The organism is Flavobacterium sp., assembly GCF_027531905.1.
Taxonomy (GTDB): domain Bacteria; phylum Bacteroidota; class Bacteroidia; order Flavobacteriales; family Flavobacteriaceae; genus Flavobacterium.
On the sequence record NZ_JAPZSU010000042.1, the window covers coordinates 1 to 100,860 of the forward strand.

Here is a 100,860-nt window from a genome sequence, read left to right on the forward strand (position 1 = left end):
TAGTTATGATGACTATTTTTGGGTGGGAGCTTCTTATCGTTTTTTGAACGACCAAATTGGTAAGCCATTAAATATTGGTCCCATGGCTGGATTCAAAAAATCTAATTTTTATTTTGGGTATTCCTATCAACTTACCTTAAATGAATTTTCGGGATACAACTCAGGAACCCACATGGTTACTTTAGGGTTAGACTTTTTACAAGGCGTTAGTAATTGTCCGTGTACCCAAAATCCCGTTCATGACTAATTAAAGTTATAACCTTACTATTGAGCCCTTTTCGTTTTTTGGAGAGGGCTTTTTTATTTGGTTTAATCGTTTAATTGTTTAATTGTTGAACTGTTTAATCGTATAATCCGCCTAAAACCCAACACCTAAAACCCAACACCCAACACCTAACATCCAACCCCCAACACCCAATACCCATCACCCAATACCCATCACCCAACACCCATCACCCAACACCCATCACTCAATACCCAACCCCACTTCCTATAACCGATTAACAATTTAATTGTGTAATTTTTAGATTTACATCGATTTCGTTATTAATTAGTTATTTTTTAATGGGAAGCACTAGAAATCAAAATTGCAAAATAGCGTATCTTTGTGGGACTTTAGTAATTTTTAAATTAAATACAACTATAATGAAAACTTTAAACGATTTCAATTTCAAAGATAAAAAAGCAATTATTCGTGTCGATTTTAATGTGCCTCTAGACGACAATTTTAATGTCACAGATGTTACTCGAATTGAAGCTGCAAAACCTACGATTGATAAAATCTTAGCCGACGGTGGAAGTGTTATTTTAATGTCTCACTTAGGAAGACCAAAAGGGGCAGAGGACAACTATTCGTTGCGCCATATTGTGGCTAAGGCCACGGAAATTTTGGGCGTTCCGGTTCAATTTGCAACCGATTGTATTGGAGAACCTGCTACAAGTGCAGCGGCTGCTTTACAACCAGGGCAAGTGCTATTGTTAGAGAATTTACGCTTTTACAAAGAAGAAGAAGCGGGCGATGTTGATTTCGCTAAAAAATTAGCTGATTTGGGAGACATCTACGTAAATGATGCTTTTGGAACCGCTCACCGTGCTCATGCTTCGACTACAATCATAGCTCAATTTTTTCCAACTAGTAAATGTTTTGGAATGTTATTGGCTAAAGAAATTGAAAGTTTGAACAAAGTATTAAAGAACAGTGAGAAGCCAGTAACGGCCGTATTGGGAGGCTCTAAGGTGTCTTCTAAAATCACAGTTATCGAAAATATTTTAGATAAAGTGGACCACATGATTATTGGTGGTGGGATGACCTTTACTTTTGTGAAAGCCTTGGGTGGTACTGTTGGAGATTCTATTTGTGAAGATGACAAACAAGAATTGGCATTGGAGATTTTGCGTTTAGCGAAAGAAAAGGGAGTACAAATTCACATTCCTGTAGATGTGGTGGCAGCCGATGCTTTCTCTAATACAGCTGCTACACAAATTGTAGATGTTAGAGAAATTCCTGATGGATGGCAAGGTTTGGATGCAGGTCCAAAATCATTAGAAAATTTCAAGAAAGTTATTTTGGAGTCCAAAACGATTCTTTGGAATGGCCCCTTAGGAGTTTTTGAGATGCCTACTTTTGCCAAAGGAACGATTGCTTTAGGCGATTACATTGCTGAGGCTACTGCTAATGGTGCTTTTTCATTAGTAGGTGGTGGCGATTCAGTGGCTGCTGTAAAACAATTTGGCTTCGAACACAAAGTAAGTTATGTTTCTACTGGTGGTGGCGCCATGTTAGAAATGTTAGAAGGAAGATCCTTACCAGGAATTGCTGCTATTTTGGAATAAGCTACAAGAAAGCCTTTCAAAAATTGCATTACTATTTGATTAATCCTACTTTAACATATTTTTTTGTATAAAAAAGGATCATAAAACCATAAATATTGTATATTTAACAATATTTATGGTTTTTTTTAGCTGTAACCAATTATTTTTGTAAAATCGATTGGTTAACCTGCTGAAATTAAACACATTGAAATCAAATTTTATGAGTCTTAAAAATGCCACACTAAGCTTATTGTTTCTAATTTCCTCTGCTGTTTTTTCGCAGCAAGTTGATGATATAAAACCCATCCAAGCTGCTCCGACACCACTTTCTTATTTAGATTCTATCAAGCAAACTTTTGTCCGACATTCTATCACAGAACAAGTCGATAGTTTATGGATGAAAGAGTTGACAAATCTTGACATTTATGAAGACTTAACTAAAGATATTCAAACCCTAAATACAGATCAAAGTGTCGATTTTGAATTGCCTACCGAATTATTAAAACAGCGTTTAGCGGCAATGGATGCTAAGTCGCCTTTTCATATTGAATACAATCAAGGATTAGAAAATTTAATCAAAAGCTTTTTGAAAAAGAGGAAAAAAGCATTTGCAAGATTAATGGCGACTTCTGAATATTACTTTCCTATTTTTGAAGAAGCATTAGCCAAGAAAAATATTCCTTTAGAAATAAAATATTTAGCCATAGTAGAATCTGCCTTAAATCCAAAAGCGGTTTCTAGAGTTGGTGCAACAGGGCTTTGGCAGTTTATGTACCATACAGGTAAACAATATAACTTACGGATTGATTCCTACGTTGATGAGCGGTCGGATCCTTTGAAATCCTCCGAGGCAGCGGCACAATATATGGCCAATATGTACCCTTTATTTAATGACTGGGATTTGGTGTTGGCCTCTTACAATTCAGGGCCAGGAAATGTGACTAAGGCGATACGGCGATCGGGCGGTCAACAAACGTTTTGGGACATTAAAAAACATTTGCCACAAGAAACTCAAGGCTATGTTCCCGCTTTTTTAGCTACGATGTACCTGTATGAATACCATAAAGAACATGGCATTAAACCGGAACGTGCGACTTTCAAACACTTCGAAACGGATACAATTCGTATTCAAAAAGAAATCTCTTTCAAGCAAATTGCTGATTTAATTGATATTCCTGTAGTTGAATTGCAATTGTTGAATCCTTCCTATAAAATGAATGTTATTCCTGTTTATGGCGATCAAGCCAATTATTTGCGATTGCCACAAAACAAGATTGCCATTTTTACTTCTAATGAAGATAAAATATATGCCTATGTTGCTCATGATAATAGTCAGCGTAGACAACCATTACAATGGTCAAAATCTGCTTTGGCAGCTAGAGGAAAAGCGACAGATTCTTCGGACGTGGCTACTATCAATGAATGGTATAAAATCAAAAAAGGAGATAATTTGAATAGCGTTGCAGCTGATTATAAGGTTGCCGTTGCTGACCTTAAACGTTGGAATGGAATCAAAGGGAATTCGGTTCCTTTAGGTAAAATATTAAAAATTAAAACAGTACGTCCTGGAGTAGAAACCAATCCGATAGCTGTTGCTAGTACTGCCGTTGCTGGAGTTAAATCGGCAGAAAAAGTAAAGGAAACGCAATTAGACTCGTTGTTAGTTTCTCCAAATGCAACTCAATATGTCGTCCAGAAAGGGGATAATTTGAATAGCATCGCTCGTAAATACAATGTTTCAGTAGAAGATTTGCGTTCTTGGAATCCAACGACAGCCAGCAATTTGAAACCAGGAATGAGTTTTCAGGTAGGAACTGCTACTGCCGTTGCCGTACAAGATGGAATAAAACCAGAGTTAAAAGACATCACTTATACAGTGGTTGAGGGTGATAATTTAGGAACTATTGCCAAGAAATTTGGAACAACATCGGCAAATTTAATAGCATGGAATACTATTTCTAAAAATAAATTGCAGGTGGGAACCGCTTTGATTGTTGCAAAAAATGAGATTGCTATTATCACCAATAACGCTACTGCCAATTCTTTTAAAAAGAAAGAATTGTTTCCGACAACAAAAGCGAAAAACGTCTCGAATGATTACTATGTAAAAAAAGGAGATTCTCTTTATAGCATCTCTAAAAAATATCCTGGCGTTACTATTTCTGATTTAGAGAAGTGGAATGGTATAACCGGTAATGATTTAAAACCTGGAATGAAGTTGAAAATAAACGGATAATACTATAAATTAGTTACATTTGGGTTTTGATTTATAAGATAAAAATTATGAATAAAGCCCATTTTTTATGCCTTTTAGTTTCGTTAGTTTTGTTTTCTTGCAATAAGAAGCAAGCGCCATTATTACGTGAATCGGTTGGTAAAATCAATACGATTGCCGTGATTATGAACGATGCTTTATGGAATGGAGAAGTGGGAGATTCGCTTAGAAACAAACTTGCGGCTCCAGTTTTCGGACTGCCTCAGGAGGAACCCTTATTTACCATTAATCAATATCCGGATAAATTAGTAGAAGGATTTGTCACCGATAGTCGTACCATTGTAGTGGTTAAAAAAGGCGTAACGACCAGTTTTGAAATCAAAAAAAATCAATATGCTACCCCGCAAACCGTTTTTCATCTCACAGGAACTACGAATGATACGCTTTTGTATTTATTAGAAAAGCACAGCGCAGAAATGATTCGGTTAATTAAAAAAGGCGAAATCCAAGCCAATCAAAAAAGTAACCGTGAATCGTTATTGGATCCCAAAATAATAGAGAACAAATTCCATATTCGCTTGGATGTTCCCTCAGATTTTGAATATGCATTACAAAAACCTCGATTTATTTGGTTAAAAAAAGAAATTGTGAGTGGAAGTATGAGTTTGTTGCTGTATCAGGTTCCTTTGAATACCATCCAAACCCCAAACCCCATTACTTCTATTATCCGAATGCGAGATTCCATCGGGAAGTTATATATCAAAGGGAGAGAAGAACAAACGCCCATGATTACAGGCGAGGGGTATGCTCCGTATTGGTTTACTATAAAATTAGATCATCGCCCCACCTTTGAAACTAAAGGGACTTGGGAATTAAAAAATGACTTCATGTCTGGTCCCTTTATCAATTATGTTATTTTTGATAAGGAGTATAACCGAATCATGGTGTTAGAAGGCTTTTGTTATTCACCCGCTGACGAAAAAAGAGAGGTGATGTTTGCGTTAGAATCGATTATTAAATCAGTTAAAATAAGTAAAAGAAAACATAAGAATTGATATGGAAGTACATTGGGAAATAAAACCGTTTGCAGCATTGACTGTTGATGAGTTGTATGATATTTTAAAATTGAGAAGCGAAATTTTTGTAGTAGAGCAAAATTGTGTCTATTTGGATTTGGACGGAAAAGATAAAAAAGCCCTACACCTTTTTGGAATTTATGAGGATAAAGTTGTAGCTCATGCTCGATTACTCTCTCCAGGGATTAGCTTTCCCGAAGCCTCAATTGGTCGAGTAGTGGTCGATTCCAATTATCGCGATAAAAAATGGGGTCATGAATTGATGCAAAATGCTATTGCAGGAATTGCAACTCACTTTAACGAAACAGTGATTACGATTGGCGCTCAATTGTACTTGAAAAAGTTCTACGAAAGTCATGGTTTTGTACCCATTAGCGAGATGTATTTAGAAGATGACATTCCGCATATTGAGATGAAAAGGGGGTGATAATATAAATTTTGAAACATTACCTGCTTTAAACGATTGCTGTTTTTTGGTATACCAAGGTCAGTCGAGAAGCGGTAATGGTTATCCACTGCACTCAAACTGACATTAGACTTGTTTTTAAACTAGAGTTTTGTTTTTTAAACATTAAGAGAAAAAATTAATGGGTTAAAACCAACTTATAGGACTTTAAATTTCTTATATGGTTCAAAATTTTAGACATTGACTTAAATATTATATGTCTAATATGTTTAAGAATAGATGCTAATTTTTATTGGGTATTTCTTTTTACAACTTCAAAATGCTATTGTACTCCGCCGAAGCATTCAACAGGCTTACTGCTTTTTTGATTTCGGGATTGCTTTTGATGTAGTATTGGTACAATCCTTCTTGGTATTGGTAGCGTTTGATAATTTCGTCTAGCAATAAATTTTTAATTTCTTTTTGATTTTTGTCCAAAGCATTCCATTCACTTTTTTGAATAGCATTCAATAATTGTTGGTATTCCGCAGTAATGGTTTCGTCTATTTTTTCTTTTTTGGCAGCAGCCAAAGTCTTTTTTAAATTCAACTCAGTTTCCGTATCCAAATTGAATTTTTTGGTTTTCAAAAATTGTTTGAAATCAGTGTAATCCGCATCGGTGATGGTGGGGATAGTGTTGCCTAAATTTGGATTTTTGTAATAATAAGTGGTTGCAAAATCAAATATAGCCTCGTTTCTCAGGACTGCATTGGCCACGGCGCTTACTTGCGTTTCTGCTAATTCAATATCAGGCTGAATGCCTCCTCCGTCGTATACGGTTCTTCCCTTTCTGGTTTTAAACGCATTATAATTTTTTTCTTCTGTACGCGTAGCTACTCCATTTTTATCTTTTCGTGTATAATCTAAAGCTTGGATGCAACGTCCAGAAGGCGTGTAGTAACGAGAAATAGTTACTTTTACCTGTGTTCCAAAAGACATATCGATAGGACGCTGTACCAATCCTTTTCCAAAACTGCGACTGCCTAAAACTACCGCACGATCCAAATCTTGTAACGCTCCTGCCACAATTTCAGAAGCCGAAGCACTTTTTCCGTTGACAATGATGACCAATGGAATGTTTAAATCTACTGGTTCGCGAGTTGTTTTATAGGTGTTGTTGTATTTTTCTACTTTCGATTTGGTAGTTACTATAGTTTCGTTTTTTGGCACAAACAAATTGCAAATATTTACCGCTTCATTCAGCAGTCCACCCGGATTGTCTCTTAAGTCTAAAACGATATGTTCGGCGCCTTCTTTTTTGAGTTGTTCCAAAGCATCTTTTACTTCTGTGGAGGCTTTTTTGGTGAAATGAGTCAATACAATATAACCCGTTTTTGCATCAATTTTCCCGAAAAAAGGCACCGATTTGATTTCCACTTCGTCCAAAACCAATTGGGTGCTAAGTGTTTTTCCTTGACGAATATATTTAATGTCAATCTTTGTGTTTTTAGAACCTTTGAGCAATTGTGACGCATCGTCTTTGAAGTCTTTCAGCACGACATCGCCAATTTGAATGATAGCATCTCCAGCTTTAAGACCCGCTTTGTCCGCAGGGAAATTTTTATAGGGTTCTTTGATAATCAATTGGTCTTCCTTGCGACTGATTAACGCACCAATTCCGGTATATTCACCCGTATTATTGATTTTGAATTTCACCACATCTGCTTCATTAAAGTAGTTGGTGTAGGGGTCCAAACTCGCCAACATTCCTTTAATAGCCTTATCCATCAAATCACCTGGATTAGTCTCATCTACATAATTAGAGTTGACTTCTTTAAAAAGAGTCGTAAATATTTCTATTTGCTTGGCAATTTCAAAGAAATCATTCTTGAAACTTACCCCAACAAACAAAAAGGCAGAAGCCAAAACTGGAATGATGTATTTTTTTTGGAAAAATGCGTTCATAAGGAAAGCGTTGGTTTATAAATAGACCTCTAAATTAGTAATAAAACAGGAATAATTAAGGGAATACGTTTTTTTAGGACAATTCGGTGCTAGACGAATCGGTAACTTTAGCTCCGTTAGCTTTTTTTTGAGCTTGTTGTGCTACAAATTTTTCAAACAATTGAATCGTTTTAGTATTGATTTCATCGAAAGACAAACGCTCTTTGGTTTGGTAAAAAAACATAAAAGCAAAGGGTTCATCCAAATGCGGAATCAGTAAATGCTTGTTTAATCGATAAGTTTCTCTCAGTACGCGTTTGAAGTAATTGCGATCTACGGCTTTCTTGAAGTATTTTTTAGAAACCGAAACACCCATTTTTATTTGCTGTGTGGTTTCTTTTTTCTCTTGGCAATATACCAATCGCAAAGGATATTTCGATACCGATTTACCTTCGGTGAATAATAATCCGATGGTGATTTTGCTTTTTAGTTTTTCTTCTTTTGGGTAATTAAAATTCATTGCATTCGAAAAAGTGGGGTAATCTTAGCGAGCAAAGGTACAATTAAACCCCAAATGGATTATTGTTTAGGATTTAAATCGTATTAAAAAAATTTAATTCGTACTTTTGACCTTTTATTACACTAACATGCAAAAAATAATTTCGTACCCCTTATCCGTTATTTACTATTTGTGTTTTGGGCTTTGTTTGGTAATTTTTCATCCTATTCAATGGATTTGTTTTAATGTATTTGGTTACCAAGCCCACAAAAAAAGTGTCGATTATTTGAACTTCTTTTTGGTAAAATGTACTAATATCTTGGGCACTACTTACCGATTTGAGAATTTGAATAGCATACCTAAAAATGTTCCTCTGATTGTTGTAGCCAATCATCAAAGCATGTATGACATTATAGCAATTATATGGTACATGCGTCGTTATCATTGCAAGTTTGTTAGTAAAAAAGAATTGGGTAGCGGAATTCCAAGTGTGTCATATAATTTACGTCATGGTGGATCGGTTTTAATTGATAGAAAAGATCCGAAACAAGCCATTCCAACGATTAAAGGCTTGTCTGAATACATAGAAAAAAATACTCGATCAGCCGTAATTTTCCCTGAAGGAACCCGAAGTAAAACAGGTAAGCCCAAAGAGTTTGCGCAAAGCGGATTAAAAATATTATGTAAGTATGCACCTTCCGCTTATGTGGTGCCTATTACAATAAATAATTCCTGGAAGATGGTGCGTTTTGGTGCTTTTCCGATGGGTTTAGGAAATCGTTTAACGTTTACCATTCATGAGCCCATGGCGGTCAAAGACTATGCTTTTGAAGAATTAATTCAGAAAACAGAAGCCGCAGTTGTAAGTAAAATTCAATTTTAATAAATAAATAGCATGTCAATAAAAAACATCCGATTAGAAGTGATGCAGTTTTTAGAAAAAAACGTCGATAGTTTTGTGGATCAATTTCTAATTCCGGTAGAAAAAATATGGCAACCTTCTGATTTTTTGCCAAATTCTGAGAGCAATACTTTCTTGGAAGAAGTAAAAGAATTAAGAGAGATTGCCAAAGATTTACCTTATGATTTTTGGGTTGCTTTAGTAGGCGATACCATTACCGAAGAAGCTTTACCAACTTATGAATCTTGGTTGATGGAAGTGGAAGGAGTAGATAATCAAGAGCGCAATGGCTGGTCCAAATGGATTCGTCAATGGACAGGGGAAGAGAACCGTCATGGAGATTTATTGAACAAGTATTTGTATCTATCAGGGCGTGTAAACATGCGCGAGGTTGAGGTTACTACACAGCATTTAATCAACGACGGATTTGATATAGGAACAGGTACTGATCCGTATAAGAACTTTGTGTACACAAGTTTTCAAGAGTTAGCTACTTATGTTTCGCACAATCGCGTGTCGCAATTGGCTAAAAATTTTGGAGATAAAAAATTGTCTAAATTATGCAAAATGATTGCTGGTGACGAAATGCGTCATCATTTGGCTTACAGTGAATTTGTAGATCAAATTTTTAAAGTAGATCCTAGCGAGATGATGTTAGCTTTTCAATACATGATGAAGCAAAAAATTGTAATGCCAGCTCATTTTTTAAGAGAATCTGGTCAAAAAATCAGCTCAGCTTTTGAACAATTTTCTGATTCAGCTCAGCGAATTGGTGTCTATACTGCCACAGATTATGTGGAGATTATGCAAAAATTAATTGAGAAGTGGGAAATTGATAAAATAGGAGGATTGACAGACGAAGCCGAAAAAGCAAGAGATTATTTGATGAAATTACCTTCCCGTATGGCTAAAATTTCTGAACGATTGGTAATTCCAGCAGAGTCTTATATCTTTAAATGGGTAGAACCTGCAAGATTGTAATCCTTAATTTTGAACTATTTTAGATTGAAAATAAGATCATAAAGAGAACTGATTTTTGAGGATACAACCTTTAAAAATCAGTTTTTTTATAAAAAAACACCCCAAATGAATACCGCTAAACTAATTCACGATACGATTCTTTTTGTAAAACAAACCCTTGCCGATGCAGAGGGAGGACACGATTGGTTTCATATAGAAAGGGTGTATAAAAATGCTTTACTCATAGCCAAATCGGAGTCTTGTGATACACTAGTTGTTCAGTTAGGTGCTTTACTGCATGATATTGCCGATAGTAAATTTCATGGAGGCGACGAAACCATAGGTCCAAGAACGGCGAGGAATTTTTTGGAATCGCAACACGTAGCCGAAGAAGTAATTGTGCATGTAGTGCAAATCATTGAAAATATTTCATTTAAAGGCGGCAAAACCAAGCGCAAGTTCTCTTCTATAGAACTGGATATTGTACAAGATGCTGATCGTTTGGATGCTATTGGTGCTATTGGAATTGCCAGAGCGTTTAATTACGGAGGATTCAAAAACAGAGCATTGTACAATCCTGAGATAGCTCCCAATTTGCAGATGACTAAGGAAGAATATAAAAACAGTCAAGCGCCAACCATCAATCATTTTTACGAGAAATTATTGTTGCTCGCTGATAAAATGAATACGAAAACCGGTGCAGCATTAGCAGCGAAAAGACATAAATATATGGAAAACTTCTTGTCTCAGTTTTATGCCGAGTGGGAAGGTGAAATCTAGTGCTCAGTTGGCAGTTATTAGTGTTCAGTGGCTAAAGTACAGCAATAAGGTAAAACCAAAGAACAGCACATATTACTTATTTTCGCTGGCTTTTAATTCCAGTATAACATCCGATGCATTTTTAAAAGTAGGCTCGCTTTCTGTCAAACTTCCTGCTCTTTTTTTGTTCAATTTGAATGTCAAATCCATTTCTGAAGTAAAAAGTAAGGCGGTCAAAAAGGGATTATTCATGTACGGACTCAACACGAAAAAGGCTTCTTCTAACGAATGGAAACTTTCTATTTCTTCGGTTTTGTAACGCGCAATTATTGAAAACTCTAAGGTGTTTTGGGCGGTTATAATAGGTCGAGCATAAATGTTTTTTAACTCGGTATCCCCAATGGTTTTGGCCAAAGTCAATTTAGCAAAAGTACGATCTTCGATACTCGCGATTACTTTTTGCCAAAATTCAGTAAATATAGGTTGGAAGGACATAGGTTGTAGTGTTTTATAGATTAAAGGATATAATCCCAAAAATTTTGACTGTGAATGACTGCTGTTGTTTTTGGATGATACTTTTCGGTGAAGGATTTGGTAAATCGTACTTTTTGATTGGGATTGTATTTAATTTCAAAAGCTTCAATTTCGGTATTTTTTAGTTCCAAATAATCGATTTCGGCTTGTTGTGTATTGCGCCAAAAATAAGTGTCTTTGAACTGATTTTCATAGATTAACTTTTTCTTTCTTTCGCTAATTATAAAGTTTTCCCAAAGGGCACCGATATCGTCACGAAGTTCAATAGGATTGAAATTTTTGATGATTCGATTGCGAAGCCCATTGTCCCAAAAATAGACTTTTCTTCCTTTTTTAAGCTCATTATCTTGGTTTTTGCTGAAAGCAGGTAAGCTAAAAACAATGAAATTTTTTTCTAAAATATCAATGTATTTTTCAACGGTCAGGCGACTTATTCCTAATTCATTTGCCAAAGAACTGTAATTAATTTCGCTGCCAATTCTATACGCTAACATTTGAACTAAACGTTGTAAGGTGGCTGATTTTTTTATGCCATCTAAGTTCAAAATATCTTTGTATAAAAAACCATCAACTAAATCATTGAGTATCTTTTCTTCCTGACCAGGATGATTTACTACTTCAGGATAATAACCAAATACTAATCGATGAGGTACTAAACGGGTTTCTTCAATAAAATTAGTGTGCTTTACCAATTCAGCAAAGTTTAATGGGAAGAGTTGCAGTTCCTCTTTTCTTCCCATCATAGATTCTTTGGTTTTGTCAGCGAGTTCAAAAGCACTACTGCCCGAAGCGATGACTTGAATTTCTGGAAAATTATCCACCATTCTTTTAATCAAAAGCCCAATATTGTGAATCATTTGAGCCTCGTCAATTATTAGCATAGTGTTATTTCCTATCAATGCTTTTAGTCGGTCGGAGGTGATGTTTTCTAATAGCAATTGGGTATCGGGTTCATCGCCATTTAGCCATAAATAAGAATGATTTTTAACCGTGTTTTTGATCAAAGAGGTTTTGCCTACTTGCCTTGCCCCAAATACTACTATGGCTTTTCCTTTGAAAAGTAAAGTATCAATGGCAGGTTGTTGGCTTCTTTGTATCATTTATCAATCCTTTTGAAGGTACAAATATATCATAATTTGACATTCAAATATCAAAAAAATACAATAATATGATATTTGAATGTCAAAAAAATATAATAATATGATATTTTGAATATTAAAAAGATCCTGTTTTAGAAAACTGATCACTAATAACTGAACACTGCTAACTTATTTACTTCCCTGTAAAATTGGCTTTTCTTTTTTCTAAGAAAGCGGTCGTTCCTTCTTTAAAATCAGCTGTTCCGAAGCATTTTCCAAAGTTTTTGATTTCGATTTCGAAACCATTTTTGCCGTCTTTATAATTGGCGTTGATGGCTTTTATAGCTCGACCAATGGCAAAAGGAGAGTTTTTCATGATTTTTTGAGCAATTCCTTTGGTAAAATCCAACAATTCTGCTTGAGGCACTACATGATTAACTAATCCGTATGATTTAGCTGTTTCGGCGTCGATCATACTGGCGGTCATAATCAATTCCATAGCGCGGCCTTTTCCAATGAGTTGTGGTAAACGTTGTGTCCCTCCGTATCCTGGAATTACTCCTAAGGAAACTTCTGGAAGTCCCATTTTGGCATTGTCTGAGGCAACTCTAAAATGACAAGACATAGCCAATTCTAATCCACCGCCCAAGGCAAAACCGTTAATAGCAGCGATTACCGGTGTTTTTAAATTTTCGATTAAATCGAATAATTTTTCTTGTCCTTCGCTAGCCAGTTGGGCACCTTCTTCAATGGTAAAATGAGCAAATTCAGAAATATCGGCACCTGCTACAAATGCTTTTTCACCACTTCCTGTTAAAAGGATAACTTGAATTTCCTTGTTTTTTCCCAATGTTTTTATGGCTTTGTGCAGGTCGTTTATCGTGTCAATATTCAAAGCATTTAACTTCGAAGGGCTGTTAATGGTAAGGGTTGCGATGTTATTCTCTAGTTCAATTAAAATATTTTCGTAGTTCATTGTTTTGTTATTTAAGATTGGATAATAGGCAAAGTCACTTTAAAAGTAGTGCCTTTTCCTAATTGTGTATCAAAGGTAATTGTTCCGTTGTAATTTTCTATAATGTTTTTGATAATTCCTAGACCGAGCCCCATACCGCTTGTTTTGGTAGTAAATTTAGGTTCGAATATTTTGGACACTGTTTGCTGTGTGATGCCTAGTCCGTTATCTTGTACCAAAATGATGACTTGGTTTTGTTCTCTTTTTACGACTACTTTGATGGCTTTTTTTTCTTGATTTTCTGGAATGGCTTGTATGGCATTTTTGACCAAATTGGTAATCACACGAATGAGTTGTGAGCGGTCCATACTCGAAATAATGGAAGGGTATTGACTCTCAAAAACAATATAATCTTCATTGAAAATATCCAAAGCCAGTTCGACTACTTCAACCACATTCAGTGTTTCGTTTTGTTGGGCAGGCATAGAGGCAAAGTTCGAAAAAGCCGAAGCTACAGCGCTCATAATATCAATTTGCTGAATTAAAGTTTCGGAATATTCGTTAAGTTTTTGTTTGACATTCTCAGCAGAAGGGTCAAATTTTCTTTGAAAACTTTGCACCGTTAATCGCATGGGCGTTAATGGGTTTTTGATTTCGTGGGCTACTTGCTTGGCCATTTCTCGCCAAGCTTCTTCTCTTTCGCTTTGCGCGAGTTTTAGGGCACTTTTCTCTAATTTATCGACCATTTCGTTGTAAGAACGAATCAATAAATTAATTTCCAGACTATTGGCATCCAAAACAATTTTCTCGTTTTTCTGCTCAATATTCGTTTCGCTCATTTTGTCGGCGATGGTTTTCAACGATTTGGTAATGTAAGTAGCCAAGAAATAGGCCAAGGCAAAAGCTACGATGAGCATGAAGGAATAGACTTGTCCTAATCTTATCAAGAAACTATTCAGTTCTTTTTGATAAAAACTATCATCTTCAACATAAGGCAAATTCAATACACCAAGCGGTTTGAATTTATCATCTTTGATTTGGCTGTACGACGAACGATTTTTGACTCCGTCGATGGTTTTGATGTCTACAAACCGTTTATCAATCGAGGAGCGAACCAGTTTAAGAATGTATTTTGGAATAGGCGGAGCCATTTTATCAATAGAAAATGACTCTTTGGATGATTTTAAAAGATGCCCGTCTAGGCTATAAACATTGATTTCGATGTTGTGAATTTGTGATAATTCGTGAATTTTATCTTTAAAAATTAAATCTAAATTTTTCGGTGTCAACGGATATGTGGTAGTTGACAGCACATAATTAATATGTTCTTTAATTGCTGTTTCTTTTCGCTCTAATCGTTCTTGATGGTAATCTCGAGCTTCACTCTTGAATTGTAAAATAGAGATAGAAGCCAGCAAAACGCTAGAAACAACAATAACAACAATCATTGATAGGAAAATCCTAGTGCGCAAGGAAAGCATCGATATGTTGAAGTTGTTTAGCATAGTTTTTTCAGTGTTCAGTGTTCAGATTTTTAGTATTCAGTTATTTTGCAAACGTATAACTCGGTGTTTAAACTTACAAATAGGCAAAGATTGGAAACTGATCACTAAAAACTGACCTCTGACCACTATTTCCTTTCTCTTATTCTCTTGTAAAAACGAAAACCCAACATAATAATAATTGAAAATAAAAAAATACCAATCACGCCATACACCCAGTTGAAGGCATTTTTGAGCACGACCAAAAAAACGACGGCAAATAAAATAAGTGTTGCTCCTTCATTCCAAAGACGCATATAATTACTAGTATATTTTACTTCATGGCGTTGCAATTGATTAAATATTTGTTGGCATTTTGCGTGGTACAAATAGAGCAAAAAAACAAAGCCAAGTTTGAGATGCATCCAAGGCATTTGCAGCCAGCTTTTGCCTAAATCGGTAAAAAATAACATCCAAAAGGCAAAAAAACTAGCCAAAATAGCTGATGGCCAAGTGATAATGTACCACAATCGATACGACATTATTTTGAATTGCTCTTGCAGAATTTCTTTATCTGGCGAGGGTTTATCGGCGGCTTCAATTTGGTACACAAACAAGCGTACAATATAAAAAAGTCCCGCAAACCAAGTTACTACAAAGATAATGTGCAAGGATTTGAGGTAGTTGTAGAGTTCCATTTATTTCTGATTTCAAGTTCAAGGTTTGAAGGCATTATCGCCACTTCAAACCTTAAACAAATTTAAACTTTTTTGAATTCGTTAATCCAATTCGCTACCACACCACACCATTCGTCCTCGTCATTCATACAGGGTACAGCCATAAATTCTTCCCCACCATGATGTAGGAACTGCTCATTGGCTTCCATGGCAATTTCTTCTAGTGTTTCTAAACAATCAGCTACAAATGCTGGAGTTACAACCGCTAGTTTTTTAATTCCTTGTTCAGGCATTTTATTGATTTCTACATCGGTGTAAGGAGTAAGCCATTTGTCTCCTGCTAATCGAGATTGGAAGGTTTGGCTATATTTACCTTCTGGAATTCCTAATAGTTTTACTACTTGCTTGGTCGTTTCATAACATTGATGACGGTAGCAAAACTCGTGGGCAGGCGAAGGCGTGTTACAGCAAGAACCATCAATTTTACAATGCGAATTGGTTACATCGGTTTTGCGAATGTGACGTTTTGGAATACCGTGATACGAGAACAATAAATGATCATAGTCAAATCCTTCCAAGTGTTTTTTGATGGAATTTGAAAGTGCTTGAATATAATCGGGTTTATTGTAGAAAGCAGGAACATTCGTAAAGGTCATTTCTGGGAAATACTTTTGACGTAGTTCTTCAGCCAAAACCACAATAGTAGTGGTTGAAGCCATGGCATGTTGCGGATACAAAGGCAAAAGCATCACTTCGGTTACGCCTTGGTCTTTGAGTTCTTGCAAGCCTTTTTGAATGGTCATCGTTCCATAACGCATTGCTAAAGCAACTGGAATGTCTACCAATTGTTTCACTTTTTGATGCATTTTTTTCGAAATCACAATCAAAGGAGAGCCTTCACTAGTCCAAATTCTGGCATAAGCTTCAGCCGATTTTTTTGGTCGGGTTTGTAAAATAATGCCTCGAACTAGTAACGCACGCAATAAATAAGGAACATCTATTACATATTTATCCATTAAAAATTCGTCTAAATATGGTTTAACGTCCTTTGCAGTTGGACTTTCTGGAGAACCTAAGTTGACTAATAATACACCTTTCATGCTATTTTTTTTATTGTTTTTGAGTGACAAAGAGGGAAAATTTCATTGAAATTTGAGGTCAAAAGTAAATAAACTCAGTCTTTATCTAGTATCTTATGTATTCTTTTTTTTATTGTTGGGATAGGTAAAACTGATGGTTTTATGACATCGTTGTATTGATAGCCATTAAATATTTTTTAGGTGTTGTTCCAAATTTTTTCTTGAAAGCAGCTATAAAATGACTTCCGGTGCTGTATCCAATTTTGAGCCCCACTTCATTAACATTATAAGAGCCACTATCAAGCAATTGTCGGGCATAATCCATTTTGTAATCAAATAAAAAGCCATAGACGGTGTCGCCATAAATTTGTTTGAACCCCATTTTTAGCTTTTTCAAGTTTAATCCAATGGTATCGGCTAGTTCTTGTAAGCCTGGTGGTTCAGCCATATTGGCAATGATAATTTCTTTCGCTTTTTTGATTTTCATCACATTGTCTTCATCAATCAAAAAAGGACATTGCTCAGCATTTGGGTCTTCGGAACGGTTGAAGTACAAGCTCAATAGCTCATAGCCTTTGCCTTTGTAGTACAAATTTTTAATCGAAGGATTTAAATTGTAATGAAATAACTGGGTTAATACAATGGCCATAGAAGGACTAATGTCGCCTTCTTTATAATATTTTTTATCCTTGTTTTCATCGCTCAAAAATGGAATGTGACTGGCTTCATTAGAAAATAGTCCATGAAATTTTTGTATCGAAATCAAAATAGTAATCACCCAAGTGTTGGGAGCTAATTCTAGATTAAGCGGCAATTCTTTTTGAGGATTGTAGAACAAATAGGATTTTTCTTCATTCATTTCTAAGGTGTAGTTGCCTTGATTGAATAAAAATTTTGCTTTTCCTTTTAATCCAAAATGAAATTGAATCAATCCATTGCTTACTTCATGATGCGTGTGAAAAGGAGTTATGCCATCATTTTGAAAACGCAATAAGGTGAAATCTTCTTCTATTTTTATAATTTCTTGTGAACCCATAGCGACATTTTTTTAATAAAAAAAAGATTCTCATGAATGTTATTTATTTAGAATCACTCTAAATAATTCAATCATTAAGCCTTGTATTTGCTACAAAAATAAACGATTTTGGTATTAAATAACGAAATAAATCCAAAAAAACATTGAGCGACACAAAAAGAACTTTTAGCGTTGTTTTTATACAAGCTATAGTTCTAGCTTTGTTTCACTTTTACAGGAACTGTATTTATGGAAAAAAATCAAGGCGCTAAGCACCACTATTTTTACTCAGTTGGCTTAAGCTATAAAAAAGCCGATGCTGCTATTAGGGGTAAATTTAGTTTGGATGCATTGGCCAAAACCAATTTGCTTCAACAAGCAAAAAACGAGGGAATTCCAGCTTTAATCGTTACTTCTACCTGCAACCGTACCGAAATTTACGGCTACGCGGAGCACCCTTTTCAACTCATCAAATTGTTGTGTGAAAACAGTCAAGGTACCGTTGAAGACTTTCAAAAAGTAGCGTACGTTTATAAAAATCAAGACGCCATTAATCATATTTTTAGAGTAGGAACGGGATTAGATAGTCAAATTTTAGGCGATTTCGAAATCATCAGCCAGCTTAAAAATGGCTTTATCGAGTCGAAAGCGATGGAATTAACCAATGCTTTTATGGAGCGATTGATTAATTCTGTGATTCAGGCCAGTAAAAAAATTAAGACCGATACTGAGATAAGTTCTGGAGCCACATCCGTTTCTTTTGCCTCTGTACAATACATCATGAAAAACGTTCCAGACATCGGGAACAAGAATATTTTACTTTTTGGTACGGGTAAAATTGGCCGTAATACTTGCGAAAATTTGGTAAAACATACCAAAAACGAGCACATTACATTGATTAATAGAACCAAAGATAAAGCAGAAAAATTAGCAGGCAAACTCAATTTGATTGTAAAAGATCATTCCGAATTGCATCTCGAATTACAAAAAGCCGATGTAGTCGTAGTGGCAACAGGCGCTCAAAAACCTACGGTTGACAAAGCCATTTTGAATCTGAAAAAACCCATGCTGATTCTAGATTTATCTATTCCTAAAAATGTACATGAAAATGTTACCGAAATAGAAGGCGTGACGTTGATTCATTTGGATCACTTGTCGCAAATGACTGATGAAACCTTAGAGAATAGGAAGTTGCATATTCCCGCAGCAGAAGAAATTATTGAAACCATTAAAAATGAATTTTTGGTTTGGACAAAATCAAGAAAATTTGCCCCAACGATTCATGCTTTAAAAGAAAAGTTAAATGCTATCAAAACGGCTGAGCTAAATTTTCAAAGTAAAAAGTTAGCCGATTTCAACGAAGAACAAGCCGAAATCATCAGCAACCGTATCATTCAAAAAATTACGACCCATTTTGCCAATCACCTCAAAGATGAAGACACCATGGTAGATGAAAGCATCGAATGGATCGAAAAAGTATTTCAAATAAATCCAGCCCCCTAGCCACCAAAAGGGGAGCAACAAACGTTGTCGAATAACAGTATAAATTAATGAACAAGAAATCAAATTCCGCTCCAATAGCTCCCCCTTCGGAGGCTAGGGGGGCTATTCGTATTGGAACCCGCGATAGCGAACTCGCGCTTTGGCAAGCCCACACGGTCGAGAAAAAACTAAACGACTTAGGATACAAAACAGAGATTATCGCCGTAAAATCAGAAGGCGATATCATTTTGGACAAACCTTTATACGAATTAGGAATCACCGGAATTTTTACCAAAACCCTTGATGTCGCCATGATTAGCGGTCAAGTCGATATTGCCGTGCATTCCATGAAAGATGTGCCCACCGCCTTGCCACAAGGCATCGTGCAAGCTGCCGTTTTAGAGCGTGCGAACACCCTAGATATTTTGGTACACAAAGGCAATCTTGATTTTCTTCAAGGAAATGGCACCATCGCCACCGGAAGTTTGCGTCGCCAAGCCCAATGGTTACACAAATATCCCAATCATAAAGTGGTCGATTTGCGAGGTAATGTCAACACCCGTATGCAAAAATTGCAAGACAGTGACTGGAATGGAGCCGTTTTTGCCGCCGCAGGCTTAGAACGCATTAATTTAAAACCAACTGATTTTATCAATTTGGATTGGATGATTCCCGCACCAGCGCAAGGAGCAATGGTAGTGGTTGCCATGGCCGAAGACGAGTTTTGTCGCGAAGCCGTATCCGAGTTGAACGATATCGAAACCGAGGTGTGCACCCACATCGAGCGCCAATTTTTACGCCGTCTCGAAGGAGGTTGTACCGCGCCCATCGGAGCTTTGGCAACATATAACGAAGACGAAGACACCATTCATTTCGAAGGCGTTCTCTTTTCCATCGACGGTCAACAAAAAATTGCCATCAACAAAGTCGTACCCATCGAGGAGTGGAAAAACCTAGGCTACCATTCAGCCGAAGAAATCCTCAACAATGGCGGTACCGAGTTGATGAAAACGATAAAAGAAACCTTGAAAAAATAAGAGACTGTTTAGGAGCGAAACAAAAGGCTTTTTTGCCAGTATGGGTTCCCGCTGTCCTTCCTATCTTTTTTGTCCCGAAAAAAATCGGAACAAAAAAGGATATTCCCTCCCATCGGGGCTAGAGAATAACAAAAGGCTTTTTCAGAAAAAAACATAAAAATGAGTCAATTGCACCACAACATTTCGTCAGATGCTTACAACGAATTTCTTTCGGATGTAGCAACTGCCGTACAAGAACATAGAGTGCAAGCCATCCAATCCGTACAAACAATCTCGAATCAGCTTTATTGGACAATTGGTGAACTCATTATCAAAAAGCAAGAAGAATTTGGGTGGGGTAAATCTGTAATTTTATTGTTGAGTCAAGATTTACCACAATTAATTGGAGAAGGTGTGAGTTGGTCTCCCCGAAATCTTCAGTTTATGAAGCAATTGGTTGCCGAATATTCAAATGTGAAACCACCGGTTTCACATTTAGAAAATGCAAAGGTGAAGCAGCCTGCTTCACATTTGGAATATGTTAAAAAATTGGTTTTAGCAACGCCTTGGAAGCATAACATTTTAATTATTCAAAAAGTTAAAGACCCTAAAGCACGTATATTTTATTTAGAGCAAACCATCAAAAATCGATACAGTAATACGGTTTTATTGCATCAAATAAAGGCGGGTGCTTATGAGTATTTTATCTCAAAACCAACACAACATAATTTTGCAAAAGCCTTGCCTGAACATTTTCAAGAACAAGCCAGAGAAAGCATAAAAAGCGTGTATAGTCTTGATTTTCTTGATATCAATAAGCCGGTTACAGAGAAAGCGTTAGAAAAAACAATGATTGGAAACATCAAACGTTTAATGCTAGAATTGGGTTATGGCTTTTGTTTTATTGGCAACCAATACCGACTTTCGTTGGGCGAAAAAGAGTATTATATCGATTTGCTTTTTTATCACAGAATCATCAAATGTTTGGTGGCAGTAGAATTGAAAGTGGTCGAATTTGAACCCGAATTTGTTGGCAAACTTGATTTTTATTTACAATTATTAGACGAACAATTAAAGCAAGAGGACGACAAACCAAGTATTGGCATTTTGCTAGTTCCTAACAAAGACCATTTAGAAGTAGAATATACTTTACGGAATGCAAATAAACCAATAGGAGTTTCTGAATACATTTTGAGTAAGCAACTCCCAGAAGAGTGGATAGGAAAACTACCAACCGCAGAAGAATTTCAAAGGATTATTATTTCAGCCAAAAAACAAAACTAAAATGAGTCAATCCATCCACATATTATCTACAAAAACACTTTTGCCTAATCAAAAGCAAGTCTTGCTGGACGCTCATTTTGAAGTAATCGAAACCAATTTTATCCAAACTACCGCCACGGATTTTTCTTTAGATTCGGTAAACGAGCATTTGATTTTTACTAGTCAAAATGCCGTGAAAAATTTCTTGAAACATCCCAAAGCAACTGAATTTAAGCATAAAAAAGTCTTTTGCGTTGGTTTAAAAACCAAAATAATGCTCACCGAAGCAGGCTATGAAGTAGTTGCTTACACCGGCTATGCCGAAGATTTGGCAGAGATTATTGCGTTAATTTATGGCAAGGCGAGCTACACTTTTTTTAGCGGAAACCTTCGCAGAAACACTTTGCCGGAGGCTTTACAAAGTGCGGGTATTGTTCTCAACGAGATTCAGGTTTATATGACCACTTTGTCTCCCCAAACAATTCAAGAAAAAGTAGATGGCATTCTATTTTTTAGTCCATCTGCTGTTACGAGTTATTTGAAAAATAACAAAATAAAAAACGAAATTTGCTTTTGCATAGGCGAAACCACCGCCGAGGCTTTAGAAAAATATAAAATCAAGAACATCATTGTGGCGCAACACCCTTCTATAGAAGACGTGATAGATGATGTACTCCAAGAATACCATCCCTAAGGAGGTAAATTTAAAAAGAGAACAAAAAAAATAACAATTTACGGTGTTCAGACTGAACACTAAAATACTGAACACTGATTACTATGTTAAAGAACGACCTATTTTTAAAAGCATTACGAGGAGAAACCGTAGAACGTCCACCAGTTTGGATGATGCGTCAAGCCGGAAGATATTTACCAGAATTTCGTGCTTTGCGTGATAAATACGATTTTTTCACGCGTTGCGAAACTCCAGAATTAGCTGCAGAAATTACCGTACAACCTATTCGTATTGTAGGACCAGATGCAGCGATTTTGTTTTCGGATATTTTGGTAGTGCCACGTGCTATGGGAATTCATGTAGAATTAAAAGACAATTTAGGGCCGATTATTCCAAATCCAATTCGTACTATGGAGCAAGTCAATCAAGTGATTGTTCCCAATATCGAAGAAACTTTAGGGTACGTAATGGATGCGGTGAAACTCACCAAAGAAATGCTAAATGATGAGGTACCTTTAATTGGTTTTGCAGGTTCACCTTGGACAATTTTCTGCTATGCCGTAGAAGGAAAAGGTTCTAAAAGTTTTGATACGGCCAAAGGTTTTTGCTTCTCTAACCCAGTTGCGGCGCATACCTTATTGCAAAAAATCACCGACACCACTATTTTATACTTGAAAGAAAAAGTAAAAGCTGGAGTAAACGCCGTTCAAATTTTTGATTCTTGGGGTGGAATGTTGTCACCTGTGGATTACCAAGAATTCTCTTGGAAATACATCAACCAAATCGTTGAGGCTTTGGCTGAGGTAACACCAGTAATTGTTTTCGGAAAAGGATGCTGGTTTGCTTTGAACGAAATGGGTAAAAGCAAGGCTTCTGCTCTTGGAGTAGATTGGACGTGTACACCTAGAAATGCCCGTTATTTATCCGGTGGAAACATTACTTTGCAAGGAAATTTCGACCCTTCAAGATTATTGTCACCTATTCCAACCATCAAGAAAATGGTACACGAAATGATTGACGAATTTGGAACCGACAAATACATCGCCAATTTAGGACACGGAATTTTACCAAACATCCCTGTAGACCACGCCAAAGCGTTTGTCGATGCGGTAAAGGAATATAGAAAGAAATAGTTAGCTCATATCTTCTCCTGTAAGGTCTTTTTCTAGACCTTGCAGGATAACATAAAATAAATAAAATGCTAAGCAAAGGATTGCGAGATAAAGAAAGTACCCGAATAGACAATTGTCTAAAGCAGTTGCACTCTCTAGTATTGCCGCCTTTGGATTGGAGTCTAGACCGAAAAGAGGCATTCGAAGTGGAGCTGAAAGACTTCGCAATGGATTTGGAAAGTCTGAATGATTTTACACCAGAGGATTTGATTCTTCATTTGCAACGCCTTCATTTCGATTGGAACCAAATGGAATCCTTTGCCGATTTTTTAATGGCGTTTTCTGCAGCAAGTCCCTTTTCTTTTTCTGAAAAAGCACTTGCTATTTATCGTTTTATTCAAAAAGAAAGTAAAGTGTTTTCGTTTGGAATCAATGCTAAAATAGCAGCTTTAACTGACATCAATACTAACACAAAATAAATTCCTAGTTCCCCTTTCCTTTGGGGAGGGGTTAGGGGTGAGGCTTATGAAAAACAAATTTTACACTTACATACAAAACCTTCAAGACCAAATCGTAGCAGGATTAGAAGCGGTTGATGGTCAGGCCAAATTCAAAGAAGACCTTTGGAATCGCCCAGAAGGTGGAGGCGGAAGAACACGCGTAATCGAGAACGGCGCTGTTTTCGAAAAAGGCGGGGTCAATATTTCGGCAGTACACGGTAAACTACCAGACAGTATGCAGCAATTATTCAAAGTTGGTGAAGCCGATTTTTTTGCTTGTGGATTGAGTTTGGTGTTGCATCCCAAAAATCCAATGGTTCCCACAGTACACGCCAATTGGCGTTATTTTGAAATGTATGATGACAACGGAAACGTAATTCAGCAATGGTTTGGAGGCGGACAAGATTTAACGCCATATTATCTGTTTGAAGAAGATGCTGTTCATTTTCATCAAACCTGCAAAACCGCTTGTGACAAGCACAATCCTGAGTTTTATCCAAAATATAAAAAGCAATGCGACGCCTATTTCTGGAATGCACATCGCAACGAAGCGCGAGGAATTGGAGGTTTATTCTTTGATTATTGCAAAGCTTCTGAAACGATGAGTATGGAAGATTGGTACAATTTCGTTACCGAAGTAGGGAATAGTTTCCTTCAAGCTTACGTTCCCATTGTGGAAAGAAGAAAAAATTTGTCGTACAATCAAGAACAACGCACTTGGCAGGAAATTCGCCGTGGACGTTATGTTGAATTCAATTTAGTACACGACAAAGGCACTTTATTTGGCTTGAAAACCAATGGAAGAATTGAGAGTATTTTGATGTCTTTACCACCGCACGTGCAATGGGTGTACGACCATCATCCAGTTGCGGGTAGCGAGGAAGAAAAATTATTAACCACTTTAAAACAACCAAAAGAATGGATTTAAAAAAAATAGTACTTTTCTGGCTCGTTGGACTTTTGTCTTGTAAAGCACAAGAGCCATCTGAGCAACATGATTATTTTAAATCGTATGATGATAAAGTAATTACGAGTGTTTATTATTTTGATACTTCTAATAGTTTTCAATTTGCTTCAACGATTGATGGAGAGACTAATTATTTGAATTTGATTCCCAATAGGAGAGAGCAAATTGGATTAAGTTTGAGTTATAAACTTATAGATATTAGTTACGGTATTTCTCCGCGTTTTTTTGATGTAAATAAAGACAATTCCAATTCTAGTTTGGTCAATTTTGGGACACGCTTTATCGTCAAACAATGGATGCAGACGCTGTTATATTCCAATCAAAAAGGATTTTATGCAGAAGATAGTGAATTTAAGTCCTCCTTTCCGAAAATGCGTTCTGTCAAAATAGGAGGAACCACGTCGTATATTTTTAATCCCAAATTTTCTTTCAAAACCATTGCCAATCAAAACCAATGGCAAACCAAGAGTTCGGGTAGTTTTATACCAACCTTGTCGATTTATAATACCTCTCTTAATTTGAATGATGGGAATGGTGATAATAAAAGCAATATTTGGTTGGCCACTTTAGCACCCTCTTATTACTACAATTGGGTAATTAGCAATCGTGTTTTGGTATCGTCTGGGATTGCACTTGGTGCTGGTTTTAATATAATTGATGGAGATTTTTCAAGTGTACTAGAATCTACGTTGAATTTCAAACTCGGGTACAATTCTGATTCTTTTTTTTCCTTCGTAACTCTTAATTATTCTGTCTTCGTTCAAGATAATGATAGTCTTTTTAATTTTAATGAAGATATTAGCACTTTAAGAGTGACCGCTGGCTATCGATTTGATCCGCCAAAAAAAGTAAAACAACTATACGATAAAGGCGCTAAGGCTATTGGGTTATAAAAAAAGGCGATTTCAATGGTAGAAACCGCCTTTTTTTGTTATTTCTGACTGATTTCATCAATCAGGTCTAGCGTTTGGATCATAATGTTTTTGTCTCCTTTTACTGTATTCAATCGAACGTCAACTTTTACTTTATTATCTGATAGTTTTTTAGGAGATTCCATGCTAATGGTTTTGAATTTTGAAGCAAAAGCGTTCAAGTACTTTTGATCTTTTGTGTTATTTTTTTTGGTTTTCAAATAAGTATCTGCCATTTTCTGAATATCAAATGCAGCCGAAATGGTGTTTTGTTTTAGACTTTTTTGAATACCATTTTTAAAATTCCCTTCGTTGGGTTGGGTTTGTTCCAAAAGGTTGGTTATAACAATAACATCGTGATTTTTTACGATATAAACGGTGCCAAATTCGTTGGTGCCAACTATTTCATAAAAACCGTTTTTAGGCAACAACATTTTTTTGCGAACTCCCAAATCAATCAATTTGTCATAAAATGTAGCATGGGTAGCGGTAAAAATCATGGTAAACTCAGGAATCGTTTTGGTTACCATTTTTTCAACTTCAATTGATTCGTAGTTTTCGTCGTATTCAAACGTTTTGGTTTTTACTTCCTTCGATTTCACTTCGTGAAGAAACAAACTAATGTCACCATCAAATAAGGTGGCGGTTGCTTTTTCATCAACTAAGGTGGTAATCAAATCGGTTACAAAACTAAAATCTTCGTTCAAAAAGACAGTGTTCGAAAAAATTTCACCAATCATTAGAGGCATATTTTCAAGCAATGCTTTTGAATTAAAATGATACGAAAAATAGCCCAAAGGTTCTTGTTCAGGAAAGTAAGCAAAGATTTTTTTGTTGATTTTTCGGTCGTTTATCTTTCCCATCATATCCGCAATCGCTTTTGAGTATTCGATGGTTTCTTCTATACGAGCGTTGTCATTATCAAAATAAAAATCAAAATTAATCCCTTTAATAAACGTATCAATTCCTTTTTGCATAGGCAAATATTTACCGTAGGCACCTAACTGAGTTAAAGTAGAAAAGGAAGAACTTAAATTGGTTAGGAACCCGCCATAATTTACCCACGATGAAATATCGGCGGTTGGATTTATTTTGGACGAAGAAGGAGCAATAAAACCTTTCTCGAAAAGTGATTTTGTAAAATTGATTTGTTTTATTTTTTGAATGCTATCAAAAGCAATTCTTTGGGTTTCGTAGGCTGCGTAGTAAGTATCGTTGGTATAGTCGTCTTCTGTTGTAGCATCGCTGGTTTCGTATGAAGTAGGAGCATCAGCAGGAGGATCAACATCAACCACAACATCTTCTTGTACTTCTTCTATGGGAGTGGTTTCGGCTGGGTCGCCATAGGTTTCACCAGTTACTGTTGGCGCAGCAACCGAATCTACAACTACGTCCCGTTTTGGAGCAATATCACTATATTTTTTGGTCAATTCAAAAAATACCAAGTAGGAATCATTCCATGCCATGGTGAATTTTTGGTCACTCGAATTTAGCATAGAATAGGTGCCAAAGTCCTGAATTTCAAATTTGGCAATCGAATCAGAAAGCGCTTTTTTTTCATTTCTTTTGGTCAAAAAAGCTTTTAATTTTTCTTTGTTTCTAATCGGAATTGTGGCTTGATAGTAGGCGATACTGTCTGTAAAATTACCCACTACACTTGCGTTTTTTTCTAAATCAAAAAGAGAGGTAAACTCATTCGTATCAAAGTCAGCATTTTCCTTTTGCAACTTGTTCAATAGCGGATGATTGGTTAGTTGTTCTATTTTTACTTTTTTGGTGAACTGTGCTCCGTTGTATTGTACAAAATAGTCATAATTTTTGGAGGGTTGTTGACAAAAGCCAAAGGAGCTTATCAATAAAAAGAGGTAGATCAATAACGTTTTCATGTGAGAATTTTGGATTTAGTGATTGAGTAGAATAGTATTGTTCATTAATGAAGATTTCTTGAGTACGTTATACATACTTTGTTTCAAGAAAACAGTTTTTTTGTTTTTGGCGATTTTACTGCTGCCGTTTGTTGCACTTGTTATGTCTTTGTCAAAAGTGTAAACGGAGATTATATTGGCCTGTTCTAAGTCGGTTTTTTTTTGGGGATCTTTGACCAGTTTTTCAGGAACAGGATAAGAAGCAATACGCTCGAAGGTTTTGCCATTGCTGTTAAAATGAACTTGATTTTTTTGTTTATTAATTACATTCATCACTGTATTCAAGGCTTTGAGGTTTTGATAAGTGAATTGAATTGTAAAAATGTAGTGGTCAAAATCAGTTTTCGTACTTAGGTTAGCAATGCCTTCAATTTTTGATGCGGTTCGTTTAAAGTCGAGTAACTTTTGAGTAATCTCCTCTTCATTTGGAATTTTGACGCCATCGACTTCTTCTAACCACATAGCCGATTTAGTTTTGAACCAAGATTTAGAAAAATCTACAATAAGCGTATAGTCACCACTTTGATTGTCGTGGTGTTTTATTTTTTCTGTAATTTCAAAACAACTAGTTAAGAGCCAACAGCAACATAAGACAAGAATTTTCTTCATTTCGCAAATTTAAACGAAATAAATAGTGCTATAATATGTTTTGTTAAAACAAATGAGATAAATTCACGTCCTGAAAGGTGAAAAAACTACTATTTATAGTGCCTTAGCGTTCTTTATTTTCGCCTATTTTCCGTAATTTTACGCTTCCGATTCAAAAAGTTGAATTGTGAGCAAAATATAAAACACACCTACATGTTTCCATTACACCGAAACCGTCGCTTACGAGTGAACGAATCCATCCGAAGCTTAGTTAGAGAAACCACCTTAAGTCCCACCGATTTTATGTTTCCGATGTTTATTGCAGAGGGCGAAAAGATACAAGTCGAAATTCCTTCTATGCCAGGAATCTACCGACGTTCCATTGATTTAACCGTTGCTGAGGTCAAAGAAATCTATGCTTTAGGCATTCGTGCGGTCAATATTTATGTAAAAGTAAGCGAAGAGTTAAAAGACAATACCGGTAAAGAAGCTTGGAATCCCAACGGATTAATGCAACAAGCCATTCGCGCCATCAAAGCAGCTTGCCCAGAAATGATTGTCATGCCCGATGTGGCTTTAGATCCTTATTCTATTTATGGTCACGACGGAATCATTGCCAATGGCGATGTAGAAAATGACGCTACCAACGACGCTTTGGTAAAAATGGCCGTTTCACACGCGGAGGCAGGTGCCGATTTTGTAGCGCCAAGCGATATGATGGACGGACGTGTATTGCGTTTACGTCAAGGATTGGATGCCGCAGGCTATCATCATGTGGGGATTATGAGTTATTCGGCCAAGTATGCTTCTGCATTTTATGGCCCGTTTCGCGATGCGCTAGACAGTGCTCCAAGAGAAGCCGAAATCGATACTGAGCTTGTCGAAGTACCAAAAGACAAAAAGACCTACCAAATGGATTATGCCAATCGCATAGAAGCCATCAAAGAGGCCTTGTCGGATGTAGAAGAAGGCGCCGATATGGTAATGGTAAAACCTGGAATAGCCTATTTGGATATCGTGCGTGAGGTTAAAAATGCCGTGAATGTACCCGTTACAGTTTTCCATGTTTCGGGCGAATATGCTATGATTAAAGCCGCAGCAGAGAGAGGTTGGCTCGATCATGACAAAATTATGATGGAACAATTAATGTGTATCAAGCGAGCAGGAGCGAGTTTAATCTCGACTTATTTTGCCAAAGAAGCTGCCATACTTTTAAATCAATAAAGCATGAAAAAATTAGCCCTAATTGCCATCGCTTTTCTTGTTTTTTCTTGTAAAAAAGAAAGCGCCGAACCCTTTGGTACTCCAACAACTACCGATAAAAAATCAGAAGCAACTCTAACGCCCGAGGCATTAGGAAAAGAGCTATTTGAAAATAAAGGAGCCTGCATTGCCTGCCATAGAGTAGATGCCAAGTTAATTGGGCCAAGCGTTCAAGAAATGGCAAAAACCTATAAAGAACAAAACGGAAACATCATCGCTTTCCTAAAAGAAGAGGCAAAACCCATTATGGATCCAACTCAATATGAAGTGATGAAAGCAAACCTAGCCATCACCAAAGCCATGTCTGAGGAAGAATTAAAAGCAATAGAAGCCTACATCTATTCTAATCTGAAATAAGAATAATCCAAAGCTAAGTCGAAGGATTAGGAGCTGTTTCCTGCTCTACACTATATCTTTCCCGCCGAACCCCGGCGGCAAAGGATGCCGTTACGATCAGGGCTACACCACACAAGAACCATTTGTACAAGCGAATGGTTCTTTTTTTTGAATTCAGTTTAGTACTGTGAATTTTAAAACCATTTAAGGCATATAAGGTCATTTAAGTTTTTTTAAAATCCGTTTTATCAGTTCAATCCGTGGCTCAATCACTGCAATTTTGACCAAAAACAATTTGCGAAAATTTGCGGTTACTTTTTTCTTAAACCATAAAAGTTCATTTAAGTTATTTCTTTGCGTAAATCTTTGCGCCCCTTGCGGTTAACTTTTTCAACCATTTAAGGTCATTTAAGTTATTTTTTAAATCCGTTTCATCTGTTCAATTCGTGGCTCAATCACTGCAATTTTGACCAAAAACAATTTGCGAAAATTTGCGGTTACTTTTTTTTTCTTAAACCATAAAAGTTCATTTAAGTTTTTTTTTGTGACCCTTGCGTAAATCTTTGCGCCCCTTGCGGTTACCTTTTTTAAACACTACTAAAAATTTCAAACCATTTAAGACAAATAAATTCGTTTCATCCGCAGCAGAATCACCGCCATTCATCCAAAAACTTTTAGTACTTTGCGGTTCAATTCACACCAACTTATGGAAACCGTTGCTATCAATACACCACTAGGAATCGCCCAAATTATAGGCGATGCCAACGGCATTGCTCAAATTATCGTTATCGATGAGGGTGAGGTTTCCGTTGAAATTCCAACTGTTTTGCAAGAAGCCGTTACCCAACTTAACGACTATTTTCAAGGCAATCGCACCCATTTTGATTTCAAACTTAATCCCAAAGGAACCGAATTTCAACAAAAAGTGTGGCAAGCATTACTCGAAATTCCCTTCGGAAAAACCTGTAGTTATATGGATTTGTCCAAAAAACTTGGCGATGTCAAAGCCATTCGAGCAGTCGCTTCGGCCAATGGAAAAAATCCACTATGGATAGTTGTGCCCTGTCACAGAGTCATTGGAACCGATGGCTCACTAACTGGCTATGCTGGCGGATTGTGGCGAAAAAAATGGCTGCTTGAACACGAAAGTCCATCAAGTCAACAAACACTTTTCTGAAATTATAGCTACAAATTGCCGAATTTTATTTTCAATTATTTAAATTCGTGAATAAATCACTTACAAATGATCGAAAAAATTAACCTCAATAACATTCTTTTTCTAGACATAGAAACCGTTCCTGAAGTTGCTGATTTCAATGCTTTGGATGACGAAATGAAAGCCCTTTGGGATCACAAAACACTATACCAACGCAAAGACGATTTTACACCTGGAGAATTTTATGATCGCGCTGGAATTTGGGCCGAGTTTGGAAAAATTGTGTGTATTTCGGTAGGTTATTTTATCATTAAAGGGGACATTCGTAATTTTAGAGTGACCTCTTTTTTTGGAGAAGAAAAACAGTTATTGAAGGATTTCAGTAATCTAATCAACAATCATTTTAATCAGCCGCAGCAGCTGTTATGTGGTCATAATGCCAAAGAATTTGACATTCCGTTTTTAGCAAGAAGAATGATCATCAACCAAATGCCTATTCCCGATAAACTCAATTTATTTGGTAAAAAACCATGGGAGATTCCACATCTGGACACCTTGGAATTATGGAAATTTGGCGATTATAAGCATTTTACTTCCTTGAAGTTACTTTGTAAAGTACTTGGAATTCCTTCTTCCAAAGGTGATATCGACGGCAGCCAAGTCGGACATGTTTTTTATGTTGAGAAAGACATCGATCGCATCGTGACCTATTGCGAAAAAGATACCATTGCCGTGGCACAGATTTTCCTTCGTCTTCGCAGAGAAGATTTGCTGATTGATGAAGAGATTATTCATGTGTAAACAATTTCAATTTCAAAAATCAATTTCAAAAATCAAATTCAAAAATCAAATTCAAAAATCAAAAATCAAAGGTTAAAATCAAAAGTCAATTTATAATGCTGGAATCAAATCCTTTTAAAGAGAAAATTTTTAATTTAGACGACAGATTAGTTCGTTTTGCGGGAGAATGTATTTTCTTTACACGAAAATTGGAAAAAAGCTATGAAAACGAATAGTACAAGAATCAACTTATCCGTTCATCGGGGAGTTCATCTTTAAACTTTGGCGAATCGCAAGGAACTGTAACCGATAAAGATTTAATCTTCAAGCTAGCATTAGTTGTAAAAGAGCTAAAAGAATCTCGTAATTCTTTAAAAATATTAAATTATATAAATGAAGGTAGTCAAGATTTTAGAGCCCTTCTTTTAATTGAAGTTGAAGAATTAATAGCAATTATATCTAAAATAATAATTAATAAAAAATAGTTTGTAAATCAAAGGTCAAATTTTTGAATTTGACTTTTGAATTTGACTTTTGATTTTTGACTTTTGATTTTTGAAATTTAAACATAAAAAAAATGGTATTGAGTAGATTTTGGTTGGTGATATTTATTTCTTCCATCCTTTTTGTAGTAGTGAGTTTGTTTTCGGGCAATAGTTATACGATTGATCATGTTTTGAATGGCAAAAAAGACGATCCTATTTTACTATCGGAACACTATCTTGAACAAATGCCTGTTTTTATCAAAGACAGTCTTAAAAAGGCACCCGACCAAACTATGGTCATCAACCGAGATACGCTAAACGCCGACACTACTTATGTGTATAAAAACAAAGTGGTAAAAGTATTTAGCGGTGTTCAAAAATCCGATGGGCTTTTGCCAACATGTAAAAGTACGTTGCTCGATTTGATCTTGCCATTGATGGCTTACCTAGCTTTTTTCTGTGGACTGATGGAATTGTTAATCATTTCAGGAGCTTCCGAAAAACTTGCGAAAGTATTGAGTCCAGTGTTCGTAAAAGTATTTCCTAGTATTCCTAAAAATCACCCTTCGATTTCCTATATGACATTGAATTTTGCTGCTAATTTCTTAGGGTTAGATTCGGCAGCCACGCCATTTGGATTAAAAGCGATGGAAAGCTTGCAAACCATCAATCCCGAAAAAGATAAAGCCAGTGATGCGCAGATCATGTTCATGTGTTTGCACGCTTCGGGACTTACATTGATTGCTACTTCTATCATTGGATACCGTGCCGCAGCAGGTGCTAGCAATCCAGCCGATGTAATGTTGCCTTGTATTATTACTTCTTTCATCGGAACCATAGCGGCGTTCTTGATTGTGGGGGTAAAACAAAAAATCAATTTTAAAAGTGCTTCATTAGTGTTAGGTTTAATGGTTTTAATTGCCGCTATCGTAGGTTTATTGATGTATGTGAATCACTTGGATTTAATAGGTAAAAATTATTTTACTTCTAATCTTTCGGCTTTGATATTAGTGGCCATTATTGCTTTTACGCTGATTCTATCTTTTGTAAAAGAAAAGAAATTTACAGAGGCAGGCACTACCGTTTACGAAGCGTTTGTAACGGGAGCCAATAATGGAGTGAAAACAGGAGTAACAATTTTTCCCTACGTTTTGGGTATGTTGGTCGCTATTTCTTTGTTCCGAAATAGTGGTTTATTCGAAATTGTGAGCAATTGGGTCGCTTTTGCATTTTCTAATATGGGAGTTAACAAACAAATCACCGATGCATTGCCAGTAGCCTTGCTTAGACCGTTTAGCTCGGCAGGATCACGCGGCTTTTTGATTGATTCGATGAATACTTTTGGAGCCGATTCGATGACCGGAAGACTCAGCAGTATTTTTCAATGCAGCGCCGAAAGTACTTTTTATGTGATTGCCGTTTATTTTGGTTCGGTAAATATCAAAAATACCCGTTATGCTTTAGGAACAATGTTGTTGGTAGACGTGATTTGTGTAATTACGGCTATTTTCGTGGCTAGCTGGTTTTTTTAGATTATTGCAATAAAATAAAAACACACGTTCAACGGATTAAAATCCGTTGATGGATATGTAATTAAAATAAATATATATATGGCCAACACCTATCATCAAATATATATTCAAGTAGTTTTTGCGGTGAAATATCGTGAAGCGGTTATTGCTGATGATTGGAAAGCTACATTATTTGGTGTAATTGGTAATTTGATTAATGAAACTGGTTGTAAAACAATCATTGTAAACGGTGTTGAAGATCATGTTCATTGTTTCTTAGGATTAAAACCCACCGTTTCCATTTCGGAATTAATGAAAACGGTAAAAGCAAAATCATCGAAGTACATCAACGATCAAAAATTAACTATCTTTAGATTTGAATGGCAAGAAGGCTATGGCGCTTTTTCATACAGTCAATCACAAGTAGGTTCCGTTTATAAATATGTCGCCAATCAAGAACAACATCATAAGAAACAAACCTTCAAGCAAGAATATTTAGAGTTTTTAGATAAATTCAACGTCCCTTTTGAGGAACGCTATGTTTTTGAAGAATTGATTTGATATCTGTGTGATTAAAAATATAACTAACCGATCAACGGATTGAAATCCGTTGTTACAAAACGAACATACACCATCAACGGATTAAAATCCGTTGGTCGAATGTCAAGATTTCATCATAATATTTATTCGTTGGCTGGACGTATTTATAATAGCATATTTAATCCTTTGTTGAATAAATAAATGAAAGCCCATAAAAACAATTCTTGTGTCTGATGGTTAATTTATACCAATTCTAAAAGATAAGTTATGAGAAATGGATTTTCATTCTTTCAACAATTCTTATCTTTACCTTTCAAAAAAAAACAATACAATATGGACTTTATATACCAGGATCCTTATCCTATTTTAAAAGACGAAACCCAATACCGAAAAATTACTTCAGACTTTGTAAAAGTCGAGCAATTAGGCGAACGTGAGATTTTAACCATCGACCCAAAAGGGTTAGAATTATTGGCTCAAGAAGCTATGAGAGACGTTTCTTTTATGCTACGTACTTCGCATTTAGAAAAATTAAGAGCCATTTTGGATGACCCAGAAGCGACCGACAATGATCGTTTTGTAGCGTATAATTTATTGCAAAATGCCGTAGTAGCTATCGATGGCGAATTGCCTTCTTGTCAAGATACAGGAACGGCAATTGTGATGGCCAAAAAAGGAGAAAATGTATACACCGGCGTTGATGATGCAGAGTATTTGTCTAGAGGAATTTTTAATACTTACCAAGAAAAGAACCTCCGTTATTCTCAAATTGTGCCAATTAGTATGTTTGAAGAAAAAAATTCAGGGTCAAACCTTCCGGCTCAAATAGATATTTATGCTAAAAAAGGTGCTTCTTATGAATTTTTATTTTTAGCAAAGGGTGGAGGCTCAGCCAATAAAACCTATTTATACCAACAAACGAAGTCATTATTAAATGAGAAATCGTTAGATGCTTTTATTCGTGCAAAGATTATGGATTTAGGGACATCCGCTTGCCCACCATACCACTTGGCTTTGGTGATTGGAGGAACTTCAGCCGAAGCTAATTTGGCAGCTGTAAAAAAAGCTTCTGCAGGTTATTTTGACCATTTGCCTACTTCAGGAAATATGGCAGGTCAAGCATTTCGTGATTTGGAGTGGGAAAAGAGAGTACAAATCATTTGCCAAGAAAGCCAAATTGGAGCGCAATTTGGAGGTAAATATTTCACACACGATGTTCGTGTAATTCGTTTACCACGTCACGCTGCTTCTTGTCCAGTGGGATTAGGAGTTTCTTGTTCCGCAGATAGAAACATCAAAGGAAAAATTACGAAAGACGGTATTTTTGTAGAACAATTGGAAGTAAATCCAAAACGATTGTTGCCAGAAACACCTCCTCATTTGGAAGCGGCTATCGAGATTGATTTGAACAGACCCATGCCAGAAATTTTGGCGGAGTTGTCTAAATATCCTATCAAAACGCGATTAAAACTTAACGGCACCTTGATTGTAGCTCGCGATATTGCACATGCCAAAATCAAAGAGTTATTGGATGCAGGAAAACCGATGCCCGAATACTTTAAAAATCACCCTATTTATTATGCTGGACCAGCTAAAACACCAGAAGGAATGCCTTCAGGAAGTTTTGGACCAACAACTGCAGGTCGTATGGACGTGTACGTTGAGGAGTTCCAAAAAAATGGCGGAAGTATGGTGATGTTAGCCAAAGGTAACCGAACCAAAGACGTAATGAACGCTTGTAAAACTTATGGAGGATTCTATTTGGGTTCTATTGGTGGACCAGCAGCTATTTTGGCCAAAGAAAATATCCTTTCCGTTGAGGTAGTGGATTTTGAAGAATTAGGAATGGAAGCCGTTCGTAAAATCACCATCAAAGATTTCCCTGCTTTTATTATTACTGATGATAAAGGCAATGACTTTTTTGAAAATTTATAATTTTATAATCATTTGAAAAAGACTGTCGCTAGTGAGACAGTCTTTTTAGTAATCCTATTTTTATTTGAAACCAACATTATTAGTATTAGCAGCAGGTTTAGGTTCTCGTTATGGAGGACTAAAACAATTAGACGGATTAGGGCCTCAGGGGCAAATCATTATGGACTATTCCATTCATGATGCTTTAAAAGCAGGCTTTGGGAACGTGGTTTTAATAGTTCAAGAACCTATGATTCCGGTACTTACGGAGCGCTATTTGGTGCAACAACAATTACCCGTTTCTTTTGTGATTCAGGATAAAAAAATTGAAAGAAACAATATAGTTCACGAAAATCCCAAACCTTGGGGAACAGCTCATGCTTTATGGTGTGCTAAAAATGCTATTCAGTGTAATTTTTTGTTGATTAATGCCGATGATTTTTATGGCCAAAATTCCTTTGCTTTAGCTTACACTCATTTATCTCAATATGAAAATCCGTGTGCCATCGTGTTCCCAATTTTGAAAACCTTATCCGAAAATGGCACTGTAAATCGAGCCGAAGTTCACGTTGAAAATGGGTTGCTTAAAGATTCTATCGAAAGAGAAAAAATTAGCAAAACCCAAGAGGGTATTTTTTATCCCACTCCAAATGGAGAACAGGAAGCATTAGCAGAAAATACTTTGGTTTCTATGAATATGTGGGGCTTTACACCAGCTATTTTTGATTTCTTAGAAAAGGATTTGGATGCTTTTATTCAAAAATGGCAAGCCAATCCGGGGATTGAATATCAGTTACCTAATGTGGTTACCGCTATGATTGAAGCTGGTATTTATCAAATTTCTGTGATTCCTACCAATGAAGAATGGATTGGTATTACATATAAAGAAGATAAGCAGAAAGCGGCAGAGCAGATAAAAAAACTACACAATTTAGGAGTGTATAGCGAAGAATTATGGAAGTAATTGCAAAAGTAGTAGGTGATTTTTTAGGAACCGTAGCTATTCAAGATGTAGTGGTGCTACAAAGTGGCTTAATCAATAGTACATATAAAGTTGTGACTGCAAAGGGCGATTTTGTTTTGCAAAAAATGAATCAAACCGTTTTTCCTAAGATTCATGCTCTTTTGAATAATAAGATAAAGATTACTAAGTATTTACAACAAATTAGTTTTCCTACTATAACTTTTCTTTCTACTCAAGAAGGTTTGTTTTATACCCAAGAAGGAGAAGATATTTGGCAATTGTCAATTTATGTTCCTTCTATCGTTAAGGAAAAAATAGAATCCCCTATTACTGCCGAAAAAGCAGGACTTTTTTTGGCGCAATTTCATAAAGCCTTGCTAGATTTTCCAATTGCTGAATTGGAATATACCCTTCCAGATTTTCATAATACGCCCAAAAGATATAATGATTTTAAGGATAAGGGAACTAGTGCTTCAAAAGAACGTTTGTTGAATGCGAGTAATGAAATAGAACAACTCAACTTTTATTATGCTAAAGTTGCACCAGTGGCTTTAGCTATTCAAGAAGGCATAATTCCGTTGCGTGTTGTGCATAATGACACCAAAATTGGCAATATGCTTTTTGATGAAAAGGGTAATATTATCTGCATTATTGATTATGATACGATCATGCCAGGAAGTATTCTTCATGATGTGGGCGATGCTTTAAGAACAGGAACGAATACCGCCACTGAGGAAGAAAAAGAGCTGAACAAAGTAAATTTTGATACCAAAATCTACGAAGCTTTTATGAAAGGATACACACAGGAAGCGCTTTCTTTTATGACACCCAAAGAGGCCGAAGCGATTCATCTAAGCTTACCTTTATTACTTTTTGAACAAGCTTGCCGTTTTCTCGCAGACTACTTAGATAACGACCGCTATTATACTACATCTTATGAACAACAAAATTTAATAAGAGCTAAAACTCAAATTCATTTGTTAGCACAAGTTTGTAGTTATTTCAATTTATGATTCAGGTTATGAATTTTTATGAAAAAACCCACAGAAGTAATGATACTGATGTGGGTTTCTTGTTTTTTCTAGTCAATCACCATTTCTGGAATTTCACCTTCAATGAGTAAGTCGGCCTCCGTAGAAGCGATGATATGCTCTACCGATACGCCTGGAGCTCTTTCCAGAAGTTTAAATCCTTTGGGAGTGATTTCCATAACGGCCAATTCGGTTACGACTTTTTTTACACAGCCAACGCCAGTTAAAGGTAAGGTACATTTCTTCAATATTTTACTTTCTCCAGCTTTGTTTACGTGCATCATGGCCACGATAATATTATCTGCCGATGCTACTAAATCCATGGCACCACCCATTCCTTTGACCATTTTTCCTGGAATTTTCCAGTTGGCAATATCGCCGTTTTCGGCTACTTCCATGGCACCGAGGATAGTCAAGTCTACATGTTGACCGCGAATCATTCCAAAACTGGTGGCAGAGTCAAAAAAACTAGCTCCTGGAAGCGTTGTAATGGTTTGTTTGCCGGCATTGATTAAATCGGCATCTTCTTCGCCTTCAAAAGGAAAGGGACCCATACCTAAAACACCGTTTTCGCTTTGAAATTCAACCGAAATATCTTCTCTTACATAATTGGCTACCAAGGTTGGAATCCCGATGCCAAGGTTCACAAAGTAACCGTCTTGTACTTCTTTTGCAATGCGTTTAGCGATATCTTCTTTTGTTAACATACTTTTCTTTTTTGAAACATATAAGTTATTTTTAACTGAATCTTAGATATTTTTTAAAACCATATATGGCAATTAAGGTCATTTAAGTTTTAGCTTCAGGATGAATACTAAAAAACTGACCACTGACCACTATCTTTTCCTAACCGTTCTTTGCTCTATTCGTTTTTCATATTTCTCTCCTTGAAAAATACGTTGTACTAAAATTCCAGGAATGTGAATTTGATTCGGATCCAAAGTTCCAGCTTCGACTAATTCTTCTACTTCGGCAATGGTGATTTTTGCGGCACCACACATACACGGATTAAAATTTCTAGCCGTACCTTTGAAGATTAAATTCCCTGCGGTGTCGCCTTTCCAAGCTTTTACAATCGCAAAATCAGCTTTGAAAGCTTCTTCCATAATGTGCATTTTTCCATTGAATTCGCGTACTTCTTTGCCTTTGGCTACTTCAGTTCCATAACCCGCAGGTGTGAAAAAAGCAGGAATTCCAGCTTGAGCCGCACGACAACGTTCAGCTAAAGTACCCTGAGGAATCAAATCTACTTCGAGTTCGCCAGAAAGCATTTGGCGTTCAAACTCAGCATTTTCTCCTACATAAGAAGAAATCATTTTTTTGATTTGTTTTTTTTGTAAAAGCAAACCAAGTCCAAAATCATCTACACCAGCGTTGTTTGAAATACAAGTTAATTCATTTACGCCTTTTTGAACTAAAGCTGTGATGGAGTTTTCAGGTATTCCACAAAGGCCAAAGCCACCTAACATCAGCGTCATTCCGTTTTCGATGCCTTGTAGCGCATCATCAACAGTTGAAACGGTTTTATTTATCATGGAGTTCTATTTTAGAATTTTTTTTTCAGGCAAATGTAGTTCGAAATCGATTTCGAAAAAAAATTTAGATAGCATTTTTTACAGATTTGCGATCCAGTTGTTAAATACAAAAACGACAGTTCCGCTGAAGAACTGCCGTTGTAGTTTTTATTGTTCGAATTCGTCCGTTGTTTGTTGGTTTTCTACCGCAGTAGTGTCGACAACTGTTGCTTTTCGGGGCGTGTAACAGTCTACTTTAATCTTAAGGTTTGCGGGTCGCTCAAAAGGTTCTTTGGAGACTTGCAAAGTGGGATCTTCATAACATTTTTTCATAAAATAACCCCAAACAGGTAATGCTGAGGCAGCCCCTTGTCCGTAGGTTAAACTTTTGAATCGAGCAGAACGATCTTCGCAACCTACCCAAACTCCGGTAACTAGATTTGGTACCATACCCATAAACCATCCATCGGATTGATTTTGTGAAGTTCCTGTTTTTCCTGCAATTGGATTTCTAAACATATACGGATAGCCTGTCCATCGATGGTCTCCGGCTCCTCCTCCTTCTGTTCTTAATCTTGCTCCAGAACCACTTTCGGTTACTCCTTCTAATAATTTAATGACTGCAAAAGCAATGTCTTTATTCAAAACATCATGAGATTCGGGGATTGGTTCGTAAATAACCACTCCGCTTTTGTCTTCGATTTTGGTCAAAAATTGCGGTTTGACATAGACGCCTTGATTTGCAAATGTACTGTAAGCAGCCACCATATCTTCCACCGTGATTTCTACAGCTCCTAAGGCAATAGAAGGTTGATTAATGATTTCTGATTTTACCCCTAATTTATGGGTTAATTCAATAACTGCTTCTGGCCCTACTTTGTCAATCAATTTAGCCGAAATAGTGTTGATAGAATGTGCCAAAGCTTGTTTCAACGTAACCATTCCACGGTATTTGTTATCAGAGTTTCTTGGCTCCCAATCTTCGGTAACGTGATGACGTCCTTTATGAATCATAAAAGGAGAATCAATGATAGAATCACAAGGCGACATGTTGAGCTGTTCGATAACTGTAGCATATACAAAGGGCTTGAAGGTAGATCCCACTTGTCGCGCTCCTTGACCTACGTGATCGTATTGAAAATATTTGTAGTTGATGCCGCCTACCCAAGCCTTAATGTTTCCAGTTTGAGGCTCCATTGCCATTAAACCTGATTGCAAAAAGTGTTTGTAATAACGAATAGAATCCATTGGAGTCATTACGGTATCAATTTCTCCTTTCCAAGAGAAAATCTTCATTTTTGTTTTTACTTTGAAAGAAGCAATGATTTCGTCTTCACTTTTTTCCATAGCTTTCATGACATTCCATCGGTTAGAGGATTTCATGGCTTGGTTCATGATACGTTGCGTTTCAGCTTCGGTAATGTTTACGAAAGGCGCATTTTTGTTGTCTTTTTGTTGCAAAAAGAATTCTTCTTGCATGTTAGTCATATGTGCGTTAACCGCTTCCTCTGCATAGGTTTGCATTCTGGAATCGATGGTAGTGTAGATTTTTAAACCATCTTTATAGATATCATAATCCGTTCCGTCTGGTTTTTTGTTTTCCTCTACCCATTTTTTCATGTAATCTCTTAGGTATTCTCTAAAATAAGTAGCAATACCATCTTTGTGAGTTTCTAGTTTGAAGTTAAGTTTTATGGGTAAACTTTGTAATTGTAATTTTTGTTGCTCGGTGATAATCTTCGCTTTTTCCATTTGGTGCAACACTACATTTCGGCGGTTTTTTACTCCTTCTGGATTGCGAATTGGATTGTAAAGTCCTGAGTTTTTAAACATTCCCACCAAAATAGCCGACTCGTCTATGGTTAAATCTTTTGGGGCTTTGGAGAAATAGGTTTTTGCTGCCGAGCTAACGCCTACGGAGTTGTTTCCAAAATCATAGACATTACAGTACATGGCAATAATTTCGTTTTTGGTGTATTGACGTTCCAAACGAATGGCGATAATCCATTCTTTCATTTTTTGAACGATACGGAAAGGCAAAAATTTAGAACCTTCTCCGTGAAATAATTGTTTAGCTAATTGTTGTGATAAAGTACTGGCGCCTCCGCTGGTTCCTAAGCTCAAAATCGCTCTCAAAGTTCCTCTACCGTCAATTCCTGAATGTTCATAAAAACGGGCATCTTCAGTAGCTACTAAAGCATCTACCAAGTTTTTTGGTAAATCCGAGTACTTCAATTGCGAACGATTCTTTTGGAAATATTTTCCCAAAACCACGCCATCAGAGGAAATGATTTCGGTAGCCAAATTTGAGTCTGGATTTTCTAAATCTTCAAAAGAAGGCATTGAACCAAACAGTCCCCAAGAGGCAAAAAGGAAGAAAAGAGCCAAAATGCCCAAACCATAAAAGTAGATTTTCCAAAACTTCTTTTTATAGTAATTGATGTCTTTATCAATTGCTTTAGACGATGTGTTATTTTTTCTAATTGCCATAATTTTATTCTATATTTTCTATTCTAAAACCTACGTCCGTAATTCCGTCCAAAACAGCTACACCAGGTACTTTGCCGTTTTCTCTCAAGGCTTGTTTGATGTATACTTTGAATTGTCCTTTAAATTGAATTTTTTCTTTGTAAAAAAGTTTGCTTTCTTTTAAATCCGTAAAGCCATTGCCTAACAAAGTCCCGTCAGGATTGGCCATTTGGTATTCTAAAGTATCTACTTTGGTGAAGCCATTTTTTTGTTCCATAGCCACAATCAAAAAGATATTATTGAATTTATAATCGTCATTGGCTCTCAAATTCACAAACAAATTGTATTGTTTTGTGGAGTCCAATACAGGCAAATCGAAGGAAACAATGCTGTCTTTGTTCCAACCGCTGCCTACTGTTTTGTATTCGTCAAAAACTCTTTTTTTGTCGCAGGCCAAAAAGAGCAAGACTACAGCAAATAAGATGCAACTATTTTTTATCCCCATTTTTAGTAATAATTATAGGTTTTCTAGGTTCATTGGGTGTATTAGGGTTAGGCTTTTTGTCATTAGCATTGCCTCTATTTTTGTTGTTGTGAGGTCTTTTTTTGTTGCCATTTTGAGCAGCAGGTTTGTTAGGTGCTATAGCTGGTGCGGCAGCTACATTTGCCGTTGTTCCAGCATTTGGTTTGCGTTTTTTCGAAGGTCTTTTCTTGGCTTTGGGCTGGTCAAAACGAGTTAAACTCTCTTGTCCCATAGCGTTATTAAAGTTCTTCTCTGGTTCAGCTACCACTTCTATAGCATAGTCTTCTAAGGACGAAACTTTGTTTTTTAGTTTATTTTCGGCAATGATTTCGTGAACTTGTTCAATTTTAAGCACGTGCCAATTGGCAAAATTGTTCGTGTAAGCAAACCACATTAAGCCTTTGAAAATATCTTGTTTTTGGCAGATAGCATCTCCTTTTTCGGTCACTAATTTGGTGTCGAAATTTGGAAAATGTTTCAAAGCATCCATGTAGGTGTCTAGCTCATAATTCAAACAACATTTTAGTTTTCCGCATTGTCCTGCTAGTTTTTGTGGATTCAAAGACAATTGTTGGTAACGTGCTGCTGAAGTATTCACACTTCTAAAATCGGTCAACCACGTCGAGCAACATAGCTCTCTTCCGCAAGAACCGATTCCTCCTAAACGAGCGGCTTCTTGACGGAAACCTACTTGTTTCATCTCGACTCTTGTACTGAATTCTTTGGCAAAATCCTTAATCAACATTCTAAAATCGACGCGGTCGTTGGCGGTATAGTAGAAAGTTGCTTTAGAACCGTCACCTTGAAATTCAATATCCGAAATTTTCATTTCTAATTTGTGCTGAATCGCCAATTCACGTGCACGAACTTTCATTGGTTCTTCTTTATCTCTAGCGGCAGACCAAATATCGATGTCTTTTTGAGAGGCTTTTCGATAGATTTTTGGAATTTCGGTTCCGTTTGGATTGACTCCTTTTTTCTTCATTTGAATTTTTACCAACTCACCCGTTAGCGTCACAATTCCGATATCGTGACCAGGTGAAGCTACCGTTGCCACGATGTCTCCCATGCTTAAGGTTAGTTTTTCGGTATTGCGGTAAAATTCTTTTCTGCCGTTTTTGAAACGTACTTCGACACAGTCAAAAGGCGCTTCGCCATTGGGTAAACTCATGTTCGAAAGCCAATCAAAAACGGTTAATTTGTTGCAGCTATCGGTGCCGCAAGTCCCATTATTTTTACACCCCTTTGGTGCGCCACCATCGGAAGTTGAACAACTTGTACAAGCCATAATTATATTGTGATGTTGCCAAAAAAGCAACTTGAGTTCTTACTTAAATTTAATCGGTAAAGATAGTATTTTTTAATTGTATGTTACAACGGTAAAAAATAAGGATGCGTCTTAAAATTATACTAAAATAATTGGGGTTTGATACTAATCTTTTTTTGATTGAGATTGGTTAATTTTAGTTTGTCACTTGGCTAATAAAAATTCTTCGTAGTTTGCTGGAGTGACTATTGTTGTTGTTACATTGTTATAATTGTCTAAAAACGTAGTAGGAATTTTATATTTCGCAGCCCTATTCCATTTGATTTCACAAGCTAAAATTTGGTCATTTCTTTTTTCGACATAATCAATTTCTTGTTGTTGCGTAGTTCTCCAAAAATGACAATCTGCCTCTTCTTGTTGGATGTTTAAATATTTTATTCGCTCGCTAATGATATAGTTCTCCCACAAGTTTCCTATGTCGTTTCTTTGGTTTATGGTATTGAAATTCCCCGTAACGGCATTGATAATTCCATTGTCATAAAAGTATATTTTCTTCCCTTTTTTAATTTCATTTCGAACATTGTTTGAAAATGCGGGTAGTTTGAATATCACAAAAGCTTTTTCTAATAAATCAATATATTTTTCAACGGTTTTATTATCTATTTGTATGAGTTTGCTCAATTCATTGTAATTCACTTCGCTGCCTACTTGTAGTGCCAATGCTTTTACTATTTTCTGCAGCACGACAGGTTTTGCTATTTGCTCCAATAGAAATAAATCTTTGTATAAATAGCTATTAGCGATGAGTTTGATGTGCTCTTTAGCATCAACTGGATTACTAATTATTTCTGGGTAATTACCGTAAATAAGACGTTGTTCTATATTTCTCTTTTCTTCTAAGAGTCCTTTGTGGGTAACCATTTCCGAGAAGGCAATAGGGAATAAATACATTTCATATTTTCTGCCTGTTAGGGGTTCGTTGAGTTTGTTAGCTAATTCAAAACTGGAGGATCCAGTTGCAATGACTTGTACGGTTTTGATTTGATCGACGATTATTTTGAGTACAATGCCAATGTTTGTTACTCGCTGCGCTTCGTCAATCACTAAAATTTCGTTGTCGCCAATTATATTTTTGAGTTTGGTTACATTAGGATTTTCGAATAAAGTAAGCACATCCGATTCGTCTCCGTTTAAGAAAAGTGTTTTTTTGTTTAGGTCTGCAATTAGATGTTGAACAAAGGTTGTCTTGCCCACTTGTCTTGGACCAAAAATAAGTAAGGCTTTCCCTTTGAATAAACGGGCTTTGGCATATATGGCTTGCTCTCTTGTTACCATAAAGTATTGATTTTAAGAAGTCAAAGGTAGTTGTTTTAGTTTCTATTCCAAAATAATTATGTTTTTTTTGGAATTTATTCCAAAATTATTATGTTTTTTTTGGAATCAATTCCAAAATGATTATGTTTTTGAACCATTTAAGGTATTTAAGGACCTATAAGTTTGGGGTAAAATAAAAACCATCACAAAAAGGATTGTGATGGTTTAGTTTATTTCTTTTCATTTTATGATTGTTGATAAAGAAGCAAATTGTGGCTCTTTAGCCCCGATAGTAGTGAAAATCCTTTTTTTTACACCTGACAGGTTTTTAAAAACCTGTCAGGTGTAAAAAAAAGATTGCAGCGGATAGCGGGACCATTGTTCCTTAAAAAAGCCTATTCTTTCTGCTCCTAAAAATCAGCTAGAAGCTAGGTTTCTTTGACCGAAATGATTTTTACGGGACAAGCCTTTGCAGCGAGTTCGCAACTTTCTACGATGGTATGGTCGGGTGATTTTAGGGTGTAAAAACCTTTGGAATTGACACTTTTGATGAGTACCGATTTACCGTCTTTTTTGGACATTTGAAACTGCACGGGTGCCATTTCTACGCAGTAATTGCAACCGATGCATTTGTCTCTTTGCAGGGTGATGATGACCATTAGGCTTCTACTATTTTATATAATTTGTCGGACATACGGATTCTAAACGGCAGTTTGAGGGTGCAATCGTCTCCTTTGGTAGCACGCTCTGCCGAAGTATCGTTGACAAACATTTCCTCGATAATCATTTCTTGTGCGCCAGTGCTTGGACCCGTCACCAAAATTTTATCGCCCACTTTGATGTCGTAGGCTTCGATTTTGAATTGGCCAATTTCAGCTTTGGGGAAGAAATGGGTGCCTTTGCCGACATACACTTTCTTCTGCGTAGCTACGGAACCTGAAACATCGCTCCATTCGCCCAATTCTTGTCCTAAATAATATCCCGACCAGAATCCGCGGTTGTACACGGTGTTCAAAGCCTCCATCCACGTTGCAATTTTTTCTTTGGAGAACGTGCCGTCATAGTAGGCATCAATGGCTTCGCGGTAGGTTTTGATTACGGTGGCTACGTATTCTGGAGCACGACCGCGACCTTCGATTTTGAGGACTTGAATGCCCGAATCGATAACTTGGTCTAGGAAATCTAGGGTGCATAAATCTTTGGGCGACATCATATATTCGTTGTCCAATTCGATTTCGAAACCGGTTTCTTGGTCGATTACGGTATATTTTTTACGACAGTTTTGTTTGCAAGCACCACGGTTGGCTGAGGAGTTATGCGAATGCAGACTCAAATAACATTTACCCGAAACGGCCATACACAATGCTCCATGACCAAAGATTTCAATCTCGACCAAATTCCCGTTAGGCCCTTTGATTTGTTCTTTTTCGATTTGTTCGGTGATTTTTTTTACTTGACGCAAACTCAATTCACGACTCAATACCATAGTATCGGCAAAAAGGCTGTAGAATTTGATGGTTTCGATATTGGTCACATTCAATTGAGTAGAAATGTGAATTTCCATTCCCACGCTTCTAGCCATTGCAATTACGGCTTGGTCGGAAGCAATCACCGCAGTGATGTTGGCTTCTTTGGCTTTATTGATTAAGGTTTTGACCACAGATAAGTCGTGGTCATAAATGATGGTGTTTAAGGTCAAGTAACTGCGTACGTTTTTGGCTTCACAGCGTTTTGCGATTTCGGCCAAATCATCCATAGTGAAGTTGACCGAGGCGCGGGCACGCATATTGAGTTGTTCTACTCCAAAATATACAGAGTCGCAACCATTATCTAAAGCGGCTTGCAAGGATTCGAAATTCCCAGCAGGCGCCATTAATTCTATTTTGTTGTTTGTTGTCATTGTGTATTGTTTTGACACAGATTTCACAGATTAATTTGTGAAATCTTTGTTTAATTTATTTTATAGAGTGAACCTTTGTCAAAGTTTAGAGCTTTGACAAAGGTGATGGGTAAAAGTTTCGAAAAACTATTTTAAAATCTTATACAATTTATCAGATAAACGTACTCTGAAAGGCACTTCAAAAGTTACTTTGTCGCCAGGTTGTGCGACCGTTTTTTCGATGCCGTTGACTAATATTTTTTCGAGTACAAGTTGTTCGTTTCCTGTAGTTGGACCCGAAATTAAAATGGTATCGCCTAATTGTAGTTCATTATTTTCAATGACGAAAAGAGCAACTTGCGCTTTTACAAAATAATGTTCGGCTTTACCTAAAAGAGCTTTTTTGATTTTGATTCTTTGACGAATTTTGGTTGGAGTCGTGGCGACTGCCAATGGTGTATCCGAAAGCTCGCCAGAATGCTTGAAGGGTAATTTATCTGATTTTCCTTTTCGGAAGACTTTGTTGCCGACTTGTTTTCCTTTTCTCAATTTTACTTGCTCAACTAATGGTAAGTTGATGATGTCTAAACATTCGTTAGAACAACAATTTTGCATGGCTTCTTTGCATTCGTCACATTGAATGAACAACAAATGGCAGCCTACATTTTCGCAATTGGTATGGTTGTCGCAAGGTTTTCCGCATTGGTGGCATTGCGAAACGATATCGTCTGTGATGCGCTCACCCAAACGATGGTCAAAAACGAAATTCTTTCCGATAAATTTACTCTCCAGATTTTCTTCTTTGATTTGCTTGGCGTAGTTGATGATGCCTCCTTCTAACTGGAAAACATTTTTAAAACCTTGGTGTTTGAAGTAAGCCGAAGCTTTTTCGCAGCGAATTCCTCCAGTGCAATACATCACCAGATTTTTATCTTCTTTAAAGTCTTGTAATTGTTCGTTGATGATAGGCAATGATTCCCGAAACGTTTCCACATCAGGAGTAATAGCGCCTTTAAAATGACCTATTTCACTTTCGTAATGGTTTCTAAAATCAACTACAATCGTGTTGGGATCTTCTAATATTTCGTTGAATTCCTTGGCTTTGAGGTGTACTCCAATATTGGTTACATCAAAGGTTTCGTCGTTTAATCCGTCGGCCACAATTTTGTCGCGCACTTTTACAGTGAGTTTCAAAAACGAATGATCATCGTGCTCTACGGCTACATTCAAACGAATGTTGCGCATAAATTCATAAGCTTCTAGCGTTTCGCGAAAAGCTTCTAAATTTTCGGCAGGGACAGACATTTGGGCGTTGATTCCTTCTTTGGCTACATAGGTTCTACCTAGTGCATCGAGTTTATTCCATTCGATAAATAAATCGTCGCGAAATTTTTTGGGATCTTCAATTTTGGCATACGCATAGAAAGACAACGTGAGGCGTTGTTTTCCGGCTTGATCAATAAGCTCGGCTCTTTCTTCTGCGCTTAAGGTGTTATACAGTTGCATGCTATAAACGTTAAGTGAGAAATAAATTAGGAACTCTAATTGGAAGAATTCGGGTGCAAAGGTATTGCTTTTTTTAAATTAAAGTGATAAAAATCCTCTTGAAGCTAATGATTTAGAATGTTAAATGACGATAATAAGAATACTAGTATTTAAAATAAAAATGAAACCAGAGCTATTCTTACTCATTCATGTCATGGGTGTTAATACAATTTTTTTTACATAACACAAAACATAAATGTTTTAAATAAATGGTAAAAAAGTCAAATTAAAAAGACTTTTTTTGAGGGAAATAAAAATGAAAATTTGGTAAAACCCTGAAATTGAGGTTTTATTAACCTGTATTGTCTCAGTGATTTAAAAATATATTGGGTTTAGAATAAGGTAAAAGAAGGCTTGGTGTTCCTTCATAAAATTTACATAAATGACACATAATTTTTTTCAAATTAACTATTTCGCCATGTTTAGTGTGTGTTTTTTAGTTAAATTTGATGGAATTGTATTTACTATCAACCTAAAAAAACATCAAATGGGCTTAGTTGAGAATTATAAGAAGAGTATTGTACTGTTTTTTTCATTTGTTTTTCTTGTTTCATGTAATAAAAAAGAAAGTCAGGCACCACCTCCAATCCCTGCTCCTTTTATAACAGTTGAAGCCAAAGATGTTCCTATTTATAAAGAATTTGCAGCACAAACGTTTGGAGATTTGGATATCGATTTGACGGCTAGAGTGGATGGTATTTTGACGGGGATTCACTTTATTGAAGGGCAGAAGGTGAAAAAAGGGCAGTTACTGTATACTATAGATCCCTTAGAATATGATACTAAAGTAGATCAGGTAAAAGGACAAGTGGCAGTATCGCAAAGTAATCTTGTTAATGCTGAGGAAGAATTGAAAAGGATTCGTCCTTTAGCTGATATGAATGCGGTTAGCCAACGCGAATTGGATGCAGCAGTTGCTAAAGCTAAAGCAGCTCGTTCTAACTATGAAAGTACGCAAGCCACATTACGTAATCAAAAGTTAGAGCGTAGTTATTGTAATATAATGTCGCCTATTAATGGAGTCATAGGAATAAGTAATGCTAGAGTTGGAGATTATATTTCTAGAATAGGAAATTCTTCTAAATTAAATACAGTTTCTCTTTTAGATAAAGTTAGAGTGCGATTCACGATTAGTGAAGCAGAATATTTAGAATATCGTAAGAAGAAAAGTTTAAGTAAAGATAATACAACCAATGATATTGAGCTATTGCTTTCAGACGGAAGTGTGCATCCTTATAAAGGAGTCCTGAATTTTTCGGATGCCAAAATCGATCCTACAACAGGAACCATGACTATCGAAACGACGTTCTCTAATCCAGAAAATAACTTGCGTTCTGGACAATTTTCAAAAGTAAGAGCCTTAATAGAAAACCAACGAAACGCCATTGCTATACCACAAAAAGCAGTGACCGAATTACAAGGAATTTATCAAGTATTAGTTATTGATAAAGAAAATAAAATTCAAGTTCGTATTGTTGAAGTAGGGGCCAAAGTAGGAGAAGACTGGGTCATTACTAAAGGTATCAATGTAGGAGATAGAGTAGCTATAACAGGAAGTATGTTTATTCAACCTGGCGCTGTAGTAAATCCTGTTCCTTATGTAACCGAAAATAAAAAAGCGAAATAGTTATGGATAATTTTTTTGTAAGAAGACCTATTGTAGCCATAGTTTTATCCATATTTATGGTAATCATAGGGGGTTTATCTATACTAAATACTCCTATTGCTCAATATCCTGAAATTGCACCGCCAGTAGTTCAAATTCAAACCAGTTATCGAGGTGCTAACGCGTTAAACGTAGAACAAGCCGTTGCTACTCCAATTGAACAAAAAGTAAATGGGGTGGAAAATATGTTGTACATGCAGTCTACCAACACAGGAGATGGGAGTATGTCTTTGTCGGTAACCTTTGATATGGGAACCGATTTGGATAATGCCACGATGTTAACGCAAAACCGTGTAGCATCGGCCACTTCAACCTTGCCAGTTGATGTTAAAAATACGGGAGTTACGACCAAAAAGTCACTGTCGATGCCGTTACTTCTGTTCTCACTTTCTTCTCCTAATAACACCTATAGTTCCGACTTTTTAACGAATTATGCCAATATCAATATTGTAGATGCTTTATCTAGAATTAAAGGGGTGGGTGAAGTAGTGATTTTTGGAGGAAGTAATTATGCGATGCGTATTTGGGTTAAACCAGATATTTTGGCCAAATACAAATTGACCATCCCGGATATTATGAGTGCGATTAAGGATCAAAACTCGATTGCTCCTGGAGGAAAATTTGGGGCGCCACCTGCAGAAGATGGGAACGAGTTTACCTACAACGTAACACTAAAAGATCGTTTGGTTGACATTAAAGATTTTGAAAATATTATTTTAAAATCAAATATTGGTAACCAACAAGTGCGATTAAAAGATGTTGCAACAGTGGCTTTGGGAACCGAAAGTTATGCCTCAAAAGGCGCTTTAAATGGGAAGCCAGCGGGAACTATTGGTATCAAACAAATGCCAGGATCTAATGCACTTGAAGTAGCTGCCGAGGCAAAGAAAACAATGGAGGAATTGAGTAAAAAATTCCCTCAAGATTTAACTTACCACACTTCATTGGATACTACTTTGGCGATTACAGAGGGAATTAGTGAAATTATGCACACCCTTTTGGAAGCTATCGTTTTGGTAATTATCGTGGTGTTTATCTTTTTGCAAAATTGGAGAGCAACTATTATTCCATTACTTACGGTACCTGTGTCGTTAATTGGAGTATTTATGTTGTTTCCTTTGTTAGGTTTCTCAGTAAACGTATTGTCACTTTTAGGCTTGGTTTTGGCTATTGGAATTGTGGTCGATGATGCTATTGTTGTGGTAGAAGCTGTAATGCATCATATTGAGCATGGACTCTCACCACGTGAAGCCACCAACAAAGCAATGAAAGAAGTTTCAGGTCCAGTAATTGCTATTGCAGTAGTTTTGACCGCGGTATTTATTCCTGTTGCCATGACTCCTGGGATTACCGGGCGTTTGTACCAACAATTTGCCATTACAATTGCTATTTCAGTAATCTTTTCTGCGATAAGTGCACTTACGCTTAGTCCCGCCTTGTGTTCTATTTTATTAAAACCAAATCAAGAGCCTAAAGGTTGGCTTGGAAAATTCTTTAAAGCATTCAACCAAAAATTCGAATCATTTACCAATAAATATACTGGATTTACCGCATTTTTGATCAAAAAAACGGTTCGTAGTTTTATTTTTATTGGAATAATCATAGGAGCTATTGCAATATTGGGTAGTAAAATTCCAGCAGGATTTGTACCCGAAGAAGATCAAGGCTATTTGTTTGTTAATGTTGAATTGCCAGGTGCCTCTTCTTTACATAGAACTGAAGCGGTTTGTAAAAAAATAGAAGGCATTTTAGGTTCAATTGAGGGGATCGAATATTACACTACGGTATCAGGCTATAGTTTGTTGAAAAATTCGATGGCTACTAATAACGGCTTCTTTTTCATTTCCTTAAAAGAATGGAAAAAAAGAGACAAGGATGTCTTTAAAATTATTCAAGAAATAAATGGTAAGTTGGTTTATGCCGTTCCAGAAGCGACTGCTTTTGCATTTGGACCACCACCAATTAGTGGTATCGGAAATGCAGCTGGCTTTTCGATGATGTTGCAAGACAGAGCAGGGAAAACACCACAGTATTTGTTTGAAAATGCCCAACGTTTTATGGCCGAAGCTCGAAAACGACCTGAAATTGGAAGCGTGAGAACGACCTTTAATCCTTATGTTCCTCAAATTAGTTTGGATATTGATCGGGACAAAGTAACCGAATTGAATTTATCTCTTTCAGAGGTTAATTTAGCTATTGGAGCCAGTTTAGGAGGGCAATATGTCAATGAGTTCAACCGATTTGGGCGTCAATATATTGTATTGATTCAAGCAGCTCCAAGTTTTACACTAAATCCCGAAGATATTAATAAAATATTTGTTCGAAGTAAAGACAATATTATGATCCCTATTTCGAGTATTGCTACCATCAAAAAGGAGAGTGGCCCTGAGTTTACGACTCGTTTTAACTTGTATCGTTCGGCAGAAATTGGTGGATCACCTGCTCCAGGATACACCTCTTCTGAGGCTAGAGTAGCGCTAGAAGAAACGGCTTTAAAAGTATTACCTACTGATATGGGCTATCAATGGTCGGCTATGAGTTATCAAGAAAAACAAGCTGAAGGTAAAGGTGCTACCGTTTTTATTATGGCCATTTTATTTGTTTTCTTAATATTAGCAGCCCAATACGAAAGTTGGAAATTACCCTTTAGTGTATTGTTAGGAACGCCTTTTGCTGTTTTTGGCGCCTTTTTGGGATTATATCTTTGTAAGTTATTTAGTCCTGATTATGTGAACAATGTTTTTGCTCAGATTGGATTGGTAATGCTTATTGGATTAGCGGCCAAAAACGCAATTCTTATTGTTGAATTTGCCAAAGCCGAATACGAAAAAGGAGTACCATTGGTGGAAGCTGCTTTGACCGCTGCTAAGTTGCGATTTCGACCCATTTTGATGACGGCTTTTGCTTTTATTTTAGGTGTTGTTCCTTTGTTGACAGCTTCTGGAGCGGGAGCTCAAGCGCGAAAAGTAATGGGAATGACGGTGTTTAGTGGAATGCTAGTGGCTACCATAATGGGAGTATGTTTTATTCCGGTGCTTTTCGTTTTTGTGGAAAGAATTGGAAAAAAGAAACATCAAGAAAATGCGGTTGAATCTACAAAATCTATCAGTCATGAAGAATAAATTAAAATATGGCGCTCTACTTGTGGTATTGGCATTATTGCCTACTAGTTGTTTGGTGGGTCCGAAATATAAAGCTCCCGAATTTCAGGAAAATGCAGTAAGCAAATTTCAATATGCAAAAAACGCAGATACTACCAAGACTATTTTAAATGTAAAATGGTTTGAGATCTTTAATGATGAGGTACTGAAAGGATTGATCAACAAAGGCATTGAAAACAATTTTGATTTAAAAATAGCAATTTCTCGTTTAGAGCAAGCCAAAGCCAATTTAGGATTTACTAAGGCCAATGTTTTTCCATCTTTTCAGTACAGTGCTGGAGCTAATACGGCTCAAAATTTCATTCAAAATTCATCATTAATTGGAAATATGTCTTGGGAAATTGATTTCTGGGGCAAATTACGCCACGAAAATAGAGCCGTTCAAAATGAATTGTTAGCTACTGAAGAAGCACGTAAAACAGTCATGGCTGGAATTGTTAGCGATATTGCCACCGCTTATTTTCAATTAAGAGATTTAGACAATCAGTTAGAAATCACAAAACAAACGCTAAAAACACGTCAGGATTCTTACGTAATCATTTCAGATCGTTTCAAGAGCGGGTACACTTCTGAATTAGATAAAGTGCAAATCGAGCAACAAGTAGCCATTGCTGAGGCGGCTTTACCTAATATCAAAAGACAAATCACGGTTTTAGAAAACACCATCTCTATTTTAATTGGTCAAATACCGGGCCCGATTGCGCGAGGTAAGATGAATAAAGATCAATTGATGGTGACCGATTTGCCCACTGCCATTCCTTCGTCGTTGCTGCAAAATCGTCCCGATGTAAAAAGAGCAGAATTGCAATACATTGCGGCTCACGAAAGAATTGGAGTGGCGCAAGCGATGCGTTTTCCATCTTTTAATATTGCAGCTTTCGCAGGATTAGCGACTCCAAAAATTGGAGATTTGTTTAATGATGGTTCTTATAGAGATAATGCTTCTGTTGGTATAACTGGGCCATTGTTTCAATTTGGAAAAAATAAAAGACGTGTAGAAATCAATAGACAATTGGCAGAACAATCTAAAATTAGTTATGAGAAAACGTATTTAGTTGCTATTGCCGAAGTCGAAAATGCGATTCAAAACGCTTCCACTTTAAAAGAGGAATATGAAGCAAGAAGCCGTCAGGTCGCTGCTGCAAAAAAGAATTATGAATTATCCTATGCACGTTATTACAATGGTTATGTTTCGTATTTAGAAGTATTGGATGTACAACGTTCGTTATTTGATGCAGAAATTAGTTTGTCACAATTATCACAACGACAATTGGCAGCTATGGTTCAATTATACAAAGCCTTAGGCGGAGGTTGGAATTAAAAAATATAGAGCATAAAAAAACATCCGAATAGGGATGTTTTTTTATGCTCTATAAAATGATACGATTAGCAATATTCGTTAAAAGCATCTTTCAAGTTGTCTGCAATCATTTCTGCAGGACGACCTTCAATATGATGACGTTCTAACATATGCACTAATTCTCCGTTTTTGAATAAAGCCATAGAAGGCGATGATGGAGGAAAAGGAAACATATGTTGTCTAGCAGCATCAACAGCTTCTTTGTCAACACCAGCGAAAACAGTAATTAAATGGTCTGGTTTTTTAGCACCATCTAAACTCATTTTTGCTCCTGGACGTGCATTTCTTGCAGCACATCCGCATACAGAATTCACAACTACTAATGTTGTTCCTTCTGCTTTTATAGCAGCATCTACTTCTGCTGCATTATGTAAATCTTGGAAACCAGCAGCAGTTAATTCTGCTTGCATTGGTAAAACCATATCTTGTGGATACATATTTTTTATTTTTAGTTAACTGAATTAAGGCGCAAAGTTACAAAGTTTGCCAAAAAATTATAAGAACGAATTATAAAGTTTTGTTATAGTTTAGCATTGCTTTTATGATGGTCTATATAGTTTTCAAGTATAGACTTGTATTCTCAAATTTAAAAACATTTTTAAAATAGGGCAAAAATTCTCTCGGGTTGATATTTTAGAATAGACTATATTGTGTTTTGATTTTTGGATAAAAAACACCAATTATTACAAACGGATTATTTGATCTTCTTCTGTGCCATTGCATTGTTGTTCCTAAGAAAAGATAAATATCCTTTTTTTTTTGTAAATTCATCAAAATACCTTTCTCGTACTTTTTGAATTGCAATTTCTTTATTATTGTTATTGTCTTTCAAACAATTTAAATATAGTTGAAATATTTCCCAATCTTCAATCATTAATCTGCTTGATGCACCTTCATCATCTTCAAATACATAATAAAATTTATAAGGAACTTTTGGAATTAATTTTTCTGGATCCGTTTCGATTTCTGCAAATAAATCAGTTTGTTTTCTAATCTCTTTCCATTCATCTTTCCATTCTTTTTCATCATCTTCAATTATAAAATCTGTTATTTTTGATGGTTTAAAAGTAACTAAAGAGACGTTTTTTGGTGCTTTTGAATCCTCTAATAATTTTGATTTATTTGTGTAAACATTTTTGAGACAAATATCTTTTCGTTCTTGCCAAAAATTATCAGTATTCAAAGTGTTTATTATCCTTATGTCATAATTATTTGGAGAATGACTTTCTGGTCGGAAATCATCGTTTCGTCTTTTAACATCAAGTTCAATCCAAGTGTATTTTTTAAAACTTGTGTTTTTTTTAACTTCCTTTAGAAAACTTAAAGGAACAGGATATATTCTTATCCAACTTCCATCTTCTAAAAATCCAGCAGTACAAACCAATTCATCATAACTTCTTGATGGTAATGGATATGTAGTAACAGATATTAGAATTTTCTTTTTAGGCATAGACTACAAATGCTCAAGTTTATATTTAAAATCTTTTAAGTTTGTTATTGCTTCTGACAAATGTTTTCTGTGGCATTGACAAATATCTGCTTCGAAGCAAGTTAAGGCAATCCTTTTATTATTTGTAAGTAAATTTAGTATTTTTGTTTGACTGTCAATAGATTCTTTTAAGTTTTTTTCTTTATATATTTGAAATAAAGAATCGTAGTCTATTTGAGTATTTAATTCTTGTCTTTGTTCGGAATCTATACCTACTTCTGGGATATGAATGTATTCTATGCCTACACCATTACAAGCGTTTTTTAATTGACTTTTACTAAAGCCATATTTCATGCTTAAGGCATTTTTACGAACATCACAAAGAACCTTAATATTATTTTTTATTAATTTATTTAAATATGTTTCTAGTGTAATCCCCTCATATCCAATTGTAAATAGAACTATTTCATCATCAAAAGATCTGTAATTATCAAGATTTTTAAGCTCTTCGTCTGATAAATATTTTTCTGCTACTGTACTATTGATTGAATAATATGGATACCTTTTATACGTAAGCTTTATTAAATCATCACTACTTTTGTTTGAATAAATTATTTTGAAGTCATTAATTGTCTTCTTGTCATCATTTTTTAATTCATTTAAATAATCAATTTCATCTTCTTTTTTCCAAAACTTATCTGATTCACTGACGATTCCATATTTTTTCAAAGTTGACAAATCTGCATTTGCTTGAAATGAAAAACAACCAAACTTATATGGTACAAAATCGAATGATTTTTTATCTTTTTGGAATCTTGTGAAAAGGAAAAGTAATTTTTGTAGTTGAATTTTTTCCAATTCACCACCAAAAACTTGAAGGACAGATAATATTATTTTTCTTCTATAATACATTATGTAAAGGTAAGGTTTAATTTATCGTTTCACCATTACTTACACCCTCTGCATCTGGATTCACGAAAACCAATTTCCCTTCGGTGTTAGTAGTCATCAAAATCATACCTTGGCTTTCTACGCCACGCAAATTTCTTGGTGCTAAGTTTACCAAAACAGTTACGCGTTTTCCAATGATATCTTCGGGTTTAAAACTCTCCGCAATACCCGAAACGATCGTACGCACGTCAATTCCAGTATCTATTTTCAGAATCAATAATTTATTGGCTTTTGGCATTTTTTCGGCTTCCAAAATAGTTCCCACGCGAATATCCATTTTGGCAAAATCTTCAAACTGAATCGATTCTTTCTGTGGCTCTGCTTTTTTGTTTTCAGCACTATTAGCCGTTTTTGTAGCTTCTAGTTTGTCGATTTGTTTTTGAATCGCTTCGTCTTCAATTTTAGAGAAAAGCAATTCGGCTTCTCCAATTTGGTGACCTGCTGGTAATAAATTCCAATTATCAAACTCTAAATTCCATTTATTGACATCGATGTTCAGCATTCGTAACAATTTTTGGGACGTAAACGGTAAGAATGGCTCACAAAGCGAACTCAATGCAGCCGCGATTTGTAAGGCTACATACATTTGGGTTTTGGTACGCTCGGGATCGGTTTTGACCATTTTCCAAGGCTCTTCGTCGGCCAAATATTTATTTCCTAATCGCGCTACATTCATCATTTCGCCCAAGGCTTCTCTAAATCGGTATCTTTCGATAGAACTCGAAATCACCGCTGGATAAGCTTTCAATTCCGTTAAAACTTCATTATCATAATCGGTAAAGTTAGGAATTCCACCTTCTGGTTGCTCCCCCTTTGGGGGTTGGGGGGATGGAACAATTCCGTTGTAATATTTATTCGTCAAAACCACCACACGATTGATGAAATTTCCAAAAATAGCCACCAATTCGTTGTTATTTCTAGCTTGAAAATCTTTCCAAGTAAAATCGTTGTCTTTGGTCTCTGGCGCATTCGATGTCAAGGCATAGCGCAACACATCCTGCTGATTTGGAAATTCTTCTAAATATTCGTGCAACCAAACGGCCCAGTTTTTAGAAGTCGATAATTTATTCCCTTCTAAGTTCAGGAATTCGTTTGCTGGAACATTATCGGGTAAGATAAAACTACCTTCCGCTTTTAACATTGCTGGGAAAATCACACAGTGAAAAACGATATTGTCTTTTCCGATAAAATGTACCAATTTGGTGTCTTTGTCTTTCCAGTAAGGTTCCCAATCTTTACCTTCTCTGGTTGCCCATTCTTTGGTAGACGAAATGTAACCAATTGGAGCATCAAACCAAACGTATAATTTTTTTCCTTCGGCACCTTCTACAGGAACATCAATTCCCCAGTCTAAGTCACGAGTTACTGCACGAGGCTCTAATCCGCCATCAATCCAAGATTTTACTTGACCGTACACATTAGGTTTCCAATCATTTTTATGACCTTCCAAAATCCATTCTCTCAAGAAGGCATCGTAACGATCCAGAGGCAAGAACCAGTGTTTGGTAGATTTCAAAACAGGCGTTTCTCCCGTGATGGTTGATTTAGGATTGATTAAGTCCGTAGCGTTTAATGTAGAACCACATTTTTCGCATTGATCTCCGTAGGCTTCCTCGTTACCACATTTTGGACAAGTACCTACTACAAAACGATCAGCCAAAAACTGATTGGCTTTGGCATCGTATAATTGTTCGGTAATTTCTTCGATAAAATCACCTTTGTCGTATAATTTTTTGAAGAAATCAGAAGCCGTTTTGTGATGAATTTCAGCCGAAGTTCTAGAATAATTATCAAATGAAATTCCGAAATCAGCAAATGATTTCCTAATGATTCCATCGTATTTATCAATTACTTCTTGAGGTGTAATGCCTTCTTTTTTGGCTTTCATCGAAATAGCCACTCCATGTTCATCACTTCCACAAACAAACACCACATCCCTTCCTTGCAAACGCAAATAGCGAGAATAAATGTCCGAAGGCACGTAAACTCCCGCCAAATGCCCAATATGAATGGGTCCGTTGGTATAAGGTAATGCTGCTGTAATGGTATATCTTTTTGGATTCTGCATCTTTATTCTGTTTTATTGCCTGCAAAAATAAGATTTTTTATGATAGGGACACAGGGACAAGTCACGACTTGTCCGTACTTCTATAAAAAAGAAGATTTGAAAACCGAAATATCAATTTAAATTTTATGACCTTTGAAGCCAAAACAAAACAAATTATGAGCAAGACGAAACTAACCATCAACAAAAACGGATCTATAAAAATTGAAGGCGATTTTGAAATAGTAGATCAAGACGGAAATGTCTACGGACTAGAAGGAAGAACTGCTTTAGGTTTATGCCGATGTGGATTGTCTTCGAATAAACCTTTTTGTGACGGTTCCCACCGCAATAATTTTGAAGGCGAATCTAAAGCATTTGATTTACCTCCAATGAAGAAAAATTAGATTCATAAATACCTAAAGGTTATGGCTAAAGGACCTGAAAAAAACACCAAAAATAAGGCATTGCATACCAAATTGCTCAATCGGAAGAAAGCAAAACTCCAAGAAGAAAAAAGAGAAAAAGCCATCCGAATGAAAGCTTTGGTAGCCAAAATGAATGCTCAAAAAAAAGCCAACGATTCGGATTCGAATACCCTAAGCTAGGACGCAATTTTGTTCAAAACAAAGGGAACTCGATTTTTTATTCGAAATTTGCGGTAAACTTTCAAATACACAACTATGGAATTCGGTAGAATTATCGTTTCAGAAACAGCTTTTAATAGTGAGAATCTTCAGGATGTTATTCATTCTAACATTTCTGTAATCAACTTAATGCGCGAGGAAGGAGTTGATGATGAACTCATTCACGAAGATGCTTTAACAAGCTATTATTTAGATTTTTATTACACCCAACATTTGACAGGAAATTTTGCGCAATTCGTGCATCATTCAGGTTGGAATGCAGAGTTGAATGAGTTAATTGAAGAAGGTTTGGCCTTGATTGGTGCCCAAAAACACTTGGAATTATTTCAGCAACAAGCCAAAAAGGTAAAACTGATGAGTAGCGTGAAACTCAATAAATTTCTGAAAGGAAAATTGGAAGGCGTTAATCCTGTTCGAGACGCACTCAACACCGATGCTTTTTTTGAGATTGAGGAAAACTTATTGACTTTGAACGCCAATTTTTTGAAATCCCACCCAGATTTCGAAGTGCTTTCGGTAGACGAAATGTTTGCTGTTTTAGAAGAATTTGTAGGGCATGAGATTAAAAGGGAATAGGTAAGGAGCTACTAATTTTGTTTAATCAAGATTAAAAAATAAATAAATTTGGGCCACTGGAAATTGCTCTTACTCTTTTTAAACAATTAAAAATCATCATATTAATTTTGAAATACATACGAATGAAAAAAGTGTTCTACTTATTCCTCTTGTTTTGTGTGGTCACTACGAATGCACAAGATCAAAGAGTAATATCTAATGACTGGGTGGCATTCCGTCAAACCATTGATATTCAAACCAAAGTAAAAAAGAAATTCAAAGTGGTGGCATCGGTCAAAGTCGAAAGTACCGAGCCAAAAGCTTGGGCTGCAATTTGGTCAAGAGTTGATAATAAAACGGAAGGAGTAGGTTTTTTTGATAACATGGGGGATAGACCTATTAAATCCAATTCTTGGCAAGCCTACACGGTAGAAGGAACCATTGATGAAAATTCAAAAGCCTTAAATTTTGGAGGAATCTGTTCTTACAACGGTAAATTCTATTTTGACAAATTCGAACTTTTTATAGAAAATGCCAAAGGCGTATTAGAACCTTATGGAATCATGAATGCAGGTTTTGAAATGCCGCTTAAAAACGGAGAAATTCAAAAATGGGAATTTGGAGTTGAAAAAGGAAAGGTTAGAAAAGTGAAAGAATATGCCGTTTTTATGGATAAAAGTGCAGTAGCAGGAAATTCGAGTTTACTTCTTGAAGGTACTGGAATTGTAGTAAAAGAAACTGGTAAAATAGGAAATGTTGAAGGAGCTTCACCTCAAATAGGCGCCATGATTTCTATGCTTGAGGATTTGAAAGACAGAGTAGAACGCACTGTGAAAAACATGAACCAATACGAAACCGATTATTTACATGATGAAAAGGCCAATAGAATTGGTTCACTAATTATGCATTTGGCCGCTGCCGAAAAATACTATCAAGTGCTTACTTTTGAGAATAGAGACTTTACACCCGAAGAAAAAGCTAAGTGGGGGACCGCCTTAGACTTAGACAAAGGAGGTCGAGACGAATGGAAAGGACATGAGATTAAATATTATCTAGACATTTATAACGAGGTACGAAATAAAACCATAGAAGAATTAAAGAAAAGAGATGATGCTTGGTTCAACCAACAAGTGATGAAAGAAGAAGTGACTAACCATTATTGCTGGTTTCATGTAATGGAGCATCAATCGAGTCACTTAGGTCAAATTTTGTTTCTAAAAAAACGAATTCCGCCTCAAAAAGAAATCATTCTAGAACAGAAAATTAAAAATTAAATTCCTTTCAATTCCTTATAAAAAACCTTCTTTGGACATAATTCGAAGAAGGTTTTTTTATTAATCCAAATCGAAAAACCTTTTCCTAAAACTTTGTCTCCTACTTACCAAACATTTCCTTAAATTTGTGGGCGCAAATAGCCTTAAATATAAGAGTTAAAAACAAAACTATGTTACAAATCGCATTTATTAGAGAGAATCAAGAAAAAGTAATCAACGCTTTAGCCAAAAGAAACATTGATGCTAACAGCATTGTAAACGAAGTGGTACAACTAGACGAACAACGTCGCGCTACTCAAGTGGCTTTAGACAACACTTTATCTGAATCTAATAAATTGTCCAAAGATATTGGTGATTTGATGAAAAGTGGCGAGAAAGCAAAAGCTGCTATTCTTAAAGAAAAAACAGTTTCTTTAAAAGAAAAAAGCAAGGAATTGGCAGAAAAAGCAGATGCTTTGGCCGAAGAATTGACTCAAAAATTATATACTTTGCCTAACCTTCCAGCGGATATTGTACCAAACGGAAAATCGGCAGACGACAACCTAAATGTTTTTCAAGAAGGTGACATTCCCAAGTTGCACGAAGGCGCTTTGCCACATTGGGAATTGGTAAAAAAATACGACATCATCGATTTTGAATTGGGTGTAAAAATAACCGGTGCGGGATTCCCTGTTTACAAAGGAAAAGGAGCTCGCTTACAACGTGCTTTAATCAATTATTTTTTAGATAAAAATACAGCTGCAGGTTACAAGGAAATGCAAGTGCCACATTTGGTAAACGAAGCTTCAGGTTACGGAACAGGTCAGTTGCCAGACAAAGAAGGGCAAATGTACCACGCTACTGTTGATGATTTGTATTTGATTCCAACGGCTGAGGTTCCTGTAACCAATTTGTTTAGAGATGTTATTGTAAGTGAAAACGAATTGCCAATTTTATGTACTGCTTACACTCCTTGTTTCCGTCGTGAAGCGGGTTCTTATGGAGCACATGTACGCGGATTAAACCGTTTGCATCAATTTGATAAAGTAGAAATTGTTCGTATCGAACATCCAGAGAAATCATACGAAGCTTTGGATGGTATGGTAGAACATGTGAAAAATTTTTTGAAGGAGCTAAAATTACCGTACCGAATTTTGCGTTTGTGCGGAGGAGATATGGGATTCACATCTGCATTGACGTATGATTTTGAAGTGTTTTCAACTGCTCAAGACCGTTGGTTAGAAATTTCATCGGTGTCTAACTTTGAAACCTTCCAAGCCAACCGTTTGAAATTACGTTTCAAAGACAAAGACGGCAAAAATCAATTAGCGCATACCTTGAACGGAAGTTCTTTGGCTTTGCCTAGAGTTTTGGCTGGAATTTTAGAAAACTACCAAACTCCAGAAGGAATCGTAATCCCAGAAGTATTACGTCCGTATTGTGGTTTTGATATCATTGACTAAAATAAATTACCATATAAGGCATTTAAGGTCATTTAAGGTCATTTAAGTTTTAATGATTAAAATAATTTTTCAGGCATTAAAGAATTTTTATGATTCAACTTTTTAAGCCCAAAGCTTAAATTTTGAGTAGCAATAGGATTCTTTATGTTCTTAAATGTCTTACATGGTTAAATAATTTCGCAACTCATGAAAAAACTCTTTCTACATATCGCGCTGTTTTTTTCATGGATTTGTTTTTCTCAAAACGAACAATTGGCTCAATATTTTTATGAAAAAGGAGATTTTGAAAAAGCCAAATTAGGGTACGAAGAATTACTCAAAAGTATCCCGCAAAACTCTCAATATTTTCTCAGAACAATTGATTGCTATCAACAATTGCAACAATATGATTTGGCCGAAAAAACCATACAAACGCGTTATTCTAAATACAAACAAGCTTTTTTATTAGTCGAAATGGGCTACAATTGGCAGTTGCAAAAAAACGAAGCCAAAGCCAAAAGTTATTACGAACAAGCGCTCGAAAGCATTCGTAAAAATCCTAACGAAGTCTATGGTGTAGCCAATGCTTTTGAAAAAAAAGTGATTTTAGAATACGCCGTAAAAGCCTATCAAACCGCGGCTGAATTAGACGCGACTTTTAATTTTAATTATCAAATGGCCTTGCTTTATGGGCAATTAGGCAAAACCGATTTGATGATTACCACATTTTTGGATGAAGCCTTTATTAATCCGCAAAATTCGAATTTGATTCAGCATCAATTGTCTCGTTATATGTCGGACGAGAGCGATACTTCATTTTCTGATTCTTTAAAAAAGGCTTTGATTTTACGCACACAAAAAGACCAAGATATCTTCTGGAATCAGTATTTGAGTTGGTTTTATGTACAACAAAAAGAGTTTGGCAAAGCATTCATTCAAGAAAAAGCCATTTATAAACGCAATCCAGAATCCTTGGCTGAAATCGTAAGTTTAGGACAAATGGCAATTGAGGAAGACCAAACCGAAGCGGCAACCGAAATACTAGGTTATGTTTTAGAAAACACTAAGAATCTAGAAACATTGATACAAGCCAATACGTACTTGATAGAAATGAAATTGGCCAAAGCAAAACCCGCTGATTTTATTGCCATTGATACGCAGCTTAAGTCCTTATTGCAGCAATTTGAAATCAATCCGTTTACATTGAAATTGCAATTAATTCAAGCACATTTTACGGCTTTTAGTTTAAAAAAACCAGAAGAAGCAAAAGCAATTATTACTAAAGCATTGGCACTACCGTTAAACGATTACCAAATTGCCAATGCCAAAATGGAATTGGCCGATATTTTTTTATTTGAAGAAAAATACAACCAAGCTTTGCTGTACTATTCCCAAATTGAATTGGATTTGAAGAACGATGTAATGGCGCATGAAGCCAGTTTAAAAGCAGCAAAAACGAGTTATTTTAAAACCGATTTTGATTGGGCTTTGAAGCAATTTAAAGAATTGAAATCTGCCAATACGCAATTGATTGCCAATGATGCTTTGGAGTATTTTTTATTAATCAATGATAATACTGTTGCCGATTCGACCCAAACGGCTTTGAAGCAATTTGCCAAAGGAGACTATTTGATGTATCAAAAACGCAACGATGAAGCTATTGCTCATTTCCAAAAGATGCTACAGCAATTCAAAGGACAAGAGATTGAAGCGGTGACTCTTTTACGATTAGGAAAATTGTATGAGACGACTGGTAATTATACTTTGGCATTGCAACAATATCAGGCAATAATTGCTCAACATAGTGATGGCATATACATCGATGAAGGCTTGTTTTTTGCAGCGGAACTCTATGTGAAATACTTAAACGACCCCGAAAAAGCAAAACCACTTTATGAAAAAATGATTTTTAACCATCAAGACAGTATTTATTTTGTTGAGGCAAGGAAAAAATTCAGACAGTTAAGAGGCGATAAAAATCTTTAAAAATGGTAATTTCAATAGTAAATATAAATAGTTTGTTCTTTCAAAGTCTTACTACTTAATACTCCAATCTTAATACTTTTTAAACAATGATTATATACAACGTTACCATCAATATTCACGAAAGTGTACACGACAAATGGATGATTTGGATGCAGCACAAGCACATTCCAGAAATATTAGCGACAGGCAAATTTTCAAATGCAAGAATGGTTCGCGTTTTGGTCGAAGAAGAAATGGGAGGACTTACTTATTCTGTTCAATACACCACAGATAGCAGAGAAACATTACAAAAATACTATCAAGAAGATGCGCCCGCTTTGCGTGAAGAAGGACTTAAATTATTCGGCGATAAAATGCTAGCTTTCAGAACCGAATTAGAAGTGATTTCGGAGCATTAAAAACGATAGCTCCATTGGTGCCAATAATATTGTAATAACGGATTAAATCCGCTAACAATGTTGTAGAAAAAAGAATTTAAGAACGCATAAATACGCTAACGCCTTCCTGCCTTTGCGGTTAAAAAAATGATTATGGAAAAAGTAAAAGCCAAAAAACATCTCGGACAACACTTTCTAAAAGATGAAAGCATTGCCAAAGCCATTGCCGATACCTTGAGTTTAGAAGGCTACAACGATGTCTTAGAAATTGGACCAGGAATGGGAGTGTTGACCAAATATTTGCTAGAAAAACCTATCGACACCTATGTTATAGAAATCGATACGGAATCGGTGGCTTATTTGGATGCCAATTATCCAAAATTAAAGGATAAAATCATATCTGAAGATTTCTTAAAATACAATATCAATTCCGTTTTCGAAGGGAAACAATTTGCTATTATTGGCAATTTCCCATATAATATTTCAACGCAAATTGTATTCAGAACTTTGGAGTTTAGAGACCAAATTCCCGAGTTTTCAGGGATGTTTCAAAAAGAAGTTGCCGAACGCATTTGCGAGAAAAAAGGAAGTAAAACCTACGGCATACTTTCGGTTTTGGCGCAAGCATTCTACGATACCGAATATTTGTTTACGGTTGACGAACACGTATTCAATCCGCCGCCAAAAGTAAAATCGGGTGTGATGCGCATGCGACGTAAAGAAAATTATACTTTACCTTGCAGCGAAAAACTCTTGTTTACCGTTGTTAAAACGGCCTTTCAACAGCGTAGAAAAACCTTGCGCAACAGTTTAAAAACCTTAAATTTGTCCGATAAACTAAGAGAAGACCCAGTATTTGATATTCGTCCAGAGCAATTAAGTGTTGAAGAATTTATTGCCTTGACCCAAAAAATAGAAGCCGATGGAGTTTAAAATCAGCAAAGAACTCATTCAAGAGTTAGAGCAACTCATTCAAAGCAAGAACGATGTAAAATTGGAGTTGTTATTGAATGACATGCACCATGCTGATATTGCCGAAATTCTAGACGAGCTAGAATTTGATGAAGCTACCTATATTTTTAAAGTTTTAGATAGCGAAAAAACAGCCGAAATCCTTCTAGAACTAGAAGACGATTTGAGAGAAAACATCTTGAGCCGTCTTTCCCCAAAAGAAATCGCTGAAGAGCTTGATGAATTAGAAACCAATGATGCGGCAGACATTATTGCCGAATTATCGCAAGACATCAAAGCCGAAGTAATATCAGAATTGCAAGACGTAGAGCACGCTAAAGACATTGTCGAATTGTTGCGCTATGACGAAGATACTGCTGGGGGAATCATGCACAAAGAGTTAGTGAAAGTCAACGAAAACTGGAACGTACTCACTTGTGTCAAAGAAATGCGAATTCAAGCCGAAAATATATCACGCGTACACTCCATTTATGTAGTAGATGATGACGGAAGACTAAAAGGACGTTTGTCGCTCAAAGACTTGTTAACCACTTCTACACGAACTGCAATCAGCGATGTGTACATAAGAAAATTAAATTTTGTAAACGTAGATACCGAAGATGTTGAGGTAGCACGTATCATGCAAAAATACGACTTAGAAGCCATTCCTGTAGTGGATGAATTAGGTCGTTTAGTGGGTAGAATCACCATCGATGATATCGTTGACGTAATCAAGGACGAAGCCGACAAAGATTACCAGTTAGCAGCGGGTATCTCTCAAGACGTAGAGGCCGATGATAGCATTATGGAATTGACCAAAGCGCGTTTGCCTTGGTTGGTTTTGGCGCTATTAGGTGGGTTTATCACCGTTCGCGTGCTTGGTTTGTTTGAAGGCGCCATGCTCGAACACGGAAAATTATTCTTTTTCACTCCATTAATCGCTGCGATGGCTGGAAATGTTGGAGTACAATCCTCAGCAATCATCGTTCAAGGTTTGGCAAATAATACCTTAAGCGGTTCGCTGTTCAATCGTTTGGTAAAAGAAATTTCACTAAGTCTTTTGAACGGATTAATCTTAGCCAGTATCTTGTTTTTCGGAAGCCATTTTCTGCTGAATGTAGAGGTAATTATTGGCGTAATTGTAACAATTGCATTGGTTTCCGTGATAATTATTGCCTCATTAATTGGTACTTTTATCCCGTTGTTATTGGACAAATTTGGTATTGACCCAGCATTAGCAACAGGGCCATTTATTACCACTAGTAACGACATTTGCGGAATTTTGATTTATTTTTCTATTGCCAAATTAGTGCTAGGGTTTTAATAAGTAAATCTATTGGGTGAAATTCAAAAAAATAAAAACGTAACCACATAGAGCGATAGATTAATAGCAAATCAACAGAGAAAAAAAGAAATAGCACTATTTCTCACAATAGAAGAGCTATGTGAATAGTAAAACGTCTATTTATTTCTCTTAAAAACTATATATTCTATGTGGTAAATAATAATTTCGACAAAAGGTAAGTAATAAAAATAATACATTCCCATATCGGCTCCCCCTCTTTTGGAGGGGGCTGGGGGGAGGAAAAAACCAAACCATGAAAGTACACATCATCGGAGGAGGAAACCTTGGCGTTTCTATTGCCTTAGGTTTAGCCAAGTTTTCACAAGGCCATCAAATCACCATCACACGACGCAACACGGCTAGTATTTTATATTTGCAAGAACTCGGAATCACCGTTGCAACAGACAATACCTTAGCTATTCAAGAAGCCGACTTGATTATCTTGACCATCAAACCTTATCAAGTAGATACGGTATTGACCGAAATCCTTCCAGTAATTACGAACAAAACCATTGCCTCAGCCGTTAGTGGTTTATCTATCGAAAATTTACAAAACAAAATAGGCCCTTCACACAGCGCTATCCGAATTATGCCCAACATCGCTGCTCAATTTGGAGCTTCAGCGACTTGTATCGCCTTCAACGAAAAAAACAAAGAAGCCGCTCAACCGGTAGTACAATTGTTTCAAGACTTAGGAACCGCGCCAATTATCGACGAAAAACTAATGGATGCCGCCACCGTTTTGGCAGCCAGCGGAACGGCTTTTGCCCTACGTTATATCCGTGCGTCTATGCAAGCCGGTATCGAAATTGGATTCGATTGGCAAACGGCTCTGGCCATTTCAGCACAAACCGTAAAAGGTGCCGCCGAAATGCTCCTTGAAGAAAAAGGCCATCCAGAACAATTAATCGACCGCGTAACTACCCCACAAGGCTGTACCATCGCAGGACTCAACGAAATGGAAATGCACGGTTTCAGTTCTTCACTCATTCGAGGCATCAAAACGTCCTTAAAACAAATAAAAGGATAAATCATTTGGGCGTGCCACCCTAAAGCAAAGGGGCCAACTCATGCTAGTCGTGAGTCGGCCCCTTTCCTTTAGGCTGTCGGGCTATCCGCTCCGCAATGGCGGATTACTCCTATCCCTCACGCGGAAACCACCTTGATAGTCATCTTATTTTTTATTTTATTTTGAAAGAAAAATCTATATATTTGGATAACATAAATATCCTAAAATGATTAATTTTTTTTCCAATTGGTTTAATCAGTCTAAAAACGATAATTCATTACAATCAAATAAAACTATGAATAGTTCCCTGCTCAACAATATTCTTCTCAAATCTCAAGAAAATCGTGAATTGATTTCTATATGGCAATACAATTCAGATAGAAGTTCATTTGTAGGCTATGTTACAGAAATTAATGAAGAATATATTGGTTTTAGGCACTATACTCGATTTGGAAAACCTGATGGAATTGTATTTATAAAAGTTGCCAATATAAAAACTATCGATTTCAATGACGACTATACCAAAGTAATGGAATGTTTAATTGAATATTCATCAATAATAGACCAACCTTCAGATTTTGAAATCACACTAAATCATTCGGGATATTGGCAATTTGAGGCTGTAAAACAACTCTGCAATGTAAAAAATCAAATAAGCAGTTTTGAAGTAAATGGTTCAGAATATTTTACCGGTTTTGTAATTGATTTCTCCGAAGAGGATTTTATATTGCATTGTGTTGGTAAAAATGGAGAAGATTTAGGCAATGCAATTTTTAAGGTTGAAGATGTAACCGAAGTCCGTGTGAATGACATTGATGATAGAAGAAGATTATTATTATTTAACTGGCGTAAAGCGAGTTTGTAAAAATTATAAAAAAGAAAAAGCGGTTATGACACCGCTTTTTTCTTTTTAGTTTTCTTTGCTTTTAAATTGATTTTGAGCCAAATAAAACCAAGGGTTCCTGCCAAAAACGAAGCAATTAGAATCGCAATTTTAGAATAATTGATGATTTCCTCCCCGTCGTTTTTAAAGGCCAATAAGGTGATAAAAATGGACATCGTAAATCCTATTCCGCCCAACATTCCAGCACCAATAATATCTTTCCAACGCAGCTCTTTCGGCAAAGCACAAACGCCAAAAGTCACTGCCAAAAACGAAAACAACCAAATGCCCAAAGGCTTACCAATAACTAATCCTGCAATAATCCCAATGGTGTTTTCATGCAATAATCCTTCATGCCAATTGCTGTCGATAGCAATTCCAGTATTGGCAATTGCGAATAAAGGCAGAATAAAAAAGGCCACAGGATTGTGTAAAAAGTGTTGCAAACGGTAAGAAGCACTTTGTGGTCCACCATCCCCAAACGGAATAACAAAGGCCAAAATAACGCCTGTAATCGTGGCATGAATTCCTGAATTCAACATAAAATACCACATTGCTATTCCACCTAACAAGTACGGAATCAAGTTGTGCACTTTTCGTCGGTTCAAAATAAATAGGAAACCCCAAATCGCTAAAGCATAAAATAAATTGAGAAACGCAATAGAATCGGTATAAAAAACAGCAATGACGATAATGGCTCCCAAATCATCAATAACTGCCAATGCCGTTAAAAATATTTTTAAAGAAGCTGGCACCCGATTCCCCAACAAAGACAAAATTCCAATCGCAAAAGCAATATCAGTAGCCATAGGAATACCCGCTCCGTTTTGGGTAATCGTTCCAAAATTTAGCGCTAAAAAAATCCCAGCAGGAACAACCATTCCACCCAACGCTCCAAAAATAGGTAAAGCCGCATTTTTGATGTTAGCTAGTTCTCCATCATAAATTTCGCGCTCTAACTCTAATCCAATCATTAAAAAGAAAATGGCCATCAAGCCGTCGTTAATCCAATCGGTGATTGTATGATGCCCTAATGGAGTTTTCCAAAAGGCAATATAATCGGTTTGCAGGCTCGAATTGGCCATAAGTAGCGAGAGGATTGTTACAAAAAGAAGTAATAGACCACCGGATTTTTCACTTTCAAAGAAGGCTTTAAATGTTTTCGTCAATTTCATTGCTTGTAATGTGTTTTTATACGTATGGCTAATTTAAGCATTTTTAAAGGAACTACTTTCCAGAAAGTAAAAACCGTATTTTTTTCGTTAATTTGAAGGATAAAAAATAGTAGTTATGGACATCAAAATCCTTCATATAGACAGCAACAATCCTTTGCTGTGGGAACAATTACAAGAAGCGGGTTTTCACAATGAAGCCGACTTTACTTCTTCTAAAGAAGCCATTGAAGATAAAATTAAAGACTATCATGGTATCGTGATTCGTAGCCGATTCAAAATCGATAAAAATTTCATCGACAAAGCCACTAATTTACAGTTTATTGCTCGAGTAGGAGCTGGTCTCGAAAGTATCGATTGTGATTATGCACTAGCAAAAAACATTGCACTAATAGCCGCTCCAGAAGGCAATCGAAATGCGGTGGCAGAGCATTCTTTAGGAATGATTTTGTCGCTTTTTAACAAACTCAACCGAGCCGATAACGAAATTAGAAAAGGGCAATGGAATAGAGAAAGTAATCGCGGTCATGAACTAGACGGAAAGACTGTTGGGATTATTGGCTACGGAAATATGGGAAAGGCTTTTGCCAAAAAACTGCGAGGCTTTGAGGTTGAGGTAATCTGTCACGATATCTTACCCAATGTAGGTGATGCCAACGCCAAACAAGTTACACTAGAAGAATTACAACAAAAAGCCGATGTGCTGAGTCTACATATTCCTTGGACACCTGAAACGGACAAAATGGTAAATGCTGATTTTATCGCTTCATTTTCCAACCCATTTTGGTTGATTAATACTTCTAGAGGCAAAAATGTAGTTACTGCCGATTTAGTTCAAGCGCTAGAATCTGGAAAAATTTTGGGTGCAGGATTGGATGTTTTGGAGTATGAGAAATTGTCTTTTGAAACTTTATTCCAAGACAAAAACACGCCCGAAGCTTTTGATTACTTACTGAAAAGCCCTAAAGTTTTACTTTCGCCACATATTGCAGGTTGGACTTTTGAAAGTCATGAACGACTGGCTCAAGTGATTGTAGACAAAATAAAGCTACTTTATACTAAATGATAAGCTGTTGGTTATGAAAAATGTGTAACTTTTTTTATAGATTTACAACTAACTAAATCAATAACGAAATTTTACCATCATGGAAGAAACTAAACACGAAGCATGGAATACCTCTTATCCTAAAGCCCAACCCGAAAACAAAAAAATAATTGCTGGAATTTTGGCCATCGTTTTAGGTGGGTTAGGAATTCATAAGTTTATTTTAGGCTACACTCAAGAAGGAATCATACAATTGCTAATTGGACTATGTGGAATTGGTTCCATAATCGGATTAATTGAAGGCATTATCTATTTGACCAAATCGGACGAAGAGTTTTATCAAACGTACCAAGTGGGCAAAAGAGGGTGGTTTTAATCTTCCAAATCCAATATAAATGAGGCGGTCTAGTAATAAAGTATACATCTAGACCGCCTCTTTTTTATTGGGTAAAAACAAGCTTTTACGCTAAAATTCAAACGGGAGTTCTGTCGCCAAAGAATCAACCGAAATTTTGGTGCTGTCTGGCACTCGCAATTTGATGAATGATTTGGCTTGACCAGTAATGAAGAAAGGTTTCGATTTGTAAATGGAATCCTCTGGCGCAAGTAGCCCTCGTCTGTTCATTAGATTAGTCAGGTACAGCTGTTGTTTTGCGGCATAGTCTTTCAGGTTACCTTCGTCATTGAATTGGTACATAAATTTGCGTGGACTTGGGATGATTCTAGCCAAGTACAAACATTCGTTCAAGTCTAATTCGGCGGGTGTTTTTTGGAAATAAAAACGGCTTGCTTCGCCAATTCCGTATACATCTGGCCCCCATTCGATGATATTGAAATAGACTTCGAGCATGCGCTCTTTGCTTACTACGCGGTTGTTTTCGAGGATGTATACCAATAAAATTTCTTCTAATTTGCGGGACAAGGTTTTTTCGCGGGTCAAGAATACATTTTTGACCAATTGCATACTGATGGTACTCGCGCCACGAGCGAACTTTTTGGTGCGAATGTTTTTGATAATCGATTGTTTGAAAGCTTCGTTGATGAAACCTCTGTGACGAAAAAAAGAAGGGTCCTCGGTAGTGAGCACACATTTTTGTAGATAGGGAGAAATTTGGTCCAAAGGGGTGTAATCTGGATTTTCTGTTCCTACTACAATAGGACGTTGCAATACGTTTTTGATGATAGCTCGATACACGAATTCGCCATTGAGTTTCGTTAAATTGGCTTTGCCGTATTTTGTAATTCGGAGGTTTTCTTTGTTTAATTTGCTGTCAAAAACCAGTTGATACGGTTTGTTTTTATTGAATTTAAAATCCAAGTTGTATTCAAAATTTCCTTGGGCTTCCATCCCTTGGAAGTTGGTAAATAAACCATCAGGAAGGGAAACGATAAAGTCTTGTGCCTTCATTTTTGGAATGCTCACTTGCAGTTTATAGATGGTATCCGATTCGGTTTCGTAAGCCATATACGGATTCAATTTTATTTTATTGAGTTGCAAGGTTGAGCTTTTATCAATAGAAATAAAGTCAGAGCCCAGAAGAAAACGGTAGTCAAAACGCGCTTTTTTGATGACTACATCCTTGTTGGCAATTTTGGGATGATTTACGTGCAAATTGGTTATGGTTGCAAAGCCATCTAAATGGAATTCGCCCATCGTTTTTTCGATGTTGTCAACATTCAAACGAATCGAATCAAAACTCGATTTGAGGTTGTAACGCTCATCTACATAAGGCAAACGAATGGCGCCAGTATCTTTATTGAAAATGCGAATATCGGCTTTTCTGTTTCTTGGGTCGGCCAAGCCTTTCATACTCAGATGTTGTTTGAAAGTACCCGTTTCTACCGAGATTAAGGAGTTGAGTTCTTGATTGTCTAAAGTTAGTTTTTCGATATCGATAATTGCTTTTTTGCCATTATCGTCAATCTTGAAAGCTAATTTTTCGATACTCATGTCCGTTGGAACCAAGTTAAGAAGCCTCGAAATCATTCGGTAAGCGGTCGCAGCATAATCGGTTTTGCTATCGGAGTTTTCTAGATTGAGTTCTTCATCTTTTTTCAAAAAAGCATCAAAATTTTTGACCTTTCCTTTTTTTACCAATTGAATGTATCCTTCTTTTAGTTCCAAAGATTGCAATTGAATGTCTCCTATAAAAAGATTCCAGAAGCTAATACTCGTTTTTAATTTTTTAATATTCAATAGAGTGTCGGCGTTTTTGGGAGCTAAAACCACATCGTATAAATCGACGCCGTTCATACCATCAAAAGAGGCTTTTTTTACAGTAAAGTTACTGTTGTACTGCTGCGTCATTTTGGTCGAAACTTTATCTAACGCTTGGTTTAAAAGCGAGTCTCTAAAAAAGATAAAACCGCCCACCAATAGTAGGAGGACTGCTAAAAGTATTTTGGCTGCCAAAAGCAGTTTTTGTTTGTTTATTCTCATATTTGGGGTTTCACTTGGGTACAAAAGTATCTCATTTTATGTTAAGATAAATTTAAAAATGGTGTGCGGACTTACACAATAATCCAATTGTATATCATTCTCAAAAACATCGTTTATTTGTTCTTCGGGTTCAAAGAAGGATAGTCCAATTTTTAAAGTTTCGGGAGAACATTCGGAGAGAAATTGGTCATAAAACCCTTTGCCATAGCCTACTCGGTTGCCCAATTTGTCATAGGCCAATAAAGGTACAAATACCACTTCTATTTGTTGTGATGGAACTGCAATACCAGAAACGGGTTCTGGAATTTGATAGTCGTTTTTAACGATTTTGGTGTTTTCTGTCAATAAAAAATGCGTCATTTTTCGGGTCTCGAAATCACTTTTCGACAGGATGATTTCTTTGTCTTTTCCAGCTAAAATGTGTAAAAGATATTCGGTATTGATTTCCTTTTGCGGCTCAATAGGTAAAAAGATATGAAAATAGGTTTTGTCCCAAATAGGAAGCGATAAAGCTTGATTGGCGATTTCCAAGCTCATCGATTCTATGTCATTTTCACTAAGTGTTTTTCTGAGTGCTTTGTATTTAAGCCGTAATTCCTTTTTCAACATGCATAGTTGCTTTTAATTGGGCTATAAAAGTAGTCAAATGTTCGACTTCTACATGATCCATAAGCACTATTTTGTAGCATTTGTGTTCAGCGTTGAGTTGTTGGGTGCCAAATCAAATTTTTCTGCTAAAGTATGGTTAATGTTTTTCGCTTTGAGCGTTACGATGTTTATAAAAGGTTTACAGAAATACGGAATGCCCTGAGCATTTTGAGCATGAATGATAATATTACTAATTTTTTCTAGTGCAAAACATTTTTGTTTTTTTCAGTAACCAAGGAAGTAGACAAATGAAAAATGGCATCGCCTTCGTAAACTATAGGCGATTGATTGCTATTGATTACGTACCCATCATTAGGCGCTTTGATTTTGCGTTCAAATTTCCCAAAGGGGTCGGTTATGGTCGCGAGAACAGTTCCTTTTTTTACAAACGTACCTATAGTATTATAGTCGTGAAGCATTCCAGAACATTTGGCTCTAACCCAATTCGATTTTTCGATGTAAATGGTTTTGTTTTCTGGAATTTCGACAGTGTGTTTGGGGTCTAACATATCTAGGTAGGCTAGGACTCGTTTCACACCATTAATCCCTTCATTGGCCACTTCTTTATTAATGTCTAATGATTTTCCACCCTCGAAAAGGAGCATTTTTATATTCATTTTGGTACTCGAGTTTCGGAAAGAACCTCCAATATTTTTGGAATACAAAGTAAACGGCGCATTGAAGGTATCGGCCAATAGTTTTAATTCGGGGTCGTTTTCGGCTAAGCGAATTTGTGGCGCATTGAATCTACTCGCACCTCCTGCGTGAAAATCAATGGCATAATGCACTTCGGGCATAACTTCGTTTAGAATATGAAAGGCAAATCTACTCGCCAAAGACCCTTTTTTGCTTCCTGGAAAAGAACGATTCAAATCACGACCATCAGGAAATTCTCGGGAACGATTCACAAATCCATACATATTAATGATAGGAATGCAAATAATAGTGCCGCGTTTGGGTTTGTTTATTTTTTTGCTAATGAGTTGTCGCACAATTTCGATGCCGTTGATTTCATCTCCGTGAATACCGGCAGAGAAAAGCACAACGGGGCCATCAAGTTTAGACCGACGAACAATAATGGGGATATTGAGTTTTGTAGTCGTGTGAAGTCTCGCCATCTCTACGTTGATGGTTTTGTTTTCTCCTGGTAAAATGCTTTCGCCAAAAATCGTTATTGGTTTTAAACTTCTCATAGCCAACTTTAATTGGCTAAATATAAAAATTATTAAGCATTAAAAGGTTTTATTTTACGAATCGCTTTGCATCATTTTTGTCTTAAGAAAGAAAAAGCCAACGCAGAAGTTTTAGAAAAATAGAATTACTAAATTTGTTCAGAATAACAAGCGATGGCGAATTTTCTAAAACTACAATGACGCAACCTTCAATAGCCCTTCAAATACAAACCCTTCCTGATAATCCAGGAGTGTATCAATATTATGATAAGGAAGGTAAAATTTTATATGTAGGCAAAGCCAAAAACCTAAAAAAAAGGGTGTCCTCTTATTTTAACAAAATTCACGATACGGCCAAAACCAATGTGTTGGTCAAAAAAATTGTGACCATAAAGCACATTGTAGTTCCAACAGAATCCGATGCGTTGTTGTTAGAAAATAATTTAATTAAAACGCTTCAGCCTCGTTATAATGTCTTGCTTCGCGATGACAAAAGTTATCCTTGGTTGTGCATTAAAAAAGAACCTTTTTCACGTATTTTTTCTACTCGTAGAATGATTAAAGACGGTTCTGAATATTTTGGTCCTTACACGAGTTTCAAGACCGTAAATACGATTTTGGAATTAATCAAAGAGTTGTATCCACTCCGCACTTGTAATTTTGATTTGAGCCAAAACAATATCAATAGTGGGAAATTTAAAGTGTGTTTAGAATACCATATCGGCAATTGCAAAGGCCCTTGTGAAGGTCACGAAAGCTTGGAACATTACCAAAAACAAGTAGACGCCATACGCGAAATCCTTAAAGGGAATTTCAAAGAAAGTTTAAAAGACTTTAAACGAATGATGGTCGATTTAGCCAGCGAAATGAAGTTTGAAGAAGCTCAGAAAATAAAGGAAAAAATAGAGGTTTTAGAGAACTATCAATCCCGTTCTACGATTGTCAATCCGAAAATCACGAATATAGATGTGTTTTCGATTGTTTCGGATGAAAGCGCCGCTTTTGTCAATTTCTTGCAAATTTCTCACGGTTCGATTATTCGTTCACACACGATGGAAATCAAGAAGAAGTTAGCAGAAACCGATGAAGAGTTGTTAGAATTAGCGATTGTAGAACTTAGAGAACGCTTTCATTTATTGTCCAGAGAAGTGATTGTTCCTTTCGCTATAGATTTGGGGGAAAACATCAAAATAACAGTGCCTCAATTGGGCGATAAAAAACAGATATTGGATTTGTCTATTCGTAATGCCAAGTTTTATCGCATCGAACAACTCAAACAATTGCAGATTGTAGACCCAGACCGTCACACCAATCGCATTATGGCGCAAATGCAAAAAGACTTGCGATTGCCTGTTGAGCCAAGACATATTGAGTGTTTTGATAATTCAAATATTCAAGGAACGAATCCTGTCTCGGCTTGTGTGGTTTTTAAAGATGGGAAACCTAGCAAGAAAGATTACCGTCATTTTAATATCAAAACTGTCGAAGGACCCGATGATTTTGCTTCGATGACGGAGGTGGTTTACAGAAGATACAAAAGATTGTTGGAAGAAAACGAACCTTTACCACAATTGATAATCATTGATGGGGGAAAAGGACAATTATCTGCTGCTTTAAAAAGTATTGATGAACTTGGATTGAGAGGGAAAATCACCATCATTGGCATCGCCAAACGATTGGAAGAACTCTTTTTTCCCGGAGATTCCATCCCTTTGTATTTGGATAAAAAATCCGAAACACTAAAGGTGATTCAGCAATTGCGAAACGAAGCGCACCGATTCGGAATCACACATCATCGTGACAAACGAAGCAAAGCCGCCTTAAATTCATCGATCGAAAGCATTCCAGGTATAGGAGAAAAAACAATGACTACATTAATTCAACATTTTAAAAGTGTAAAAAGATTGCAATTGGCATCAGAAAAAGAAATTTCTGAGGTTATAGGAGTGTCGAAAGCCAAAAAAATTTCCGACTTTTACAAGACAAAATAACGATGTAATTCTCTCGATTTATGAAGAAACTCTCAATCATTCTTATCGTATTACTTAGTAGTTTCTCATTTTTTGCGCAAAACCCAGACAAAAAACCAAAAATAGGTTTGGTATTAAGTGGTGGTGGCGCGAAAGGGTTTGCGCATATTGGGGTGCTAAAAGTTATTGAGGAAGCAGGAATCAAGATTGATTATATTGGAGGGACCAGTATGGGGGCAGTGATAGGAGGTCTTTATGCCTCGGGCTATACCGCTTCTCAAATAGATTCAATTTTTCATACTACTAACTTTGATGAACTCATCAACGATTACATTCCAAGAGGAACGAAAAATTTCTACGTAAAAAGAAACGATGAGTTGTATGCCATTGTTTTGCCGTTTAATAAATTCAGATTTGGTATTCCTGAGGCGCTTTCTAAAGGGATATACAATTTTAATTTATTGACACGACTCACCCGAAATGTGAAAGATATTAAGGATTTTAATCAACTTCCCATTCCATTTTTCTGTATTGCTACAGATATTGAAAATGGAGAACAAGTATTGCTAAATAAAGGGAATTTAGCGCAAGCTATGCTGGCTAGTTCGGCTTTTCCTTCTTTGTTTTCGCCAGTAGAAATAGACGGAAGAATTTTGATTGATGGAGGTGTTGTAAATAATTATCCAATCAAAGAGGTACAAGATTTGGGAGCCGATATTATCATTGGGGTAGATGTTCAAGACGGATTGAAAGATCGAACGGCCCTAAAAAACGCGACAAAAATTTTGGTTCAGATTAGTAATTTGAACATGATCGAGCGTATGAAGGACAATGTTAAGAAAACAACGATCTACATTAAGCCAGACATCAAAGATTTTAGCGTAGTTTCATTTGATAAAGGCAAAGAAATTATTGTTAAAGGGGAGGAGGCTACTTTTGCAGTTTACGAAAAATTGAAAGCTTTGGCTACTGAAAACCCACCCTATCAAAAGCCAAAAATGAAAGTGAGTTCAGACAGTATTTTTGTCGACGATATTAAAGTAAATGAGCTTGCTAATTTTACCAGCGCTTATGTTAAAGGAAAGCTTCGATTCAAGCCAGGTACAGTAATTACGTATGACAAATTACAAAGTGGAATAAACACCATAAACGCTACGCAAAATTTTAATTCAATTAATTACGCTCTTGAGCCCGGTGGTTACGGAGAAACGTTGGTGTTGAATCTTAAAGAAAATGAAACCAAAACATTGTTGAAATTTGGCCTGCACTATGATGGATTGTACAAAAGCGCTGTTTTGGCTAACATTACCCAGAAAAATCTTTTCTTCAAAAATGATAATGCTTCGTTGGATTTAATTATTGGGGATAATTTACGGTACAATCTAGATTACTATGTAGATAATGGCTTTAATATTAGTTTTGGATTTAAATCTACTTTTAGTCAATTTAATAGAAATGTGTCCAATACGATTCAAACCAATGCAAATGGTGACAGTGATTTATCACTAATAAACATTGATTTCAAAGACTGGAATAATCAAGCCTATTTTCAATCTGTGTTTGTGCAAAAATTCTTAATCGGTGCAGGTCTCGAATACAAGTATTTAAGAATTATTCCCATAACCATTGCTAAAAATACGCCTGATTTAGATAATAGTACTTATTTCAGTGCTTTTGGGTACTTAAAATATGATGCATTTGATAATAAATATTTCCCAACAAAAGGATGGACTTTTACAGGAGATATTCATTCTTATTTAATGTCTTCTAATCAAACCGACAAATTTAATCCTTTCACTATTTTAAAAGCAGATTTTGCCGTCGCATTCAAAGTTCTACCTAAATTAGTTTTTAAATTTCAAACTGATGCTGGAATGGCTATTGGAAAAAAAAGCATTCCTTTTTTTGATTTTGTTCTCGGTGGATATGGTTTTACGCCAGTAAATAACTTTAAACCCTTTTACGGTTATGACTTTTTGAGTATTGGAGGAGATAGTTTTATTAAAACATTAGGGACTTTAGATTATGAATTCTATAAAAAAAATCACTTTAATTTTTCGGCAAATTTTGCCAATGTTGGAGAAGAAATTTTTAGTTCTTTAGATTGGTTTTCTATTCCTAAATATTCAGGATATGCAGTGGGCTATGGCTTAGAAACAATCTTAGGCCCTATTAAGGTTAAGTATTCTTGGTCTCCTGAGGATCCTAAAGGATTTGCGTGGTTCAGTATAGGATATGTTTTTTAATCGTAAATTATATCAAAAAAATTACGACATTTGCTTTTATGAAAACAACATGGCAAGGTTTATTAGATTATCTGCAATTTCTTATTAAGAGAAATCCAGAATGATTGCACTATTTTTTAAGGAATACAATTAGGTTGAATCTAAATTTTTTAAAAAATGCCAATATATCATAAACTAGGAGATTTTCCTCAAAAACGCCACGTACAATTCGAGAAACCTGATGGTGGATTGTATTACGAGCAATTATTCGGTACCGAAGGTTTTCACGGTCATTCGTCACTATTATATCATGTACACAGACCTACTCAGGTCAAAGAAATACTAAATTCTTATTCGGTAGAACCCAAAATTGCTATCGGTAAAAACATCAAATCGTTATTGCTAAAAGGGTTTGAATTGTTACCCGAAAATGATTTCTTAGAAAGTCGCAAACCCATGTTGGTCAATAAAGATTGTACCATTGGTTTGGCCGCTCCAAAAGAATCCTTGCGCTCTTATTTTTATAAAAATGCCGATGCCGATGAAATGATTTTCATCCACAAAGGAAGTGGAACGCTAAGAACGATGATGGGTAACATTCCTTTCGAGTATGGAGATTATCTTATCATCCCTCGTGGAATGATTTATCAAATCGATTTTGATACTACCGAGAATCGCTTGTTTTATGTAGAATCTTTCGCGCCTTTCTATACACCAAAACGATACAAAAACGAATCGGGTCAGCATTTAGAACACGCTCCTTTTTGTGAACGCGATTTCAAATTGCCAACCGAATTAGAAACGCACGACGAAAAAGGCGATTTCTTAATCAAAATCAAAAAAGAAGGGATGATGCACGAAGTGGTTTATGCCACGCATCCTTTCGACGTTATTGGTTGGGACGGCTATAACTTTCCTTATGGCTTTAGCATTCACAACTTCGAGCCTATAACTGGTCGTGTGCACCAACCGCCACCAGTACACCAAACTTTCGAGACGGCTACTTTTGTAGTGTGTTCTTTCGTGCCTCGTTTGTACGATTACCATCCAAAATCTATTCCTGCGCCTTACAATCACAGCAACATCGATAGCGATGAGGTTCTGTATTACGTAGATGGCGATTTTATGAGTCGTAATAATATCGAACAAGGTCATATCACTTTGCATCCAAAAGGCATTCCTCACGGACCAGCGCCAGGAGCTATGGAGCGAAGCATCGGTCAAACCATCACACAAGAATTAGCCGTTATGGTCGATACGTTTCGCCCTTTAATGGTTACCGAAGAAGCAATGGGTCTTGATGACGGACAGTACTACAAATCTTGGGTGGAAGCCCCCTAGCCCCCAATGGGGGAATGTCATAAAGTTAAGGAATAAATGCAAAAAGGATTAACGATTTTTGATTGCTGATATATAAAACACAGAAAATCGTATGATTTTATTCATTCGCTCCAAAATCTAAAATCAAGAACCGTTAATCTTCAATCTAAAATCTCTTAACTTAATGACATTGCCCAAAGGGGGATAATATCAATTATTCCAAAATAAAATTTTTAAATCAATTTAACTATAAATCCTATTTACCCCTAATAGGAATTCCCCCTTTGGGGGTTAGGGGGCTTAATTATGGCAAAAGAAGTACAATCAGTAGAATACGGACTAGAAAAAATATTTGAAGGAGCACAAGATTTCCTTCCTTTAATGGGAACCGACTACGTAGAATTTTATGTGGGTAACGCCAAACAAGCGGCTCATTTTTATAAAACCGCTTTCGGATTTCAATCGCACGCGTATTGCGGTTTAGAAACAGGTTCAAGAGACAAAGTTTCTTATGTGTTAAAACAAGACAAAATCCGTTTGGTCTTGACCACTGCTTTAACTAGCGAATCTCCAATTGGAGAACACGTAAAAAAACACGGTGACGGAGTTAAAATCGTCGCGCTTTGGGTAGAAGATGCTCGTAAATCTTTTGAAGAAACCACCAAACGTGGCGCAAAAGTCTATATGGAACCTACGGTTGAGAAAGACGAATTCGGAGAAGTAGTTCGCGCTGGAATCTATACTTATGGCGAGACCGTTCATATGTTTGTAGAGCGTAAAAATTACACTGGTGCTTTTCTTCCAGGTTTTGTAGAATGGAAATCGGATTATAACCCAACTTCTGTTGGACTAAAATACATCGACCATATGGTAGGAAATGTGGGTTGGAACCAAATGAATGTTTGGGTAAATTGGTACGAAGAAGTGATGGGATTTGTGAATTTCCTTTCTTTTGATGACAAACAAATCCATACCGAGTATTCTGCTTTGATGAGTAAAGTAATGAGTAATGGTAACGGAAGAATTAAATTCCCAATCAACGAACCGGCCAAAGGAAACAAGCGTTCACAAATAGAAGAGTATTTAGATTTTTATGAAGGAGCAGGTGTGCAGCACATTGCCATTGCTACTGATGATATTATTACCACTGTTACTGAACTTAGAGCTCGTGGTGTAGAATTTTTATCAGCGCCACCTCATGCGTATTACCAAGCCATTCCAGAACGTTTGGGCGAACACATGAGCATGATGAAAGAAGATTTAGCGGTTATCGAAAAGCTAGCCATTATGGTGGATGCTGATGAAGATGGGTATTTATTACAAATCTTTACCAAACCTGTTGAAGACCGTCCTACTTTGTTTTTTGAAATTATTCAGCGAATGGGTGCCAAAGGATTTGGTGCAGGTAACTTTAAAGCTTTATTCGAATCCATCGAAAGAGAGCAACAATTGCGAGGAACGCTGTAAAAATCCATTTTTTTTGCATAATCAAAAAAAATAACCAAAACAAAAGCTAATTTTTTGCAAATGTTGTGTTAAACTCAATTTTTAGCCCAAAAAATATGGATTTGTGTTTTATCTTTGTACTCACAAATGAAAGGGGTGGTTTCCTTTCATGGGTATTATAAATTTCATAATTTATAGTTTTTTGGTTAGTTAATAGCATAAAAACTCAGTCATTAATTTGACTGGGTTTTTTTGTTTTAATACATTTGGAATCATTTTTGCCAAGAGAATCTCTATAAAGCTCAAAATTTAACGAATGAGAAAACTACTATTACTCTTTTTGTTGGTCATTACAGTCAGCTTCGATTCTCAGGATTCATCTGCTTTCGATTCGGGGGAATGGTTCAAATTCAGGATACATTATGGTTTTATAAACGCCGGGTTTGCCACATTAGAAGTCAAAGATGCGGTAATTAATCAAAAATCCGTTTACCATGTTGTGGGTAAAGGATATACTACTGGGATGTCTCGTTTCTTTTTTAAAGTGGATGATTTATACGAAAGCTATTTCGATAAAACGACTGGATATCCCTACCAATTTGTTCGAAAAATAGACGAAGGCGGGTATACCAAAAATCAAGAAGGTTTTTTTAATCAAGCTACCAATAAAATTGTGGTGAAAGATTATAAAAATAAAAATGAAAAAACATTTTCTTTTCCCAGAGGCACTCAAGACATCGTTTCTACTTTTTATTATCTCAGAAATTATCCTACTATCGACAAATTGAAAGTAGGGGAGTCTGTGGCGATTGATATGTTTTTTGACGATGAAACTACAAAGTTTAAGTTAAAATTCTTAGGTCGTGAAGATATTACAACTAAATTTGGCGTGATTTCAGCGATGATATTTCGCCCCTTGGTGCAATCTGGCCGTGTCTTTAAAGAGAAAGAGAGTTTGACGGTTTGGATTTCAAATGATGAAAACAAAATCCCTTTACGAATTAAAGCCGAGTTAGCTGTTGGTGCTATAAAAGCCGATTTAGATGCCTATAAAGGACTAAAACATCCGTTTAAGATAAAAGTAAATTAAAAGAATGACTATTTCAGAAAACACCGCTTCCATTTTAGAAGATATTGACCAAAAATTCAAAGGAATCCATCAAAAAACAGAGACACATTTGGAAGGTTTACTTTGGTCTAAACCAATCACCTATTGGGATTATATTCAAACGGATGCGCTGTTGAATTTGCAAATACAACGCACTACTTTGCCTGACGAAATGGTATTTATTATGTACCATCAAGTCAATGAATTGTTGTTCAAAATGATTCTTTGGGAAATGCAGCAAATCTCTTATTGCGAACAAATTCAGACGGCTTTTTTTACCGAAAGACTAATGCGAGTGAGTCGTTATTTTACGATGCTGACTACTTCATTCGATATTATGGGAGACGGAATGGAAGTAGAGCAATACATGAAATTTAGAAATACTCTGACGCCTGCAAGTGGTTTTCAAAGTGCGCAATACCGAATGATTGAATTTGCTTCAACCGATTTAATCAACTTGATTGATGCTAGATTTAGAGCAACCATTGATCGTAATACTCCTTTTGAACACGCTTTTGAACATTTGTATTGGCAGGCGGCTGGTAAAGATCACGAAACGGGAGGGAAATCGTACTTATTGCAAGAATTTGAACGAAAATATAAAGCTTCATTTCTTACTCAAATGAAAGAGTATAATACGATTAATCTTTGGCAAAAATTCAAGCAGCTACCAGATCAAGACCAGCAAAATCCAGAACTTGTGCAAGCCATGAGAGAGTATGATTATACGGTAAATGTTACTTGGGTAATGCAACATTTGAATACAGCCAAAAAATATATAGAGTCAAGTGGCTTGGGAGATGGAGAAGCGACAGGTGGAAGCGATTGGAAAAAATACATGCATCCAAAATATCAAAGACGTATATTTTTTCCTGAATTATGGAGTGCAGACGAGTTGGCCAATTGGGGAGTTGAACAATAATCTTGCATTTATAAGGAATAGATTTTTGATTTGATCAAATCGCCTCAACTAAATGAATTAAAATAATTGAATAAATAAGCATTATATTGAAACGTTTCGCAATCCTTTTGTTATGTTCCTTGGTTTTTTTTTCATGTACCAAAAATGAAGAAGTTTGGAGTGAAGTCAAAACAAAACCCGTTTCTAAAAAGAAAGAGTTCGGATTTACTTATTCTGATTTTAATGTGGTGCATGATACATTAAAAAGTGGCGATACATTTGGAAGTATTATTCAAAAACAAAATATTGGTAACAAAAAAGTATTTGAATTAGTAGAACAAATCAAGGATTCATTTGATGTAAGAACCATACGAAACAATAAGCCCTACACACTTTTACGTTCTAAAAATAAAACTAAAGATTTACTTGTTTTTGTATATCAGCCCGATGCTCTTCATTATTATGTGGTTGATTTTAGAGATTCAATAGCAAAAGCTTACAAAAAAACAAAACCCATCACCATCAAAAGAAGAACCATAGGTGGTGTTTTGAAAAGTTCCCTTTCTGAAACGCTAGAAAGTGCCAAAGTTGAAGGCGGTTTGGCTAGCAGAATTGCAAAAATTTATGCTTGGTCTATTGATTTTTTTAAATTAAAAAGAGGGGATCGTTTTGCGATAACATTCACAGAGCGTTACATTAATGACTCAATTTATGATGGTGTTGATAGCTTAGAAGCTTCATTTTTTGAATACAAAGGGAAAATTATTTATGCTTTTCCATTTGTAGCCAATCCTTCTTCTAATAGAATTGAGTATTATGACGAAGAGGGGAAAGGCTTGAAAAATTTCTTTTTGAAAACACCTATTAAATTTAGCAGATTGTCTTCTCGTTTTTCAGCAAATCGATTTCATCCTGTTCAACTTACGTGGAAAGCCCACAAAGGAACTGATTATGCCGCCCCTCATGGAACACCAATTACAACAACAGCTTCTGGAGTGGTTGAGCAAACTGGGTATACTGCTGGGAATGGTAATTTTGTAAAAGTTAGACATAACGGTACATACGCTACACAATATCTACATATGTCTAGAATTCTAGTGCGAAGAGGACAACGAGTAACCCAAGGACAGCCAATTGGACTTGTTGGAAGTACAGGATTAGCAACAGGACCACACGTGTGCTATCGCTTTTGGAAGAATGGAGTGCAAGTAGATCCTTTGCGTTTGAAGTTGCCCAATGGAGAGCCTTTAAGCGGAGTGGCCAAAGAACGTTTTTTCAAACAAATAAGGCCCTTAAAGTTTGAATTGGATAGTGTAGCCAATTTATAAACTACCTTCATTTTTATTATATCGTTTTCGTAGATTGTTGTTTGTTTAAACTAAGGATAACCATCAATTTAAAGTTAATTGCTTAATTTTGCATCTATTAAAAATGCATTAAATTTAAGCACATGGCCTTACATACAATCAATCCAACCCAAACTATAGCTTGGGAAAAATTACAAAAGTATTTTGCTGAATTAAAATCAGTTACATTGCAAGAGTTGTTTCAGAAAGAGACTAACAGAGCAGAGCAATTCAACATCATTTGGGAAGACTTTTTAGTAGATTATTCCAAAAATAATATAGATAAAGAGACTATTCAGTTATTAGTCGAATTGGCTAATGAATGTGGTTTGCAATCGGCTATTTCAGATTATTTTGAAGGGGCATTAATCAATCAAACAGAAAATCGTGCAGTTTTGCACACAGCACTTAGAGCCAAAGCAGATGCAGTTATAAATGTTGAAGGTGTAAATGTGATTCCTGAAGTTTATGAAGTAAAAGCGAAAATAAAAACGTTTACCAACGAGGTGGTTTCAGGAATCCGTAAAGGGTACACCGGAAAAGCTTTTACAGATATTGTAAATATAGGAATTGGAGGTTCGGATTTAGGGCCTGTGATGGCAGTTGAAGCCTTACAATTCTATAAAAATCATTTGAACGTTCATTTTGTTTCGAATGTGGATGGGGATCACGCTAATGAGATTATTAAAAAATTAAATCCAGAAACGACTTTGTTTGTAATTGTTTCTAAAACATTTACTACACAAGAAACGTTGACGAATTCTGAAACCATCAGAAAATGGTTTTTACAATCGGCTACACAAGAAGATGTTGCGAAACATTTTGTGGCGGTATCTACAAACCTTCAAAAAGTTACTGAATTTGGTATCAATCCTGATAATGTATTCCCAATGTGGGATTGGGTTGGAGGAAGATTTTCGTTATGGAGTGCTGTAGGATTGTCTATTAGCTTGGCAGTTGGTTATGACAATTATGAAGCTTTATTAGGTGGAGCCAATGAAATGGATGAACATTTTAAAACCACTACTTTCGAAAAAAATATCCCTGTTATTTTAGGGCTGTTGAGTGTTTGGTATAATAATTTCTTTGGTGCAGAAAGCGAAGCATTGATTCCGTATACGCAATATTTACAAAAATTAGCACCTTACTTACAACAAGGAACGATGGAAAGTAACGGTAAAAGTGTAGGGCGAGATGGTAAACCAGTGAATTACCAAACAGGTACCATAATTTGGGGAGAACCAGGGACCAATGCACAACATGCTTTCTTTCAATTAATTCATCAAGGAACTAAATTGATTCCTTCTGATTTTATTGGTTTTGTAGAACCTTTGTATGGCGATTGGAATCATCATGACAAATTAATGTCTAATTTCTTTGCTCAAACCGAAGCATTATTACATGGTAAAACCCAAGCTCAGGTACAAGCAGAATTTGATAAGCAAGGACTTGCTGCCGATAGAGCTTCTTATCTTTTACCTTTTAAAGTTTTTACTGGAAACAAACCAACCAATACTATTTTGATTCAAAAGCTTACTCCAAGATCTTTGGGTGCCTTGATTGCAATGTATGAGCACAAAATTTTTGTACAAGGAGTTGTTTGGAACATTTTTAGTTTTGACCAATGGGGAGTGGAATTAGGAAAACAATTGGCTAATTCTATTTTAGAAGAAATAGAAACAGAACAAGTGAAAAACCACGACAGTTCAACATCTTTTTTATTGAATCATTTTCTTAAGAATAAGAAAAAATAGCACTAAAATATTATGTTAAGAAGAAACCTTGAATAGTAACTTATTCGAGGTTTTTTTTTAGATTTAGTTTGTCAAAGGATAGAACAACTAGCAATTTTTAAGTGTTAAATCAAATAAAAATGATTCAAAAAGCACATAATTTTAAAAATACTATGCATTCATAATGTTTTTTCATTTTTTTAACATAAAACCACTTAATGTGTTAATTGTTTATAAATGAAGGCTTAGTCGATTCTTATTAACATTAAGTTAACATAAGATTGTCTTAAAAGTTAGAATTTTGCGAAGAATATTAATCAAACCAAAAAGCATGAGAAATCTATTCAAGTTATTTTTATTATTTGCATTTTTTGTATTTACAAATCCAAATGTTTATGGACAAGGAAATACTACCTCTTCGATTAATGGTGTAGTCTTTGATGATGAAAAGAATCCACAACCATTGCCGGGGGCAACAATTTTGGCGGTACATACACCTTCAGGAACTCGTTACAGTACAACTACTGATTTTACAGGGAATTATAGAATCTCAAATATGAGAGTTGGGGGACCTTATGAAATCACGATTTCTTATGTAGGTTTTAAACCATATAAAGATAATGATATAAATCTTCAATTAGGAGAGTCAAAAAGTATCAAGGTATCTTTAGTGAGTGACTCTAATGAATTAAAGGAAGTAGTAGTTAAGTCTTCGAAAGATAATACTTTTAATTCTAAAAGAACAGGTTCTCAAACAGTTGTTGATTCTAGAAAAATTAATGCTTTGCCATCGCTTTCTAGAAATATTTCTGATTTTGCTAGATTGACACCACAAGCTCAATTAAGAGGTGATGATGTACTTTCTATTGGAGGACAAAATAATAGATTTAATGCAATCTATATTGATGGTGCAGTAAGTAATGATGTTTTTGGTTTGGCTGCAAATGGAACCAATGGAGGACAAACAGGAGTAAGTCCTATTTCAATTGATGCAATTGAGCAGTTTCAAGTAAGTGTTTCTCCATTTGATGTTAAACTATCTGGATTTGCAGGTGGAGCTATTAGTGCAATTACAAGATCTGGTACAAATAATTTTGAAGGTTCGGCTTATTTCTTGAATAGAGATGAGAATTTAGCAGCAAAAACACCACCGTCATTGGCAGGAACAAATGGAAGACAAAAATTAGCAGATTTTTCTGCGCAAACTTATGGAGTTCGTGCAGGTGGTGCAATTTTGAAAGACAAGTTGTTTTATTTTGTTAACTATGAAAGACAAGATAACGAAACGCCACAACCTTTTGATATTGCAACGTATACAGGAAGTATTGGTGGAACTCCATTTAATCCTCAAACTGCTTTAACAAGAATTGAGCAATTAAGAACAAAGCTAGCTACATATGGTTATGATCCGGGTTCATACGAGAATAATGTGAGAACTTTGGTAAGCGATAAGTTAATTGCAAAATTAGACTGGAATATTAATGACAACCATAAACTGTCCCTTAAACATAGTTATGTTAAAGCTGAAAACTTTTCTCCTAATAGATCTTCTGCTACTGCGATTAGCTTTATAAATGGTAGTCAGCTTTTTAACTCAACTACAAATTCAACCTCCCTAGAGTTAAGCTCCAAATTTGGTAATAAATTTTCAAATAATTTAGTTGTGGCTTACACCGGAGTTCGTGACAATCGTGATGCATCAGGTTCTCCTTTCCCTACGGTTCAGATAGTAGATGGTCCAGGAAGTATTTTCTTTGGAGCGGAAGGTGCCTCTACAGCCAACTTGTTAAACCAAGATGTGTTGACAATTACTGATAATTTTGAAATACAATCAGGTATTAATACAATTACTATAGGTACACATAATGAATTTTCTAAGTCCAAGAATGTTTTTTTTAATAATAATTTTGGATCATATAGATTTAGTAACTTCGACGATTTTATGAATGATAGAAAGGCTAATAGATACCTTTTGAATTATTCATTGATAGGTGGTGATGGTGATAATTCTCAAGGTGCAGCAGAATTTGGAGCCAAACAATTTGGAGTGTATGTTCAAAATGAAATGAAAGTGTCAGATAATTTCAGGCTTACATTTGGACTTAGACTTGATATGCCAGTTTGGGAAAATGGTTTAGTAAATGATGATTTTAATAATCGTACAGTTGGGTTGTTGCAAGCTGCAGGGAAAGACCTAAAAGGTGCACGAGTTGGGCAAGCAATTGCAAATACGGTGCATGTTGCGCCACGTTTAGGATTCAACTATGATGTAAATGGTAATAAATCAACGCAGATTAGAGGAGGATTAGGGGTATTTACTTCGAGATTACCACTTGTTTGGCCTGGAGGAACTTACAATAATAATGGAATTACACAAGGTTCAGTACAATTAACTACAGCAGCTACAGTACCGACATTTAACCCTAATCCAACTGTTGATAGTCAAATGACTGGACTTCCAGCATCTGTACCTCGTCCAGGTAGTGGTGGAAAAGGGGGAAATATAGATCTTTTTGCAAAAGATTTTAGATTACCACAAGTTTTTAAATCAAGTTTTGCAGTTGATCAAAAACTTCCTTTTGGTTTTGTTTTAAGCTCTGAAATTACTTACAATGCTAATATTTATGCAATTAAGTATGAAAATTTAAATATAAGATCAGCGTCTAGTAATTTAACTGGACCGGATACAAGACCTCGTTATAACGGCAATAGTAGAGTAGATAATACTTATTTGGGAGTATTTTTAGCTTCTAATACAAGCGAGGGTAGTGCTTACAATTATTCATTTACTTTGGCTAAAAATTTCAGATCTGATTTTATAGATGGAAGTATTTCAGGTACTTATTCTTATGGTAAATCAACAGTTTTAGTTGATGCAACTTCTTCTCAAAACAGTTCACAATGGAATTTTACAGAAACTGTTAACGGAGCTAACTATCCAACCGTTTCAAGATCTGATTTCGATCAAGGTAGAAGAGTAGTGGTTAATGGAACTGCGACATTTAAATGGTCTAATTTTACCAAAACTACTATAGGTGCATTTTATGAAGGTGCTCAAGGTACTCCATTTAGTTATGTATATAATGACAATGGTCGTTTATTGCAAGACACATTCCAAAATTCAGCTTTAATTTATGTGCCTGCAAATAAAAGCGAGATTAATTTGGTGACCGTTTCTGGAAATACGTTAACGCCAGATCAACAATGGGAAGCTTTAAGTGCCTTCATTGAGGGTGATAAATATCTTAGAAGTAGAAAAGGGAATTATGTTGAAAGAAATGGTGATCGTTTAAAAACGAGCCATATTGTGGATTTAAAAATTGCACAAGATTTTACTATAAATGTTGGTAAAAAGAAACATACTTTATCATTTACTGCTGATATATTTAATTTTACAAACTTGTTAAATAAAAATTGGGGGAAACGTTATTTTGTAAGCAATGATCAAGTGTTGTTATTGCAACAAGTTGGATTTGTTACTGGTACAAGTACACCAACTTTTAATTATAATCCATCAGTTGCTAACAATATTAACCAAGTTGATGATGTAGGACTTAACTCTTCTAGATGGCAGATTCAAACAGGTGTTCGTTATACTTTTAACTAGTGTCTGATTTTTAAATTCATAAAAACCCTCATTCAAAATGACATGAGGGTTTTTTTTACCTCTTTTTTTCATATATTTGAAATTCTAAAACAGATAGAATATGTACGAATTTATACAAAAATTTCACTCAGGCTGGGCCTACTTAGTTTTGTTGATTTTAGTAATAGCAGTGGTAAATGCGCTACTAGGCTTTACTTCCAAAAAAGAATTTACTGCAAAAGATCGTAAAATAGGCTTGTTTGCTTTGATTTTCACTCACCTTCAACTCGTTATTGGTTTGATAACGTATTTTGTTTCTCCATTAGGGTTAGCTTCATTCGGACAGATGTCTGATAAAGCTTTGCGTTTAACTTCATTAGAGCATCCTTTAATTAATGTTATTGCAATTGTCTTAATTACTGTAGGTTGGTCAAAACATAAAAAATTAACCGATTCTTCAGCTAAATTCAAAACCTTTGCTGTTTTTTACGGTATTGGATTGCTTCTTATTTTGAGCAGAATTCCTTGGTCACTATGGCTTTAATTTTTAAAACTACTGGTATTTATACAGTAAGTTTTAAAACAATATTAATTTAAAAAAGTTTGCATGAAAAAGTTATTAGCGATGCTTTTTTTATTGACAGTCATTGGATTGATATATAGTCAAGAGCCTTCTGCTGTAAAAGAAAAAGGAACCATTAGCAAGGACACAATAAAAAAAGATAAAACCAATCTTTTGCCTTCAACAACGATAAAAGATACCGTTTTTGAACCTAATGTAAAATATGTCCTCTATAAAAAAAATGGTCATGCCTCCTATTATGCTGATAAGTTTCATGGGAGAAAGACAGCAAGTGGTCAGCGTTTTGACATGCATAAAATGACAGCAGCTCACAAGAAGCTTCCATTTGGATCAAAAATTAGAGTAACTAATGAAGCCAATGGAAAATCCGTAATTGTGGAGGTTAATGACAGAGGACCCTTTGTAAGATCAAGAGAAATTGATTTATCTAAAAAAGCATTCATGGCTATTGCATCTTCTAAAGGATCAGGTTCAATGAAAGTAACGATAGAAACAATTGTAAAAAGATAACAGCATTAGTATAAACCAAGATTAACATATGTAAGGGCAAATCACAAATAATAAAGTATTGCCCTTCCTAAATTAAAGCCTAGAATTTTTATAGTTCTAGGTTTTTTTATGATCTATATTGAGCTTTTTTTTTACTGTTTTTGAATATATTTGACCTATGGATGCTACTACTTTTCAACGAAAAATTATTCATATTGATATGGATGCTTTTTATGCGTCTGTAGAGCAAATGGATAATCCTTCTTTGAAAGGTAAACCAATTGCAGTTGGTGGGAATGAAAATAGAGGGGTAGTTTCAGCAGCTAGTTATGAAGCCAGAAAGTTTGGGGTTCGAAGTGCCTTAAGTGGGGTTTTAGCCAAAAAATACTGCCCTGAATTGATTTTTGTGCGACCTCGATTTGATCGATATAAAGAAATTTCAAGACAAATTCAGCGCATATTTTATGAGTATACAGATCTTGTGGAACCTCTTTCTTTGGATGAAGCTTATTTGGATGTAACTCAAAATAAAAAAGGAAATCCTAGTGCGACTTTGTTAGCAAAAGAAATCCGAACGCGTATTTTGAATGAAGTAGGGCTTACCGCTTCTGCTGGAATTTCTGTAAATAAATTCATTGCCAAAGTAGCAAGTGATTTCAACAAACCCAATGGGCAAACAACCGTTAGTGGTGATGATATTATTCCGTTTCTTGAAAATTTACCCATTCAAAAGTTTTATGGAGTAGGCAAGGTCACTACCGAAAAAATGTATCAATTGGGTATTTTTACCGGATTAGATTTAAAACGTAAAGATCTCCAATTTTTAGAACAGCATTTTGGTAAATCAGGGAGTTATTACTACAATGTGGTAAGAGGAATTCATAATAGTCCAGTTCAGCCCAAAAGAACTACTAAATCGGTTGCAGCAGAGCATACTTTTGATGTGAATTTGTCTTCTGAAATTTTTATGCTCGAACAATTAGAAAGTATTGCTGGCCATTTAGAAAAAAGAGTACAAAAACATGCTATTTCTGGCAAAACTATCACCTTAAAGATTAAATACAGCGATTTTTCGCAGCAAACAAGGAGTAAAACGATGCCTTATTTTGTCTCGGATAGAAATTTAATTTTTGAGATAGTCAAAGAGCTACTCTATCAGGAACGATTAAAAGAGTCAGTGCGGTTATTGGGGATCGCGCTGAGTAATTTAAATACAGAACAAAAAAAAACGGTAGTAATTCAACTTCAATTTGATTTTTAAAATTTGATGACGTTCAACAACAGTTAAATGATAAAAATTGTATCGGTAGATTTTTTAAATCAGTTACATTTGACAAATTAAATTACTTGAAAATGTTGAATATTAGTGACTATGAAAATGCTAAAGCCAAGTATTTTAACACTTTAGCTTTAAAAACTACCTCGATTTTATCGATGAGTTTTCACGAAGAATTTTTGGGAAATGTTAAAAAATCTTTTAATGATTTTAATCGATTACATACTATTTTGCCTCAAAATACTTCTGAATTAAACAACGAAAATTTAAGGAATTCCCTTTTAGACGAAGTAGTTGTAGTAACTGATGTTAATTTAAAAATTGTTTTTGCGTCTAATAATTTATCAAAAATGAATGGCTATACAGAAAAAGAAGTTTTAGGGAATAGCCCCAAAATGTTTCATGGCGCGAAAACAAATCAATTCATTTCAAGGCAGATTCGTGAAAAAATTGATCAAAAATTGCCTTTTGAATCCAGGGTTATTAATTACAAAAAGAATGGAAAAACCTACGATTGTTTAATTAGAAGTTATCCTATTTTTAATAAAAAAGGGGAGCATACACATTTTATAGCTTTTGAACAATCTATATAAATAAAGCTGTCCTTTTCGAACAGCTTTATGTCTTTGTTCAACAAACCTTTTTGATTTTTCATGCCCTGTTTCCTTTGATGAAGTCTGCCAAAAGCATAGCCTATTTGGTTCTTTGTATTTCCAAAATTTTCTTCGCAAAATTACTTTTGGTAACAGTTTATTTTCTTGTTTTTAAGGCGCTGGGTCTGGAATTTTTGCCTGAACTCCATCAATCGCTTGAAGTAGTTCTTCGCTTAATGTTACGTTGATTGTATCGATGTTTTCCCTTAATTGATCCATTGTTGTTGCGCCAATAATAGTACTAGTTACAAAAGGTTGTTGCTCGATAAAAGCTAAGGCCAATTGTGTTAGCGTCAATCCGTTTTGCTGTGCAATTTCGTGGTACAAACGCGTAGCCGCAGCCGATTGTTCGCTGTTGTATCTTGAAAATTGAGGAAACAAATTGATTCTTGCGTTAGGATGTGCTTCTCCTGTTAAAAATTTACCCGACAACACCCCAAATGCCATTGGCGAATAGGCCAAAAGTCCCACATTTTCTCTAATTCCAATCTCTGCCGAACCATTTTCGTATAAACGATTCAACAACGAATAGGGATTTTGAACCGTTTTGATTCTTGGCAAATTATGGTATTTGCTTTCTTCCAAAAAGCGCATGATTCCCCACGGCGTTTCATTCGACAATCCGATATGTTTTATTTTTCCTTGTTGGATAAAACCGTTCAATGTTTCTAAAACTGCGTGAATGTTGTCTTCCCAAGCATCGTCTTGTACTTTAAAACCGCGTTGTCCAAAAAAATTGGTTTTACGTTCTGGCCAATGCAATTGGTACAAATCGATATAATCTGTTTGTAAACGCTCTAAACTTTTGTCTAAAGCATATTGAATACTCGCTGGAGAAAAATCATTCTTTTCACGCATATAGGTAAAGTTAGGATTTGGCCCCGCAATTTTTGTAGCCAAAACCACTTTGTCTCTATTGCCTGTTTTTTGGAACCAAGTTCCTAAAATGCGTTCGGTGCTGCCATAGGTTTCTTGACGCGCTGGTACTGAGTACATCTCGGCCGTATCGAAAAAGTTAACGCCTTGTTCTAAAGCATAGTCCATTTGAGCGTGTCCTTCGGCTTCTGTATTTTGTTGACCAAAAGTCATAGTGCCTAAACAAATTTTACTGACTTGAATATCGGTATTGGGTAAAGTGGTATATTTCATTGATTTTGAAAATTTAGAAAACTAAGAAGCCAAAGGTAAAAATTAGTTTTCCGATAAAAGTTGGACATTCGTTAATTTTAACACAAAAGGATTTAAACCTGAATGATGTTTTTTCTTAATCCATTTATTATAAAACATTAAATTTACTTCATTAATATAATCACATGGGGAAAATAAGTTCTTTTGAAATTACTATAGCAATAGTACTATATGGTTTAGTATTGTTATTCACTGCATCACAAATCGTAAAGAAAGAGAAAAAATATGGCCTGCCTTTTTGGCTCTTTATCATAATCTCATTCCCTATTTTAGGCATTATGAGTTATTACATTAAACGTGCCTTGAACAACAAATCGGTTTAACACAAAAGGCTCACCATAAATTGATGAGCCTTTTGTAAATAAATTTTAGATGAGTTTTTTTCTAAAACTCGTTTAACATTTTTGAGATTTCGTCCAAACGTGGTGTCAGAATAATTTCGATTCTACGGTTTTTGGCTTTTCCTTCGGCGGTGGCGTTGCTCAGTAAGGGAGCATATTCGCTACGACCAGCTGCTGTTAGGTTTTGCTTGTTTACTTTTTTGTTTTCGCTCAAAATAGCCACTATAGCTGTGGCTCTTTTGGTAGACAAATCCCAGTTATCCGCGATTGGTCCTGACCCTTTGAAACCGTCATCATCTGTATGCCCTTCGATTAAAACAGCAATATCTGGATTGTCGCCCAATACTTTGGCAACTTCTACCACTGCTTTTTTCCCTTCGGAACCTACAGCCCAACTACCAGAATTGAACAATAATTTGTTCTCCATTGAAACGTAAACTTTTCCGTTTTTTTGCTCAACGGTCAGGCCTTTTCCTTCAAAACCATTCAAGGCTTTGGAAAGTGTATCTTTTAGTTTTTTCATAGCGGCTTCTTTGGCTGCAATCAAGTCTTCTAATTCTTGCAAACGCTGAGCGCTTTTGCTCAAACGCTCTTTTTCAATAGCCAAGGCTTTACTTTTGGCATCAAGCTCGGCAAGAAGTTCATGATTTTTCTTCAAGTTGGCTTGCAAAGCTTCTCCACTATTTTTCTCTAGTGCAGCATACGAATCTTGAAGTACTTTGTATTTGTTTTGTGCTGCGGCATAGTCTGCTTTTAGCTTTTCTAAATCGGATTTGGTTTTATTTAACTCAGCGGTCAATCCTTCTTTTTCGGATTCTAATTGTGTTTTTGCTTTTTGTAATTCGCCATTTTCGTTGGTTAAATCGGCGTGTTCTTTTTGAAGATTGGCTAATTTGTTTTCTAGCTCGTTGTAGATTTTTTTGGACACGCAGGAACTGGCTAAGAGCAGCAGTGTTAGTCCAAGGAAGGTTTTTTTAATCATGGGGTTGAATTTAAACTATATTAATTTTATGTAAGATGATTGTTTGATGTCCTATGCCTAGCCCTGATGGGAACGGCATCCTTGCTGGGCGGGGTTCGCCCAGCAAGATATAGTGGACAGCAGGATTAGCTCCTTAAAATTATTCTAGTTCAACTAAAATGGGGCAATGATCGGAGTGCATGGCATCTGGTAGAATAACGGCTCTTTTGAGTTTATGTTGTAGAGAGTCGCTCACCAAGTTGTAATCGATACGCCAGCCTTTGTTATTGCCACGCGCTCCTGCTCTGTAACTCCACCACGAATACTGATGGGGTTCTTGATTGAAATGACGGAAACTGTCGATGAACCCTGAATTAATAAATTTATCCAACCAAGCGCGCTCCTCTGGAAGGAAACCCGAAACGTTTTTGTTGCGAATAGGATCGTGAATATCGATGGGTTTATGGCAAATGTTGTAATCACCACAGATAATAAGATTAGGGATGTCTTTTTTTAGTTCGTTGATGTAATCGTGAAAATCATCCATGTACTTGAATTTGTGGTCTAATCGCTCGATATTGGTTCCTGAAGGCAAGTAGAGACTCATCACAGAACAATCATCAAAATCTACTCTGAGGTTGCGCCCTTCGAAGTCCATGTGCTCGATTCCGGTTCCGTAAGTCACCGCATTTGGTTTGATTTTGGATAAAATAGCTACGCCAGAATACCCTTTTTTGGTAGCTGAGAAATAGTATTGATACGGATAACCTGCTTTTTCGATTTCGGCAACGGGTATTTGATCTTCGTTGGCTTTTATTTCTTGAAGGCAAATAACATCGGGGTTGGCTTGTTGTAACCATTCTAAGAACCCTTTGGTGATGGCAGCGCGAATTCCGTTGACGTTGTAAGAGATGATTTTCATACGGGATGTATTAAATTTCTTTATAAAAAAATGAACAAAAAGATGGTTTTTGCTTACATTTTATCTTATTTCAAAATAAAAAAGTAAGATTTTTGCGGATTTCAAAAGTAGTAAAAAAGTAGAAGATTGTTTGAATAAACCCGAATAAATTAGCCTTTTTTTCTATCTTTGCGTCTTGCTTTAAAACAATAAAGAAATGGGTTTAGTTACCGCAAAAGAAGTTGCAAAAGCAATAAATACGGATAAGTACGGCGTTTTTGGTACTTTCTCGGGTTGGTTGCTGATGAAAGTTCTTAAAATCTCTACATTAAACAAAATCTACGACAGGAATAAACATTTGAGTGATGTTGAATTCTTAAATGCTATATTGGACGAGTTTCAAATTAAATTTGAAATTCCTAAAGAAGACTTTAAAAGATTACCAAAGGACGGGGCATATATTACGGTTTCGAATCATCCTTTAGGTGGAATTGATGGCATATTACTTCTGAAATTAATGCTCGAAAAAGAGCCTAATTTTAAAATTATTGCCAACTTTTTATTACACCGCATTGATCCTATGAAACCTTATATCATGCCGGTCAATCCTTTTGAAAACCATAAAGATGCTAAGTCTAGCGTAGTAGGAATCAAAGAAACGTTGCGTCACTTGAAAGACGGAAAACCACTGGGAATGTTTCCTGCTGGTGAAGTTTCTACCTATAAAGATGGCAAATTAATGGTAGACAAACCATGGGAAGAAGGCGCATTAAAAGTGATTCGAAAAGCGCAAGTACCTGTGGTACCCATTTATTTTCATGCTAAAAACAGTAAATTATTTTACTTCTTGTCGAAGATAAACGACACACTAAGAACCGCTAAATTGCCTTCGGAATTGTTAACTCAGAAGAAAAGAGTCATCAAAGTTCGTATTGGTAAACCGATATCGGTGGCAGAGCAAAATGAGTACGAATCTATTGAAGAATATTCAGAGTTTTTGAGAAAGAAAACCTATATGCTGGCCAATCCTTTCGAAAAAGACAATAATTTCTTGAATACCAATCCACTTAAAGGGAATAAAAGTCCAAAGAAAATTGTGACTCCAGCCAATAGTGAGAAATTGATTCGAGAGGTAGACAATCTGAGAAAATTAGATTGTAGACTTCTGCAAAGTAAAAATTACGAAGTGTTTTTTGCAAAAGCCAAAGACATTCCAAATATTCTTCATGAAATTGGTCGATTAAGAGAAATCACTTTTCGAGAAGTAGGAGAAGGAACCAACGAATCTATAGATTTAGACAAATACGATCAATACTATCGTCATCTTTTTTTATGGGACGATGAAACGAACAAAATTGCAGGAGCCTACCGAATGGGATTGGGTTGTGAGATTTACCCAAAATACGGTATGGACGGTTTCTATTTGAATGGTTTGTTCCGCTTTGAACCCGAATTACACGAAATGCTTCATAAGTCAATCGAAATGGGGCGTGCATTTATCATCAAAGAATACCAACAAAAACCAATGCCTTTGTTTTTGTTATGGCGTGGAATTATTCATACGACCTTGCATTATCCAGAGCACAAATACTTACTTGGTGGAGTGAGTATTAGTAATCAATTTTCGGATTTTTCTAAATCACTTATGATTGAGTTCATGAAATCGCATTATTACGATCCCTACATCGCACAATATGTTCATCCGAAAAAAGAATATAAAGTAAAACTAAAGGATGCTGATAAGGATTTTGTTTTTAATGAAACCGATGCTGACTTGAATAAATTTGACAAAATTATTGACGAATTGGAGCCAGGTGTATTGCGTCTTCCTGTATTAATCAAAAAGTATATCAAACAAAACGCAAGATTGGTAGCTTTTAACGTTGATCCTCTTTTTAACAATGCAATTGATGGATTGATTTACATTCGAATTGAAGATATTCCAGAAAGCACTATGAAACCAGTTATGGAAGAATACCAAGCCGAATTGGAACGAAAAATGAATGACAAAGAAGAATAAGAATATAAAAAAAGACACTGTGAAGTGTCTTTTTTTTATGCATAACAAAATAGAATTTATAATAATAACCCTTTTGATTTAGCTTCTTTTACAAGCTCTTCGTCTGTAGCATCTTTAAGCTTCAAAAGTACTTTCATGTCTTCTATTCTTCTTTGAATCGCACTAGAAGGAATTGGTACATATTGAGGGATATCGGCTATTTTGGTTCCTTTTGACAATTGAAATAAAATATTTTTATCAAACTGATCAATTTCGATGGCTACATGCTCCAATTTACTAATCATTTCCAGCACAGACTGGCTATAATATTTTTGATTTTTAATGACTTTATCAATTGCAAACAGTAATTCATCAAAAGTTAAATCATTTTTTATCACCAATCCAATGGGATTAATGGTTTTGATAATTGTTTTTATCTTTAAAATTTCGGTGTACATTGTTAGCAAGATAATTTTGCAATCTGGCATGTGTTCTATTAGTAGTTTTGCCAAATCTTCTCCAGAAAAGATTCCTTTTTCTTCGTAAATCGGCATACTAATATCTAGAAAAGCGATATCAAAAGGTTTTGTTTCAGGATTTGTTATTACTTCATATCCCGATTGACAATCTTTAGCTTGCGTAATCAGAAATTCATATTCGGTAGGGCGATATCGAGTTATTGCATTTTTGTACCCCTGAATAATGAATGGATGGTCGTCTGCGATGAAAATATTTTTGATGCAAAGGGTATTGCTGGGTATTGTATTCATTATTTTGTTTCCTTTTTATGTTCAATGGGTACTTCAATAGTTAAAGCTGTTCCTTCTCCTTCTTTTGTTTTAATCTCTAATTTACCTTTAACCTGAACTCGATTAATAAAAGACCGCTAATTGGTTAGTTTTAACCGTTTCGTATTTCAAAGAAGGCTTTTTAGGCAGAAAATTATAAGCAATTATTCCAGCGATAAGATTAGACAAAAAGTTAGTAAATGATCGATGT

Annotated in this window: 89 protein-coding genes and 1 pseudogene; 56 read left to right on the forward strand and 34 right to left on the reverse strand. The window is 35.9% G+C overall.

The window, feature by feature from the left end:
• The 5 genes from O9307_RS10890 to O9307_RS10910 all read left to right on the forward strand — a co-directional run.
• The coding region (locus O9307_RS10890; protein ID WP_298299007.1) for a type IX secretion system membrane protein PorP/SprF at window positions 1-247 on the forward strand (247 nt) is incomplete at its 5' end.
• Window positions 248-645: 398 nt separating this feature from the next.
• Window positions 646-1,833: a phosphoglycerate kinase gene (locus tag O9307_RS10895; RefSeq protein WP_298299010.1), complete on the forward strand. Its 1,188-nt coding sequence runs from the start codon at window positions 646-648 to the stop codon at window positions 1,831-1,833.
• Between the two features lie 199 nt (window positions 1,834-2,032).
• Window positions 2,033-4,048: a LysM peptidoglycan-binding domain-containing protein gene (locus O9307_RS10900; protein WP_298299013.1), complete on the forward strand. Its 2,016-nt coding sequence runs from the start codon at window positions 2,033-2,035 to the stop codon at window positions 4,046-4,048.
• A 47-nt stretch (window positions 4,049-4,095) separates the two neighbouring features.
• A complete protein-coding gene (locus O9307_RS10905) occupies window positions 4,096-5,082 on the forward strand; it encodes a DUF4837 family protein (protein ID WP_298299016.1) in 987 nt (328 codons plus the stop codon).
• Window position 5,083: 1 nt separating this feature from the next.
• Window positions 5,084-5,530 (forward strand): GNAT family N-acetyltransferase, encoded by a 447-nt coding sequence (locus O9307_RS10910; protein WP_298299019.1) that lies wholly within the window; start codon window positions 5,084-5,086, stop codon window positions 5,528-5,530.
• Between the two features lie 285 nt (window positions 5,531-5,815).
• Here O9307_RS10910 and O9307_RS10915 read toward each other — a convergent pair whose 3' ends face one another.
• Together O9307_RS10915 and rnpA are read right to left on the reverse strand one after the other, a co-directional pair.
• A complete protein-coding gene (locus O9307_RS10915) occupies window positions 5,816-7,453 on the reverse strand; it encodes a S41 family peptidase (RefSeq protein ID WP_298299021.1) in 1,638 nt (545 codons plus the stop codon).
• 73 nt (window positions 7,454-7,526) lie between these two features.
• Entirely contained in the window at window positions 7,527-7,952 is a 426-nt protein-coding gene (gene rnpA, locus O9307_RS10920; protein WP_298299024.1) for a ribonuclease P protein component, read from the reverse strand.
• A gap of 127 nt (window positions 7,953-8,079) precedes the next feature.
• On the opposite strand from rnpA, the gene O9307_RS10925 reads away from it, so the two are divergent.
• The 3 genes from O9307_RS10925 to O9307_RS10935 all read left to right on the forward strand — a co-directional run bounded on the left by O9307_RS10925 (window position 8,080) and on the right by O9307_RS10935 (window position 10,572).
• Window positions 8,080-8,814, forward strand: coding sequence for a lysophospholipid acyltransferase family protein (locus O9307_RS10925; protein WP_298299026.1), 735 nt, complete (start codon window positions 8,080-8,082; stop codon window positions 8,812-8,814).
• A gap of 12 nt (window positions 8,815-8,826) precedes the next feature.
• A complete protein-coding gene (locus O9307_RS10930; protein ID WP_298299029.1) occupies window positions 8,827-9,813 on the forward strand; it encodes an acyl-ACP desaturase in 987 nt (328 codons plus the stop codon).
• Window positions 9,814-9,918: 105 nt separating this feature from the next.
• Complete coding sequence (locus tag O9307_RS10935; protein ID WP_298299031.1) at window positions 9,919-10,572, forward strand: HD domain-containing protein; 654 nt, start codon at window positions 9,919-9,921, stop codon at window positions 10,570-10,572.
• 72 nt (window positions 10,573-10,644) lie between these two features.
• Here O9307_RS10935 and O9307_RS10940 read toward each other — a convergent pair whose 3' ends face one another.
• The 7 genes from O9307_RS10940 to O9307_RS10970 all read right to left on the reverse strand — a co-directional run bounded on the left by O9307_RS10940 (window position 10,645) and on the right by O9307_RS10970 (window position 17,392).
• Window positions 10,645-11,046, reverse strand: a complete 402-nt coding sequence (locus O9307_RS10940) for a hypothetical protein (protein WP_298299034.1) — start codon at window positions 11,044-11,046, stop codon at window positions 10,645-10,647.
• 20 nt (window positions 11,047-11,066) lie between these two features.
• Window positions 11,067-12,185, reverse strand: a complete 1,119-nt coding sequence (locus tag O9307_RS10945) for an ATP-binding protein (protein WP_298299038.1) — start codon at window positions 12,183-12,185, stop codon at window positions 11,067-11,069.
• 172 nt (window positions 12,186-12,357) lie between these two features.
• Window positions 12,358-13,140, reverse strand: coding sequence for an enoyl-CoA hydratase-related protein (locus tag O9307_RS10950; RefSeq protein ID WP_298299041.1), 783 nt, complete (start codon window positions 13,138-13,140; stop codon window positions 12,358-12,360).
• A gap of 11 nt (window positions 13,141-13,151) precedes the next feature.
• The gene (locus tag O9307_RS10955) at window positions 13,152-14,567 is read right to left on the reverse strand and encodes an ATP-binding protein (RefSeq protein ID WP_298299044.1); all 1,416 of its coding nucleotides are present in this window, start codon (window positions 14,565-14,567) and stop codon (window positions 13,152-13,154) included.
• 182 nt (window positions 14,568-14,749) lie between these two features.
• Entirely contained in the window at window positions 14,750-15,298 is a 549-nt protein-coding gene (locus O9307_RS10960) for a CopD family protein (protein WP_298299047.1), read from the reverse strand.
• A 62-nt stretch (window positions 15,299-15,360) separates the two neighbouring features.
• The gene (hemH, locus tag O9307_RS10965; RefSeq protein WP_298299049.1) at window positions 15,361-16,377 is read right to left on the reverse strand and encodes a ferrochelatase; all 1,017 of its coding nucleotides are present in this window, start codon (window positions 16,375-16,377) and stop codon (window positions 15,361-15,363) included.
• A gap of 139 nt (window positions 16,378-16,516) precedes the next feature.
• A complete protein-coding gene (locus tag O9307_RS10970; RefSeq protein ID WP_298299053.1) occupies window positions 16,517-17,392 on the reverse strand; it encodes an AraC family transcriptional regulator in 876 nt (291 codons plus the stop codon).
• 228 nt (window positions 17,393-17,620) lie between these two features.
• On the opposite strand from O9307_RS10970, the gene hemA reads away from it, so the two are divergent.
• From hemA to O9307_RS11010, 8 genes are all read left to right on the forward strand, one after another.
• Window positions 17,621-18,874, forward strand: coding sequence for a glutamyl-tRNA reductase (hemA, locus tag O9307_RS10975; protein WP_298299055.1), 1,254 nt, complete (start codon window positions 17,621-17,623; stop codon window positions 18,872-18,874).
• A gap of 47 nt (window positions 18,875-18,921) precedes the next feature.
• Window positions 18,922-19,890 (forward strand): hydroxymethylbilane synthase, encoded by a 969-nt coding sequence (gene hemC / locus O9307_RS10980; protein ID WP_298299058.1) that lies wholly within the window; start codon window positions 18,922-18,924, stop codon window positions 19,888-19,890.
• Window positions 19,891-20,049: 159 nt separating this feature from the next.
• A complete protein-coding gene (locus O9307_RS10985) occupies window positions 20,050-21,153 on the forward strand; it encodes a PDDEXK nuclease domain-containing protein (protein WP_298299061.1) in 1,104 nt (367 codons plus the stop codon).
• A 1-nt stretch (window position 21,154) separates the two neighbouring features.
• The gene (locus tag O9307_RS10990) at window positions 21,155-21,826 is read left to right on the forward strand and encodes a uroporphyrinogen-III synthase (protein ID WP_298299064.1); all 672 of its coding nucleotides are present in this window, start codon (window positions 21,155-21,157) and stop codon (window positions 21,824-21,826) included.
• An 83-nt stretch (window positions 21,827-21,909) separates the two neighbouring features.
• Window positions 21,910-22,938 (forward strand): uroporphyrinogen decarboxylase, encoded by a 1,029-nt coding sequence (gene hemE / locus O9307_RS10995; RefSeq protein ID WP_159689228.1) that lies wholly within the window; start codon window positions 21,910-21,912, stop codon window positions 22,936-22,938.
• A gap of 65 nt (window positions 22,939-23,003) precedes the next feature.
• Window positions 23,004-23,396 carry a hypothetical protein gene (locus O9307_RS11000; protein ID WP_298299067.1) on the forward strand — a complete coding sequence of 131 codons (393 nt, stop codon included), beginning with the start codon at window positions 23,004-23,006 and terminating at the stop codon, window positions 23,394-23,396.
• Between the two features lie 46 nt (window positions 23,397-23,442).
• Window positions 23,443-24,345, forward strand: coding sequence for an oxygen-dependent coproporphyrinogen oxidase (gene hemF, locus O9307_RS11005; RefSeq protein WP_298299070.1), 903 nt, complete (start codon window positions 23,443-23,445; stop codon window positions 24,343-24,345).
• Window positions 24,336-25,277: a DUF4421 family protein gene (locus tag O9307_RS11010; protein ID WP_298299073.1), complete on the forward strand. Its 942-nt coding sequence runs from the start codon at window positions 24,336-24,338 to the stop codon at window positions 25,275-25,277. The genes hemF and O9307_RS11010 overlap by 10 nt, the downstream gene beginning before the upstream one ends.
• 38 nt (window positions 25,278-25,315) lie before the next feature.
• Here O9307_RS11010 and O9307_RS11015 read toward each other — a convergent pair whose 3' ends face one another.
• The gene (locus tag O9307_RS11015) at window positions 25,316-27,181 is read right to left on the reverse strand and encodes a hypothetical protein (protein WP_298299076.1); all 1,866 of its coding nucleotides are present in this window, start codon (window positions 27,179-27,181) and stop codon (window positions 25,316-25,318) included.
• 15 nt (window positions 27,182-27,196) lie between these two features.
• The gene (locus O9307_RS11020; RefSeq protein WP_298299079.1) at window positions 27,197-27,829 is read right to left on the reverse strand and encodes a hypothetical protein; all 633 of its coding nucleotides are present in this window, start codon (window positions 27,827-27,829) and stop codon (window positions 27,197-27,199) included.
• Between the two features lie 192 nt (window positions 27,830-28,021).
• On the opposite strand from O9307_RS11020, the gene hemB reads away from it, so the two are divergent.
• Window positions 28,022-29,032 carry a porphobilinogen synthase gene (gene hemB / locus O9307_RS11025; RefSeq protein ID WP_298299082.1) on the forward strand — a complete coding sequence of 337 codons (1,011 nt, stop codon included), beginning with the start codon at window positions 28,022-28,024 and terminating at the stop codon, window positions 29,030-29,032.
• Between the two features lie 3 nt (window positions 29,033-29,035).
• The gene (locus O9307_RS11030) at window positions 29,036-29,428 is read left to right on the forward strand and encodes a c-type cytochrome (protein WP_298299085.1); all 393 of its coding nucleotides are present in this window, start codon (window positions 29,036-29,038) and stop codon (window positions 29,426-29,428) included.
• A gap of 505 nt (window positions 29,429-29,933) precedes the next feature.
• Here the strand turns inward: O9307_RS11030 and O9307_RS11035 are convergent.
• Complete coding sequence (locus O9307_RS11035; RefSeq protein ID WP_298299088.1) at window positions 29,934-30,071, reverse strand: hypothetical protein; 138 nt, start codon at window positions 30,069-30,071, stop codon at window positions 29,934-29,936.
• A gap of 42 nt (window positions 30,072-30,113) precedes the next feature.
• Here O9307_RS11035 and O9307_RS11040 point away from each other — a divergent pair, with 42 nt between their 5' ends.
• From O9307_RS11040 to O9307_RS11075, 8 genes are all read left to right on the forward strand, one after another.
• A complete protein-coding gene (locus O9307_RS11040) occupies window positions 30,114-30,584 on the forward strand; it encodes a methylated-DNA--[protein]-cysteine S-methyltransferase (protein ID WP_298299091.1) in 471 nt (156 codons plus the stop codon).
• A 66-nt stretch (window positions 30,585-30,650) separates the two neighbouring features.
• On the forward strand, window positions 30,651-31,364 hold the full coding sequence (locus tag O9307_RS11045) for a 3'-5' exonuclease (RefSeq protein WP_298299094.1): 714 nt from the start codon (window positions 30,651-30,653) through the stop codon (window positions 31,362-31,364).
• A 230-nt stretch (window positions 31,365-31,594) separates the two neighbouring features.
• The gene (locus tag O9307_RS11050; protein WP_298299240.1) at window positions 31,595-31,828 is read left to right on the forward strand and encodes a four helix bundle protein; all 234 of its coding nucleotides are present in this window, start codon (window positions 31,595-31,597) and stop codon (window positions 31,826-31,828) included.
• A gap of 92 nt (window positions 31,829-31,920) precedes the next feature.
• Window positions 31,921-33,360 carry a nucleoside recognition domain-containing protein gene (locus O9307_RS11055; RefSeq protein ID WP_064715824.1) on the forward strand — a complete coding sequence of 480 codons (1,440 nt, stop codon included), beginning with the start codon at window positions 31,921-31,923 and terminating at the stop codon, window positions 33,358-33,360.
• A 78-nt stretch (window positions 33,361-33,438) separates the two neighbouring features.
• A complete protein-coding gene (tnpA, locus tag O9307_RS11060) occupies window positions 33,439-33,900 on the forward strand; it encodes an IS200/IS605 family transposase (protein ID WP_298299098.1) in 462 nt (153 codons plus the stop codon).
• A 312-nt stretch (window positions 33,901-34,212) separates the two neighbouring features.
• Window positions 34,213-35,814, forward strand: coding sequence for a fumarate hydratase (locus tag O9307_RS11065; protein WP_298299101.1), 1,602 nt, complete (start codon window positions 34,213-34,215; stop codon window positions 35,812-35,814).
• Window positions 35,815-35,878: 64 nt separating this feature from the next.
• Window positions 35,879-36,757: a sugar phosphate nucleotidyltransferase gene (locus tag O9307_RS11070; RefSeq protein WP_298299103.1), complete on the forward strand. Its 879-nt coding sequence runs from the start codon at window positions 35,879-35,881 to the stop codon at window positions 36,755-36,757.
• A complete protein-coding gene (locus O9307_RS11075; protein ID WP_298299105.1) occupies window positions 36,748-37,770 on the forward strand; it encodes an aminoglycoside phosphotransferase family protein in 1,023 nt (340 codons plus the stop codon). The genes O9307_RS11070 and O9307_RS11075 overlap by 10 nt, the downstream gene beginning before the upstream one ends.
• A gap of 68 nt (window positions 37,771-37,838) precedes the next feature.
• On the opposite strand, the gene O9307_RS11080 is transcribed toward O9307_RS11075, so the two are convergent.
• From O9307_RS11080 to O9307_RS11120, 9 genes are all read right to left on the reverse strand, one after another.
• Window positions 37,839-38,495 carry a CoA transferase subunit B gene (locus O9307_RS11080; protein WP_298299108.1) on the reverse strand — a complete coding sequence of 219 codons (657 nt, stop codon included), beginning with the start codon at window positions 38,493-38,495 and terminating at the stop codon, window positions 37,839-37,841.
• Between the two features lie 129 nt (window positions 38,496-38,624).
• Window positions 38,625-39,323 (reverse strand): CoA transferase subunit A, encoded by a 699-nt coding sequence (locus tag O9307_RS11085; RefSeq protein ID WP_298299112.1) that lies wholly within the window; start codon window positions 39,321-39,323, stop codon window positions 38,625-38,627.
• Between the two features lie 147 nt (window positions 39,324-39,470).
• The gene (locus O9307_RS11090; RefSeq protein ID WP_298299115.1) at window positions 39,471-41,792 is read right to left on the reverse strand and encodes a transglycosylase domain-containing protein; all 2,322 of its coding nucleotides are present in this window, start codon (window positions 41,790-41,792) and stop codon (window positions 39,471-39,473) included.
• Between the two features lie 4 nt (window positions 41,793-41,796).
• The gene (locus tag O9307_RS11095; protein ID WP_298299118.1) at window positions 41,797-42,276 is read right to left on the reverse strand and encodes a gliding motility lipoprotein GldH; all 480 of its coding nucleotides are present in this window, start codon (window positions 42,274-42,276) and stop codon (window positions 41,797-41,799) included.
• Window positions 42,260-43,582, reverse strand: a complete 1,323-nt coding sequence (gene ricT, locus O9307_RS11100; protein ID WP_298299121.1) for a regulatory iron-sulfur-containing complex subunit RicT — start codon at window positions 43,580-43,582, stop codon at window positions 42,260-42,262. Before ricT ends, O9307_RS11095 begins: the two co-directional genes overlap by 17 nt.
• A 183-nt stretch (window positions 43,583-43,765) precedes the next feature.
• The gene (locus O9307_RS11105; protein WP_298299125.1) at window positions 43,766-44,896 is read right to left on the reverse strand and encodes an ATP-binding protein; all 1,131 of its coding nucleotides are present in this window, start codon (window positions 44,894-44,896) and stop codon (window positions 43,766-43,768) included.
• A 407-nt stretch (window positions 44,897-45,303) separates the two neighbouring features.
• Window positions 45,304-45,534 carry a ferredoxin gene (locus tag O9307_RS11110; protein ID WP_298299128.1) on the reverse strand — a complete coding sequence of 77 codons (231 nt, stop codon included), beginning with the start codon at window positions 45,532-45,534 and terminating at the stop codon, window positions 45,304-45,306.
• Window positions 45,534-46,775 (reverse strand): peptidase U32 family protein, encoded by a 1,242-nt coding sequence (locus O9307_RS11115; protein ID WP_298299131.1) that lies wholly within the window; start codon window positions 46,773-46,775, stop codon window positions 45,534-45,536. The genes O9307_RS11110 and O9307_RS11115 overlap by 1 nt, the downstream gene beginning before the upstream one ends.
• 126 nt (window positions 46,776-46,901) lie before the next feature.
• The gene (locus tag O9307_RS11120; RefSeq protein ID WP_298299134.1) at window positions 46,902-48,260 is read right to left on the reverse strand and encodes a rhodanese-related sulfurtransferase; all 1,359 of its coding nucleotides are present in this window, start codon (window positions 48,258-48,260) and stop codon (window positions 46,902-46,904) included.
• 421 nt (window positions 48,261-48,681) lie between these two features.
• Between O9307_RS11120 and O9307_RS11125 the strand changes: the two genes are divergently transcribed.
• From O9307_RS11125 to O9307_RS11135, 3 genes are read left to right on the forward strand one after another with little or no spacing between them, the layout of a single operon-like run.
• The gene (locus tag O9307_RS11125) at window positions 48,682-49,926 is read left to right on the forward strand and encodes an efflux RND transporter periplasmic adaptor subunit (RefSeq protein WP_298299137.1); all 1,245 of its coding nucleotides are present in this window, start codon (window positions 48,682-48,684) and stop codon (window positions 49,924-49,926) included.
• A 2-nt stretch (window positions 49,927-49,928) separates the two neighbouring features.
• Entirely contained in the window at window positions 49,929-53,087 is a 3,159-nt protein-coding gene (locus O9307_RS11130; RefSeq protein ID WP_298299139.1) for a multidrug efflux RND transporter permease subunit, read from the forward strand.
• Window positions 53,077-54,447, forward strand: a complete 1,371-nt coding sequence (locus tag O9307_RS11135; RefSeq protein ID WP_298299141.1) for an efflux transporter outer membrane subunit — start codon at window positions 53,077-53,079, stop codon at window positions 54,445-54,447. Before O9307_RS11130 ends, O9307_RS11135 begins: the two co-directional genes overlap by 11 nt.
• Window positions 54,448-54,512: 65 nt before the next feature.
• Here O9307_RS11135 and O9307_RS11140 read toward each other — a convergent pair whose 3' ends face one another.
• The 4 genes from O9307_RS11140 to metG all read right to left on the reverse strand — a co-directional run bounded on the left by O9307_RS11140 (window position 54,513) and on the right by metG (window position 58,934).
• Window positions 54,513-54,923: a BrxA/BrxB family bacilliredoxin gene (locus tag O9307_RS11140; RefSeq protein ID WP_159689320.1), complete on the reverse strand. Its 411-nt coding sequence runs from the start codon at window positions 54,921-54,923 to the stop codon at window positions 54,513-54,515.
• A gap of 257 nt (window positions 54,924-55,180) precedes the next feature.
• Window positions 55,181-55,936 (reverse strand): hypothetical protein, encoded by a 756-nt coding sequence (locus tag O9307_RS11145; RefSeq protein WP_298299149.1) that lies wholly within the window; start codon window positions 55,934-55,936, stop codon window positions 55,181-55,183.
• A gap of 3 nt (window positions 55,937-55,939) precedes the next feature.
• Window positions 55,940-56,827 (reverse strand): DUF488 domain-containing protein, encoded by an 888-nt coding sequence (locus O9307_RS11150; RefSeq protein ID WP_298299151.1) that lies wholly within the window; start codon window positions 56,825-56,827, stop codon window positions 55,940-55,942.
• Window positions 56,828-56,843: 16 nt separating this feature from the next.
• Window positions 56,844-58,934 (reverse strand): methionine--tRNA ligase, encoded by a 2,091-nt coding sequence (gene metG / locus O9307_RS11155; RefSeq protein ID WP_298299154.1) that lies wholly within the window; start codon window positions 58,932-58,934, stop codon window positions 56,844-56,846.
• A gap of 155 nt (window positions 58,935-59,089) precedes the next feature.
• Between metG and O9307_RS11160 the strand changes: the two genes are divergently transcribed.
• The 11 genes from O9307_RS11160 to O9307_RS11210 all read left to right on the forward strand — a co-directional run bounded on the left by O9307_RS11160 (window position 59,090) and on the right by O9307_RS11210 (window position 69,340).
• Window positions 59,090-59,317 (forward strand): CDGSH iron-sulfur domain-containing protein, encoded by a 228-nt coding sequence (locus O9307_RS11160; RefSeq protein WP_159689314.1) that lies wholly within the window; start codon window positions 59,090-59,092, stop codon window positions 59,315-59,317.
• Between the two features lie 21 nt (window positions 59,318-59,338).
• On the forward strand, window positions 59,339-59,518 hold the full coding sequence (locus O9307_RS11165) for a hypothetical protein (RefSeq protein WP_298299158.1): 180 nt from the start codon (window positions 59,339-59,341) through the stop codon (window positions 59,516-59,518).
• A gap of 75 nt (window positions 59,519-59,593) precedes the next feature.
• Window positions 59,594-60,133 carry a hypothetical protein gene (locus O9307_RS11170; RefSeq protein WP_298299160.1) on the forward strand — a complete coding sequence of 180 codons (540 nt, stop codon included), beginning with the start codon at window positions 59,594-59,596 and terminating at the stop codon, window positions 60,131-60,133.
• Window positions 60,134-60,255: 122 nt separating this feature from the next.
• Window positions 60,256-61,386, forward strand: a complete 1,131-nt coding sequence (locus O9307_RS11175) for a DUF664 domain-containing protein (protein ID WP_298299163.1) — start codon at window positions 60,256-60,258, stop codon at window positions 61,384-61,386.
• A 170-nt stretch (window positions 61,387-61,556) separates the two neighbouring features.
• Entirely contained in the window at window positions 61,557-62,828 is a 1,272-nt protein-coding gene (serS, locus tag O9307_RS11180) for a serine--tRNA ligase (RefSeq protein ID WP_298299165.1), read from the forward strand.
• A 186-nt stretch (window positions 62,829-63,014) separates the two neighbouring features.
• On the forward strand, window positions 63,015-64,793 hold the full coding sequence (locus O9307_RS11185; protein WP_298299168.1) for a tetratricopeptide repeat protein: 1,779 nt from the start codon (window positions 63,015-63,017) through the stop codon (window positions 64,791-64,793).
• Between the two features lie 86 nt (window positions 64,794-64,879).
• A complete protein-coding gene (locus tag O9307_RS11190) occupies window positions 64,880-65,191 on the forward strand; it encodes a DUF4286 family protein (RefSeq protein WP_298299170.1) in 312 nt (103 codons plus the stop codon).
• 132 nt (window positions 65,192-65,323) lie between these two features.
• Complete coding sequence (rsmA, locus tag O9307_RS11195; RefSeq protein WP_159689290.1) at window positions 65,324-66,103, forward strand: 16S rRNA (adenine(1518)-N(6)/adenine(1519)-N(6))-dimethyltransferase RsmA; 780 nt, start codon at window positions 65,324-65,326, stop codon at window positions 66,101-66,103.
• Entirely contained in the window at window positions 66,093-67,445 is a 1,353-nt protein-coding gene (gene mgtE, locus O9307_RS11200; RefSeq protein WP_298299174.1) for a magnesium transporter, read from the forward strand. The genes rsmA and mgtE overlap by 11 nt, the downstream gene beginning before the upstream one ends.
• Window positions 67,446-67,719: 274 nt before the next feature.
• On the forward strand, window positions 67,720-68,496 hold the full coding sequence (gene proC / locus O9307_RS11205) for a pyrroline-5-carboxylate reductase (protein WP_298299177.1): 777 nt from the start codon (window positions 67,720-67,722) through the stop codon (window positions 68,494-68,496).
• Window positions 68,497-68,701: 205 nt separating this feature from the next.
• Entirely contained in the window at window positions 68,702-69,340 is a 639-nt protein-coding gene (locus O9307_RS11210) for a hypothetical protein (RefSeq protein ID WP_298299179.1), read from the forward strand.
• 23 nt (window positions 69,341-69,363) lie between these two features.
• Here the strand turns inward: O9307_RS11210 and nhaA are convergent, their stop codons facing one another.
• Window positions 69,364-70,533 (reverse strand): Na+/H+ antiporter NhaA, encoded by a 1,170-nt coding sequence (nhaA, locus tag O9307_RS11215; protein WP_298299182.1) that lies wholly within the window; start codon window positions 70,531-70,533, stop codon window positions 69,364-69,366.
• 115 nt (window positions 70,534-70,648) lie between these two features.
• Between nhaA and O9307_RS11220 the strand changes: the two genes are divergently transcribed.
• Window positions 70,649-71,596, forward strand: coding sequence for a 2-hydroxyacid dehydrogenase (locus O9307_RS11220; RefSeq protein ID WP_298299184.1), 948 nt, complete (start codon window positions 70,649-70,651; stop codon window positions 71,594-71,596).
• A 79-nt stretch (window positions 71,597-71,675) separates the two neighbouring features.
• A complete protein-coding gene (locus tag O9307_RS11225) occupies window positions 71,676-71,951 on the forward strand; it encodes a TM2 domain-containing protein (RefSeq protein ID WP_298299186.1) in 276 nt (91 codons plus the stop codon).
• A 90-nt stretch (window positions 71,952-72,041) separates the two neighbouring features.
• On the opposite strand, the gene O9307_RS11230 is transcribed toward O9307_RS11225, so the two are convergent.
• The 3 genes from O9307_RS11230 to O9307_RS11240 form a co-directional block, all read right to left on the reverse strand.
• Complete coding sequence (locus O9307_RS11230; RefSeq protein ID WP_298299189.1) at window positions 72,042-74,015, reverse strand: biosynthetic peptidoglycan transglycosylase; 1,974 nt, start codon at window positions 74,013-74,015, stop codon at window positions 72,042-72,044.
• 36 nt (window positions 74,016-74,051) lie between these two features.
• The gene (locus tag O9307_RS11235; RefSeq protein WP_298299191.1) at window positions 74,052-74,624 is read right to left on the reverse strand and encodes a 5-formyltetrahydrofolate cyclo-ligase; all 573 of its coding nucleotides are present in this window, start codon (window positions 74,622-74,624) and stop codon (window positions 74,052-74,054) included.
• Between the two features lie 239 nt (window positions 74,625-74,863).
• Window positions 74,864-75,856 (reverse strand): succinylglutamate desuccinylase/aspartoacylase family protein, encoded by a 993-nt coding sequence (locus tag O9307_RS11240; protein WP_298299194.1) that lies wholly within the window; start codon window positions 75,854-75,856, stop codon window positions 74,864-74,866.
• Window positions 75,857-76,032: 176 nt separating this feature from the next.
• Between O9307_RS11240 and uvrC the strand changes: the two genes are divergently transcribed.
• The 13 genes from uvrC to O9307_RS11305 all read left to right on the forward strand — a co-directional run bounded on the left by uvrC (window position 76,033) and on the right by O9307_RS11305 (window position 94,411).
• Entirely contained in the window at window positions 76,033-77,826 is a 1,794-nt protein-coding gene (gene uvrC, locus O9307_RS11245; protein ID WP_298299243.1) for an excinuclease ABC subunit UvrC, read from the forward strand.
• A 20-nt stretch (window positions 77,827-77,846) separates the two neighbouring features.
• Window positions 77,847-80,051 carry a patatin-like phospholipase family protein gene (locus O9307_RS11250; protein WP_298299196.1) on the forward strand — a complete coding sequence of 735 codons (2,205 nt, stop codon included), beginning with the start codon at window positions 77,847-77,849 and terminating at the stop codon, window positions 80,049-80,051.
• 156 nt (window positions 80,052-80,207) lie between these two features.
• On the forward strand, window positions 80,208-81,371 hold the full coding sequence (locus O9307_RS11255; RefSeq protein WP_298299198.1) for a homogentisate 1,2-dioxygenase: 1,164 nt from the start codon (window positions 80,208-80,210) through the stop codon (window positions 81,369-81,371).
• 285 nt (window positions 81,372-81,656) lie between these two features.
• Entirely contained in the window at window positions 81,657-82,817 is a 1,161-nt protein-coding gene (hppD, locus tag O9307_RS11260; RefSeq protein WP_298299201.1) for a 4-hydroxyphenylpyruvate dioxygenase, read from the forward strand.
• A gap of 295 nt (window positions 82,818-83,112) precedes the next feature.
• Complete coding sequence (locus tag O9307_RS11265; protein ID WP_298299203.1) at window positions 83,113-83,886, forward strand: DUF3108 domain-containing protein; 774 nt, start codon at window positions 83,113-83,115, stop codon at window positions 83,884-83,886.
• A gap of 4 nt (window positions 83,887-83,890) precedes the next feature.
• A complete protein-coding gene (locus O9307_RS11270; RefSeq protein WP_298299206.1) occupies window positions 83,891-84,826 on the forward strand; it encodes a tryptophan 2,3-dioxygenase family protein in 936 nt (311 codons plus the stop codon).
• A 119-nt stretch (window positions 84,827-84,945) separates the two neighbouring features.
• Window positions 84,946-86,133 carry a peptidoglycan DD-metalloendopeptidase family protein gene (locus tag O9307_RS11275; RefSeq protein ID WP_298299246.1) on the forward strand — a complete coding sequence of 396 codons (1,188 nt, stop codon included), beginning with the start codon at window positions 84,946-84,948 and terminating at the stop codon, window positions 86,131-86,133.
• Window positions 86,134-86,255: 122 nt separating this feature from the next.
• Window positions 86,256-87,905: a glucose-6-phosphate isomerase gene (gene pgi, locus O9307_RS11280; protein ID WP_298299208.1), complete on the forward strand. Its 1,650-nt coding sequence runs from the start codon at window positions 86,256-86,258 to the stop codon at window positions 87,903-87,905.
• Between the two features lie 310 nt (window positions 87,906-88,215).
• A complete protein-coding gene (locus O9307_RS11285) occupies window positions 88,216-91,491 on the forward strand; it encodes a carboxypeptidase regulatory-like domain-containing protein (RefSeq protein ID WP_298299211.1) in 3,276 nt (1,091 codons plus the stop codon).
• 100 nt (window positions 91,492-91,591) lie between these two features.
• The gene (locus O9307_RS11290) at window positions 91,592-92,014 is read left to right on the forward strand and encodes a hypothetical protein (protein ID WP_298299214.1); all 423 of its coding nucleotides are present in this window, start codon (window positions 91,592-91,594) and stop codon (window positions 92,012-92,014) included.
• A gap of 63 nt (window positions 92,015-92,077) precedes the next feature.
• Window positions 92,078-92,563, forward strand: a complete 486-nt coding sequence (locus tag O9307_RS11295) for a septal ring lytic transglycosylase RlpA family protein (RefSeq protein WP_298299217.1) — start codon at window positions 92,078-92,080, stop codon at window positions 92,561-92,563.
• A 157-nt stretch (window positions 92,564-92,720) separates the two neighbouring features.
• Window positions 92,721-93,803 carry a DNA polymerase IV gene (gene dinB, locus O9307_RS11300; protein WP_298299220.1) on the forward strand — a complete coding sequence of 361 codons (1,083 nt, stop codon included), beginning with the start codon at window positions 92,721-92,723 and terminating at the stop codon, window positions 93,801-93,803.
• A 92-nt stretch (window positions 93,804-93,895) separates the two neighbouring features.
• Complete coding sequence (locus tag O9307_RS11305) at window positions 93,896-94,411, forward strand: PAS domain-containing protein (RefSeq protein ID WP_298299223.1); 516 nt, start codon at window positions 93,896-93,898, stop codon at window positions 94,409-94,411.
• Window positions 94,412-94,582: 171 nt separating this feature from the next.
• Here O9307_RS11305 and O9307_RS11310 read toward each other — a convergent pair whose 3' ends face one another.
• The 3 genes from O9307_RS11310 to O9307_RS11320 form a co-directional block, all read right to left on the reverse strand.
• Window positions 94,583-95,620, reverse strand: coding sequence for an aldo/keto reductase (locus tag O9307_RS11310; RefSeq protein WP_298299227.1), 1,038 nt, complete (start codon window positions 95,618-95,620; stop codon window positions 94,583-94,585).
• A 423-nt stretch (window positions 95,621-96,043) separates the two neighbouring features.
• Window positions 96,044-96,982: an OmpA family protein gene (locus tag O9307_RS11315; RefSeq protein ID WP_298299230.1), complete on the reverse strand. Its 939-nt coding sequence runs from the start codon at window positions 96,980-96,982 to the stop codon at window positions 96,044-96,046.
• Between the two features lie 139 nt (window positions 96,983-97,121).
• Window positions 97,122-97,883 carry an exodeoxyribonuclease III gene (locus O9307_RS11320; protein WP_298299233.1) on the reverse strand — a complete coding sequence of 254 codons (762 nt, stop codon included), beginning with the start codon at window positions 97,881-97,883 and terminating at the stop codon, window positions 97,122-97,124.
• A 196-nt stretch (window positions 97,884-98,079) separates the two neighbouring features.
• On the opposite strand from O9307_RS11320, the gene O9307_RS11325 reads away from it, so the two are divergent.
• Entirely contained in the window at window positions 98,080-99,882 is a 1,803-nt protein-coding gene (locus tag O9307_RS11325) for a lysophospholipid acyltransferase family protein (protein WP_064715775.1), read from the forward strand.
• A 56-nt stretch (window positions 99,883-99,938) separates the two neighbouring features.
• Here O9307_RS11325 and O9307_RS11330 read toward each other — a convergent pair whose 3' ends face one another.
• Together O9307_RS11330 and O9307_RS11335 are read right to left on the reverse strand one after the other, a co-directional pair.
• Window positions 99,939-100,631, reverse strand: a complete 693-nt coding sequence (locus O9307_RS11330; RefSeq protein ID WP_298299237.1) for a response regulator — start codon at window positions 100,629-100,631, stop codon at window positions 99,939-99,941.
• A 102-nt stretch (window positions 100,632-100,733) separates the two neighbouring features.
• Window positions 100,734-100,860, reverse strand: a pseudogene (locus O9307_RS11335) (IS982 family transposase); the annotation flags it as partial.

Excerpts from the sequence above, each read along its gene's own strand:
- O9307_RS10895 (WP_298299010.1), top strand. The coding sequence starts at position 646 with ATGAAAACTTTAAACGATTTCAATTTCAAAGATAAAAAAGCAATTATT.
- O9307_RS10900 (WP_298299013.1), top strand. The coding sequence starts at position 2,033 with ATGAGTCTTAAAAATGCCACACTAAGCTTATTGTTTCTAATTTCCTCT.
- O9307_RS10905 (WP_298299016.1), top strand. The coding sequence starts at position 4,096 with ATGAATAAAGCCCATTTTTTATGCCTTTTAGTTTCGTTAGTTTTGTTT.
- O9307_RS10910 (WP_298299019.1), top strand. The coding sequence starts at position 5,084 with ATGGAAGTACATTGGGAAATAAAACCGTTTGCAGCATTGACTGTTGAT.
- O9307_RS10915 (WP_298299021.1), bottom strand. The coding sequence starts at position 7,453 with ATGAACGCATTTTTCCAAAAAAAATACATCATTCCAGTTTTGGCTTCT.
- rnpA (WP_298299024.1), bottom strand. The coding sequence starts at position 7,952 with ATGAATTTTAATTACCCAAAAGAAGAAAAACTAAAAAGCAAAATCACC.
- O9307_RS10925 (WP_298299026.1), top strand. The coding sequence starts at position 8,080 with ATGCAAAAAATAATTTCGTACCCCTTATCCGTTATTTACTATTTGTGT.
- O9307_RS10930 (WP_298299029.1), top strand. The coding sequence starts at position 8,827 with ATGTCAATAAAAAACATCCGATTAGAAGTGATGCAGTTTTTAGAAAAA.
- O9307_RS10935 (WP_298299031.1), top strand. The coding sequence starts at position 9,919 with ATGAATACCGCTAAACTAATTCACGATACGATTCTTTTTGTAAAACAA.
- O9307_RS10940 (WP_298299034.1), bottom strand. The coding sequence starts at position 11,046 with ATGTCCTTCCAACCTATATTTACTGAATTTTGGCAAAAAGTAATCGCG.
- O9307_RS10945 (WP_298299038.1), bottom strand. The coding sequence starts at position 12,185 with ATGATACAAAGAAGCCAACAACCTGCCATTGATACTTTACTTTTCAAA.
- O9307_RS10950 (WP_298299041.1), bottom strand. The coding sequence starts at position 13,140 with ATGAACTACGAAAATATTTTAATTGAACTAGAGAATAACATCGCAACC.
- O9307_RS10955 (WP_298299044.1), bottom strand. The coding sequence starts at position 14,567 with ATGATTGTTGTTATTGTTGTTTCTAGCGTTTTGCTGGCTTCTATCTCT.
- O9307_RS10960 (WP_298299047.1), bottom strand. The coding sequence starts at position 15,298 with ATGGAACTCTACAACTACCTCAAATCCTTGCACATTATCTTTGTAGTA.
- hemH (WP_298299049.1), bottom strand. The coding sequence starts at position 16,377 with ATGAAAGGTGTATTATTAGTCAACTTAGGTTCTCCAGAAAGTCCAACT.
- O9307_RS10970 (WP_298299053.1), bottom strand. The coding sequence starts at position 17,392 with ATGGGTTCACAAGAAATTATAAAAATAGAAGAAGATTTCACCTTATTG.
- hemA (WP_298299055.1), top strand. The coding sequence starts at position 17,621 with ATGGAAAAAAATCAAGGCGCTAAGCACCACTATTTTTACTCAGTTGGC.
- hemC (WP_298299058.1), top strand. The coding sequence starts at position 18,922 with ATGAACAAGAAATCAAATTCCGCTCCAATAGCTCCCCCTTCGGAGGCT.
- O9307_RS10985 (WP_298299061.1), top strand. The coding sequence starts at position 20,050 with ATGAGTCAATTGCACCACAACATTTCGTCAGATGCTTACAACGAATTT.
- O9307_RS10990 (WP_298299064.1), top strand. The coding sequence starts at position 21,155 with ATGAGTCAATCCATCCACATATTATCTACAAAAACACTTTTGCCTAAT.
- hemE (WP_159689228.1), top strand. The coding sequence starts at position 21,910 with ATGTTAAAGAACGACCTATTTTTAAAAGCATTACGAGGAGAAACCGTA.
- O9307_RS11000 (WP_298299067.1), top strand. The coding sequence starts at position 23,004 with ATGCTAAGCAAAGGATTGCGAGATAAAGAAAGTACCCGAATAGACAAT.
- hemF (WP_298299070.1), top strand. The coding sequence starts at position 23,443 with ATGAAAAACAAATTTTACACTTACATACAAAACCTTCAAGACCAAATC.
- O9307_RS11010 (WP_298299073.1), top strand. The coding sequence starts at position 24,336 with ATGGATTTAAAAAAAATAGTACTTTTCTGGCTCGTTGGACTTTTGTCT.
- O9307_RS11015 (WP_298299076.1), bottom strand. The coding sequence starts at position 27,181 with ATGAAAACGTTATTGATCTACCTCTTTTTATTGATAAGCTCCTTTGGC.
- O9307_RS11020 (WP_298299079.1), bottom strand. The coding sequence starts at position 27,829 with ATGAAGAAAATTCTTGTCTTATGTTGCTGTTGGCTCTTAACTAGTTGT.
- hemB (WP_298299082.1), top strand. The coding sequence starts at position 28,022 with ATGTTTCCATTACACCGAAACCGTCGCTTACGAGTGAACGAATCCATC.
- O9307_RS11030 (WP_298299085.1), top strand. The coding sequence starts at position 29,036 with ATGAAAAAATTAGCCCTAATTGCCATCGCTTTTCTTGTTTTTTCTTGT.
- O9307_RS11035 (WP_298299088.1), bottom strand. The coding sequence starts at position 30,071 with ATGAATGGCGGTGATTCTGCTGCGGATGAAACGAATTTATTTGTCTTA.
- O9307_RS11040 (WP_298299091.1), top strand. The coding sequence starts at position 30,114 with ATGGAAACCGTTGCTATCAATACACCACTAGGAATCGCCCAAATTATA.
- O9307_RS11045 (WP_298299094.1), top strand. The coding sequence starts at position 30,651 with ATGATCGAAAAAATTAACCTCAATAACATTCTTTTTCTAGACATAGAA.
- O9307_RS11055 (WP_064715824.1), top strand. The coding sequence starts at position 31,921 with ATGGTATTGAGTAGATTTTGGTTGGTGATATTTATTTCTTCCATCCTT.
- tnpA (WP_298299098.1), top strand. The coding sequence starts at position 33,439 with ATGGCCAACACCTATCATCAAATATATATTCAAGTAGTTTTTGCGGTG.
- O9307_RS11065 (WP_298299101.1), top strand. The coding sequence starts at position 34,213 with ATGGACTTTATATACCAGGATCCTTATCCTATTTTAAAAGACGAAACC.
- O9307_RS11075 (WP_298299105.1), top strand. The coding sequence starts at position 36,748 with ATGGAAGTAATTGCAAAAGTAGTAGGTGATTTTTTAGGAACCGTAGCT.
- O9307_RS11080 (WP_298299108.1), bottom strand. The coding sequence starts at position 38,495 with ATGTTAACAAAAGAAGATATCGCTAAACGCATTGCAAAAGAAGTACAA.
- O9307_RS11085 (WP_298299112.1), bottom strand. The coding sequence starts at position 39,323 with ATGATAAATAAAACCGTTTCAACTGTTGATGATGCGCTACAAGGCATC.
- O9307_RS11090 (WP_298299115.1), bottom strand. The coding sequence starts at position 41,792 with ATGGCAATTAGAAAAAATAACACATCGTCTAAAGCAATTGATAAAGAC.
- O9307_RS11095 (WP_298299118.1), bottom strand. The coding sequence starts at position 42,276 with ATGGGGATAAAAAATAGTTGCATCTTATTTGCTGTAGTCTTGCTCTTT.
- ricT (WP_298299121.1), bottom strand. The coding sequence starts at position 43,582 with ATGGCTTGTACAAGTTGTTCAACTTCCGATGGTGGCGCACCAAAGGGG.
- O9307_RS11105 (WP_298299125.1), bottom strand. The coding sequence starts at position 44,896 with ATGGTAACAAGAGAGCAAGCCATATATGCCAAAGCCCGTTTATTCAAA.
- O9307_RS11110 (WP_298299128.1), bottom strand. The coding sequence starts at position 45,534 with ATGGTCATCATCACCCTGCAAAGAGACAAATGCATCGGTTGCAATTAC.
- O9307_RS11115 (WP_298299131.1), bottom strand. The coding sequence starts at position 46,775 with ATGACAACAAACAACAAAATAGAATTAATGGCGCCTGCTGGGAATTTC.
- O9307_RS11120 (WP_298299134.1), bottom strand. The coding sequence starts at position 48,260 with ATGCAACTGTATAACACCTTAAGCGCAGAAGAAAGAGCCGAGCTTATT.
- O9307_RS11125 (WP_298299137.1), top strand. The coding sequence starts at position 48,682 with ATGACACATAATTTTTTTCAAATTAACTATTTCGCCATGTTTAGTGTG.
- O9307_RS11130 (WP_298299139.1), top strand. The coding sequence starts at position 49,929 with ATGGATAATTTTTTTGTAAGAAGACCTATTGTAGCCATAGTTTTATCC.
- O9307_RS11135 (WP_298299141.1), top strand. The coding sequence starts at position 53,077 with ATGAAGAATAAATTAAAATATGGCGCTCTACTTGTGGTATTGGCATTA.
- O9307_RS11140 (WP_159689320.1), bottom strand. The coding sequence starts at position 54,923 with ATGTATCCACAAGATATGGTTTTACCAATGCAAGCAGAATTAACTGCT.
- O9307_RS11145 (WP_298299149.1), bottom strand. The coding sequence starts at position 55,936 with ATGCCTAAAAAGAAAATTCTAATATCTGTTACTACATATCCATTACCA.
- O9307_RS11150 (WP_298299151.1), bottom strand. The coding sequence starts at position 56,827 with ATGTATTATAGAAGAAAAATAATATTATCTGTCCTTCAAGTTTTTGGT.
- metG (WP_298299154.1), bottom strand. The coding sequence starts at position 58,934 with ATGCAGAATCCAAAAAGATATACCATTACAGCAGCATTACCTTATACC.
- O9307_RS11160 (WP_159689314.1), top strand. The coding sequence starts at position 59,090 with ATGAGCAAGACGAAACTAACCATCAACAAAAACGGATCTATAAAAATT.
- O9307_RS11165 (WP_298299158.1), top strand. The coding sequence starts at position 59,339 with ATGGCTAAAGGACCTGAAAAAAACACCAAAAATAAGGCATTGCATACC.
- O9307_RS11170 (WP_298299160.1), top strand. The coding sequence starts at position 59,594 with ATGGAATTCGGTAGAATTATCGTTTCAGAAACAGCTTTTAATAGTGAG.
- O9307_RS11175 (WP_298299163.1), top strand. The coding sequence starts at position 60,256 with ATGAAAAAAGTGTTCTACTTATTCCTCTTGTTTTGTGTGGTCACTACG.
- serS (WP_298299165.1), top strand. The coding sequence starts at position 61,557 with ATGTTACAAATCGCATTTATTAGAGAGAATCAAGAAAAAGTAATCAAC.
- O9307_RS11185 (WP_298299168.1), top strand. The coding sequence starts at position 63,015 with ATGAAAAAACTCTTTCTACATATCGCGCTGTTTTTTTCATGGATTTGT.
- O9307_RS11190 (WP_298299170.1), top strand. The coding sequence starts at position 64,880 with ATGATTATATACAACGTTACCATCAATATTCACGAAAGTGTACACGAC.
- rsmA (WP_159689290.1), top strand. The coding sequence starts at position 65,324 with ATGGAAAAAGTAAAAGCCAAAAAACATCTCGGACAACACTTTCTAAAA.
- mgtE (WP_298299174.1), top strand. The coding sequence starts at position 66,093 with ATGGAGTTTAAAATCAGCAAAGAACTCATTCAAGAGTTAGAGCAACTC.
- proC (WP_298299177.1), top strand. The coding sequence starts at position 67,720 with ATGAAAGTACACATCATCGGAGGAGGAAACCTTGGCGTTTCTATTGCC.
- O9307_RS11210 (WP_298299179.1), top strand. The coding sequence starts at position 68,702 with ATGATTAATTTTTTTTCCAATTGGTTTAATCAGTCTAAAAACGATAAT.
- nhaA (WP_298299182.1), bottom strand. The coding sequence starts at position 70,533 with ATGAAATTGACGAAAACATTTAAAGCCTTCTTTGAAAGTGAAAAATCC.
- O9307_RS11220 (WP_298299184.1), top strand. The coding sequence starts at position 70,649 with ATGGACATCAAAATCCTTCATATAGACAGCAACAATCCTTTGCTGTGG.
- O9307_RS11225 (WP_298299186.1), top strand. The coding sequence starts at position 71,676 with ATGGAAGAAACTAAACACGAAGCATGGAATACCTCTTATCCTAAAGCC.
- O9307_RS11230 (WP_298299189.1), bottom strand. The coding sequence starts at position 74,015 with ATGAGAATAAACAAACAAAAACTGCTTTTGGCAGCCAAAATACTTTTA.
- O9307_RS11235 (WP_298299191.1), bottom strand. The coding sequence starts at position 74,624 with ATGTTGAAAAAGGAATTACGGCTTAAATACAAAGCACTCAGAAAAACA.
- O9307_RS11240 (WP_298299194.1), bottom strand. The coding sequence starts at position 75,856 with ATGAGAAGTTTAAAACCAATAACGATTTTTGGCGAAAGCATTTTACCA.
- uvrC (WP_298299243.1), top strand. The coding sequence starts at position 76,033 with ATGACGCAACCTTCAATAGCCCTTCAAATACAAACCCTTCCTGATAAT.
- O9307_RS11250 (WP_298299196.1), top strand. The coding sequence starts at position 77,847 with ATGAAGAAACTCTCAATCATTCTTATCGTATTACTTAGTAGTTTCTCA.
- O9307_RS11255 (WP_298299198.1), top strand. The coding sequence starts at position 80,208 with ATGCCAATATATCATAAACTAGGAGATTTTCCTCAAAAACGCCACGTA.
- hppD (WP_298299201.1), top strand. The coding sequence starts at position 81,657 with ATGGCAAAAGAAGTACAATCAGTAGAATACGGACTAGAAAAAATATTT.
- O9307_RS11265 (WP_298299203.1), top strand. The coding sequence starts at position 83,113 with ATGAGAAAACTACTATTACTCTTTTTGTTGGTCATTACAGTCAGCTTC.
- O9307_RS11270 (WP_298299206.1), top strand. The coding sequence starts at position 83,891 with ATGACTATTTCAGAAAACACCGCTTCCATTTTAGAAGATATTGACCAA.
- pgi (WP_298299208.1), top strand. The coding sequence starts at position 86,256 with ATGGCCTTACATACAATCAATCCAACCCAAACTATAGCTTGGGAAAAA.
- O9307_RS11285 (WP_298299211.1), top strand. The coding sequence starts at position 88,216 with ATGAGAAATCTATTCAAGTTATTTTTATTATTTGCATTTTTTGTATTT.
- O9307_RS11290 (WP_298299214.1), top strand. The coding sequence starts at position 91,592 with ATGTACGAATTTATACAAAAATTTCACTCAGGCTGGGCCTACTTAGTT.
- O9307_RS11295 (WP_298299217.1), top strand. The coding sequence starts at position 92,078 with ATGAAAAAGTTATTAGCGATGCTTTTTTTATTGACAGTCATTGGATTG.
- dinB (WP_298299220.1), top strand. The coding sequence starts at position 92,721 with ATGGATGCTACTACTTTTCAACGAAAAATTATTCATATTGATATGGAT.
- O9307_RS11305 (WP_298299223.1), top strand. The coding sequence starts at position 93,896 with ATGTTGAATATTAGTGACTATGAAAATGCTAAAGCCAAGTATTTTAAC.
- O9307_RS11310 (WP_298299227.1), bottom strand. The coding sequence starts at position 95,620 with ATGAAATATACCACTTTACCCAATACCGATATTCAAGTCAGTAAAATT.
- O9307_RS11315 (WP_298299230.1), bottom strand. The coding sequence starts at position 96,982 with ATGATTAAAAAAACCTTCCTTGGACTAACACTGCTGCTCTTAGCCAGT.
- O9307_RS11320 (WP_298299233.1), bottom strand. The coding sequence starts at position 97,883 with ATGAAAATCATCTCTTACAACGTCAACGGAATTCGCGCTGCCATCACC.
- O9307_RS11325 (WP_064715775.1), top strand. The coding sequence starts at position 98,080 with ATGGGTTTAGTTACCGCAAAAGAAGTTGCAAAAGCAATAAATACGGAT.
- O9307_RS11330 (WP_298299237.1), bottom strand. The coding sequence starts at position 100,631 with ATGAATACAATACCCAGCAATACCCTTTGCATCAAAAATATTTTCATC.